Below are 115343 nucleotides of genomic sequence, written 5' to 3'. Positions count from 1 at the left end.
CGCTTGTTGTACCAGTTCATCAGCAGGGAAATGCTGATACTGATCGCCAGGTACACGCTCATGGTGATCGCAATCACCTCGATCGCCTGGCCGGTCTGGTTGAGTACGGTCCCGGCGAACAACGACACCATCTCCGGGTAGCCGATACCGGCTGCCAGGGAGGAGTTTTTCGCCAGGTTCAGGTATTGGCTGGTCAGCGGTGGAATGATCACGCGCAAGGCTTGCGGGATGATCACCTTGCGCAGGGTCGGACCGTTGCGCAGGCCGAGCGAGTGGGCCGCCTCGGTCTGGCCGTGACTCACCGACTTGATGCCCGAACGCACGATCTCGGCGATGAACGCCGCGGTGTACACGGTCAGCGCCAGGGTCAGCGCCAGCAGTTCCGGGATCAGCACCCAGCCACCGACGAAGTTGAAGCCTTGCAGCTTCGGCATTTCCCAGTGCACAGGCGCGCCGAAGACCAGGGCGCACAGCGCCGGGATCACCAGGAACAACGCCAGGCCGACCCAGAACTTGTGGAAGGGCTCGCCGGTGGCTTCGAAGCGCTTGTTGGCCCAGCGGTTCATCAGCACGATGGCGACGATGGCCACGACCACGCTGGCCACGAACGCCCAGAAACCGTCCGCCACCAGCGCGGCCGGCATGTTCAGGCCACGGCTGCTGACAAAGAAGGTGTCGCCGAAGTTGTGGCTGTTGCGCGGCCCCGGCATGGTCAGGAACACCGCGAAATACCAGAACAGGATCTGCAGCAGCGGCGGGATGTTACGGAAGACCTCTACATACACCGTCGCCAGTTTGGCGATGATCCAGTTCTTCGACAGTCGGGCCACGCCGACGATGAAGCCCAGGATGGTGGCCAGGATCACGCCGATGAAGGTCACCAGCAGGGTGTTGAGCAGGCCGATGACGAACACCCGGGCATAGCTGTCCGATTCGGTGTAGTCGATCAGGTGTTGAGCGATGCCGAAACCGGCACTGCGCTCCAGAAAGTCGAAACCGGAGGTAATGCCCCGGTGTTGAAGGTTGGTCTGCGTGTTATCGAACAGATACCAGCCCATCGAGACCACCGCGACAATGGTGATGATCTGGAAGAGCCACGCACGCACTTTTGGATCGCTGAGGCTGAGCCTCTGCTTTGGTGCGCCGATTGAATTTTGCATGAAGTGCCCCGGAAATAATGGAACAGAACGTCACCCGGCGGTTGGCCCACCGGGTGACAGGACCATCAGCGCACTGGTGGTGCGTATTGAATGCCGCCAGCGTTCCACAAGGCGTTCAGCCCGCGGTCGATTTCCAGCGGAGTGCTCTTGCCGAGGTTTTTCTCGAACACTTCACCGTAGTTGCCGACCTGTTTGACGATCTGCACGACCCAGTCTTTCTTCACTTTCAGGTCTTTGCCGTATTCACCGTCGGTGCCCAGCAGACGCGCGACGTCCGGGTTCTTGGTGGCCTTGGCTTCGGCTTCGACGTTCTTCGAAGTGATGCCTGCCTCTTCAGCGTTGAGCATGGCGTAGCCCACCCAGCGCACGATGGCCAGCCACTCGTCGTCGCCATTACGCACGACCGGGCCCAGTGGCTCCTTGGAAATGGTTTCCGGCAGAACCACGTAGTCCTTCGGCGAAGCCAGCTTGCTGCGCTGGGCGAACAGCTGGGACTTGTCGGAGGTCAGCACGTCGCAACGACCGGATTCCAGCGACTTGGCGCTTTCATCGGAGGTGTCGAAAGTGATCGGGGTGTATTTCAGACCGTTGCCGCGGAAGTAGTCGGAAACGTTCAGTTCGGTGGTGGTACCGGCCTGGATGCAGATGGTTGCACCGTCCAGTTCCTTGGCGCTTTTCACGCCCAGCTTGTTGTTTACCAGGAAGCCGATGCCATCGTAGTAAGTAATGAAGCCCGGGAACTTGAGGCCCATGCCCGCGTCACGAGAGCTGGTCATGGTGGTGTTGCGCGACAGGATGTCGATCTCGCCCGATTGCAGCGCGGTGAAGCGCTCCTTGGCGTTCAACTGACTGAACTTGACCTTGGTCGCATCGCCAAACACGGCGGCGGCCACAGCGCGGCAGTAGTCCGCATCGATACCCACGATCTTGCCGGTCGAATCCGGAACCGAGAAGCCTGGCAGGCCATCGCTTACGCCACACTGCACGAAACCTTTTTTCTGCACGCCATCCAGGGTTGCACCCGCCTGAGCGAACCCGCTGACACCGAGTACTGCGGCTGCAGTCACGATAGCCAGGGTGGATTTCAACATCTTCATTCAAACCTCCAGTTTTGCTCTTGTTGTGTCGGAGCGTGAGTCCTGTCGCACCCTTTTGAGGCGTTGTCGACCCGTGTTGGCTTGTTTTAGGGTCAACCGACGTAGAGACCGTAGCTATGAGTCTAGTAGGAGAAAATCCACATAATGGACACCTCACTTCTCACCAATCGGCCGAACGGGCTGTAGCCCTTTCACGTTCGCGAAGCCCGTAGCGGCCACTGGCGAACATCCATCACCGGATTTTTTGCTATCCCACTGCCAAAAATGGCCTGATAGTGTTACCGACAGATGTGGGATTTTCGTACCAGCTTCCCTATAGCAAAGCCCGTACCACACAGCCTGCTAAAGCGGTTAAGCGACAGGTCAATAGCAAAACTTGTAACCTTGCGACATCTTCGTAACTGATCAACCAGACGCGCCCTCACCCCCCGCACTCAATGGGAGCGCACGCACACATTTGGAGCAGCCATGACCGAGCCCCTGATTCTTGAACCCGTCAAGCCCGCCGACGCCTGCGTCATCTGGCTGCATGGCCTCGGCGCCGATCGCTACGACTTCCTGCCGGTTGCCGAAGCGCTGCAGGAAACATTGCTGACCACCCGCTTCGTCCTGCCCCAGGCGCCGACCTGTGCCGTGACCATCAATGGTGGCTACGAGATGCCAAGCTGGTACGACATTCTGGCCATGAGCCCCGCGCGAGCGATCAACCGCGATCAGCTGGAAGAGTCGGCGCGCAGGATCATGAATTTGATCGACGTGCAGCGAGCCATTGGAATAGACGCCTCGCGGATTTTCCTGGCAGGTTTTTCCCAGGGTGGCGCCGTCGTTTTACACACCGCGTTTGTGAAATGGCAGGGACCCCTGGGTGGCGTAGTTGCCCTCTCGACCTATGCCCCGACGTTCAGCGAAGAGCTTGAATTGTCCGCCAGCCAGCAACGCATTCCGGTGCTGTCATTGCATGGCCAGTACGATGACGTGGTGCAAAACTCCATGGGCCGCACCGCCTACGAGTACTTGAAGCAGCATGGTGTCACCGTGACATGGCAGGAGTACCCAATGGGCCACGAAGTGTTACCCGAGGAAATTCGCGACGTCGGCGCCTGGCTCGCTGAACGTTTGCGCTGAACATTACGGGCGCCTCTTTCTGTTTAAAGGCGCCCATTGATCCATCCCACTACGCCGCGCCCGATTCTTGCATTACACTGCCCGGCACTTAACCAATTTGATGAGATGACCGTGCTCAAAGCACTCAAGAAAATGTTCGGTAAAAGCGAGACTGAGCAACTCGCGCCAGTCCCCAGTGCTCCGTCTCACACCCCCAGCCACCGCGCCGACGGTAGTCAGCCTGGCCGGACCGCTCCTGAAGCGGCCCCGAAACACGAGCCAGCGAGCACGGCGGCCGTCCAGCCTGCGGTGGACACGGCCACCGGGCAGCCGCGCAGCGAAGCGCCCAAACCCGCCAGGCCCCGCCGCGAACCGAAGCCAAAAGCGCCGGTCATCCCGTGGAAACTCGAAGATTTCGTCGTCGAACCCCAGGAAGGCAAAACCCGTTTCCACGATTTCAAACTCGCCCCCGAACTGATGCACGCCATCCAGGACCTGGGCTTTCCGTATTGCACGCCGATCCAGGCGCAGGTGCTGGGCTTCACCCTCGCGGGTAAAGACGCCATCGGCCGCGCCCAGACCGGCACTGGCAAGACCGCGGCATTCCTGATCTCGATCATCACCCAGCTGCTGCAAACCCCGCCGCCGAAAGAGCGCTACATGGGTGAGCCACGGGCGCTGATCATCGCCCCGACCCGCGAGCTGGTGGTGCAGATCGCCAAGGATGCGGCGGACCTGACCAAATACACCGGCCTCAACGTCATGACGTTCGTGGGCGGCATGGACTTCGACAAGCAGCTCAAGCACCTCGAAGCTCGCCACTGCGACATCCTCGTGGCCACGCCTGGCCGCTTGCTGGACTTCAACCAGCGCGGCGACGTGCACCTGGATATGGTCGAAGTCATGGTGCTGGACGAAGCCGACCGGATGCTCGACATGGGATTCATCCCGCAAGTGCGCTCGATCATTCGCCAGACCCCGCCGAAGAACGAGCGCCAGACCCTGCTGTTCTCCGCGACCTTCACCGAAGACGTGATGAACCTGGCCAAGCAATGGACCACCGACCCGTCGATCGTCGAGATCGAATCGCAGAACGTGGCCAGCGAAAACGTCGAACAGCACATCTATGCCGTGGCCGGTGCCGACAAATACAAACTGCTCTACAACCTGGTCAACGACAACGGTTGGGAGCGGGTCATCGTGTTTGCCAACCGCAAGGATGAAGTGCGGCGCATCGAAGAACGCCTGGTGCGCGATGGCATCAACGCCGCGCAGCTGTCCGGCGACGTGCCGCAGCACAAGCGCATCAAGACCCTGGAAGGCTTTCGCGAAGGCAAGATCCGCGTGCTGGTGGCCACCGATGTCGCCGGTCGCGGGATCCACATCGACGGCATCAGCCACGTGATCAACTTCACCCTGCCGGAAGTCCCGGACGACTACGTGCACCGCATCGGCCGTACCGGTCGTGCGGGTGCCGATGGCGTGTCCATCAGTTTTGCCGGGGAAGACGACTCCTACCAGCTACCGTCCATCGAAGCGCTGCTGGGTCGAAAAATCAGCTGTGAAACACCGCCAACGCATCTGCTGCGGGCGATTGAGCGCAAACGTCCGTAAACGGACGCCGTACAGAAAGAGGCGCAGCCGGAAACGGACTGCGCTTTTTTTTCGCCTGGACATTGCTAGACATATCTAAAAGTCCATAATGGACAAATTAGTTTATCTGCCGTTTCCGGAGCCGACGATGTCCAGCACCCCCTACGTGATCTCCCAACCCCAGGCCCGCGAATTACTGGCCCAGGTCGACGTGCCGCAGATCCTGCGCAAACTGTTCCGCGACCTGGCCGCCGGGCAAGCCGTGCAGCCGGCGCAGCAACTGGTGGAATTTCCACAGGGGGCCGGCGACTTCATCAATTACCTGGGCGTGCTGGCCGAAGATGGCGTCTACGGGGTCAAGACCTCGCCGTACATCGTGCGTGAACAAGGGCCGCTGGTCACGGCCTGGACCTTGCTGATGTCGATGCAGACCGGCCAGCCGCTGCTGCTCTGCGATGCCGGCGAACTGACCACCGCACGCACCGCCGCGACCACCGCCGTGGCCGTCGACGCCCTCGCGCCGTTGAACGCCACTCGCCTGGCGATCATTGGCAGCGGCAAGGTGGCCCAGGCGCACCTGCATTACGTGAAAAACCTGCGCGACTGGCAGAGCATCAGCCTGTACTCGCCGAGCCTCAGTGAAGATGCGCAAACCGCGAGCCTGCTGAAAAGCCTCGACCCGCGCCTGAACATCGTCGATACCCGTGAAGCCGCCATGGCTGATGCTGACGTAATCATGCTCTGCACCTCGTCAGCCGGTCCCGTGATCGACCCCGCCCGCCTGGGCAAACCGGCACTGATCACCTCCATCAGCACCAACGCCCCGCGTGCGCACGAAGTGCCGCCGCAGAGCCTCAATGACATGCGGGTGTTCTGCGACTATCGTCTGACCACCCCGGGCTCGGCCGGTGAAATGCTGATCGCCGGCGAGCAGCATGGCTGGGACAACACTGCGATTGTCGGCGACCTGCCGGATCTGCTCAGTGGCCAGGTGCCGCGGCCGGAATACGACCGTCATGTGTTCTTCCGCTCCATCGGCCTGGGCCTGGAAGACATCGCACTGGCCAATGCCCTCTACGCGCTTCAGCCTTGACACTTGACCCTGTGGGAGCGGGCTTGCTCGCGAATACGGTCTGACACTCACCCATGATGTCGACTGACGCACCGCCTTCGCGAGCAAGCCCGCTCCCACATCGGCCCCGTACATTTTCGGTATTTTCGCTTGATCAGGAGACCTTCATGAGCCAGGCAGACTTCATCATCATCGGCGGCGGGATTGCCGGCGCTTCCACCGGTTTCTGGCTGTCGCAGCACGGACGCGTCATCGTCCTCGAACGCGAATCCCATCCGGCCTATCACTCCACCGGACGCTCGGCGGCACTGTTCACCGCCGCCTATGGCACGCCGCAAGTGCGCGCACTGACCCAGGCCAGCCGCGACTTTTTCGACGCCCCGCCCAGCGGTTTCTGCGAACACCCGCTGCTGACCCCGCGCGGCGAGATGACCGTGGACTTCACCGGCGATCCGGCCGAACTGAACAACCAATACCTGAGCGCCAAAGCCACGGTGCCAGAGATGCAATTGCTCAGCGCCGAAGAGGCCTGTACGCGCCTGCCGATCCTGCGTCGGGACAAAGTCCACGGCGCGATCTACGACCCGACCGCCAGCGACATCGACACCGACGCCCTCCACCAGGGCTACCTGCGTGGCATCCGTCGCAACAAAAGCGAAGTGCACACCGATTGCGAAGTGCAGGGCCTGAGCCGTGACGCCGACGGTGTGTGGCAGGTCCGGACCAGCACCGGGACCTTCAGCGCACCGGTCATTATCAACGCCGCCGGCGCCTGGGCCGACAAGATCGGTGAACTGGCGGGCGCCAAACCATTGGGCCTGCAACCCAAGCGTCGCGCGGCGTTCATCTTTGCCGGCCCCGAGGGCGTGGACATCCACCATTGGCCGATGCTGGTCAGCCTCGACGAATCCTTCTACATGAAGCCCGACGCCGGCATGTTCCTCGGCTCGCCGGCCAACGCCGACCCGGTCGAACCTCACGATGTACAGCCCGAAGAGCTGGACATCGCCATGGGCATCTACCAGATCGAAGAAGCCACGACCCTGACCATCCGCCGTCCGACCCGCACCTGGGCCGGCCTGCGCAGTTTCGTCAGCGACGGTGACTTGCTGTCCGGCTTCGATCCACAGGTGCCCGGCCTGTTCTGGGTCGCGGCACAGGGTGGCTACGGCATCCAGACCTCGCCGGCCATGGGCCAGGCCAGCGCCGCCCTGGTCCGCGGTGAAGCCCTGCCCGAGCACCTCGTGCGCTTCGGCTTGAGCGCCGGAATGCTCTCCCCCGCCCGCCTGGGCTGATCAACGCCCCAAGGTGACGTGCCGGCACGATTGCGGCACACTTTCAGCGCCCCGTACGACGGGGCGCTGATGTTTCCCGGAGCCCTACTGTATGAACGCCCCCGAAAAAGACCCGGCCCTGAACGACGCGTCCCTGGATAACTTCCGGGCGATCGCCGATGCCATTGCCACGCTGTTCTTCCCCCACGCCGAAGTGGTGCTGCACGACCTGCGCACGCAAAAGGTCGACTACATCGCCAACAACCTTTCGAAACGGGAAATCGGCGATGATTCAGCGCTCGAAGACATGCTCAGCGACGACGTCAGCGAACGGAATATCGGGCCGTACGAAAAGCTCAACTGGGACGGTCAGAAGATTCGCAGCCTCAGCACCGTGCTGCGCGACAGCGAAGGCCATCCGCTGGGCGTGCTGTGCATCAATCTGAATATTTCGCTGTTCGAGAATGCCAAGGCCGCGCTGGACCTGTTCCTGTCGCCGACCAAACTGATCCCGCAACCGGACTCACTGTTTCGCGATGACTGGCAGGAGCGGATCAACACCTTCCTCCACGCCTGGCTGCGCGAGCGTCAACTGAGCCTGAACCTGCTGACCCGCGATCACAAACGGGAGCTGGTGCTGGCGCTGCATGCCGAAGGGGCGTTCAAGGGTAAAAGCGCGTCGAACTATGTGGCCAACGTGCTGAACATGGGACGGGCGACGGTTTACAAGCATTTGAAGGAATTGAAGGGCTGAAAAGCGAAAGATCGCAGCCTGCGGCAGCTCCTACAGTGGAATGCGTTCCCCTGTAGGAGCTGCCGCAGGCTGCGATCTTTTCTATCAATCGCCGTAGATATCAGACTTGAAGTACTTCTCGGAAATCTTCTGATACTCGCCATTGGCCCGAATGCCATCGATGGCCGTGTTCAACTGGCTGACCAACTCGGTATTGCCCTTGCGCACGGCAATCCCCGCGCCTTCGCCCACGTATTTCGGATCCTTCAACTCAGGCCCGACAAACGCATAGCCTTTGCCGCGAGGCATCGACAGGAAGTCATTGAGCGGGATGGTGTCGGCGAAAATCGCGTCCAGGCGACCGGCCGCCAGGTCCATGTAGATTTCTTCGTTGTTGCCATAACGCTTGACGGTGATGCCCTTGGGCTCGAACACCTCGGTGGCGTAGCGGTCGGTGGTCGTCGCGCGCTGCACGCCGACCGTCTTGCCCTTGAGGCTGGCGTACTGGTCATCCACCACCGCACCTTCCTTCATGACCAGGCGCGAAGAGGTGAAATAATACTTGTGGGTGAAATCCACCGATTTCTTGCGGTCGTCGTTGATGGTCATGGACGACAGCGCCATGTCGATTTTCTTCACCTTCAGGGAAGGAATCAGGCCGTCGAACTCGCCTTCGACCCACACGCACTTGACCTTCATCTCAGCGCACAGCGCATTGCCGATGTCGTAGTCGAAACCGACGATCTCGCCTTTGTCGGTCTTGGAAGCAAAGGGCGGGTAAGCCGCCTCGATCCCGATGCGCAGGGTTTTCTCGGCGGCAAACAGGCTACTGCACGCCAACAGGCTCAGGGCCAGACCGGTGATGAGGGGGAACTTCTTCATATTCGTTCTCTCGCGGGTTGTTGTTGGTTTGGCAAGACAGAAGAAAAAGCAGAAACGGGAAAGGCCTTTTTTGTACTTATAATTCCATATTGGACTTTTACGTATGAACCGTCAATCGGGTGCGCGCATCCGACGGTCGGGAGGCGAATCAGGAAGGTATCGGGTGCTTTTGATGACCCCTTCGCGAGCAAGCCCGCTCCCACCTTTGATCTCTAAACAACGCAGATCAAAGGTGGGAGCGGGCTTGCTCGCGAAGGGGTCTGTCGGGTCGACCAACAAACAACAGGTTATCTACTGCTTCCAGCGATCCGCCGCCGCATGATCGCTGTCCCGCCCTTCGACCCAGCGCGGGCCGTCGGCGGTGTTTTCCTTTTTCCAGAACGGTGCGCGGGTCTTCAGGTAATCCATGACAAAGGCGCAGGCATCGAACGCGGCCTGGCGATGGGCGCTGGCGGTGGCGACGAAGACGATCGGCTCGCCGGGCTCCAGGGCACCGATGCGATGCAGCACTTCCAGCTTGAGCAACGGCCAGCGCTGCTCGGCCTCGGCGGCAATCTTGCCGAGGGCTTTTTCGGTCATGCCCGGATAGTGTTCGAGGAACATCCCGGCCACGTCGAGCCCGTCATTGAAATCGCGCACGTAGCCGACAAAACTCACCACCGCACCGACGCCGACATTGGCCGCGTGCATGGCGTTGACTTCGGCCCCCGGATCGAATGCGCTGGACTGCACACGAATCGCCATGATCAGCCCCCGGTCACGGTTGGAAAAAACGCGACTTCATCGCCATCGCTGACGGGCTCGTCGAGCTGGCAAAGGTCTTCGTTGCGCGCGCACATCAGGTTCTGCTCGCTCAGCACTTCGGCGCCGTCACGCTGAGCGAGCAGCGCCCGCACATCGTCTACGGTGGCGAAGTGGCCTTCGACCTTGACTGAATCCACGCCCAACGCTTCACGATAACGGGCAAAAAACTTCACGGTGACGTTCATGGCTGGTCCGCCTGGAAATGACCGCTCTTGCCACCGACCTTTTCCAGCAGGCGAACGCTTTCAATGGTCATGCCGCGATCCACGGCCTTGCACATGTCATAAATGGTCAGCGCCGCAACGCTGGCGGCGGTCAGGGCTTCCATCTCCACACCGGTTTGCCCGGACAGCTTGCAGCGCGCCACGATGCGCACGCTGTCATCGCCCTCGGCACTGAGCTCGACCTTGACACCCGTGAGCATCAGCGGATGGCACAGCGGAATCAGATCACTGGTTTTCTTCGCCGCCTGGATACCGGCAATGCGCGCCACGGCAAACACGTCACCCTTGGGGTGACCGCCGCTGACGATCATTTGCAGGGTGTCGGGCAACATGCGCACCAGCGCTTGGGCCGTCGCCTCACGGAACGTCACGTCTTTGTCGGTGACGTCGACCATGTTGGCGCGACCTTGGGAATCGAGATGAGTCAGCACGGGATTACTCCTGATCAGGAGCGTCGATTGTAAACCCGAGGGTCAGATTTCCGCACGCGCGATTATCGGGTGGCATCGAACCCTGTGGGAGCGGGCTTGCTCGCGAAGGCGGTGTGTCAGTCAACTCATGTATTGGTTGACAGTCCGCCTTCGCGAGCAAGCCCGCTCCCACATTAGGGTTTGTGTGGGGCATGAAAAACCGGGCGGTTTTGCGGCCGCCCGGTTTGGGTGAAGCGGTTACAGATGCGATTCGGCGTATTCGGCCAGAATCGAGCGCGGCACCCCTTGCAGGGTGATGTGGACGCCGTTGGGGAAGTCCTTGAAGCGTTCGGTCAGGTACGTCAGCCCGGAACTGGTCGCGGACAGGTAAGGGGTGTCGATCTGTGCCAGGTTGCCCAGGCACACCACTTTGGAACCGGCGCCGGCACGGGTGATGATGGTTTTCATCTGGTGCGGCGTCAGGTTCTGGCATTCATCGATCAGGATCAGGCTTTGCTGGAAGCTGCGGCCCCGAATGTAGTTGAGGGATTTGAACTGCAACGGCACCTTGCTGAGGATGTAGTCGACGCTGCCATGGGTGCTTTCGTCATCCATGTGCAAGGCTTCGAGGTTGTCGGTGATGGCGCCCAGCCAGGGCTCCATTTTTTCCGCTTCGGTGCCGGGCAGGAAGCCGATTTCCTGGTCCAGGCCCTGCACGCTGCGGGTGGCGATGATCCGGCGATAGCGCTTGCTGACCATGGTCTGCTCGATGGCCGCCGCCAGGGCCAGGATGGTTTTACCCGAGCCGGCAGCGCCGGACAGGTTGACCAGGTGGATGTCCGGATCGAGCAAGGCGTACAGCGCCAGGCTTTGATAGATATCACGCGGCTTCAGGCCCCAGGCTTCCTGGTGCAGCAGCGGCTCCTGGTGCAGGTCGAGGATCAGCAGCTTGTCTTCCTCGATCTCCTTGATCCAGCCGACAAAGCCCTGTTCATCGATGATGAACTCGTTGATGTGCACCGCCGGCAGGTTGTCGATCAACTGCACCTGATGCCAGGTTCGGCCGTGATCCTGGCGGGTTTCGACCTTGCTCACACGGTCCCAGAAGGAGCCGGTCATGTTGTGGTAGCCATTGGGCAGCAGCGACACGTCGTCGACCAGTTGGTCGGTGCTGTAGTCCTCGGCCGCAATCCCGCACGCCCGGGCCTTGAGGCGCATGTTGATGTCTTTGGTGACTAGCACCACGGCTTTCTTGGGCTCGCGCGCGTGCAGGTCGATCAACTGGTTGATGATGATGTTGTCGTTCAGGTGCTCGGGCAGAATGATGTTCGGCTCGGCGCGCTTGCTCATCAGAATTGACAGCAAACCTTTGGGCCCACTCTTGCCCCGCTGGATCGGCACGCCCTGTTCAACGTCCTCGGGCGAGGCGTCGCCCAGGGTCTTGTCGATCAGGCGAATGGCCTGGCGGCATTCGGCGGCGACGCTGTGATGCCCGCTCTTGAGCTTGTCGAGCTCCTCCAGCACGGTCATCGGGATGGCGACGTGGTGTTCTTCGAAATTGAGCAGTGCGTTTGGATCGTGAATCAGTACGTTGGTATCGAGTACATAAAGGATTGGCTGGTTGGAAGAAGAGCTACGTCCGTGATCATCCATACTCGGTCACCTTTGTCAGAGCCAGTGGACGCAATACCTGGGCGGTGCTGCGCCTCGAAGTGGCCGCCGAATCTCACCTACGGAGATTTAAGTGACTGCAAACAAACGGGTCTTGGGAGACGCCACCTGTGTTGCAGGTTTCGGCGGTCTGTCTTCGTAATACTCCAAAACACATGACAGAAAAAAGCACTTTGACGCTTTTTTGAAGTTTATTTTGCAGAGTGACGAAAAGCCCTTGGCGGACTGCCATCACCCGTTTACAGTCGGAGATCAACCTGCAGCAAAATCCCCCCCGGAATCGCCCTTCGCCCAATGTTTACGGGCTTGCTGGCTTTTTATCGAAACCCGTCCTGACAGTCTTCCCAACCGATCCCGCTCTGCGCCGTCTGCGTCATCAGCCAGGGCAGCGCCGTTTTCACCCCCTCCTGTTTCACATTGAAATTGATCACGCCGTGACGCCACAACAGCATCAGGGTCAGCACCCGTTGCGCGCTCTGGCTGGCCTTGAGTTTGCCGGCACCGTCCTGGGCATCAATGTCCCACAGCGCCACTTGCAGGCCCTGGGACTTGAAGAACGCCTCGGCATCCGACCGGCGCTGGCCATCGGGCGGACGGAACAGCGGGACGAAGTTTTCCGGCAGCTTGCTTTTCACCAGCTCGACGCTTCGCCGCACCGAGTCCTGCCAGTCCTGCCAGTGGCTGTGGGAACGGAATTCCCAGCCTTGCACACCGATGCACTGGCCTGAATACATCGATTGCAGGCCGGCCACCGAGCCCTGCGCCAGACGCGCCTGAATGTCTTTGCCGAGGACAAAGAACGTACCGCTCATGTTCGACTTGCGCAGGTACTCGGCCACCCAGTCGGTGTTGTCCGGCGCGGCATTCGCGGCGCTGTCGAAGGTCAGCAGGAACAACCGGTCATGCATGGCCGCGCCGTTGCGCTCATAGTCGCCAAAATGATCGACTTCGCTGCTGGTTTGCGGAAACAGCGCCGCCTTGCGCAACTGCTCGTCCAGGTACTGGGCATGAAACAACCGGCTCGGTTCGGCCCACTTGATGTAATAGCTGTCATCGCCGATCAGGAATTTGCCGGCCTGTTCACGCAGGGTCGGCATGTCCTCGACCAGAAAACAGAAGGAAGCGTCCTGGTCGCAACTCTGCTGGGCGAAGTTGAAGTTGGCCAGCAAGCGTTGCCACAGGCGCTGGCGAACCCGGTTGACCGATTCCATATTGACCGTGCGCAGGCCCAGGCGCTGGGCCAGTGCGGGTTCATCCAGGGATTCGCTGGCCAGCAGCACCCGGGCGAACATGAGGATTTCGGCCCGTGACGCCACGTCGAACAGCGTCGGGTTGTTGAGCTTTTCCGGCCAGGTGCCGCGATCAAGGGTCGCCACGTCGCCCGGCGCCGCCAGGGCACCCAGGCTCAGCAGCCACGCCGAGAGTAGAAGAACGATACGCAATGGGATGTCTCCATAACAAAACCCGCGCGGCACTATAGCTGATACGCCACATATTCCCGCAGCCACACACATCCCCTGTGGGTAGCCACCGATCACCTATCGCACCGATAGCTGGAGTCAACATCCCCAACCCCCTAGAATCGCCCCCACGATTAAAGGAGACGACTTCATGCTGATGGTGATTTCACCCGCCAAGACCCTCGATTACGAAACACCGCCGGCGACCCAGCGCTTTACCCAGCCGCAGTACCTCGACCATTCCCAGGAACTGATCCTGCAATTGCGCGACCTGACGCCCGCGCAGATCAGCGAGTTGATGCACGTCTCCGACAAGATCGGCGGGCTCAACGCCGCGCGTTTCGGCAGCTGGACCCCAGCCTTCACCCCGGAAAACGCCAAGCAGGCGTTGCTGGCCTTTAAGGGCGATGTGTACACCGGGCTGAATGCGCAAACCTTCAGCGAAGCCGACTTTGATTACGCCCAGCAACATTTGCGCATGCTCTCGGGCCTGTACGGCCTGCTGCGCCCACTGGACCTGATGCAGCCATACCGCCTGGAAATGGGCACCAAACTGGCCAACGCCCGGGGCAAGGACTTGTATGCGTTCTGGGGTTCGCGCATCAGCGAGTGGCTGAACGAAGCCCTGGCCGACCAGGGCGACGACGTGCTGCTGAACCTGGCCTCCAACGAGTACTTCTCGGCGGTCAAGCGCAAGGACCTGAACGCGCGCATCATCAATACCGAGTTCAAGGACCTGAAAAACGGCCAGTACAAAATCATCAGCTTCTACGCGAAAAAGGCCCGGGGCCTGATGAGTCGCTTCGTCATTGAAGAGCGCATCAACGACCCGGATACCCTCAAGCAGTTCGATGCACAGGGCTATCGCTACAGCAGCGAGCAGTCGAAACCGGACAACCTGGTCTTCCTTCGCGATCACGCACCCGAGTGATCCACCCGGTCGGCGCGCGACCGTCCATTCGGTCGGCGTCGACTCATTGATCCACCCCACATTCCTCGCCAAATCCGCCATTTTTATGGCGCCAAAATTACATTAGTCAATTTTCTAACGATACTTTCACTCGACTTCGATCATTTTTTTCAGTAGTGGCACTGAAAAATTTTATCGGTAGTGGCAAATAACTATCCCTTCGGATAATCCGCCTATATATAAAGGGCGAAACGGCAAGTGCTATCAATTTGAGAGCAGTGCCATCTTTGTCAATATTTCAAGAAATTTCAGAAATCGCGATCTCCGGATCGGAACTATGTCCGAATGCACCGCTCATACCACCGGTAACGATTCTCACAGAGGTTGTAGGAGATAACTTACGCAGAGCAGAGATTCATGTAGCGAAGTTGCACCATCAACTTTCGCGGACTAATCCCTGATTTGGGCAACACACAAAGGACAGGAGATAACCGATGAAGACTATCCCCTACAGGGCCAAGGCAGCGCCCCTATAACGTGCTCCGCTGAGCACCCAACCGCTTGATTTTACAGGCCTGCGGCCTGGCATCGAGCGCGCAGGACACTTGCACGAATATCTTCTGAGAAGAGGATCGGCTGCATAACAAGGCAAGTCATAACAATAAGCCCTGGTTAAGCACACTTTGAGTGCACTTATTTAGACACTCGTAACTTATATGCCACTACACGGCATTGTTGCGCCTGCAAGACGCACTTGCGAGTGCACTATCACCGCTGAACACCATTAACTCCGGCCATCTAATGGCTTGATAAACACAGAGGTAATTTGCGATGCGCATCAGCATATTTGGTTTGGGTTACGTGGGCGCTGTCTGTGCCGGTTGCCTGTCTGCACGGGGCCATGACGTGGTTGGCGTCGATGTTGCCAAAGACAAGATCGATATGATCAACGCAGGCAAATCGCCGATCGTTGAACCGGGTCTGGGCGAACTGTTGGCGCAAGGTATTCAGACGGGCCGACTGCGCGGTACTACCAACTTCGCCGAGGCGATTCGCGACACTGACCTGTCGATGATCTGCGTCGGTACGCCGAGCAAGAAGAACGGCGACCTGGAACTGAACTACATCGAGGCCGTGTGCCGCGAGATCGGTTTTGTCCTGCGTGACAAATCCACCCGCCACACCATCGTGGTGCGCAGCACCGTGTTGCCGGGCACCGTGGCCAACGTGGTCATCCCGATCCTCGAAGATTGCTCCGGCAAGAAAGCCGGCGTCGACTTCGGTGTTGCCGTGAACCCTGAGTTCCTGCGCGAAAGCACCGCCATCGCCGACTACGACCAGCCGCCAATGACGGTCATCGGCGAGTTCGACAAGGCCTCGGGCGACGTCCTGCAATCGCTGTACGAAGAACTCGACGCACCGATCATCCGCAAGGACATCGCCGTTGCCGAGATGATCAAGTACACCTGCAACGTGTGGCACGCCACCAAGGTGACCTTCGCCAATGAGATCGGCAACATCGCCAAGGCGGTTGGCGTCGACGGTCGCGAAGTGATGGACGTGGTCTGCCAGGACAAGACCCTGAACCTGTCCCAGTACTACATGCGCCCGGGCTTCGCCTTCGGCGGTTCCTGCCTGCCAAAGGACGTGCGCGCCCTGACCTACCGCGCCGGCTCCCTGGATGTCGAAGCCCCGCTGCTCAACTCGCTGATGCGCAGCAACGAGTCCCAGGTGCAGAACGCCTTCGACATCGTCAACAGCCACGACAAGCGCAAAGTCGCCCTGCTGGGCCTGAGCTTCAAGGCCGGCACCGACGACCTGCGTGAAAGCCCGCTGGTTGACCTGGCGGAAATGCTGATCGGCAAGGGTTTCGACCTGAAAATCTACGACAGCAACGTCGAGTACGCCCGTGTCCACGGCGCGAACAAAGACTACATCGAGTCGAAGATCCCCCACGTTTCGTCCTTGCTCGATTCCGACTTCGACGCGGTGATCAACAACTCCGACGTGATCATCCTCGGCAACCGTGACGAGAAATTCCGCGCCCTGGTCAAGGACGTCCCGCACGGCAAGCAAGTGATCGACCTGGTCGGCTTCATGTCCAAGGCCACCAGCACCGTCAGCCGTGCTGAAGGTATCTGCTGGTAACGCAGACAGCTGCGTGAACCCTTTGTAGGAGCTGTCGAGTGAAACGAGGCGGCGATCTTTCCAGGTCCACTTGAATCCCGGGCGAAAGATCAAAAGATCGCAGCCTCGTTTCACTCGGCAGCTCCTACAGGGATTCTGGCGTTATCCAAACCGGGTGGCGCCAGTTTTTACAAGCCTGCCTTAACCCATTCGGGCTTCGCCCGAGATCGAGACGGATGCAGATTATGCACAGGCTAAAGCACGGCCTCCTCCAGGCCGCCGGTTGGCTGTTTTATCTCAGTTTACTGATGGGCATCGCGATGGCGTTGCCTGTGTCCACGTTCGACTCCGAGTCGAAGGACTTCATTTTCCTGATCGGTATCGTCGGAATCTGGCGCTACTCGATGGGTGCCACGCACTTTCTGCGCGGCATGCTGTTTCTGTACGTGGTCTATCCGCACCTGCGGCGCAAAGTGCGCAAGCTGGGCAAGGCGGCGGACCCGTCCCACGTGTTCCTGATGGTCACCAGTTTCCGTATCGACGCGCTGACCACCGCGCAGGTCTACAGCTCGGTGATCCGCGAAGCGATCGACTGCGAGCTGCCGACCACCATCGTCTGCTCCATCGTCGAAATGTCCGATGAACTGCTGGTCAAGAGCCTGTGGAGCCGGATGAATCCGCCTGCCCGGGTGAAGCTCGACTTCGTGCGCATTCCCGGCACCGGCAAACGCGATGGCCTGGCCTTCGGTTTTCGCGCCATCTCCCGTCACCTGCCGGATGACCGCGCCGTGGTGGCCGTGATCGATGGCGACACCGTGCTCGGCGAAGGCGTGGTGCGCAAGACCGTGCCGTGGTTCCAGCTGTTCGGCAACGTCGGCGGCCTGACCACCAACGAGTTCTGCGAAGTGCGCGGTGGCTACATCATGAGCGAATGGCACAAGCTGCGTTTCGCCCAGCGTCACATCAACATGTGCTCGATGGCACTGTCCAAGCGCGTGCTGACCATGACCGGGCGGATGTCGGTGTTCCGTGCCACCGTGGTCACCAACCCGGAATTCATCGCCGACGTGGAAAGCGACTCGCTGCAACACTGGCGCCTGGGTCGTTTCAAGTTCCTGACCGGTGACGACAAGTCCAGCTGGTTCAGCCTGATGCGCCTGGGCTACGACACCTTCTACGTGCCCGACGCCGCGATCAACACGGTCGAGCACCCGCCGGAAAAGAGCTTCATCAAGGCCAGTCGCAAACTGATGTTCCGCTGGTATGGCAACAACCTGCGGCAGAACTCCCGCGCCCTGGGCCTGGGGATCAAACGCCTCGGTGCGTTCACCTCGGTGGTGTTGTTCGATCAGCGCGTGTCGATGTGGACCTCCCTGCTGGGCCTGACCGTGGCACTGATCGCCAGCTTCAAGTACGGCACCGCGTTCATCCTGGCGTACCTGCTGTGGATCGGCATCACCCGCCTGATCCTGACCCTGCTGCTGTCCTGCTCCGGCCACCGGATCGGTCCGGCTTACCCGCTGATTCTCTATTACAACCAGATCGTCGGCGCGCTGGTGAAGATCTACGTGTTCTTCCGCCTCGACCAACAGTCCTGGACTCGCCAGCCCACTTCCCTGACCCGTGATCTCGCCAGCTTTCAACGTTGGTTCAACACCTGGTCGTCTCGGACCATGACCTTCTCCGCCGGCAGCATTTTCGTCGCCGTGCTGCTGATGATGGTCTGACCGCCCCCTTATTGAATTAACAAGGAAACCGCCCTTATGAATACCGCCGTCAACGCCAACGTAGTGCATGAATCCGAAGCCCAGCGCCAGCACGCCCGGGTGAAAATCCCGGCCAAGCTGCGTTTCTTCGGTCCCGACCGCACGCCGGTCGAGGCGCGAGTGATCGACCTCTCCGCCGGCGGCCTGGCCTTCAATGCCGGTCAGCTGCCGCTCAAGACCGGCGACGTGTACAAGGCTCGCCTGCAATTCGTGATCGACAACCTCGGCCTGGCCATGGACGTCGAACTGCAAGTGCGCTCCTACGATCGCCAGACCGGTCGTGCCGGTTGCCAGTTCCAGAACCTGGAACAGCAAGACATCTCCACCCTGCGCCACCTGATCACCTCGCACCTGGCCGGCGACATCGTCAGCATCGGCGAAGTGCTGGCGACCCTGCAGCGCGACAACTTCACCAAGGCGCGCAAGGTCAAGGACGGCGGCCATGGCATGAGTGCGATGGGGCGGATGAAGGCCGTGACCTTCAGCCTGGGGATTTTCGTGGTGGGCCTGGCCGCGTTCGGTTTCATCTTCAAATCGGTGTACGGCATGTACTTCGTCAGCCACGCCCAGGCCGGCCTGGTCAGCGTACCGGGCGTGAACATCACCATGCCCCGCGACGGCACCGTGCAGAGCCTGGTCAAAGCCGACGGCGTAGCCGCCAAAGGCGCACCGCTGGCGACCTTCAGCACCAGCATGCTCGACGTCCTCAAGGGTCACCTGGAAGACGATCAACTGGCCCCGGCCAAGGTTGAAGAGCTGTTCGGCAAGCAAATGACCGGCACCCTGACGTCGCCGTGCGATTGCACCGTGGCCCAGCAAATGGTCGCCGACGGCCAGTACGCCAGCAAGGGCGACGTGATCTTCCAGCTGGTGCCGCGCAACACCGAAGCCAATGTCGAGGCACGCTTCTCCTACCGTCAGTTCGGCGACGTGTTGCCCGGCACCGCCGTGCGCTTCCAGATCGCCGGCGAAGACAAGACCCGCACCGGCAAGATCGTCAGCAGCACCAGCCTGAAAAGCGCCGACCTGTCGTCCGACATCCGCGTCCTGATCCAGCCGGACGAAGCCCTGGACAGCAACCTCGCCGGTCGCCCGGTGGAAGTGAACAGCGACCGTGGCCCGAACCTGAACTGGCTGATCGACAAAGCCATGGCGGCTGGTCTGTAACCGGAGGACATGCCTGTGACGACTCCACCTATCCTGAACACACCGCAGCCCCTGTGGGAGCGGGCTTGCTCGCGAATGCAATTCAACATTCAGAACACATGCAGTCTGACACACCGCTTTCGCGAGCAAGCCCGCTCCCACATGGGGTCTGTGTGTGCCTTGGCATTGGCGGTGAGCCTCGCCGGTTGCGCCGGCCTGCCCGACCAGCGCCTGGCCAACGAAGCCCTCAAGCGGGGCGACACCGCCACCGCCGCGGCGAACTATCAGCAACTGGCGGACCTGGGCTACAGCGAGGCCCAGGTCGGCCTGGCCGATCTTCAGGTCGACAGCCGCGATCCGGCGCAGATGAAACAGGCCGAGGCGACTTATCGCGCCGCCGCCAGCGTTTCGCCCCGTGCCCAGGCGCGTCTCGGCCGTTTGCTGGTGGCCAAGCCCGGCGCCACCGAAGCCGAGCACCACGAAGCCGAAGGCCTGTTGAAAAAGGCTTCCGCCGCTGGCGAAGGCAATACCTTGATCCCGTTGGCCATGCTGTACCTGCAATACCCGCACAGTTTCCCCGAGGTCGACGCGCAGAAGCAGATCAGCCAATGGCGTGCCGAAGGCAAGCCGGAAGCGGGCCTGGCGCAAGTGCTGCTGTACCGCACCCAGGGCACCTACGACCAGCACCTGGATGACGTGGAAACCATCTGCAAGGCCGCGCTCAACAGCACCGACATCTGCTATGTCGAACTGGCCACGGTCTATCAGAAAAAAGCCCAGCCGGAACAACAGGCCGAGCTGATCAAGCAGATGCAGGCCGCCCACAGTCGCGGCACCGTTTCCGCACAGCGTGTCGACAGTGTCGCTCGCGTGCTCGCCGATTCGTCCCTGGGCAAGACCGACGAAAAAACCGCGCAGTCGCTGCTCGAACCCATCGCGCCCGGCTACCCGGCGTCGTGGGTCACCCTCGCACAACTGATCTACGACTTCCCGGAACTGGGCGACATCGACCAGATGATGAAGTACCTGGACAACGGCCGCGCCGCCGACCAGCCGCGCGCGGAACTGTTGCTGGGCAAGCTCTACTACGAAGGCAAGATGGTCCCGGCCGATGCCAAGGTCGCCGAAGAACATTTCCAGAAAGCCGTCGGCCGCGAAGTCGCCGCCGATTACTACCTCGGCCAGATCTACCGCCGTGGCTACCTGGGCCAGGTCTATCCGCAGAAGGCTCTGGATCACCTGCTGACCGCTGCGCGCAACGGCCAGAACAGCGCCGATTTCGCCATCGCCCAGCTGTTTTCCCAAGGCAAAGGCACCAAGCCCGACCCGCTCAATGCCTACGTGTTCAGCCAGCTCGCCAAGGCCCAGAACACCCCGCAAGCCACCGAGCTTGCGCAAACACTCGAAGCCCAACTGCCCCCTGCGCAGCTTGCCCAGGCCCAGCGACTGTTGAAACAGGAACAGTCGACGCGCGGTGCCTTGAGCCAGAACACGCCGCAACTGCAGGCCCTGCAAGAAGACGGCGAGGAAGCCCTATGAAGTTGAATCCATTCATGAAGGCCGGTATCGGCCTGACATTCGCCCTGATCTGGTCGTGCCCGACCCTGGCTGCGATGACGGAAGAAGCCAGGAATTACGGCCTGGACGTGAAAATCACCGGCCAGTCCGAAGACGACCGCGACCTCGGCACCCAGAGCGGTGGCGACGTCAATGGCCTCGGCCTCGACCTGCGTCCGTGGGTCTACGGCGAGAGCGGCGCGTGGAGCGCCTACGCCATGGGCCAGGCCGTGACGTCCACCGACATCATCGAGACCGACACCCTGCAAGAGTCCGACAGCGACGGCACCCAGACCACCGACAACGGTGATCGCAAGACCAAGAAAAACTACCTGGCGATGCGCGAGTTCTGGGTCGGCTACAGCGGCTTCACGCCCTACCCCGGCGAGATTCTCAAGCTCGGTCGCCAACGCCTGCGCAACGACGACGGCCAATGGCGCGACACCAACATCGAAGCCCTGAACTGGACCTTCGACACCACCCTGCTGCGCGCCAACGCCGGTATCGCCGAACGCTTCAGCGAGTACCGCACCGACCTGAAGGAACTGGCGCCGAAGGACAAGGACCGCCTGCACGCCTACGCCGATGCCGCCTACCAGTGGACACCGGGTAACTGGGTCGGCATTCGCGGTCATCACACCCACGATGACGGCAAGCTCGACTATGCGGAGCCGGGTGTGGCCAGCGATTCGCTGGACAAGAAACAGAACGGCGACATCAGCTGGCTCGGCCTCACCGCCGACAGCGACGCCTATAACTGGCGCAACACCAATACCGTCAACTACTGGGGCAGCATCACCGGCATGAGCGGCGACCGCGACACGGTCAACCCGTTGAACGCCGATGGCACCGCGCCCGCACAAGCCAAGCACAGCGGCGATGTCGACGGCTGGGCCACCGACCTGGGCGTGCGCCTGCGCCTCGATCCGCAATGGCAAGTCGGTGCGGCCTACGCCCGTGCCAGCGCCGATTACGAACAGAACGGCCTGGAAAGCAACCGCTCGAACTTCACCGGCACGCGCTCGCGGGTGCACCGTTTCGGCGAGGCCTTCCGTGGCGAAATGAACAACCTGCAAACCGCGACGCTGTTCGGTTCGTGGATGCTCAACGACGAATACGACGCCAGCCTGATCTACCACAAATTCTGGCGCGTCGACGGCAACAAGCCGGTCGGCAGCAACGGCATCGACGCCGTGCAGAACGACACCGACGACGTCACCGGCGCCGTGCTGTCGAGCACCTCGCTGCCGCTGGCCGATGGTGAAAAAGACATGGGGCAGGAAATGGACCTGGTGGTCACCAAGTACTTCAAGCAAGGCCTGTTGCCAGCGGCGTTGAGCCAGTCGATCGACGAGCCTTCGGCCCTGGTGCGGTTGCGTGGCGGCGTGTTCAAGCCGGGCGACGCCTACGGCAAGGAAGTCGATTCGTACATGCACCGCGCGTTCATCGACGTGATCTGGCGCTTCTGATGCACATTGCGAAGGGAGTCTCCCAGATGAATCATCAAGCCATAAAAGGCTCGATCAGCCTGTTGGCCGGCGCGATGCTGCTGGCCAGTGCCGCTGCCTTCGCCAACGTGGAGCCGGCCGCCAAGCCGGCGACCATGGCCAAGGAACTGCAACAAGCCAAGACCTACACCGTCAGCAGCGCACCGACCGCGCCGCTGGAACTGGCACAGCCGACACTGCCGGACGTCTCGGGCTACACCAGCGATGCCATCGCCGCCAAGATCGTGCGCAGCAAGGCCGGCAAAATCAGCGTGCGCCGGATGATGCAAGAGAACGCCCTGAAGGACTTCATCGGCGGCGACAACAAGATGGCCGAATGGGTGGTGCGTCAGCACGGCATCCCGCAGGCGATTTTCGTCGACGACGGCTACATGAACCTCAAGGACCTGGCGAAAAAACTGCCCAAGCAGTACTTCAGCGAAACCTCGCCGGGCGTGTTCCTGGCGAAGTTGCCGATTGTGGTCGGTGAGAAAGGCATCCTGGAAATCGACAAGCAGACCCAGGAACTGCGCCTGTCCCAGGAGGCCGGTTCGTTCCTGGTCAACGACGGCCAGCTGTTTGTCCGCGACACCAAAATCACCGGCTGGCGCGAGAAGGACAACGGTCCTGCAACCTTCCGCTCGCCGAAGGAATTCCGCCCGTTCCTGCTGGCCTGGGGCGGCACCGAGACTTACATCGCCAACAGCAAAATGGCCAGCTTCGGCTACGCCAACAGTAAGTCCTACGGCGTGAGTATTTCCCAGTACACGCCGAACATGGCCAAGGTGCTCAAGCGTCCCGAGCCGACCGGCTGGATCGTCGGCTCCGAGTTCTCGGACATGTGGTACGGCTTCTACTGCTACGAAACCCGCGACTTCGTGGTCAAGGGCAACACCTACAAAGACAACATCGTCTACGGCATCGACCCGCACGACCGTTCCCACGGCCTGATCATTGCCGACAACACGGTGTTCGGGACCAAGAAGAAGCACGGGATCATTATTTCCCGTGAGGTCAACGACAGTTTCATCTTCAACAACCGCAGCTACGACAACAAGTTGTCGGGTCTGGTGATCGACCGTAACAGCGTCAACAACCTGATCGCCCACAACGAGATCTACCAGAACCACACCGACGGCATCACCCTCTACGAGAGTGCCGACAACCTGCTGTGGGGCAACAAGGTGATCAGCAACCGTCGCCACGGCATTCGCATTCGTAACAGCGTGAACATTCGCCTCTACGAAAACGTCGCCATGGCCAACGGCCTGACCGGCGTTTACGGCCACATCAAGGACCTGACCGATACCGACCGCGACATCAAGCTCGACCCGTTCGACGCCCAGGTGTCGCTGATCGTGGTCGGCGGTGAACTGGCGGCCAACGGCAGCGGCCCGCTGTCCATCGACTCGCCGCTGAGCGTCGAGCTGTATCGCGTGTCCATGCTCGCGCCCACCAAATCCAGCGGCATCAGCTTCTCGGGGATTCTCGGCGAGCGCCAGGATGAAATTCTCGACCTGCTGGTGCGCCAGCAGAAAGCCGTGCTGATCGACCCTGTCGAACGCCAGACCGAAATGCGGGACTGAGGATAATTTTATGCACCCACACTTGATCAAATTACTCAGCCTGTCGGCCCTGACCGCCGGCATTCTCGCCGCCAGCACTGGTGCGCGCGCCGACGAAGCCCAAGCACCAACCTTCAGTGCCGAACCCTGCTGCAGCCTGTGCCCGGCCGCCCACGATGCGAAGAATTACACCACCCGCTACCAGCAGAATTTCACCACGCTGGTGCAGGCCCAGGGCGACTGGCTGTTCCGTACCCAGGAAGACTTGCGCACCGAGTTCGATACCACGCCCGCCGGCTACAAACGCATGAAACAGCTGCACGATGCGTTCAAGAGCAAAGGCGTGGAGCTGGTCGTGGTTTACCAGCCGACCCGTGGCCTGGTGAACCGCAACAAGCTCAACCCGGCCGAGAAAGCCAGCTTCGATTTCGACAAGGCGCTGCGTAACTACAAGACCATGCTCGGACGTTTCGCGCAGATGGGCTACGTAGTGCCGGACCTGTCGCCACTGACCAACGAACAACTGCCCGACACCCTGCCGGCCCACGATTTCTACTTCCGTGGCGACCAGCACTGGACGCCCTACGGCGCGCAGCGCACGGCGAAAATCGTCGCCGAAAAGGTCAAGCAGATCCCGGCTTTCGCCGACATTCCCAAGCGTGAATTCGAGACCCATAAGTCGGGTCGCATGGGCAAGACCGGAACATTACACAACATGGCCGGTCAACTCTGTGGCACCAGCTACGCGATCCAGTACATGGATCAATTCACCACCGAGCCGAAAGGCGAAGCGGGCGATGGCGATCTGTTCGGCGATTCCGGCAACCCGGAAATCACCCTGGTCGGCACCAGCCACAGCGGCAAGAACTACAACTTCGCCGGTTTCCTCGAAGAGGCCATCGGCGCCGACATTCTCAACGTGGCGTTCCCCGGCGGCGGCCTGGAAGGTTCGATGCTGCAGTACCTGGGCAGCGACGAGTTCCAGAAGAACCCGCCGAAAATTCTCATCTGGGAATTCTCGCCGCTCTATCGCCTGGACCAGGAAACCATCTACCGCCAGATGATGGCGTTGCTGGACAACGGTTGCGAAGGCAAGGAACCCCAGATGTCCGGCAGCACCACGTTAAAACCGGGCAAGAACGAACTGATGGTCAACAGCAAAAACCTGAACCTGCAAAACAGCAGTCACCAGGTCGACATCCGCTTCGCCGACACCTCGGTGAAAACCCTGCAAGCCACCCTCTGGTACATGAACGGTCGCCACGAGGACATCAAGATCGACAAACCGGAAACCTCCGACACCGACGGGCGTTTCGCCTTCGAGTTGCGCACGGACGAAGACTGGGCCTCGCAGAACCTGCTGGCCGTCGAAATCCAGGGCCCTGAAAAAGCAGGTGCCGCGCCACAGAAAGTCGAAGCGAAAATCTGCAAACGCAACGTATTCCCCGGCGCGGAGCAACGTACCGCTTCGGTCGGGCAATGAGGTCTGCCATGCGAAATCCGAGACTTGCCACACTGACGCTGTTGAGCCTGGCGATGTTCGCCGGCGCGACTCAAGCCGCGGCGCCATTGCGCCCGCCCCAGGGCTACTTCGCGCCCATCGAGAAAGTCAAAACCGGCGACAAGGGCGAAGGCTGCGATGCGATGCCGACGCCCTACACCGGCTCGCTGCAATTTCGCAGCAAGTACGAAGGCTCGGACAAGGCTCGTTCAACGCTGAACGTGCAATCGGAAAAAGCCTTCCGCGACAGCACCGCCGACATCACCAAAATCGAGCGCGGCACCAGCAAGCGGGTGATGCAGTTCATGCGTGACGGTCGCCCGGAACAACTGGAATGCACGCTCAATTGGCTGACCGCCTGGGCCAAGGCCGATGCGCTGATGTCCAAGGACTTCAACCATACTGGCAAGTCCATGCGCAAATGGGCGCTGGGCAGCATGGCGTCGTCGTACATTCGCCTGAAATTCTCCGACTCCCATCCGCTGGCCAACCATCAGCAGGAGTCGCAGCTGATCGAAGCCTGGTTCAGCAAAATGGCTGATCAGGTGGTCAGCGACTGGGACAACCTGCCGCTGGAAAAAACCAACAACCACTCGTACTGGGCGGCCTGGTCGGTGATGGCAACGTCGGTCGCCACCAACCGCCGCGACCTGTTCGACTGGGCAGTGAAGGAATACAAGGTCGGCGCCAATCAAGTTGACGCCCAGGGCTTTTTGCCCAACGAACTCAAGCGCCAGCAACGCGCCCTCGCCTACCACAACTACGCCCTGCCGCCGCTGGCGATGATCGCCAGTTTCGCCCAGGTCAACGGTGTGGATCTGCGCCAGGAAAACAACGGTGCGCTCAAACGCCTGGGTGATCGCGTGCTGGCCGGGGTGAAGGACCCGGATGAGTTCGAGAAGAAGAACGGTAAAGAGCAGGACATGACCGACCTGAAGGTCGACTCGAAATTCGCCTGGCTCGAACCGTTCTGCACCCTCTACACCTGCTCGCCGGATGTGCTGGAAAAGAAACACGAGATGCAACCGTTCAAGACCTTCCGCCTCGGGGGTGACCTGACCAAGGTCTACGACCCGGCGAATGAGAAGGGCAAAGGTTCTTGAGGCCCGACATCAATCCCTTGTAGGAGCGAGCCTGCTCGCGATTGCGGTCTGACATCCAACATCGATGTCGACTGACAGGGTCTCATCGCGAGCAGGCTCGCTCCTACAGGGGGCATGTATCGAGTTTTAGTTTTGTGAGTTATCCCCCCGGTTTTCGGTGGGGGGTTTGGGGGGGCCGTTGGCCCTTGACTGTTGGTTAAACAAGGAGAGATCGGGATGGTTTTTTCGTCCAACGTGTTCCTGTTTTTGTTCTTGCCGATCTTTCTCGGCTTGTACTACCTGAGCGGGCAACGCTATCGCAATTTACTGCTGCTGATTGCCAGCTATGTGTTCTACGCCTGGTGGCGTGTGGACTTTCTCGCACTGTTCGCGGCCGTCACGCTGTGGAACTACTGGATCGGCCTGAAAGTCGGCGCCGCCGGCGTCAGGACCCAACCGGCGCAGCGCTGGCTGCTGCTCGGCGTGGCCGTCGACCTGTGCATCCTCGGCTACTTCAAGTACGCCAACTTCGGCGTCGACAGCATCAACGCGATGATGACCTCGGTGGGCCTGGAGCCGTTCATCCTGACCCACGTGCTGTTGCCGATCGGGATCTCGTTCTACATCTTCGAGTCCATCAGCTACATCATCGACGTCTACCGTGGTGACACCCCGGCGACCCGCAACCTGATCGACTTCGCGGCGTTCGTGGCGATTTTCCCGCACCTGATCGCCGGCCCCGTGTTGCGTTTCCGCGACCTGGCCGATCAGTTCAACAACCGCACCCACACCCTCGACAAATTCTCCGAGGGCTGCACGCGGTTCATGCAGGGTTTCATCAAGAAGGTCTTCATCGCCGACACCCTCGCGGTGGTGGCCGACCATTGCTTCGCCCTGCAAAACCCGACCACGGGCGATGCCTGGCTCGGCGCGCTGGCGTACACCGCGCAGCTGTACTTCGACTTCTCCGGCTACAGCGACATGGCCATCGGCCTGGGTTTGATGATGGGTTTCCGCTTCATGGAAAACTTCAAGCAGCCGTACATCAGCCAGTCGATCACCGAGTTCTGGCGCCGCTGGCACATCAGCCTTTCCACCTGGTTGCGTGACTACCTGTACATCACCCTGGGCGGCAACCGCAAAGGCACGCTGACCACCTATCGCAACCTGTTCCTGACCATGTTGCTCGGTGGCCTGTGGCACGGCGCGAACATCACCTACATCGTCTGGGGTGCGTGGCACGGCATGTGGCTGGCGATTGAAAAAGCCCTCGGCCTGAACACCTCGCCGCGCAGCTTCAACCCGATCCGCTGGGCACTGACTTTCCTGCTGGTGGTGATGGGCTGGGTGATTTTCCGCGCGGAAAACCTGCACGTCGCCGGTCGCATGTACGGCGCGATGTTCAGCTTCGGCGACTGGTCGCTGTCGGAACTCAACCAGGCCAGCCTCACCGGCCTGCAAATCGCGACGCTGATCGTGGCCTACGTGACGCTGGCGTTCTTCGGCCTGCGTGACTTCTACAGCAACCAGCCACCGGTCAAGACCAAGCCTGCCGTGAACGTTGATAGCGACGGCCCGGCCGCCGCGACCGCCGGAACGATCAAGGCCGTGCCTGGGGATAACCCGTCGAGCATCCACCAGCCTGGCTACACCGTCGGCGTCGACGCCCAGGTGCAACCGGCCTACTGGAGCGCCGACTGGTCGCGCTACGCAATGCGCGCTTTGGTACTGCTGCTGTTCATCGCCTCGATTCTCAAACTCTCGGCGCAAAGCTTCTCGCCGTTCCTTTACTTCCAGTTCTGAGGGATCCGGCCATGACCCGCTCATTACGCATCTTTTACATCGCCCTGTTCCTGGTGACCCTGCTGGCCCTGGGCCTGTGGTCGGTTCGCAGCTTCCTGGGCTTCAGCACCAACGCCGACGCGACGGTGCTCAACGGCCGCTGGACCAAGGCGGTGGAGACGCACTACGACGACGAGTTCCCGATCAAACGCCTGGGCACCAACCTCTGGGCCGCGCTGGATTTCAAGCTGTTCAACGAAGGCCGTCCGGGCGTGGTGCTCGGTCGCGACCAGTGGTTGTACAGCGATGAAGAATTCCACCCGGTGGTCAACGAAGAGCTGAACCTGCAAGGCAACTACGCGCTGGTCGAAGGCGTGCGCCAGACCCTGAAGGAAAAAGGCGTGCAACTGGTGATGGCGGTAGTGCCGGCCAAGGTGCGCCTGTACCCGGAACACCTCGGCGAGGTCAAACCGGCGAGCATCCACGCCAACCTCTACAAGGACTTCCACCAGCGCCTGGCCGCTGACCGGATTCCGGCGCCGGACCTGTTGGGCCCATTGCTGGCTGCCAAGCGTGACGGCAAGCAAGTGTTCCTGCGTACCGACACCCACTGGACCCCGGAAGGCGCCGAGATCGCCGCCAACCGCCTGGCCCGGACCATTGCCGACCGGTTCCCGCTGAATGGCGAACCGCAAACCTTCGTCACCGAGCCTGCGGAAAAAATCACCCACAAGGGCGACCTGCGCCTGTTCCTGCCGCTGGACCCGCTGTTCGAAAACCTGATGCCGGCGCAAGAACCCTTGCAGAAGCGCAACACCGTGGCCGCTGCCGGGCAGCCGGTTGCCGAGGATGCGCTGTTCGCCAACACCGAAGTGCCCGTGGCCCTGATCGGCACCAGCTACAGCGCCAACCCCAACTGGAATTTTGTGGGCGCGCTGAAACAAGCGCTGCGCAGCGACGTGGTCAATTACGCCGAAGACGGCCACGGCCCGATCCTGCCGATGCTCAGCTACCTGAAAAGCGACGCCTTCAAGAACAGCCCGCCACAAGTGCTGATCTGGGAGTTTCCTGAACGTTATCTGCCTGTGAACAACGAAATCGGCGACGCCGACCCGCAGTGGGTCGCAGAGCTTAAACAAGCCGGCGCCCGCCAACAAAACGTAGCCATTAACGCTAAATCCGAGACGCCCGACCGGGCGCAAAACTGAAAGAGAGAGGTAATTCCATGACTTTCACTACAACTCCTCGTCGTCTCGCCAAGACTTTTGCTCTCGTTGCCGGCATGAGCGTGCTGTCCATGCAGGCCTTTGCCGCAGGTGATTCGGCACTGTACGGTCCGACCGCACCGAAAGGCTCGACCTTCGTGCGCATCTACAACGCCGGTAACGCCGAAGTCAGCGCCACCGTCGGCAGCACCAACCTGGCCGACGTCGCGCCGCTGTCCAGCAGTGACTTCAGCTTTATGCCGGGCGGCGACTACAGCGCCAAGGTCGGCAGCCAGACCCTGCCGGTGAAACTGGCTGGCGATCACTATTACACCCTGGTCAACAACGCCAGCGGCGCACCGCAGCTGATCGAAGAACCGCCGTTCAAGAACAAGCAGAAATCCCTGGTCCGCGTGCAGAACCTCAGCGACAAGGCCCTGACCCTGAAAACCGCCGACGGCAAGACCGACGTGGTGCCGAACGTGGCCGCCAAGGGCCGTGGCGAGCGTGAAATCAACCCGGTGAAAGTCAGCCTGGCGCTGTACGACGGCGCCACCAAGGTCGGCGACGTGAAACCGGTCGCCCTGGAACGCGGTGAAGCCGCCGTGCTGTACGTCACCGGCAGCGGCAGCAGCCTGTCGCCAGTCTGGGTAAAACGCCCGGTGTCGACGCGCTAACCCATTTTTCCGGCTTGACCCGATCCCCTTGTGGGAGCGGGCTTGCTCGCGAATACGGTCTCACATTCAACGATGTGTTGGCTGACCCACCGCTTTCGCGAGCAAGCCCGCTCCCACAGTAGACCGCGTTGTCAGACCGGACACGAAACAAAAACAAGAGTGAAACGACACCACGTTCGTAGCTCTAACCAAACGATTTTCAAGGAGTAACACCATGATTCCAGTCATTCTCTCCGGTGGTAGCGGCTCACGTCTTTGGCCGCTTTCGCGCAAGCAATTCCCGAAACAGTTCCTGGCCCTGACCGGTGAGCACACGCTGTTCCAACAGACCCTGGAACGCCTGGTGTTCGAAGGCATGGACACCCCGATCGTGGTCTGCAACAAGGACCACCGCTTCATCGTCAACGAACAGCTGAGCGCCCGTAAGCTCGACACCCAGCGCATCCTGATGGAACCGTTCGGCCGCAACACCGCGCCGGCGGTGGCCCTGACCGCGATGATGCTGGTCAATGAAGGTCGCGACGAGCTGATGCTGGTGCTGCCGGCCGACCACGTGCTGGACGATCAGAAAGCCCTGCAACGCGCCCTGGCCCTGGCCACCGTCGCCGCCGAAAACGGTGAAATGGTGCTGTTCGGCGTACCGGCCACCAAACCGGAAACCGGCTACGGCTACATCAAGTCGACCAACGATTCGCTGCTGCCCGAAGGCGTCAGCCGGGTCTCGCACTTCGTCGAAAAACCGGATGTGAAACGCGCCACCGAGTTCGTCCAGTCCGGTGGTTATTTCTGGAACAGCGGCATGTTCCTGTTCCGCGCCAGCCGCTTCCTCGAAGAACTGAAAAAGCACGACCCGGACATCTACGACACCTGCCTGCTGACCCTGGAACGCAGCCAGCAAGACGCCGACAGCATCACCTTCGACGAAGCCACGTTCGCCTGCTGCCCGGACAACTCCATCGACTACTCGGTGATGGAAAAGACCCAGCGCGCCTGCGTGGTGCCGCTGACCGCCGGCTGGAGCGATGTCGGCTGCTGGTCGTCGCTGTGGGAAGTGAATGAAAAAGACGCCCACGGCAACGTCACCAAAGGCGACGTGGTGATCCAGGACAGCCGCAACTGCATGATCCACGGCAACGGCAAGCTGGTGTCGGTGATCGGCCTGGAAAACATCGTCGTCGTCGAGACCAAGGACGCCATGATGATCGCGCACAAGGACAAGGTCCAAGGCGTGAAACAGATGGTCAACACCCTCAACGAACAGGGCCGCAGCGAAACCCAGAACCACTGCGAAGTCTATCGCCCGTGGGGTTCCTACGACTCGGTGGACATGGGCGGCCGCTTCCAGGTCAAGCACATCTCGGTCAAGCCGGGCGCGTGCCTGTCGCTGCAGATGCACCACCACCGCGCCGAGCACTGGATCGTCGTCAGCGGCACCGCCGAAGTGACCTGCGATGAGAATGTGTTCCTGCTGACCGAAAACCAGTCGACCTACATTCCGATTGCTTCGGTTCACCGCTTGCGCAACCCGGGCAAGATTCCACTCGAGATCATCGAAGTGCAATCGGGCAGCTACCTGGGTGAGGACGATATCGAGCGCTTTGAAGATATCTACGGGCGCACTACGCCGATCGAGCGTGGCGTGTCGGTGAAAACCATCGCGCAGTAAGCGATCGCTGAAACTTTAAGCCCCCGTCCAGCCTGCTGCGTTCCCTATCCGCGGCGGGTTGGGCGGGGGCTTTTTTTGATCCGGACTTTGTGGTGCCTTGGCTGGCCTCTTCGCGAGCAAGCCCGCTCCCACATCTTTTGCATTGATCACAGATTTTGTGTTCCACCCCGATCCACTGTGGGAGCGGGCTTGCTCGCGAAGAGGCCCTCACCTGCACCACAAAAATCTCGCCCATCGCCAATCCCACTCACCCTTAGGTACGATGGTCCTATCTACCTCGGAGGTGTGCGCGTCATGTTCATCGGTGTCCTGCTGGTCATCACCTGGCTGATCCTGTTGCTGCGCTACCCAGCCAAGGCCCTGCCCGTTTCCCTGGCAGCCGCCGTCGGCCTGGGCATCGTCGCCACCTGGGTCATCTGGATGGACCACCGCGAACTCAAGCAATTGCAGCGCCTTGAATTGCGCATCAGCTACGCGCCACAACACTGCCCCGCCGACCGTCCGCTGCAATTGACCCTGAACAACGGCAACGACGTACCGTTGACCGAATTGCGCTGGCGGGTAGCCGCTTATGCGCCGGGCGATACGGTCAACCTGGCCGACAATCAATACACCGCTCCCCGCTACCGGGGCCCCGGCGAATTGCAGGCCGGGGGCAACTGGCAAGACTGTTTGCCGCTGCCGCCCCTGCGTCCCGGCTACCGCCCGGAAACCCTGGAGTTTCGCGCCGAGCGTTTGCAGGGTAGCTTCTCCGACTAAACAGCTGCGACTGATTCCCTCCCCACTCTTTTGCACAAGGAATGCGCCATGCCCGTTGCGTTGATTACCGGTTGCTCCAGCGGCATTGGCCGCGCCCTCGCCGATGCGTTCAAAAGCGCCGGTTACCAAGTCTGGGCCAGTGCGCGCAAGGCTGAAGACGTGGCGGTGCTCAGCGCTGCCGGCTTCACCGCCGTGCAGCTGGACGTCAACGACGGCCAGGCGCTTGAACAGTTGAGCGAGCGGATCAACCAGCAGCATGGCGGCCTCGATGTGCTGATCAACAACGCCGGTTACGGCGCGATGGGGCCGTTGCTCGATGGCGGCGTGCAGGCGATGCAGCGCCAGTTCGAAACCAACGTCTTCAGCATCGTCGGCGTCACCCGCGCGCTGTTTCCGGTCCTGCGCCGGACCAAAGGGCTGGTGGTCAATATCGGCAGCGTGTCGGGGGTGCTGGTCACGCCCTTCGCCGGCGCCTACTGCGCATCCAAGGCTGCCGTGCATGCCTTGAGCGATGCCTTGCGCATGGAACTGGCACCGTTTGGCGTGCGGGTCATGGAAGTTCAGCCCGGCGCGATTGCCTCCAGCTTCGCCAGGAATGCAGGCGTTGAAGTCGAGCAACTGATCAGCGAACAATCGCCGTGGTTCCCGCTGCGCGAAGGCATTCGCGCACGGGCCAGGGCGTCCCAGGACAACCCGACCCCGGCCAGTGAGTTCGCTGCCGGGTTGCTCAAGGCGGTGCAGCAGGACAAACCGCCTCGGCTGATTCGCCTCGGCAATGGCAGCCGGGCGTTGCCGCTCTTGGCGACCTTGTTGCCCAAGGGATTGCTGGAATCGACCTTGATGAAGCGGTTCGGGTTGCGCGGTCAGCTTTGAAACCGAGCCGCCCCCTTCGCGAGCAAGCCCGCTCCCACACTGGGTCTGTGGCGTTCTCAAAACCAATGTGGGAGCGGGCTTGCTCGCGAAGGCAGACGCCTCGGTCTACAGCCTATGCACCGCCGTCCTGCTTAACGACCACGGTGCAGGTAATCCCCGCCGCCAACAGCACCCCCTCCGGCACTTCATCAATGTGAATGCGCACCGGCACCCGCTGCGCCAGCCGCACCCAGTTGAAGGTCGGGTTGACGTCGGCGATCAGTTCACGGCTTTCCGGGTTGTCGCGGTCGTAGATGCCGCGCGAGATGCTTTCCACGTGCCCCTTGAGCACTTCGCCACTCATCAGTTGCATGTCGGCCTTGTCGCCCACACGCACGTGGGGCAGTTTGGTTTCTTCGAAGAAGCCGTAGACCCAGAACGAGTTCATGTCGACCACGGCCATTTTCGCTTCGCCGATGCGCGCGTAGTCGCCGCGATGGACGTTGAGGTTGGTCACGTAGCCGTCCACCGCCGAACGGACCTCGGTGCGCTTGAGGTTGAGTTCGGCGGCTTCCAGTTGTGCCTGGGCCTGCTGGTAATCGGCCAGGGCCGAATCGGCGATGTTGCTGGCGTCGTCGCGGTTTTCCTTGGAGATCACCAGGTTGTCCAGGTCGGCACGGCGATGGGCGTTGACCTTGCGCATCTCCCACGTCGCCTTGCGTGAAGCCACCATCGACTGCGCCTGCTTGACCGCCAGGCGGTAGTGCTCGGGGTCGATCTGCATCAGCAGGTCGCCCTTCTTCACCAGTTGGTTGTCGCGCACCGGCACGTTCACCACTTCGCCGGTGACGTCGGCGGCGACGTTGATGATGTCGGCACGCACCCGGCCGTCGCGGGTCCACGGGGTTTCCATGTAGTGCACCCAGAGGGTCCGGCCGATCCATATGGCCAAGGCCAGCACCAGCAGGGTGGCCAGCAGGCTGAAAAGCTTTTTCATCAGGGCGTTCTCAGTAATAGATCGTCAGCGCCATGGCGCCGAACAGACAGGTAAACAGACTCAGGCGCAGCAGCGCCGGGTGCCAGAAGAAGCGGTACAGATCGAACCCGGAGAAGAACCGGTCCAGCCCCCAGGCCAGCGTCGCGGCGATCAGGAACATCAGGGTCATGGTCGGCATGTACACGCCGTGGAAGGCGATTTCACGGGGCATGTTCAAGTCCTTGCGGCTTGGCCGGGCTGTAGTGGGACAGCGGCGATTGCGGGTCCAGCAACGACGTGCGGATGAAGTGCAGGTAGCTCTTGACCCGACGCAACGCCGAGGTGTCGAAGTGCGGGGCGAAGGGTTCGTCCGTGGCTTGCACACGGCTGATGGCATGGTCGACCGCGATCAAGGCGCGCTCCAGGTTGCTGTGGCCCGGTTGCAGGAACAGCCGCACCAGCGCACGCCCCATCACACGGATCGCCTGGCGCCACGGCTGGGATTCGGCATAGGCCGGGTGCACCGGCAGGATCGCCTGTTCCTTGCGCAACTCGATGATCGCGTGGCCAACTTCCAGCACCACGAACATCCAGCGCAGCAGATTGCGCTGCACCTGCGGTTGCCCCGCCGCGAAACCGTAGGCCTGATGCACCAGGTCACGGGTGCGGCTTTCGAAACTCGACGCCAGGCCCTTGAGCTTGCCGCTGATGGCGTACACCACCTGGCCGCGCAAGTCCTGTTCCAGGCGCCGCCACAACCAGCGGCTGTTGGGCGGCAGAATGATTGCCCCCGCCGCGGCGCACACCAGCATGCCGATGACCATGGCGATGTAGTCGTTGATGAAGGTGTAGGGGTTGTAGACCGTGAGGTTGTCCGGCACCGACCCCATGCTGAAGAAAATCAGCAAGCCCACCCCGACCCCGGCGAATTGAGGCCGCGATGCGAGGAACGCACCCAACACGAACACCGGGGCGAGCATCACGCACAGCAAGGGGAAGCCGTCGATCCACGGGTAAATGAAAAACATCTCGCCGAAGCCGATCAGCGCCCCGAGGAGCGTGCCGCACGCCATCTGGAAAGCCATGCGCTTGGGGTTCGGCGTGGCGGCGGACAAGCCCACGGTGGCAGCGGCGACCAGGGTCATGGTCGCCCCGCTCGGCCAGGCCGTGGCCACCCAATAGCTGCCCAGCACCAACAGAATGAACGAGGCACGAATCCCCGAAGCCGCCGCCGCCAGCCAGTTGGTTTGCGGGGTGAAGGCTTCGGCCCAATTCTCGCGCTCATGGCTGTGATCGGCCAGGGAGGCGTGGGTCTGTGCATAACTGTGCAAATCATCGACGAAGCGGTACAGCAGTTCGTAGGCGGTGTGAAAATCCAGCTGTTCAGCTTCCGTCGGATTGCTCTGCTGATAGATCGCCCGCAGGCTGCGCACCCGCGCTGGCAGGCCTTCCTTGTACGCCGTCAGTGCCGTGACCAGCCGTGCCGCATCGGCGCTGGTCAGGGCGCGGCCGCTGAAGCCGTCGAGTAATTCGGCGAGGTCCTGCAACCCCGGCTTGATCGCCGCCTCCGCATGATCGCAGCCGCTGCTGCGCAGGCGTTCCAGCAACTGGTGCAAGGCGTTGAAGCGGGTGGTGACGCCCATGAACTCGCTGTTCAGGCGACTGAGCCGACCGTTACGCCGGCGCATGTGCGGGTCTTCGAACACGGTCACGCTGCGCAGCCCTTCCAGGCCCACTGCCTCGGCGATGAAGCGCACATTGCTGGCTTCGAAGGCGTCGCGTTGGCTGCGGCCACGCAAGCCATCGGTGACGAACAGGGCGAACACGCCAAAGCGCTGATACAGGGCGTTGCGCATGGCGGCACTGGCGGTTTGCGGCAGGATCGCGGCGCTGACCAGGGTCGAGCAGAGAATCCCCAGGGAGATTTCCAGTACCCGCCAGACCGCCGCCATAAAGGCACCTTCCGGATGCGCCAGCGCCGGCAAACCGACCATCGCCGCGGTGTAGCCGGCCAGCACGAAACCATACGCGCGGAAGTTGCGACTGCGCGCCGCGCCAGCCGTGCAAATGCCGACCCAAATCGCCAGCGCACCGAGGAACAGCTCGGTGTTCTGCGCGAACAGGGCAATCAACGCGACCATCACCGCCGAGCCGGCCAGGGTGCCGAGGACACGATAGAAACTCTTGGCGAACACCTGGCCGCTTTGCGGCTGCATGACGATGAACACGGTGATCATCGCCGTGCGCGGCTGCGGCAACTCCAGGCGCATGGCCAGCCACAGGGTCAGGAATGCGGCGATCAGCACCTTGAAGATGTACACCCAGGTCACGCCGTCGCTGCGCGCCCAGTCGAAGAAGCCCCGGCGCCATTCGAGGGAATACAGCCAGCGCAAGGGTGCGGGCAAGGGCGTCATGAAAGGCTGCTCATTGAGTAAAAGGCCAGACTCAATACCTGTAGGAGCGAGCCTGCTCGCGAAATCGGTGTGTCAGGCGACAACTTCATTGACTGACAGGGCCTCTTCGCGAGCAGGCTCGCTCCTACAAGGATTGTGTTCAACGTAGAAGGACCGGGGTTTTCGGCGCGGCGGTCTGGCTGTCTTTGGGTACGTCGTTGCCTGCACCGAGTCCGCCGCCGAGTGCCGTCACCAGTTCCGCATGGGCACCCAGTCGCGCAGCCTGAACCTGCTGTTGCACCTGCTGCTGCTTGAACAACAGCGTCTGCGCATTGAGTACGTTGAGGTAATCGGTGAGCCCGCGCTGGTAGGCAATCATTGCGATGTCATAGGTTTTTTGCGCCGTGGCCACCGATTCGGCGGCGAAGGTTTGCTGCTTGTCCATGGACTCGCGGCGGATCAACTGGTCGGAGATGTTTTTCAGGGCATTGACCAGCGTCTGGTTGTACTTGGCCACGGCCATGTCATAACCGGCCGAGGCTTCCCCCAGCTCCGCGCGCAAACGGCCGCCGTCGAAAATCGGCAGGGAAATCGCCGGCCCCACGTTGTAGTTGAGTTTCCTGCCGGTCAAAAACTCCAGCGCCCCGCCACCCGTGGCCATATAGCCCAGGCTGCCGACCAGATCGACGTTGGGGTAGAAACCGGCGTGTGCGACGTCGATGCCACGGGCCTGGGCCGCGACTTGCCAGCGGCTGGCCACCACGTCCGGGCGTTGACCGAGCAATTGCGCCGGCAACGACGACGGCAGTTTCAGTGCAGCCCCCAGAGACAGCGTCGGCCGCTGTAATTGCGCGCCCTCCCCCGGGCCTTTGCCGGCCAGAGCGGCCAGTTGATTGCGGCTCAGGGCGATTTCTTCGTCCAGTGCATCGATCTGCCGATGGGTTTCCGGCAGCGGCGTCTCGGCCTGGCTGACTTCGAAATGGGTGCCGATGCCACCGTTCAGGCGTTTTTGTGCCAGTTCGAGAATCTGCTGTTGCTGCTTCAGCGTCGCTTCGACGATGTCGCGCTGTGCGTAATGCAGCGAGAGCTCGATGTAGACCCGTACGATGTTGTTCTGCAATTCCAGCTGGGCCTGGCGCGCTTCGGCGACAGTCATGTGGGCCATGTCGACGGCACGCTCGGTGGCATTGCTTTCGCGGCCCCAGAGGTCGAGCGCATAGCTGAAGCCCAGCGCGGCGTTGTTGTCCCAGGTGGTGCTGTTGGCCAGATCGCCCGGGCCATAGAACTGATCGGTGGGCCAGTTGTGGCGCTTGAGGGTGGATTCGCCGTTGATCTGCACCGACTCGGCCGCTTCCGCGACACCGGCCATGGATTTGGCCTGACGGACCCGCGCTGCGGCCATGGCCATGGTCGGGCTGCCTTGCACGGCGAGGTCGACCCAGCGGTTCAATTGCGGGTCGCCATAGGCCTGCCACCATTGGGCCGTGGGCCAATGCGCATCCTGGGCGGCACTGCGGATGGCTTCGTCGGTGACCAGCGAATCGGCCTCCAGCGCCTTGCCCTGCGGGGCAATACCTCCGGTTCCGATGCAGCCGCTGATTGCCAGGGTTAAAGCCAGAAGACTGAGGGTTTGAAGCGCTCTGCTCATGCGACGCGGCACTGCTGCGATTTCCTGAAATGGGAGATGACCTGTGTAGGAGCTGCCGAAGGCTGCGATCCTTTGATCTTGCTCTTAAAAACAAAAATCAAAAGATCGCAGCCTTCGGCAGCTCCTACAGAGGTGGGCATAATTCTAGGGGTGGGTTTAATTGGCGATAAGCTGGGATTCCTGTGAATCTTTGTTACCGTTAACGAGATAATCCTTAAGTCTGGGGTCTCACCCCCTGAAACTTCGTGTCACAATTTGCCATCGAACCCGAGAGCACCCCATGGACACTTTGCAAAACATGCGCGCCTTCAGTTATGTGGCCGAAGCCGGCAGCTTCACCGCCGCCGCCGTACAACTGGACACCACCACGGCCAACGTCTCGCGCGCGGTCTCCAACCTGGAAGCCCACCTGCAAACCCGCCTGCTCAATCGAACGACCCGACGCATCGCCCTGACCGAGGCCGGCAAGCGCTACCTGTTGCGCTGCGAGCAGATCCTGGCCTATGTCGAGGAAGCCGAGGCCGAAGCCAGCGACGCCCACGCGCGCCCGGCCGGGCAACTGAAAGTGCACACCATGACCGGCATCGGCCAGCACTTTGTGATCGACGCCATTGCCCGCTACCGCAAGACCCACCCGGACGTGACGTTCGACCTGACCATGGCCAATCGCGTGCCGGACCTGCTGGACGAGGGTTACGACGTGTCCATCGTGCTCGCCAGCGAACTGCCGGACTCGGGCTTCGTCTCCCAGCGCCTGGGCATCACCTACAGCATCGTTTGCGCCTCGCCGGCCTACGTCAAAGCCAACGGCTGCGCGCAAAAACCCAGCGACCTGCTCAACCACGCCTGCCTGCGCCTGGTCAGCCCGGTCATCCCCCTGGAAAAATGGGCCTTCGACGGCCCCGACGGCCAGGAAATGGTCACCATCAACAGCTCACCCTTCCTGGTGAACTCCGCCGACGCGATGAAAAGCGCCATCACCAGCGGCATGGGCGTTGGCGTACTGCCGCTGTATGCGGCGATTGACGGCCTGCGCAACGGCACGCTGGTGCGGGTGATGCCCAAATACCGCTCGCAGGAGCTGAACCTGTACGCCATCTACCCCTCGCGCCAGTACCTGGATGCGAAGATCAAGACCTGGGTGGAATACCTGCGCGGGTCGTTGCCGGAGCTGTTGGCGGCGCATCAGGCGGAACTGGCGGCTTATGAATTGAGCGGGAGCCTGGCGGGGGCTCGTGTCGCAAACTGATCTCTGCGCCTTTGTGGGAGCGGGCTTGCTCGCGAAGGCGGTATCACATTCAACATCTGTGCAAGCAGGCAGACAGCTTTCGCGAGCAAGCCCGCTCCCACAGGTTTTGCTGCAATAGCTCAAACTGACAGCGCCGTCAGTTAGCAGTCACCTTCCCGACCGCCAAACAGGTTTATAAAGGAACATACACACCTGTCGATCCCCCAGCCCTGGCGCCTCCTTCGCATGCGAATCCAGCAAAAACCCGCCCTGCTCGTCGCCCTTCTGATCGTCCTGGCAGTGCTGGGCCTGTGGTATGCCAACAAACCCGCCAAGGCAAAGCTCGCGGCCCCCAACGCGATCCCCGTGCGGGTGGTCAGCGTTGCCGAAAAAGACGTCCCGCGCTACGTCAGCGGCATTGGCTCGGTGCTGTCGCTGCACAGCGTGGTGGTCCGCCCGCAAATCGACGGCATTCTCACCAAAATCCTGGTCAAGGAAGGCCAATTGGTGAGCAAAGGCGACCTGCTGGCCACCATCGACGACCGCACGATCCGCGCCAACCTCGACCAGGCCCGGGCGCAACTGGGCGAAAGCCAGGCGCAGTTGCAGGTGGCGCTGGTCAACCTCAAGCGCTACAAACTGCTGAGCGTCGACGATGGCGTCTCGAAACAGACCTACGACCAGCAGCAGGCGCTGGTCAACCAGCTCAAGGCCACCGCCCAGGGCAACCAGGCCTCGATTGACGCTGCCCAGGTCCAGTTGTCCTACACACAGATTCGCTCTCCGGTTACCGGCCGCGTCGGCATTCGCACGGTCGACGAAGGCAACTTCCTGCGCATGACCGACACCCAGGGCCTGTTCACCGTCACCCAGATCGACCCGATCGCCGTGGAGTTCTCCCTGCCGCAACAAATGCTGCCGACCCTGCAAGGCCTGATCAGCGACCCGCAACATGCCCAGGTCAAGGCCTACATCGGCGCCGACACCGACGGCGAAACCGGTAACCTGCTGGGTGAAGGCCACCTGACCCTGATCGACAACCAGATCAACGCCAACACCGGGACCATCCGCGCCAAGGCCGAATTCAACAACGCCGGGCAGAAACTCTGGCCAGGCCTGCTGGTGACGGTAAAAATTCAGACAGCGCTGGATAAGGACGCGCTGGTGGTACCGCCCACCGTCGTACAGCGCGGCCTCGATCAGCCGTTCGTCTACCGGCTCAAGGGTGACAAGGTCGAAACCGTTCCGGTGCAGATGGTCTACCAGGGCAGCGGCCAGAACATCATCAAGGGCGTGGAACCGGGTGACGTGCTGGTTAGCGACGGTCAGTCGCGGCTCAAGCCCGGCTCCACGGTGCAAGTGTTGACCGATCCGCCGCAGGTGGTGCAATCGGAGGCCGAACAATGAAGGGCCACGGTTCGATATCCGCCTGGTGCATCGACCACCCGGTGGCGACGGTCCTGCTGACGTTCGCCCTGGTGCTGCTGGGCGCCATCGCCTTCCCGCGCCTGCCGGTGGCGCCCTTGCCCGAGGCGGAATTCCCGACCATCCAGGTGGCGGCGCAGCTGCCCGGCGCCAGCCCGGAAACCATGGCCTCTTCGGTGGCCACGCCCCTTGAAGTGCAGTTCAGCGCCATCCCCGGCGTGACCCAGATGACGTCGAGCAGCGCCTTGGGCTCGACCAACCTGACGCTGCAATTCACTCTCGACAAGAGCATCGACACCGCCGCCCAGGAAGTGCAGGCCGCGATCAACACCGCCGCCGGCAAGCTGCCCAAGGACATGCCGAACCTGCCGACCTGGCGCAAGGTCAACCCGGCCGACAGCCCGGTGCTGATCCTCAGCGTCAACTCGTCCCTGATGCCCGGCCCCGAACTCAGCGACCTGACCGAAACCCTGCTGTCCCGTCAGATCAGCCAGATCGACGGTGTAGGCCAGGTCGCCATCACCGGTCAGCAACGTCCGGCGATCCGCGTCCAGGTCTCGGCGGACAAACTCGCGGCCATTGGCCTGACGCTGGCGGACATCCGCCTGGCGATCCAGCAAACCAGCCTCAACCTGGCCAAGGGTGCCTTGTACGGGGAATCGAGCATCTCGACGCTATCGACCAACGATCAACTGTTCCACCCCGAGGACTACAGCCAGCTGATCGTGTCCTACAAGGATGGGGCGCCGGTCCACCTCAAAGACGTGGCGAAAGTCGTCAACGGCTCGGAAGATGCCTACGTGCAGGCCTGGGCCGGCTCGCAACCGGGGGTCAACCTGGTTATTTTCCGCCAGCCCGGCGCCAACATCGTCGAGACCGTGGACCGCATTCAGGCAGCCCTGCCGGGCCTGGAGGCCATGCTGCCGGCCTCGGTGCAGGTCAAGACGCTGATCGACCGCACCCAGACCATCCGTGCCTCGCTGCACGAAGTGGAAATCACCCTGCTGATCGCGATCATGCTGGTGGTGGCGGTGATGGCGTTGTTCCTGCGCCAGCTGTCGGCGACCCTGATTGTGTCGGCGGTGCTCGGCGTGTCGCTGATCGCCAGTTTCGCCCTGATGTACGTCATGGGCTTCAGCCTGAACAACCTGACGCTGGTGGCGATCGTCGTCGCCGTGGGGTTCGTGGTCGACGATGCGATCGTGGTGGTGGAGAACATCCACCGTCATCTGGAGGCCGGCGACGGCATGCGCGAGGCCGCGATCAAGGGCGCCGGGGAAATCGGCTTCACCGTGGTGTCGATCAGTTTCTCGCTGGTGGCGGCGTTCATTCCGCTGCTGTTCATGGGCGGGGTGGTCGGGCGGCTGTTCAAGGAGTTCGCCCTGACCGCGACCTCGACCATCCTGATTTCCGTTGTGGTGTCCCTGACCCTGGCGCCCACCCTGGCGGCGCTGTTCATGCGCGCCCCGGTGCACGATGCCCATGGCAAGAAAGGTTTCGGCGAGCGCCTGCTGGACCTGTATGAGAAAGGCCTGCGCCGCGCCCTTGCCCACCAGAAACTGATGATCGGCATCTTCGGCCTGTCCGTGGCGCTGGCGGTCGGTGGCTACATCTTCATTCCCAAAGGCTTCTTCCCGGTGCAGGACACCGGTTTCGTCCTCGGCACCACGGAAGCGGCTGCGGATATTTCCTACGGCGACATGGTGAAAAAACACCTGGCGATGGCCGAGATCGTCGCCGCCGATCCTGCGGTCGAGACGTTCTCGCACTCGGTCGGGGTCTCGGGCAGTAACCAGACCATTGCCAACGGCCGCTTCTGGATCGCCCTGAAAAAACGCGCTGACCGCGATGTCTCGGCCAGTGAGTTCATCGACCGGATTCGCCCGCAACTGATGAAAGTCCCGGGCATTGTCCTGTACTTGCGCGCCGGCCAGGACATCAACCTCAGTTCCGGCCCGAGCCGTGCCCAGTACCAATACGTGCTCAAGAGCAACGACGGCGCGGTGCTGAGCACCTGGACCCAGCGCCTGACGGAAAAACTGCGCGGCAACCCGGCCTTCCGCGACGTCTCCAATGACCTGCAACTGGGCGGCAGCATCACCCACATCAGCATCGACCGCAGCGCGGCGGCGCGCTTCGGCCTGACCGCCAGTGATGTCGACGAAGCGCTGTACGATGCCTTCGGCCAACGCCAGATCAATGAATTCCAGACCCAGATCAACCAGTACAACGTGATCCTGGAACTGGACACCAAGCAACGCGGCAAGGCGGAGAGCCTCAACTACTTCTACCTGCGCTCGCCCCTGAGCGGCGAGATGGTGCCGCTGTCGGCGCTGGCCCGGTTCGATGCCCCCACCATCGGCCCCTTGTCCATCGCCCATGACGGCATGTTCCCGGCCGCCAACCTGTCCTTCAACCTCGCACCCGGCGTGGCGTTGGGCGATGCGGTGATCATGCTCAACCAGGCCAAGGCCGACATCGGCATGCCCGTGGCAATCAGCGGCAACTTCCAGGGCGCGGCCCAGGCGTTCCAGAGTTCGCTGGCCAGCCAGCCGTGGCTGATCCTGGCGGCGCTGGTGGCGGTGTACATCATTCTCGGTGTGCTCTATGAGAGCTTCGTGCACCCGCTGACCATCATCTCGACACTGCCGGCGGCGGGGCTCGGTGCGGTGATCATGCTGTGGATCTGCGGCCAGGACTTTTCGATCATGGCCCTGATCGGCCTGGTGCTGCTGATCGGTATCGTCAAGAAAAACGGCATCCTGATGATCGACTTCGCCCTCGAAGCGCAGCGCAAGGGCGGCTTGCCAGCCGAAGAAGCGATCTTCCAGGCCTGTCTCACGCGGTTCCGGCCGATCATCATGACCACCCTCGCCGCCCTGCTCGGCGCCCTGCCGCTGATGCTCGGCTACGGCACCGGCGCCGAGTTGCGCCAACCCCTGGGGATTGCCGTGGTTGGCGGCCTGCTGGTGAGCCAGATGCTGACGCTGTTCACCACGCCGGTCATATACTTGTGGCTGGAGCGGCTTTTCCATCGACACTCTCTTCCACCAGCCGCAACGCCCGTACCGGCGCTGGCGACCACAGACTGAGGCGGGGTCATGCGCGTTCTGATTATCGAAGACGAGGAAAAAACCGCGGACTACCTGCACCGCGGCCTCACGGAACAGGGCTACACCGTAGACCTGGCCCGCGATGGCGTGGAAGGCCTGCACCTGGCCCTGGAAAGCGACTACGCGGTGATCGTCCTCGACGTCATGCTGCCGGGCCTCGATGGCTTCGGCGTGCTGCGCGCGCTGCGTGCGCGCAAACAAACCCCGGTGATCATGCTCACCGCCCGGGAGCGGGTCGAAGACCGCATCAAGGGCCTGCGCGACGGTGCCGACGATTACCTGGGCAAACCCTTTTCCTTCCTCGAACTGGTGGCGCGCCTGCAAGCCTTGACCCGGCGCAGCGGCGGCCACGAACCGGTGCAGGTGAGCATCGCCGACCTGTGGATAGATTTGATCAGCCGCAAGGCCACCCGCGCCGGCACACGCCTAGACTTGACCGCCAAGGAATTCTCGTTGCTCAGCGTGCTGGCGCGCCGCCAGGGCGAAATCCTCTCGAAAACAGCGATTGCCGAAATGGTCTGGGACATCAATTTCGACAGTGACGCCAACGTCGTCGAAGTCGCGATCAAACGCCTGCGGGCCAAGCTCGACGGGCCGTTCGATGAAAAACTGCTGCACACGATCCGTGGCATGGGTTATGTGCTGGAGAGCCGTGGTGTCCAGTAATTCGATCGCGCTACGCCTGAGCGGGATGTTCACGCTGGTGGCGCTTGTGGTGTTCCTGCTGATCGGCTGGGCGCTGTACCAGCAGGTCGACAAAGGCCTGGGATTGTTGCCCGAAGCCGAACTGGACGCGCGTTACAGCGTGCTCGAATCCACGGTCGGCCGTTACGGCACGCCCGAGCATTGGGTGAAGATCAACAACAAGCTGAAGCTGTTGGGCGAAGAAGACAAGCGCATCAGCTTCTGGATCATCAGCGGCGATCCGCACTACGAATACGGCAACCTGACACCGCAGATCCGCGCCTTCGCGGAGGGCCCGCTGGGCATGCGCGACATGACGCTGCCGGATCAGCCCTACCCGCTGAAAGTGCTGGTCAGCCAGTTCCCGGCCAAGGACCAGCGGCCGCCGTTGCGTTTCATGATCGGCATCGATACCGAGACGTTTTTCCAGACCCAGCATCAGTTGTTGATCGCCCTGATCAGCCTGGCGATTGTCGGCGTGCTGATGGCCTCGGCGCTGGGTTACTGGGTGGCGCGAATCGGCCTCAAGCCCTTGATCAAGTTGTCCCAGGAAGCCCAGCGCCTGGCCCCGCCCTTGCGCTCCGGGCGCTTGCGCATGTCGTCGCTGCCACCGGAACTGAATCAGTTCGTCCATTCGTTCAACTCGACGCTGGAGCGGGTCGAACAGGCTTACTCGCGACTGGAATCGTTCAACGCCGATGTCGCCCACGAATTGCGCTCGCCGCTGACCAACCTGATTGGCCAGACCCAGGTGGCGCTGACCCGGGGGCGCTCGGCGGAGCATTATTTCGAGGTGCTGCAATCAAACCTTGAAGAGCTGGAGCGACTGCGCTCGATCATCAACGACATGCTGTTCCTCGCCAGCGCGGACCAGGGCAGCAAGGCCACCAAACTGACCTCGACGTCCCTGGCCGATGAGGTGGCGACCACCCTGGAATACCTGGACTTCATCCTCGAAGATGCCCAGGTTCAGGTCCAGGTCAGTGGCGATGCCCAGGTGCGAATCGAGATCGCGCACCTGCGTCGGGCGCTGATCAACCTGCTGAGCAACGCGGTGCAGCACACCGAGCCCGGGCAGGTGATCGAGGTGCGGATCGAGGCCGGGGAGCACCAGGTCAGCATCGGCGTCGCCAACCCCGGCTCGCCGATTGCCAACGAGCATTTGTCGCGCCTGTTCGAACGCTTCTATCGCGTCGATGCGTCACGCAGCAACAGCGGCAACAACCACGGATTGGGCCTGGCGATCGTCAAGGCCATCGCACTGATGCATGGCGGGGACGTGTTCGTGCGCAGTGACCACGGCATGAACACCTTCGGCATACACCTGCCTGTCTGACGGGCTAAAAAAACAAAAGATCGCAGCCTTCGGCAGCGCCTACAGTTGGAATGTGTTCCCTGTAGGCGCTGCCGGAGGCTGCGATCTTTGCTTTTTGCGTAACAGTCCTTTCATGAATCCGCTCTTTTTCCCATCGCCCAACATCCTTATCTTTGCCCGCACCAAACAGCACTTGCCAAGCAAGAAGGTTTTAAAGATGTCCAACAGTATGGGTATTGCCAGCGCTTTCGTTTTGTCCTCTTTGTTCGTGTCTTCGTTCGCCATGGCTGAAGAGTCGCAGGCTTTCGTTGCACAAAACGCCGCACGCGCCGCCGCTTACGAAGAACACCAGACCGAGTTGACCGCCAAAGCTCAGCAAGCCACGCAGGCCCCGCAAGCATCGAGCATCCAGGCTCAGCCACAGGCCGAGAAAGACAGCTGATCGACGCGCATCGCTCCAGTTTCCCTCGACACTTTTCAACGGCTCTTCCCTTGAAAAGTTGTCTTCCAAGCCGCTGCTATCAGCGGCTTTTTTTCGTTGTGGCTTTCGACCCGGAAGTTCGCCAGCCCCCCTGCAAAAACATCCCCGAACGACAACAACAGTGACGTTCGCCGTTAACCCAAGGAGCTTGCCCGCACGTGCGTTTTCCCTCGCGCTTCACCCCGTTGTTCATTGCATCCGCCGCAACGATCATCGCCAACGCCCAGGCCGCCGATGATTCGCCCGCTGCAGGATTCGTCGAAGGTTCAAGCCTCAACCTCAACGCCCGCAACTACTACATGAACCGCAACCGGCTGCAGCAGGCTGACGACAACATCGAGTGGGGCCAGGGTTTCCTCGGTGTCTTCGAGTCGGGCTACACCGAGGGCACGGTCGGCTTTGGTATCGATGCCCATGCCGTGCTCGGGCTCAAGCTCGACGGCGGTGGCGGCACCGATAACTCCAGCATTCTCCCGGTCAGCGATGGCAACGGCAAAGCGCCGGGCTCGTTCTCGACGGCAGGCGGCACCCTGAAAATGCGTGCGTTCGATACCGAGCTGAAAGCCGGCGACCTGTTTCTCGCCAACCCGGTGATTGCCGGCGGCGAAACCCGCCTGCTGCCCCAGACCTTTCGCGGGGTCAGCCTGACCAACCACAGCTTCGACGGCGTGATGATCGAAGGCGGCCAGGCCAGCTTCACCAAGCCGTACAACCAGAGCGGCCATACCCGCATCGGCACGTCCTACGGCAGCCTGCCCGAAGGCGAGGACAGCCAGCACCTGAACTGGGCGGGCCTGGCCTGGAACGGCGTGCCGGGACTGACCAGCAGCCTGTATGCCGCCGAATTGAAGGACATCTGGAACCAGTACTACTACGACCTGGATTACGCCTACGCGCTCAACGACCTGATCAGCCTCAACCCCGGCCTGCACGTCTATCACACCCAAGATACCGGCGATGCGCTGCTGGGCAACATCGACAACAACACCTACAGCCTGCATTTCACCGTCGGCGTGGGCCATCACAGCGTTACAGCCGCCTACCAACGGGTTAACGGCAACACCCCGTTCGATTACATCAGCCAGGGCGACAGCATTTTCCTCGACAACTCCCAGCAGTATTCAGACTTCAACGGCCCGAATGAACGTTCGTGGAAACTCAAATACGCCTATGACTTTGCCGGAATGGGCCTGCCCGGCCTGACGTCGGCGATGTCTTACTCGCGGGGCAAACTCGACCTGACCCAGGTCGACCCCGACAGCCCCGGGTACGCAGCGTGGTACAGCGCCGAGGGCAAAGACGCCACGCACTGGGAGCGTGACATTGACCTCAAATACGTGGTCCAGGGCGGTCAAGACAAAGACCTGGCCTTGCGCCTGCAATGGGCGACCAACCGGGGCGGCAACGGCTATGGCGCACTGGACCAGGACACCGATGAATACCGGGTGATCATCGACTACCCGATCAATGTCTTCTGATCGGCCCACCTGAATGCCCAGCTGCTACGGTTATGGAACTACGCTTACCCAGTCATTCCAGCAGACTTCAGCCCCATGACCGTACGCAGTACTCCTTCTGATACAAGCCGTGCCAAAAGGCCCGAGGTTCTGGTAATCCTCGGCAGCAGCCTGACCGTCATTGCGATTCTCTGCATCGTCACCTTTCTGCTGATCCGTGAGCACGCCAACGCCCAACAGGCCGCCACGCGTAGCGCGACCACCGTCGCACAATTGATCGACGCCGATGTGCTGCGCACGGTGGAGCTTTACGACCTGACCCTGCAAGGCCTGATCGGCGCCGCGCAACGGGACGACCTCCAGCAGGTTTCGAAGCAGATCCGCCACCTGGTGCTGTTCGACCGCGCCACCGCCGCGCGCTTCAAGAGTGACGTGCTGTTGCTGGACAAGCACGGCGATGTGCTCGCCGACTCATCGTTGATCGAACCCAAGCCGGGCAACTTCGCTGACCGCGATTATTTCCTCGTGCATGCCTTCAACCGCGACACTGAGATGTTCATCAGCCGGCCGTACAAGGCCCGCTGCGACTGCGCTTACAGCGGTGAATGGCAAATGAGCTTCAGTCGGCGGATTTCCTCAACGACCGGTGAGTTTCTCGGTGTCGCCGTGGCATCGATGCGCCTTGCGTATTTCGATCAATTGTTCAACAGCCTGGACATCGGCACCGGCAACACGCTGGCGATCATCAACGACGACGGCGTTCTGTTGGCACAAAAGCCGTTTCTGAAAGACAGCTCGATCGGCAAAAACTTCGCCGGCCGGCCGAACGTCGAGCGCATGCTGCGTGAGGGCAGCGGCACCTTTGATGGTGTGTCGAGCGTTGACCGCCAGCCTCGCCTGTACACCTTCAGCCGGGTCGGCAACTTGCCGCTGACGGTGATCGTCGCCCTGTCCAGTGACGAAGTATTCGCGACCTGGAAACGCACGGCCATGGTGATCAGCGGTGCAACCGGGGTCTTGTGCCTCGCGTTGCTGTGGCTGACCTGGTTGCTCTGCCGCGAACTGCGTTTGCGCTACAGCGCCGAGCAGGAACTGGCGCAACTGGCCGCCACCGATGCCTTGACCGGGGTAGCCAACCGTCGAACCCTTGACCAGACCCTGCGCCATGAGTGGTTCCGGGCACAACGCTCCGGCAAGCCGATGTCGGTGCTGATGATCGATGCTGATCACTTCAAGGCCTTCAACGACCGCCATGGCCACTTGGCCGGCGATGCAGCCTTGCGCGCCTTGGCCGGGGTCATTCGCGCCAATGTGCATCGCCCCACAGACCTGGTGGCGCGTTATGGCGGCGAGGAGTTTTCGGTGATTCTGGCGGAAACCGACAACGAAGGCGCCCGTCAGATCGCCGAGCGCATCCGTGCGCAGGTGGAGCAATTGCCAGTGATGGCGGGCGATGAACAGCCCATGACGGTCAGCATCGGCATCAGCACCTGGACGACAGCGAGCGATATCAGCCTGGAACAGCTGCTGTTTTCGGCGGACAAGGCGCTGTATCAGGCCAAGGAAGGGGGGCGTAATCGGGTGATTTGTGCCTGATCGGGCATAAAAAAAGGCCACCCGAAGGCAGCCTTTAAAAACTAGAGAGGTTTTTTACTTACACGGCCGCAACAGGACGCATGTAAGAGATCGGTGCAGTGCTGGCGTCTTCGAAAGTCACGACTTCCCAGGCATCTGTCTGCTCAATCAACTTGCGCAGCAGCTGGTTGTTCAATGCATGTCCGGACTTGAAGCCCTTGAACTCACCAATCAGGCTATTGCCCAGCAGGTAGAGGTCACCAATTGCATCGAGGATCTTGTGCTTCACGAATTCGTCTTCATAGCGAAGGCCGTCTTCGTTCAGTACACCATCCGCGTCGACCACAATAGCGTTTTCAACGCTGCCGCCGAGTGCGAGGTTGTGCTTGCGCAGGTACTCGATGTCACTCATGAAACCAAAGGTACGGGCGCGGCTGACTTCTTTTACGAACGAAGTGCTGGAAAAATCCACGCTTGCACTTTGTGTGCGGTCACGGAAAACCGGGTGATCGAAATCGATCTCGAAGCTCACCTTGAAACCTTCGAAAGGCACGAAAGTGGCGCGCTTGTCGCCGTCTTCCACTGTCACTTCCCGCAGGATACGGATGAACTTCTTGGCGGCGTCCTGTTCTTCCAGGCCAGCCGACTGAATCAGAAATACGAAGGGTCCAGCGCTACCATCCATGATCGGGACTTCGGACGCGGAGAGCTCGACGTAGGCGTTATCGATGCCCAGGCCAGCCATGGCCGAGAGCAAGTGCTCAACCGTATCCACCTTGACGTCACCATTGACCAACGTGGTCGACATCGTGGTTTCACCAACGTTTTCCGCGCGGGCAGGGATCTGCACGACCGGATCGAGGTCGGCACGACAAAACACAATGCCGGTGTCGATCGGTGCAGGCTTGAGGGTCAGGTAAACCTTCTCCCCGGAGTGCAGGCCTACACCTGTGGCACGGATAATATTTTTCAGTGTGCGTTGTTTAATCATGGCTTGGGCCGCTTCAGCGCAAATTGCGAACTGGTATCAACAAAGGCTGGCGATGATAGCAGACCACGCCTTTGCTGAACACCAATCACCTTCATAGCCCTGATACATTTCATCAATCGGCCTGACGACGCAGGAATGCCGGGATGTCCAGGTAATCCAGATCATCTTGCGGATTCATCTTCGCGGCAGTCGCAGCACCGGCCTGGGCCTGGTTGCGCATGACGGTCGGACGGTCCAGGTCACGGTAGTTCACCGCTGGAGCTTCCTGACGAACAGGGGCCTGTTGTTGTGGCTGGGAAGCCATCGAGGTGTGAACGGTATTGTCGATGACCTTCACAGGCTTCTCGATTTTAGCGCCCAAACCGGTTGCAACGACAGTCACGTGCAGCTCATCGCGCATGTCCGGATCGATAACGGTACCGACCTTGACCATGGCGTGCTCGGAAGCGAAGGCTTCGATGATGCTACCCACGTCGGAGTACTCACCCAGGGACAGGTCAGGACCGGCGGTGATGTTCACCAGGATGCCGCGTGCGCCTTGCAGGTTCACGTCTTCGAGCAACGGGTTGCGGATGGCCGCTTCAGTGGCCTCGCGTGCACGGTTCGGACCGCTGGCGCAGCCAGTGCCCATCATCGCCATGCCCATTTCGCTCATCACGGTGCGTACGTCGGCAAAGTCGACGTTGATCATGCCCGGACGCTTGATGATGTCGGAGATACCGCGAACGGCACCGGCCAGTACATCGTCCGCCTTGGCGAAAGCCGACAGCAGGCTGGCGTCTTTACCGAGGATGGTCAGCAGCTTCTCGTTGGGAATGGTGATTAGCGAGTCGACGCTTTCCGACAGCAGGCGGATGCCTTCGTCGGCGAGTTGCATGCGCTTGCGACCTTCGAACGGGAACGGACGGGTCACCACCGCAACGGTGAGGATCCCCATTTCCTTGGCCACTTCAGCAATGATAGGGGCCGCACCGGTACCGGTACCGCCGCCCATGCCGGTGGTGATGAACACCATGTTGGTGCCCTGCAGGACTTCGGCAATGCGCTCACGGTCTTCGAGAGCGGCCTGACGACCTACTTCAGGGTTCGCACCGGCACCCAGACCCTTGGTCACGCCGGTGCCGAGTTGCAGGATGGTCCGCGCGCTGATGCTCTTCAGCGCCTGGGCATCAGTGTTGGCGCAGATGAACTCGACGCCTTCAATGTTGCTCTTGACCATGTGATTCACGGCGTTACCGCCGCCACCGCCAACACCGATCACTTTAATAACCGGGCTTGCGGGGATGTTGTCTACGAGTTCGAACATTTTCCCTCTCCTTTACGTTCTCTAGTTTTTTCGCCTACTGCCTGTATCTACAACGGTGTAACGGTGTTGCGGTAAATCTTAGAAATTGCCCTGGACCCAGCTCTTGATGCGATCGAGCAAGGCGCCTTTCGGTTCTTCGTTGCTATAGCTGTCGCGGCTGCCGATGCCCGAGAACGAAATACCGTCCGATTGCTTCTGCAGGCCGTACATCAACAGGCCGACACCGGTGGAATAAATCGGGTTGCGGACCACGTCATCCAGGCCCTTCACGCCATGGGGCACGCCCAGGCGCACCGGCATGTGGAAGATTTCCTCGGCCAGTTCGGTGGCGCCTTCCATCTTCGACGTACCACCGGTCAGCACGATGCCGGCCGGGATCAGGTCTTCGTAGCCGCTGCGGCGCAGCTCGGCCTGGATCAGCGTGAACAGCTCGTCGTAGCGCGGCTCGACCACTTCGGCCAGGGCCTGGCGGGACAGCTCGCGTGGCGGACGATCGCCAACGCTTGGCACCTTGATGGTTTCACCGGCACCGGCCAGCTTGGCCAGGGCGCAGGCGTAGCGAATCTTGATTTCTTCGGCGTACTGGGTCGGGGTGCGCAGCGCCATCGCGATGTCGTTGGTCACCTGGTCGCCCGCAATCGGGATCACCGCGGTGTGACGGATCGCGCCTTCGGTGAAGATCGCGATGTCGGTGGTGCCACCGCCGATGTCCACCAGGCACACGCCCAGTTCTTTTTCGTCGTCGGTCAGCACCGAGTACGCGGACGCCAGTTGTTCGAGAATGATGTCGTCGATTTCCAGGCCGCAGCGACGCACGCATTTTTCAATGTTCTGTGCGGCGTTGACGGCGCAGGTCACCACATGGACCTTGGCTTCCAGGCGCACGCCCGACATGCCCAGAGGCTCGCGAACACCTTCCTGGTTATCGATCACGTAATCCTGCGGCAGGGTGTGCAGCACGCGCTGGTCGGCCGGGATCGCCACGGCCTGGGCAGCGTCGAGCACACGCTCAAGGTCGGCGGAGCTGACTTCGCGATCACGAATCGCCACGATGCCGTGGGAGTTCAGGCTGCGGATGTGATTACCGGCCACGCCGACAAACGCCGAGTGGATGCGGCAGCCCGCCATCAGCTGCGCTTCTTCGATCGCGCGCTGGATCGACTGCACGGTGGACTCGATGTTCACCACCACGCCTTTCTTCAGGCCACGGGACGGATGGGTACCGATCCCGACGATTTCCAGCGTGCCGTCGTCCGCCACTTCGCCTACCAGCGCCACCACCTTGGAGGTGCCGATATCGAGACCGACGATCATTTTGCCGCTTTGCACGTTTGCCATGGGGTCCTGCCTCTCTTAATTCTTCGCGACAGCGGGTTGGGCTGTCGTAGGCGCTACAGGTTCCCGCCAGCCAACAGCGAGGCCGTTGGCGTAGCGCAGATCGATGCGCGCAATGTTCGTAATCTGTTCTTTGAGCGTCTTGTCATAGATGGCAATGAAGCGGCGCATCTTTTCCACCAGGTTGCCGCGTCCCAGCAACAGTTCGATTCCAGGGCCCGCACTGCCGGGGCCAGTGGTCAGGAACCAGCTGCCTCGTTCACGCAATTCCAGGCGTGCGATCGAGAAGCCCAGCGGCCTGAGCATCTGGCTCAGTACCTGGTATTGCTGCATCACTTGCTGCTGAGCCCGCTGTGGACCGAACAACTGCGGCAGGTGTTCGTAATTGGCCAGCTCACGCGGCGTGAACGCCTGGCCCTGGTTGTTCAACAGCGACTCATCGCCCCAGCGAGCCACCGGCAGTTGTTCTTCCAGGCGGATCACCACTTGATCCGGCCACACCCGCCGCACTTCGGCGTGGGCGATCCATGGCATCTGTTCCAGCTCGGTGCGCATGCTTGCCAGGTCGATGGTGAAGAAGCTCGACGCCACGTACGGGGCGATCCGCTGCTGCACCGCTTGCTGGCTGATGTAGCTCAGGTCGCCCTGCACGTTGATCCGGGTGATCGGCCGATCGGCGTACGGCATCAATCGCTGCGCGCCTTCATAAGTACCGAACCCCAGTGCCACCAACAGCACTGGCCAGAACAGGCTTTTCAGAAAGCCGAAATTGGCTTTCGGCAGGCGCGCGGACATCGGCTCTTTGGCCACCATTCGGCTGGCACCCCGCGGCACCGGCTTGCGGCCGGTGGGTGCGGGGGGCTGATGTCTCAGCTGTGCGCCTTGCATGGTCTTAACCTCTTGGCTCTTCGTTGCCAGCTACGCTCGCCGCCAGAATGGCCAGAACCAGCTGCTGGAAATCCAGGCCGGCGGCACGGGCCGCCATGGGAACCAGACTGTGATCGGTCATGCCCGGTGCGGTGTTGACCTCCAGGAACCAGAACTGCCCGTCGGCGTCCTGCATCACGTCCGCCCTGCCCCAGCCCGCAATACCCAGCGCCTCACAGGCCTTGGCCGTGAGGTCCATCAGTTCCTTTTCCTTGTCGCTGTCCAGTCCGCACGGAATGCGGTACTGGGTATCGTTGGCGATGTACTTGGCGTCGTAGTCGTAGAAGCTGTGCGTCGTGCCCAGGGCAATCGGTGGCAACACCTGGTCACGCAGGGTGGCGATGGTGAACTCCGGACCTTGAATCCATTGCTCGACCAACACTTGCGAATCGTAGGTACTGGCCGCTTTCCAGGCGTCGATCAACTCCGACGCGGACGTCACTTTGGCCATACCGATACTTGAACCTTCATGGGCCGGTTTGACGATCAAAGGGAAGCCCAGTTCCGCAGCAGCGCAAATACAGTCGGCCTCGCTGCTCAGCACGGCGTGGCGTGGTGTCGGAATGCCCAGGCTGTGCCAGACCTGCTTGGTGCGCAGCTTGTCCATGGCCAGTGCCGAGGCGAGGATGCCGCTGCCGGTGTAGGGAATGCCCAGGCATTCGAGCAAGCCCTGCATGCTGCCGTCTTCCCCGCCACGACCGTGGAGGATGATGAAGGCCCGGTCGATTTTTTCGTTCAGCAGACGCTGCAGGAGGTCATCGCCGACGTCGAGACCGAACGCGTCCACACCCGCGCTTTGCAGTGCATCGAGAACGGCGTTGCCCGACTTCAGTGACACTTCGCGCTCGGCACTCTTGCCACCGAACAGCACGGCGACACGACCGAAATCTTTCGGCGCGAGGGTGGAGACGAGGTTGGCGTAGGCAGCAGTCATTTCAACTTCCCCTCGACCGGCGCAGCCACGGCGCCGGCGAACAACTCACTTTTCAACAATTTTGGCGCGAGGCCGCCGATGTCGCCGGCGCCCTGGCACAGCAGGATGTCGCCGGCGCGCAGCAATGGCTTGACCAGCGGCGCGAGGTCGACACCGCGCTCGATGTAGATCGGGTCGAGCTGACCGCGCTGGCGGATGCTGTTGCACAGCTTGCGGCTGTCGGCCCCCGGGATCGGTTCTTCGCCCGCCGGATAGACTTCCATCAGCAGCAGCACGTTGGCGTCGGCCAGCACATTGACGAAGTCGTCGTACAGGTCGCGGGTGCGGCTGTAGCGATGCGGCTGGTAGACCATCACCAGCCGGCGCTCCGGCCAGCCACCGCGCACGGCCTTGATCACCGCCGCGACTTCGGTCGGGTGGTGGCCGTAGTCATCCACCAGCATCACGTTGCCGCCGTCCACCGGCAGTTCGCCGTAGACCTGGAAACGTCGGCCGACGCCCTGGAACCCGGACAGGCCCTGGACAATGGCTTCATCGCTGACGCCTTCGTCGCTGGCGATGCAAATGGTCGCCAGGGAGTTGAGAACGTTGTGGTTGCCCGGCATGTTCACCGAGACATCCAGAGGTTCGCGATCCGGGCGCAGCACGGTGAAGAAGGTCTGCATGCCCTGCTGGCGCACATTGATAGCGCGCACGTCGCAGTCTTCGCCGAAGCCGTAGGTGACCGTCGGGCGCTTGACCTGCGGGAGGATTTCACGCACTACCGGATCATCGAGGCAAACCACGGCCAGGCCATAAAACGGCAGGTTGTGGAGGAACTCGACGAAGGTTTTCTTCAGTTTGTTGAAGTCGCCGTCGTAGGTCGCCATGTGATCGGCGTCGATGTTGGTGACCACGGCCACCAGCGGCTGCAGGTGCAGGAAACTCGCGTCGCTTTCATCGGCTTCAGCGATCAGGTAGCGGCTGGTGCCGAGCTGGGCGTTGGTGCCCGCGGCGTTCAGACGACCACCGATGACAAAGGTCGGATCCAGGCCACCCGCGGCGAACACCGAAGCGATCAGGCTGGTGGTGGTGGTTTTGCCATGGGTACCGGCGACGGCAATGCCGTGGCGATAGCGCATCAGCTCAGCCAGCATTTCTGCACGCGGCACCACGGGAATACGGCGTTCCAGCGCGTTGGCCACTTCCGGGTTTGACGTATTGACGGCGCTCGACACCACCAGCACGTCGGCGGCAGCGGCGTTTTCGGCGCGGTGGCCGATGAAAATCTGCGCACCGAAGGACTCCAGGCGCTCGGTCACCGGCGATGCCTTCAGGTCGGAACCGGACACGTCATAGCCCAGGTTCAACAACACTTCGGCAATCCCGCACATGCCCACACCGCCGATACCGACGAAGTGGATGCGACGGATGCGACGCATTTCCGGTTGTGGCATGGCTTTTTGATTCTCAACCATGGGCCACCTCCAGGCAGGTATCGACCACGTTACGGGTGGCATCGGGTTTGGCCAGGCGGCGGGCCGCAGTGGCCATATCGTTTAGTCGTTGCGGTTGCATCAGGACCTCTGTCAGGCGAGCGGCAAGGTCCGCTGCGCCAGTCGTTCTTTGCGGCATCAGGAAGGCAGCGCCTTCACGGGCCAAATAATCGGCGTTGCGGGTCTGGTGATCGTCGATCGCGTGGGGCAAAGGCACCAGCATCGAGGGCAGACCGGCGGCAGCCAGTTCACTGATGGTCAGCGCGCCTGCGCGGCACACCACCAGGTCGGCCCAGCCATAGGCTTGGGCCATGTCTTTGATGAAAGGCTGCACTTGCGCCTCGACGCCAGCCGCGCGATAGCGCTCTGCAGTCACTTCATCGTGGTTTTTGCCAGCCTGGTGGAACACGTCCGGACGTAAGTCGGTGGCGACTTGCGACAGAGCTTCAGGCAGCAACTTGTTCAACGGCTCTGCGCCCAGGCTTCCGCCCAGGATCAGCAAACGCGCCTTGCGACCGCCCAGGGCGGGTCGCGGTGTTTCGAGGAACAGCTCGGTGCGCACCGGGTTACCGGTGGTCCGCCGGCTGCTCGACAGGGTAAAGGTGTCGGGGAACGCTTCACAGACTCGGGCGGCCAACGGCACGAGCAACCGATTGGCGGTACCGGCCACGGCGTTCTGCTCATGAACGATCACCGGCACGCCGGCCAGTTTGGCGGCAACACCGCCAGGACCGGTCACATAACCACCAAAGCCGACCACGCAGACCGGCTGCAACCGGCGAATGATCGCCCGCGCCTGCCAGACCGACTTGAGCAACATGAACGGCGCCTTGAGCAGGGATAATTTGCCCTTGCCGCGCAGGCCGCTGGCGTTGATCCGGTGCAGTTCGATACCGGCCGCCGGGACCAGTTCATTTTCGATGCCCCGTGGCGTGCCGAGCCAGTGCACGGTGTAGCCGCGGGCCTGGAACTCACGGGCGCAGGCCAGTGCCGGGAAGACGTGGCCACCGGTGCCGCCGGCCATGATCAAAACGTTAGCGCCCATGATTTGGCTCCTCGGCGAAGTCACTCTCATGGAACTCCATCTCTTCACTGCCCAGGTGGGTTCGACTCTCCCATTCGATGCGCAGCAACAAGCCGAGACAGGCGCAACAGATCACCAGCGAGCTACCGCCATAGCTGAGGAACGGCAGCGTCAGACCCTTGGTCGGCAGCAGGCCGACGTTCACCCCGATGTTAATCAGGAACTGACCGATCCACAGGAACGACAAGCCGTACGCCACGTACGCGGCAAAAAACTGCTTGGCCTTCTCGGCCCACAGACCGATATACATGCCACGAATACAGACAAAGACGAACAGCGCGACCGTGCACAGCGAACCCACGGCGCCCAGCTCTTCAGCCAGTACCGAGAACACGAAGTCGGTGTGGGCTTCCGGCAGGTAGAACTGTTTCTGCACGCTGTTGCCCAGGCCCACGCCCAGCCATTCGCCACGACCAAAGGCGATCAAGGCCTGGGACAACTGATAACCGGCACCGAACTGGTCTGCCCACGGGTCGGCGAAGTTGGTCAGTCGCGCCATCCGATAGGGCTGCATCTGGATCAGCAACACCACGGCACCCACCGCCAGCACGACCATCAGGGAGAATCGGAACAAACCCACTCCCCCGAGGAACAGCATGGCGGCAGCCGCCCCCATCATCACGACGGTGGCGCCGAAGTCCGGCTCCATCAGCAACAGACCCGCCATTGGCAGCAGTACAATGAACGGCTTGAAAAAGCCCATCCAGCTTTCACGCACTTCTTTCTGGCGACGCACCAGGTAACCGGCGAGGTAGATCACCACGAACACCTTGGCGATCTCGGAAGGCTGGACGTTGAAGAAACTGAAGCCGATCCAGCGCATCGAGCCGTTCACCTCGCGGCCGATCCCCGGGATGATCACCATCACCAACAGGCCGAACGCACCGATCAGCATCAGCCAGCCCAGGCGTTGCCAGGTGGCGATCGGAATCATCATGGTGACGATGCAGGCACCCAGGCCCAGCACCACGTAGATCAGGTGGCGAATCATGTAGTACAGGGGACTGCCCGATTGCACTGCCGCTACTTCGGTCGATGCCGAAGCGATCATGATCAGCCCCAGGCCGAGCAGCGACAGGCAACCGACGAGCATCGGGAAGTCGAGGTCGATCCCGCGCCCGGTAATGAGCGGCGATGGATAGGGCTTGATGATATTTTTCAGACTCATGCCAGATCCTCCACGGCGCGGACGAACTGGTGACCACGGTCTTCGTAGTTCTTGAACATGTCGAAGCTGGCGCAAGCGGGCGACAACAGCACTACATCACCCGCCTGGGCAGTGGCGCGGCACTGTTCCACGGCTTCGACCAGCGAACCGACGCGAATCAGTGGCACGGCATCGCCGATGGCCTCGCCGATCTTGTCGGAATCCCGGCCCATCAGAATGACGGCACGGCAGTTGGCCGCGACGGGATCGCGCAGGTCCTTGAACTCGGCCCCCTTGCCGTCGCCACCGGCGATCAGCACGACCTTGCCGTCGATGTCCGCACCCAGGCCTTCGATAGCGGCCAGGGCAGCACCGACGTTGGTGGCCTTGGAATCGTTGTAATAGCCCACGCCATCCAGGTCACGGACCCACTGGCAGCGGTGCTCGAGCCCGGCGAACGTGCGCAGGGCCGACAGCATGGCGTCGAACGGCAGGCCGACGGCGTGGCCCAGCGCCAAGGCCGCCAGGGCGTTGGACTGGTTGTGGGCGCCGCGAACCTTCAGCTCGCGCACCGGCATCAGGTTCTGGAATTCGAAGGCCAGGTACTTCTCGCCGCCTTCTTCGCGCAGACCGAAAGCCTTGAAATCCGGTTTGTTCAGGCCGAAGGTCCAGCATGGCTGGCCCTCGCCCATCAGCGGACGGCTCAGGGCATCCTGGCGGTTGACCACGAATTGCTTCGCGCCCCGGAAGATCCGGTGCTTGGCCAGATGGTAGGCCGGCAGGCCGCTGTAGCGGTCCATGTGGTCTTCGCTGATGTTGAGCACGGTCGCCACTTCAGCGTTGAGCTGGTCGGTGGTTTCGAGCTGGAAGCTCGACAGTTCCATCACGTACAGCTCGACGTTGTCGCTGAGCAGGTCCAGCGCGGGCGTGCCGAGATTGCCGCCCACCGCGACACGCTTGCCGGCCGCCGCCGCCATTTCGCCGACCAGGGTGGTCACGGTGCTTTTCGCGTTGGAACCGCTGATGGCCACGATCGGCGCCTTCGCGTTACGCGCGAACAGCTCGATGTCGCCGGACAGCTTCACGCCACGGGCAGCGGCAGCCTGCAGGGCCGGGGTCGCCAACGCCAGGCCGGGGCTCACGTAGAGCTCGTCGGCGCGGCACAGGAATTCGACGTCCAGCTCGCCACAACGCACTTCCACGTGCGGATAGTCACGCTTGAGCGTGGCCAGTTCCGGTGGATTTTCCCGCGTGTCGGCGACGGCAAACGACGTGCCCCGGTTCGCCAGGAAGCGAACCAGGGACATGCCGCTCTTGCCGAGGCCGACAACGATGCGGAAGTGGTCAGAAGCGATCAGAGACACTCGTTCTACCTCAGCTTCAGGGTGGCAAGGCCGATCAGCACGAGGATCACGGTGATGATCCAGAAGCGGACGATCACGCGCGGCTCGGGCCAGCCCTTGAGTTCAAAGTGGTGGTGAATCGGCGCCATGCGGAATACGCGGCGACCGGTCAGCTTAAAGGACGCAACCTGAATGACGACTGACAGGGTTTCCATCACGAACACGCCGCCCATGATGAACAGGACGATTTCCTGGCGGACGATCACCGCGATGGTGCCCAGGGCCGCGCCCAGCGCCAGCGCGCCGACGTCACCCATGAAGACTTGCGCCGGGTAGGTGTTGAACCACAGGAAGCCCAGGCCCGCACCGATCAGTGCGCCGCAGAACACGATCAGCTCGCCCGCGCCCGGTACGTAAGGGATCAGCAGGTATTCGGCGAACTTCACGTTACCCGACAGGTAGCAGAAGATCCCCAGGCCGCCGCCGACCATCACGGTCGGCATGATCGCCAGGCCGTCGAGACCATCGGTCAGGTTGACCGCGTTGCTCGAACCGACGATCACGAAGTAGGTCAGGACGATGAAACCTGCGCCCAGCGGAATGCTGTAGTCCTTGAGCATCGGCAGGATCAGGGTGGTTTCCACCGGCGTCGCGGCGGTCATATAAAGGAAAATCGCCGCGCCGAGGCCGAACACCGACTGCCAGAAATACTTCCAGCGGCTCGGCAAGCCACGGGAGTTTTTCTCGATCACCTTGCGGTAGTCGTCGACCCAGCCAATGGCGCCGAACAACAGCGTGACCAGCAGAACGACCCAGACATAACGGTTGCTCAGGTCAGCCCACAGCAGGGTGCTGACGCCAATCGAAGACAGAATCAGCGCGCCGCCCATGGTCGGGGTGCCCGACTTGGACAGATGCGATTGCGGACCATCGTTGCGAACGGACTGGCCGATCTGACGGTTCTGCAGGGTACGGATCATCCACGGGCCATAGCACAGCGACAAAACCAGCGCGGTCAGCACACCCAGAATCCCGCGCAGGGTCAGGTACTGGAAGACCGCGAAGCCTTTGTAGAACTGTTGCAGATACTCCGCTAGCAGCAGCAGCATTAATGTTTCTCCAGACTGGTCCCGCACAAGGCGACGACGATGTTTTCCATCGCAGCGCTGCGCGAACCCTTGATCAAAATGGTGGTGTTTGTGTCTTGCTCGGCGCCGAGGGCCTTGATCAGTTCAGCCTGAGTGCCGAAGTGATAGGCGTGCTCGCCGAAAGCGTTCACGGCGTGGGTCATCATGGGGCCCACGGCATACAGCGCGGACACCTTGCCACGGGCATACGCGCCCACGTCGTGATGCCCCTGCTGCGCCCACTCGCCCAACTCGCCGATATCTCCGAGCACCAGAACGGTGCGCCCGGAAAAGCCGGCCAGTATATCAACGGCGGCGCACATGGAGGTGGGGTTCGCGTTGTAGGTGTCGTCGATCACGCGCATGCCATTGCTGGCCAGTTGCGCGACGGTGCGACCCTTGACCGGTTGTACCGCGCCCAGACCGGTGGCGATGCCGAACAGCGACACGCCCAGGGCGTGGGCGGCAGCGGCGGCAGCCAAGGCATTGGCGACGTTATGGGTGCCGAGCAGGTTCAGTTGAACGCGTTCCGCACCTTGCGGAGTGTGCAGGTTGAACGCCGGGCAACCGCGATCATCCGTCGCCAGGTCACTGGCATGGAAGTCGGCGTGGCTGTTGGTCAAGGCGAATGTCAGGACCTTGCGACCGGCTGCGCGCTGCTTCCAGATCTCGAAAGCCTTGTCGTCCAGATTGAGAACGGCGACGCCATCGGCATCCAGACCTTCAATGATCTCGCCCTTGGCTTCGACGATTTTTTCCGGTCCGCCGAACTCGCCGACATGGGCGGTTCCAGCATTGTTGAGAATGGCCACGTGCGGCTTGGTCATGCCAACGGTGTAGGCAATTTCACCCAGGCGCGAAGCACCCAGCTCGATGACGGCGGCGCTATGCTCCGGCGCCAGTTCGAGCAGGGTCAATGGAACGCCGAGGTCGTTGTTCAGGTTGCCGCGGGTCGCCAGCACCGGGCCACGGGTGCGCAGGATACTCGCGAGCATTTCCTTGACCGTGGTCTTGCCACTGGAGCCCGTGACGGCAGCCACCGGGTGACGGTAGGCAGCGCGATTCAAAGCGCCCAGTTGCCCCAACGCCTGGCGGGTATCGCTGACCAGCAATTGCGGCAGGGTGCTGTCGGCGACTTCACGCTCGACCAATGCCGCGACGGCACCTTTGGCCGCCACGTCATTGAGATAGTCATGGCCATCGAAGCGCGGACCGGCCAGAGCAATGAACAGCTGGCCCGGCTTGATCGCGCGACTGTCGATGCGGACACCGTCGAAACTGGCGTCGGCGCCGATCAACCGGCCGTTCAATGCACCGGTCAGTTCGCTGAGTTTCAAGGCCTTAAGCATGGGCCACCTCCCAGGCGGTCAAGGCATGATCTGCCTCGACCAGATCAGAAAAGGCATGACGTTCGCCGTTGATTTCCTGATAGTCCTCGTGACCTTTGCCAGCCAGAACGATCACGTCGTCTGCCGAGGCGCCGGCAATCAGTTGCGCGATCGCCTGGCCACGGCCGGCCACGAAGGTGACTTTATCCACAGCGCTGAAACCGGCGCGGATGTCTTCGAAAATCACTGCCGGATCTTCGGTACGCGGATTGTCGTCGGTGACCAGCACCTGATCGGCCAGTCGCTCGACCACTTCCGCCATCAACGGACGCTTGCCGCGATCGCGGTCGCCGCCACAGCCAAACAGGCACAGCAAACGGCCCTTGACGTGGGGGCGCAGGGCGGTGAGGACTTTTTCCAGGGCATCCGGGGTATGGGCGTAATCGACCACCACCAGCGGTTGAGTGCCGCCGCCCAGGCGTTGCATGCGTCCGGCCGGGCCTTCGAGTTTCGGCAACACTTTGAGAATTTCGTCGAGCGCGTAATCCAGACCGAGCAAAGCACCGACCGCTGCCAGCACGTTGCTGAGGTTAAAACGGCCGAGCAGCGTGCTGCGCAGGTGATGCTCGCCTTGCGGCGTGACCAATGTGGCGCGCACGCCGTGGTCGTCGAACTGCGCTTCACGGCAATACAGATAAGCACTGCTGTCAAGCAGGCTGTAGGTGATCAAGCGCGACTCACGCTTTTCTGCGGCCAGTTGCCGGCCGAAATCGTCGTCAAGGTTGACCACACGGCACTTCAAGTCATTCCAGGCAAACAGCTTGGCCTTGGCCTCGGCGTACGCCTCCATGGTGCCGTGATAATCCAGATGATCGCGGGACAGGTTGGTCATCACCGCCACATCGAATGCCAGCGCGGTGACCCGGCCCTGATCCAGGCCATGGGACGACACTTCCATGGCCACGGCTTTTGCCCCGGCCTTTTTCAAGTCGCCAAGGGTCGCTTGCATGGCAATCGGGTTCGGCGTGGTATGCAGGCCGCTTTGCAATGCACCGTAGAAACCGGAGCCCAGCGTGCCGACGATGCCGCAATGCTGGCCGAGCAGGTCCAGCGCCTGGGCCACCAGTTGGGTCACGCTGGTCTTGCCGTTGGTGCCGGTCACGCCGATCAGGTTCACGTGATGGCTGGGTTCGCCATAAAAACGCCCGGCGATGTCCGACAGCTGCGCCGCCAGGCCCTTGACCGGAATCAAGGGCACATCGGTGATCGGCAGCACGGTGGCGCCTTCCACTTCATAAGCCACGGCGGCGGCACCGCGCTGCAAGGCATCGGCAATGTGCGCACGGCCGTCGAATTTGCCGCCGGGAACGGCAAGAAACAAGTCGCCGGCGCGAACATTGCGACTGTCCAGCGCTAGCTCGCGGATCAACAGATCGTGGCCGGCGTGGGGGAATATTTTGTTAAGACTTAATGACATCAGCCGCGCCCTCCATTGGCTTTCAGCGGTACGACCGGGGTGGCGTTGGCTTGTTGAACAGGTGGCAGGTTGTCAGGGGTGACGTTCATCAGGCGCAGGGTGCCGGACATCACGCGGCTGAACACCGGCGCCGATACCAGACCGCCGAAATAACCGGCCTTGGTCGGTTCATCGATCACGACGACGATGGCGTAACGCGGATCGTTCATTGGGCCGAAACCGGCGAACAACGAGCGATAGGAGTTTTCGGCATAGCCTTTGGTGCCGACCGACGTTTTACGCGCCGTACCGGACTTGCCGCCGACGTGATACGCCGGGACCTGCGCGCGGAACACACCGCGCGGCGCTTCAATGACTTGCTGCAGCATGGCATGCATGGTTTTGGCGACCGCTTCCGGCAGAACCTGAGTGGTTTGCGGCGCCTTGTCGGTTTTGATCAGTGTCAGCGGTGCCAGGCGACCGTTGTTGGCCAGCGCCGAGAAGGCATGGACCAACTGGATCGCCGTCACGGAAACACCGTAGCCGTAGGACAGCGTGGCCGTCTCGGCCTTGCGCCATTCGCGATAATTCGGCAGGTTGCCGACACGTTCGCCCGGGAAACCGAGACCCGTGTCCTGGCCAAGGCCGAGTTTCTGTGCCAGGCGGAAAATGGTTTCGCCACCGATATCGAAGGCGACCTTACTCATGCCGACGTTACTGGAATTGATCAGAATGCCGGTCATGTCCAGCACCGGACCTTCGGTCTTGGACACGTCCTTGATGGTGTATTTACCAATCTGCAAGGTGCCCGGATATACCTCGACGGTATCGGTCGGCTTCCAGCGACCGGTCTCGATGGCGGCGCTCATGGAGATCGCCTTCATGGTCGAGCCCGGCTCGAACACGTCGATCATCGCGCGGTTACGCATCATTGCCGGCTGCAGGTTGCGACGGTTGTTCGGGTTGTAGGTCGGCTGGTTGACCATGGCGAGAATTTCGCCGGTCTTCACATCCATGATCACCAGGCTGCCGGCCTTGGCGCCGTTTTCGATGATCGCGTTGCGCAATTCGCGGTTGGCCAGGTATTGCAGGCGCAGGTCAATGGACAACGCCAAGGGCTTTCCGGCCTTGGCGTTTTTGGTGACCTGGACATCCTTGATCAACCGGCCACGCCGGTCCTTGATGACCTGTCGTTTGCCGGGGACCCCGGCCAGCCATTCGTCATAGGCCAGTTCGACACCTTCCCGGCCATGGTCATCAATGTCGGTAAAACCGACCATGTGCGCGGTGACTTCACCGGCCGGATAGAAACGACGAAATTCTTCGATGCCGTAAACGCCCGGCACTTTCAGGTCGAGCACTGCCTGGCCCTGCTCAGGCGTCAGCCCGCGCACCAGGTAAATGAATTCTTTATTGGCTTGCGCTTCGAGGCGCTCCGCCAGGGCTTTCGGGTCTTGACCCAACGCCGCGGCCAGGGCCGGCCATTTTTCCTTGGCCAGCTGCATTTCCTTGGCGTTGGCCCACAGGGTAGTGACCGGCGTACTGACGGCCAAAGGCTCGCCGTTACGGTCGGTGATCAGACCACGGTGAGCCGGAATCGGAATATGACGAACGCTGCGCGCGTCCCCCTGCCCCTTGAGGAAGTCACGGTCGACAACTTGCAGGTCGATGATCCGCCAGGTGATCGCCGCCACCATGACGCCGAGCAACCCCAGCACCAGGCGGAACCGCCATGGAAAGAGTGCACCTTCGAGTTTCATCATGGCGCCACCATCTGCACTTCGGCAGCACCGGGAATACGCATTTTCAGCTGCTCGGTCGCCAATACTTCGATGCGACTGTGGGCCGTCCAGGTGCTTTGCTCAAGAATCAACCGGCCCCACTCGGCCTGCGCCTTGTCGCGCACGCTCAACTCGTTGTACAGCGAGTTGAGCAGCTGACGATTCCAGTGCGCGCTATAGGACACGCCGATCGCAGACACGAGCACGCCAATGAACAGCAGCAGCATGAAAAAGCTTCCGCCGGGCAGTGGCTTGGCGAAAAGCTTGCTCACCGCAGCTTCTCCGCCACACGCATGACAGCGCTACGGGAACGTGGGTTGGCCTTGAGCTCGGCATCGGAGGCCGTCTGTGCTTTGCCATGGACTTTGATTTTCGGTTCGAAGGCGACATGCCGAACCGGCAGGTTGCGCGGCAGGTTGTCGGCTTCGCCTTTCACCAGCTTGCGCATGAACAGCTTGACGATGCGATCTTCCAGCGAGTGGAAACTGATGACCACCAGCCGCCCACCTACTTCCAGGCAATCCAGCGCGGCTTCGAGGCCAGCCTCGAGATCGCCCAGTTCGTTGTTCACGTGAATTCGCAACCCCTGGAACGCACGGGTCGCAGGGTTCTTGCCCTTTTCCCAGGCCGGGTTGGCGACTTTCAGCACTTCAGCCAGATCGGCGGTGCGCTCGAACGGCTTGATGTCGCGACGCTCGGCCACGGCACGTGCCATGCGGCCGGAAAATCGCTCTTCGCCGTATTCCTTGAACACGCGGGCAATTTCTTCGGCGGGTGCAGTGTTGACGAATTCGGCAGCGCTGATCCCGCGGGACGGGTCCATGCGCATGTCCAGCGGGCCATCGTTGAGAAAACTGAAGCCACGCTCTGGATCGTCGAGTTGCGGCGAGGATACGCCCAGGTCGAGCAAGATACCGCTGACCTTGCCGTGCAGGCCGCGTTCGGCGACTTCGGATCCAAGCTCGGCAAAGCTGCGCTGCACAACGACAAAGCGGCCGTCTTCGGCCGCTAGCGTTTGCCCGGTGGCAATCGCTTGGGGATCTTTATCGAATCCGAGCAACCTACCATCGGGTCCCAGCTGGCTGAGGATCAACCGGCTGTGTCCGCCGCGCCCGAACGTGCCGTCCAGATAGCAGCCATCAGGACGTACGGCGAGAGCCTCGACGGCTTCGTCAAGCAGTACGGTGATGTGGTTAAAGCCGCTATCAATAGTCACAGGATCAAATCACGCAGTTCATCAGGCATGGCGCCCGGTTGTTGAATAGCAGCCAGGTCAGCGGCATTAACCGCATCCCAGGCATCCTCGTCCCACAATTGGAACTTGTTCAGTTGGCCTACCAACATCGCGCGCTTATCCAACTTGGCATATTCACGAAGACGCGGCGGAACCAGAAAACGACCACTGCCATCGAGTTCGAGGTCGACGGCATTACCAATCAGTAAACGTTGCAGGCGGCGGTTCTCTTCGCGAAGCGAAGGCAGTGCGCGCAGTTTGGTTTCGATAATTTCCCACTCATCGAGGGGGTAAACACACAAACACGGATCAACGGCATCAATGGTGACGATTAACTGCCCGGAACTACGCGAAACGAGCTCGTCACGGTACCGGCTCGGCATGGCGAGACGGCCCTTTGCATCGAGACTGATAGCGTTGGCTCCGCGAAACACGTCAGCGTTTCTCCAAATTTTAGCGATTTGCGCTCAAAAAACCCACTTCATGCCACTTTCCGCCACTTGCGCACACTATAGGAATGCGCCCACCACACCGTCAAGGCGCGCATTAAAGGAAAACCCTTACAGAACTGAGATTTAGGAGCATATGAGGAGGGGTAACGAGAATCCGGCAGATGAAACTGCCCAATAACTTGAATCAGCACAGGAGGCTGCGTTCGAAAGTTAATGTGATTTATTAAGAGTAAGATTTTTTCGGTATTACGAAAGTGGTTCTGCCGACGATTCTGAAAGGAGGGAAATCGGTACCGCGGTGAGTCTGTGCAATCGTTACCAGCGCGGGCAATTCGATATCACAAAACCCTGTCTGTCGATGATTTACATGAAAGGAAACTGCCATCACCGACTCCCTGCTCAATGATTTAAGCAGAGGGTAGAAAAAAGGTGGAGAGTCGATCTGTAAGCCGGGTTCTGTCTTGAACAGTCATTCGTCTACGATGGCCATCACTGGACATCTTTAGCAACCTACCCGGTCCCAGCGCGGGCCACGCCTTGGGACCCTATTTGGTCTTGCTCCAAGTGGGGTTTACCTAGCCACGAACTGTTGCCAGACGTGCGGTGCGCTCTTACCGCACCTTTTCACCCTTACCGGCGCCGAAGCGCTTAGGCGGTTATTTTCTGTGGCACTTTCCGTAGGCTCACGCCTCCCAGGCATTACCTGGCACTTCGCCCTATGGAGCCCGGACTTTCCTCCCCCCCCTAATTTTCATAGAGGGCAGCGACTGTCCAATCGACTCTCCGCCGCGAAGGTTAACGGCAGAGCGCCCGAAGAACAAGCGCTAAACGCCGCCTGCCCTGCCTGCACGTCGGTTTTTACTCGCCCTTCTGTTTATCCAGCGCGACCTGGTAGAGCACATTCTTGCGCTCACCAGTAATTTGCGCCGCCAATGCCGCAGCGCGCTTGAGTGGCATTTCTTCAAGCAACAGATTGAGGATGCGCATCGCCTCGCTGCTGACGGCGTCTTCGCTCTCGGGCGCCGACCAACCCTCGACCAGCACCACGCACTCGCCGCGCTGCTGATTACTGTCCGACTCGACGAACTGGCGCAACTCGGCCAGGGGCAAGCCCTTAAGGGTTTCGAACGTCTTGGTCAGTTCGCGAGCCAGCAAGGCCGGACGCTCGGCGCCGAACACCAGCTCCATGTCTTGCAGGCATTCAAGGATGCGATGCGGGGCTTCGTAAAAGATCAGCGTGCGCGGCTCTTCCTTGACGGCCTCCAGGCGGGCGCGTCTTCCCACCGTTTTTGCCGGCAGGAAACCTTCAAAGATGAAACGATCCGACGGCAACCCGGCGGCCGACAATGCCGCAATCAAGGCACAGGCGCCTGGAACCGGCACCACATTGATCCCGGCGGCCCGGGCCTGGCGCACCAGGTGATAACCCGGATCGGAAATCAGCGGCGTTCCGGCGTCGGAGATCAACGCGACATCGTCACCCGCGAGCAGGCGTGTAATGAAGCGACTGCCTTCATCACGCTCATTGTGTTCATGGCAAGCGGCCAGCGGCGTGGGGATGCCGAAGTGCTGCATCAGGCGCTGGGAATGACGGGTGTCCTCCGCTGCGATCAATGCCACTTCACGCAGGATCTTCAGCGCACGCGCACTGATGTCATCCAGGTTGCCGATGGGCGTCGCCACCACATAAAGCGAGCCAGCAGCGGAATTCAAAGCACCTGGAGCAGTCAAAGCGCACACCTCATGATCGATAAAGCCGCCATTGTAGCGCGTAGCGACGCTTACGATACGCGCATGCAACACTCGGTTTTGCAGCGTTTTGTGCCTCATCGCAACATTTGCATGAGCTAAATTGATCGATTCACGCCAGTAACATCGCGCCCCGGCCAGTGCTTGGGTACAATTCCACGCTAATTTGATCGAGTATCAGGAACACTTACATGATCGCTTGCCTGCGGCTGCTCACTGCCCTCTGCCTCGCTGCCTTGCTGGCGGCTTGCGCCAGCTCGCCCTCCTCCAGCCTTGGCGAACTTCCACGGACCCCGGACGCCAGTATCGAGCAACTGCTTGAGAAGGCCGCCCAAAGCAAATCGCCGGAAGACGCCGCCCTGTTGCGCCTGAGCGCAGCCGACCTGGCCTACCGTCAGGGCAATGCCGCCCAATCCGCGCAAATCCTGCAGCAAGTGCCGGTGGAGCAGCTCAAGCCGGGGCAGCAGGTATTCGCCAATACACTGGCCGCCGAGCTGGCGATGACCCGCAACCAGCCGAAAGCCGCGTTGACTGCCCTGAGCCACCCGAGCTTCCAGCGCCTGGCAGAATTGCCGGAAGAGCAGCAGGTCCGCACCGGTACTGTCCGCGCCCGCGCCCTCGAAGCCGATGGCCAGACCCTGGCGGCCGCACGGGAACGCATCTTCATTGCACCGATGCTCAGCGGTGAAGCCGCCAGCAAAAACCACGAAGCGATCTGGGCACTGATCGCCTCGCTGCCGACCGAACAGTTGCAGCCGTCCAACACCGACGACCTTGGCGGCTGGATGGCCTTGGCCCTGGCGGTGAAATCCGCCGGCACCCTGGAACAGCAACAGGCCGCCATCGACAACTGGCGTGCGCAGAATCCGAAACACCCGGCCGCCATTCAATTGCCGGTAGCGCTGACCAAGCTCAAGGAACTGGCCAGCCAGCCCCTGGGCAAGATCGCCCTGCTGCTGCCGCAGGATGGCCCGCTGGCCTCGGTCGGCAAAGCATTGCGCGAAGGTTTCATGGCTGCCCACTACCAGGCGCAACAGGCCGGACAGAAGCCGCCGGCCATCGAGTTCTATGACAGCTCGCGCCTGACATCGCTCGACGAGTTCTATCGCAAGGCCCAGGCCGATGGCGTGCAACTGGTCGTCGGCCCGCTGGAGAAGCCACTGGTCAAGCAGCTGAGCACTCGCCCGCAATTGCCGATCACCACCTTGGCGCTGAACTACAGCGAGGGCCAGCAAGGTCCGGCCCAGTTGTTCCAGTTCGGCCTTGCCGCTGAAGACGAAGCCCGCGAAGTATCCCGCCGCGCTCGCGCCGATGGCCTGCATCGTGCCGCTATCATGGTGCCGAAAGGCGAATGGGGCGATCGCGTCCTCCGGGCATTCAGCCAGGACTGGCAAGCCAACGGCGGCAGCATCGTCGCCACCGAGCGTGTCGACCAGCCCGTTCAGCTGGCCCAGCAGATTGCCGACATGTTCCAGCTGCGCCAAAGCGAGGGTCGCGCCAAGAGCCTGCAAAGCACGGTCGGTTCGCAAGTCGCCGCCCAGCCTTCGCGTCGCCAGGACATCGAGTTCATCTTCCTCGCCGCCACGCCACAACAGGCTCAACAGATCAAACCGACCCTGAACTTCCAGTACGCAGGCGACGTTCCGGTCTACGCCACTTCCCATGTGTTTAGCGCCAGTGGTGACGTCAACCAGTACAACGACATGAACGGCATTCGCTTCTGCGAAACCCCATGGCTGCTGGACGCCAATGATCCACTGCGCAAGCAGGTCACGGCTCAATGGCCCCAAGCGGCCAGCAGCCTGGGCCGCCTGTATGCGATGGGCGTCGACGCCTATCGCCTGGCGCCACGCCTGGGGCAACTCAAGGCGCTGCCGGATAGCCGCATCGAAGGCCAATCGGGCAGCCTGAGCATGACGCAGAACCAGCGCGTCGTGAGGCAATTGCCATGGGCGGAGTTCGTCAACGGCCAGGTTCAACGCCTGCCGGACACTTCGCGCTGATGCCCGACAGGTCACGCCAGCAAAGCGGTCAAGAGGCCGAGCGCCAAGCGCTCGGCCATCTTCAACAACAGGGTTTGCGCCTGCTGGCGCAAAACTGGTTGTGTAAACGCGGCGAGCTTGATCTGGTCATGCTAGATGGCGATACAGTAGTATTCGTTGAAGTTCGCTACAGAAAAAACACTCAATGGGGTGGCGCGCTCGATAGCATCGATGAGCGCAAACGGCAGAAGCTGATTTTTGCCGCGCAGCATTTTCTTCAGCGCGAGACGCGCTGGGCCAATTCCCCCTGCCGCTTCGACGTGGTTGCCATTGATAGCAACCTCGATCAGTTGAACTGGTTGCAGAATGCCTTTGACTGCTGATTGCTTGCACCCCGAACCGGACGACACCCAACACTTTTGCTCTTTGTATTGCGGGCTGCACATTCACGTGCCGGACAGCCGCGCTCATTAAGGTCACACAGATGGACATGCAATCCCGAATTCGCCAGCTTTTTCAGGCCAGTATCGATACCAAGCAACAGGCGATGGAAGTACTTGCACCGCACATCGAGCAAGCCAGCCAGGTCATGGTCAACGCCCTGCTCAACGAAGGCAAAATGCTTTCCTGCGGCAACGGCGGTTCTGCCGGTGACGCCCAGCATTTCTCGTCCGAACTGCTCAACCGCTTCGAGCGCGAGCGTCCGAGCCTGCCCGCGATCGCGCTGACCACCGACAGCTCGACGATCACCTCGATCGCCAACGACTACAGCTACAACGAAATCTTTTCCAAGCAGATCCGTGCACTGGGCCAGCCGGGCGACGTACTGCTGGCCATTTCCACCAGCGGCAACTCTGCGAACATTATTCAAGCGATCCAGGCCGCACATGACCGCGAAATGATTGTCGTAGCATTGACCGGTCGCGATGGCGGCGGCATGGCATCGCTGCTATTGCCCGAGGACGTGGAAATTCGCGTACCCGCCAACGTCACGGCACGTATTCAGGAAGTCCACCTGCTGGCGATCCATTGCCTTTGCGATCTGATCGACAGCCAACTGTTCGGGAGTGAAGAATGACCCCTAATCGCCTCGGCCTACTGGCCCTGACCCTATGCCTCGGCATCAGCGGCTGCACCTCGGTGGTTAATGCCAGCCGTGAAGCGCCGATTGAAGATGACCGTGGCACCCGCACCTTCGGCAGCAAGATCGACGACTCCCTGATCGACACCAAGGTCGGCGTGAACGTCGCCAAGGCCGACCCAGCCCTGGATAACGATTCCCACATCGTCGTCACCAGCTTCAACGGCGTCGTACTGCTCGCCGGACAAACGCCGCGCGCCGACCTCAAGGCCAAGGCTGAACAGGCCGCTGCGGCGGTCCAGCGCGTGAAGAAGGTGCATAACGAAATCCAGGTTCTGCCCCCCTCCGGCTTCCTGGCCCGTCAGAACGACACCTGGCTGACCTCCAAGATCAAGACCCAGATGCTCACCGACCCAAGCATCCCGGGCTCGCGCATCAAGGTTGTGACTGAAAACGGAATTGTCTACTTGCTGGGTCTGCTGACCAAACAGGAAGCGGCGCAGGCGACCAACCTGGTGCAGGGTGTTTCCGGCGTGCAGAAGATCGTGAAGCTGTTCGAGTACATCGACTGATGCCTGTAGGAGCTGCCGCAGGCTGCGATCTTTTGATCTGAAAAAGCAAAGTCAAAAAAGATCGCAGCCTATGGCAGCTCCTACTGTTTGAAAGCGGTGAAATAAAAAAGGGCGACCCTTGCGGATCGCCCTTTTTTTATTTCACCACTTTCAAACTCGGCCTTCCGCTGGGGCGCGGTGGCTCGCTGTCCGGTGGCGGAATATCGTCATCCGGCTCGATCTCGTCATCGTCACCCATGGGTGATTCCAGATCGAACACCATGCCTTGACCGTTCTCCCGAGCGTAGATACCCAGAATCGATGCGATAGGCACGTACAGCGTATGCGGCACGCCACCGAAGCGACCTTCGAAGCTCACCGCCTCGTTGTCCATGTGCAGATGTCGTACGGCTTGTGGCGAAACGTTGAGGACAATCTGTCCGTCGCTGGCAAAGCCCTGAGGCACCTGCACCGACGGATACTCGGAATTGACCAGCATGTGCGGGGTGCAGTCGTTGTCCACAATCCACTCGTAGAGCGCGCGGACCAGATAAGGTCGACTGGAGTTCATAGCGGCTCCTTAAGCCTTAGCGCATGTCGCGTTCGACACCAGACAGACTCGCCTGGAAAGCCTCACGCGCAAACGAGCGCTCCATGTAATCAAGCAGCGGCTTGGCAGGCCGCGGCAGTTCAATACCCATAATGGGCAAGCGCCAGAGTATTGGTAATAGGCAGCAATCCACCAGACTTTGTTCCTCACTGAGGAAAAACGGCTTGTCGGCAAACAACGGCGACACGCCCGTCAGGCTTTCGCGCAGCTCTTTACGCGCCACGACCCGAGCAGCTTCCTTGGTCCGCGAATCCAGAATCAGATCCACCAGACCACACCAGTCCCGCTGAATACGATGCATCAGCAGGCGACTGTTGGCACGCGCCACCGGATAAACCGGCAGGAGCGGCGGATGTGGGTAACGCTCATCCAGATATTCCATCACCACCGTAGATTCCCACAACGCCAGGTCACGATCGACCAGGGTGGGCAAACTGCCGTAAGGGTTCACTTCGATCAGTTTAGGCGGCTGGCGACCAGCTTCCACATAGATGATCTCGGCGCTGACACCCTTCTCTGCCAGTACGATTCGCACTCGGTGGGAATAGTGGTCGGCGGGGTCGGAGTAACAGGCCAACCGATTGGTCACGCCCATGGCGGTCCTCCTCGCTTGTAGAAATTATCGGAAGCGGAAAAACGAGCGCGCCCAGAGGACGCCTCCCGTAACGCCTGGCTCGCCAGACTCGTTACACATTCAGAGACGCCCTTGGGCGCGCGCGATTAACAGCAATTGCTTGAAGCTTTATCAGTGCACGTCTTTCCAGTATTCACGCTTGAGCAAATAAGCGAAAACGAAGAAGAACGCCAGGTACAGCAATACATACGTACCGATGCGCTGATGCTGCAGCTTAACCGGGTTAGCCGAGTAAGCCAGGAAGGTTACCAGATTCTTGACCTTCTCATCGAACTGCTCTTCGGTCAAAGTACCGCTCTTCGGCACGATGGTCAGCTGATCGCACGCTTCATGAGTCAGCGCCGTACCGGTCAACGGATCATATTGCTTCTTGCCGTCTTCGACGATCTGAACCTGTTTGCAACCGACGACCTGACGACCTTGCAGGCCCACCAGGACGTTAGGCATGCCGACGTTCGGGAAGACCTTGTTGTTCACACCCCAAGGGCGCGACGGATCTTCGTAGAACGACTTCAGGTAACCATAGAGCCAGTCCGTACCGCGAACGCGAGCCACCAGGGTCAGGTCGGGCGGTGCTGCACCGAACCAGGCCTTGGCGTCCGCCGGCTGCATGCCGATGCTCATGTGGTCGCCAATCTTGGCGCCGGTGAACACCAGCTTCTCGAGCATCAGTTCATGAGGGATACCCAGGTCGTCGGCGACACGCTCGTAGCGCTGGAACTTGGCGCTGTGGCAGCCCATGCAATAGTTCGCAAATGTGCGCGCGCCATCCTGCATGGCCGCTTTGTCGGATACGTCGATGTCGACTTTTTCCAGCTCCGGACCACCATGTTCAGCAGCAAAAGCGAACACTGGAAGCGCAGCAAGCATCAATACCGCAAATAGCTTTTTCATCAGCCAGTCACCCTTTCCGGAACCGGTTTGGTCTTCTCGAGCCTGGTATAGAACGGCATCAGAATGAAGTAGGCGAAGTACAGGAAGGTACATACCTGCGACAGCAACGTACGACCTGGCGTCGGAGCCAGAACACCCAACACGCCCAGGATCACGAACGAGATGCAGAATACCCAGAGCCAGATCTTGCTCATCCAGCCCTTGTAGCGCATCGACTTGACCGGACTACGGTCGAGCCACGGCAGGACGAACAGCACGGCGATGGCCGCGCCCATGGCGATAACACCCAGCAGCTTGTCCGGAACCGCCCGCAAAATGGCGTAGAACGGAGTGAAGTACCAGACCGGAGCGATGTGCTCTGGGGTCTTGAAGGCGTTCGCCACTTCAAAGTTCGGCTTCTCGAGGAAATAACCACCCATTTCCGGGAAGAAGAACACGATCGAACAGAAGATAAACAGGAATACCACCACGCCGACGATATCTTTCACGGTGTAGTACGGGTGGAAAGCAATGCCGTCCAGCGGTATGCCGTTTTCGTCCTTGTGCTTCTTGATATCCACGCCGTCCGGGTTGTTCGAACCGACTTCGTGCAGTGCCAGGATGTGCAGCACCACTAGACCGAGAATCACGATCGGCAAGGCCACCACATGCAGGGCAAAGAAGCGGTTCAGGGTGATACCGGAAATCAGGTAGTCACCGCGGATCCACTGGGTCAAGTCGTTACCGATGACCGGGATCGCACCGAACAGCGAGATGATCACCTGGGCACCCCAGTAGGACATCTGGCCCCACGGCAGCAGGTAGCCCATGAACGCCTCGGCCATCAGCGCCAGGTAGATCAACATGCCGAAGACCCACACCAGCTCGCGCGGCTTCTGGTACGAACCGTACAGCAGGCCACGGAACATGTGCAGATAGACCACGATAAAGAACGCCGAAGCGCCGGTGGAGTGCAGCAGACGCAGGATCGAGCCGTACTCGACGTCGCGCATGATGTATTCGACGGAAGCAAAGGCCTCTTCCGCCGACGGGGTGTAGCTCATGGTCAGCCAGACACCGGTAACGATCTGGTTGACCAGAACGAGCAGCGCCAGGGAACCAAAGAAATAGAAGAAGTTGAAGTTCTTCGGGGCGTAGTACTTGCTGAGATGGTCTTCCCACATTTTGGTCGCGGGAAAGCGCGCATCAACCCAATCCATGAACTTGCTCATCACGCTTTCTCCGTATCGACGCCAACGACAATGATGTCATCGGTTTCATAGGAATGCGGGGGAACTGGCAGGTTCAAAGGCGCAGGTTGCGACTTGTAGACGCGGCCAGCCAGGTCGTAGTGGGAGCCGTGGCAAGGGCAGAAATAACCCCCTACCCAGTCCTTGCCCAGATCTGCGGGGGCGACTTCGGGACGGAATGTCGGCGAGCAACCCAGGTGCGTGCAGATACCAATCAGCAGCAGAATCTCAGGTTTGATCGAACGCACTTCCGGATCGACATAGGTCGGTTGAGTCGAGTTCTTGGAGTCCGGGTCAGACAGCTGGCCCTCGATCTTTTTCAGATTCGCCAGGATTTCCTCGGTACGGCGGACGATGAATACCGGCTGGCCGCGCCATTCAGCAATCATCTGCTGACCTGGCTCGATCTTGCTGACATTCACTTTCACCGGTGCACCTGCGGCTTTCGCCTTGGCACTGGGAAACCATGACCCCACGAACGGGACCGCAGCCCCCACCGCTCCTGCAGCACCCACCACGGATGTGGCTGCTACCAAGAAGCGACGCCGGCCTGCATTCACGCCGTCATTGCTCATTCAGTCCTCTCCCATCAGCTTTGTGGCCTGTTAAATCAGGCATCTACTAAGTAAATCTATGTACTTATAAAAATTTTGCCGAATGGTAATGAAAAGCCCCAATTCTGACAAGGTAATTACCCTGGGGCACTCCTCCCAAGCCTTGTAGTATAGGGCCTCTGTGGATGTGGCAAGTTGTCACAGCGCAATTCTTTGATAATTCGCGCGCACAAAAAAACGCCCAGCTCCGTGAGGAAACTGGGCGTTCTTTTTTGAACGTGGAAGCGAATTAACGCTTCGAGTACTGCGGACGCTTACGCGCTTTACGCAGACCAACTTTCTTACGTTCAACTTCACGTGCATCGCGGGTTACGAAGCCAGCCTTACGCAGAGCGCTGCGCAGAGTTTCGTCGTAGTCCATCAGAGCGCGAGTGATGCCGTGGCGGATTGCGCCAGCTTGACCACTTACACCACCGCCGATCACGGTGACGTAGATGTCGAACTTCTCGACAGTCTCAGTCAATTCCAGCGGCTGACGAACTACCATGCGGGCAGTCTCGCGGCCGAAGAAATTATCCAGCGAACGGTTGTTGATGGAGATGTTACCAGTACCCGGACGCAGGAAAACGCGTGCGGTTGCGGTCTTGCGACGGCCAGTGCCGTAATTTTGAGTCGCCGACATAATGAACTATTCCGTTAAAACTTCAGTTCTTGGGGCTGCTGAGCAGTATGAGGGTGTACAGCGCCCGCATAAACCTTCAGCTTACGATACATGTCGCGACCCAGCGGGTTCTTAGGCAGCATGCCTTTGACCGCGGTCTCGATCACGCGCTCAGGGGCTTTAGCGATCAGCTTTTCGAAGTTGATCGACTTGATGCCGCCCGGGAAACCGGAGTGGGAGTAGTAGATTTTGTCGGTGGTTTTAGCACCGGTTACACGAATCTGCTCGGCATTGATAACGACGATGTAGTCGCCGGTGTCAACGTGAGGAGTGTACTCAGCTTTATGCTTGCCACGCAGACGGCTCGCGATTTCAGTGGCCAGACGACCCAGGGTCTGACCTGCAGCGTCGACGACAAACCAGTCGCGCTGTACTGTTTCCGGTTTAGCAGTAAAAGTTTTCATTCTTTATAGCCTCAGGGGCCGCCCTGTAAATTAGACGGCGGATCTTACTGAATAGTGCGTACTTTGACAAGTCAAAGGCAGCCGGATACAGACGCTTTCGGGGGCTCGGGTCGGCGCGTCCGTTCAACGGCAAGATTCTTCGGCGGCGGCGCATCACTTCCACTGCAGAAAGAGGTGCGCAATTATGCAGATTGCGAAAAATATTTCAACCTGCTTTTATGATTGTTTTGCCCAAGGAGCTCCTGATGGACTATCGCCAGCTAGGCCGGACCAATCTGAACGTGAGTGCAATCTGCCTCGGCACCATGACCTGGGGTGAGCAAAACAGCGAAGCTGAAGCCTTCGCCCAGATTGAGCGGGCCAAAAGCGCCGGTATCAACTTCATCGACACCGCCGAAATGTACCCGGTGCCGCCCAAGGCCGAGACCTACGCCACCACCGAACGCTACATCGGCAATTACTTCAAGAGCCGCGGCGATCGTGCCGACTGGATCCTGGCCAGCAAGATTGCAGGCCCCGGCAACACCATCGACTACATCCGCGATAAAAACCTGCGGCACAACCGGCAGCACATCACCGAAGCCGTGGACGCGAGCCTCCGGCGCCTGCAGACCGACTACATCGACCTGTACCAATTGCACTGGCCGGAGCGCAGCACCAACTTCTTCGGCCAGCTGGGCTACAAGCACCAGATCGAAGCCAACCTGACGCCACTGGAAGACACCCTCGAAGCACTCGACGAACAGGTCAGGGCCGGCAAGATCCGCCACATCGGCCTGTCCAATGAAACCCCGTGGGGCACCATGCGCTTCCTCGCCCTGGCGGAAGCCCGTGGCTGGCCGCGCGCGGTATCGATCCAGAACCCCTACAACCTGCTCAATCGCAGCTTCGAAGTCGGCCTGGCGGAAATCGCCATTCGCGAGCAGTGCGGCTTGCTGGCGTACTCGCCGCTGGCGTTCGGCTTCCTGTCAGGCAAGTACGAAGGTGGCGCGCGCCCACCGAAGGGCCGCCTGAGCCTTTACAGCCGCTTCAGCCGCTATTTCAACCCGCAGTCGGAGGCGGCGTGCAGCCGTTATGTGGCACTGGCGCGTGAGCACGGCCTTGACCCGGCGCAAATGGCGCTGGCATTCGTGACCCAGCAACCGTTCGTGACCAGCAACATCATCGGGGCGACGACGCTCGAGCAACTGGACAGCAACATTGCCAGCTTTGATCTGAAACTGTCGGATGAAGTGCTGGAAGGGATCGAGGCGATTCACAAGGATCATCCGAATCCGGCGCCCTGATTGATTCATAGACCCGTTCGCGAGCAAGCCCGCTCCCACATTCGGCCGAGCTCCCCCAAAGGAACGCGGTCGAATGTGGGAGCGGGCTTGCTCGCGAAGGCGTCCGCAATGTCACCGAAAATCAAAGCGACCGCGCAATAATCTCCTTCATGATTTCATTGGTCCCGGCATAAATCCGCTGCACCCGCGCATCCGCCCACGCCCGCGCGATCGGGTATTCCCACATGAAGCCGTAGCCGCCATGCAACTGCACGCATTCGTCGAGCACCTTGCATTGCAGGTCAGTGCCCCAGTACTTGGCCATCGCCGCCGTCGGCACGTCGAGCTTGCCTTGCAGATGCAGTTCCAGGCAGCGGTCGACGAACACCCGGCCGATCTGAATCTCAGTCGCCATCTCCGCCAGTTTGAAACGAGTGTTCTGGAAATCGGCAATTGCCTTGCCGAAGGCCTTGCGTTCGCGGGTGTAATCCAGCGTCCATTGCAAAGCCGCCTCAGCTGACGCCAGGCCACCGATCGCCACGGTGAGGCGCTCCTGCGGCAGTTCCTGCATCAGGTAGGCGAACCCCATCCCGGCCTGGCCTAGCAGGTTCTCCTTGGGCACCCGAACGTCCTGGAAGAACAGTTCCGAGGTGTCCTGGGCCTTCATTCCGACTTTCTCCAGGCGCTTGCCCTTGTCGAAACCCGGCGTATCGGCTTCCACCAGAAACAGGCTGGTGCCCTTCGCTCCTGCCTTCGGATCGGTCTTGGCGACAACGATCACCAGGTCAGCGAGAAAGCCATTGGTAATGAAGGTTTTCGAGCCATTGATCACGTACTCGTCGCCATCCAGCACGGCTGTTGTCTTTACGCCTTGCAGGTCGGAACCGGCACCCGGCTCTGTCATGGCGATGGCGGTGACCATCTCACCGGAGACCAACTTGGGCAGGTATTTGTGTTTCAGTGCTTCACTGCCGTAATGCAGGATATACGGCGCAACAATGTCCGAATGCAGGGAAAAACCGATGCCGGTCAGCCCCAGGCGCCCCACCTCTTCAATCACTACTGCACTGTAGAGAAAGTCTGCCCCCAGCCCGCCGTACTCTTCCGGCAGATGCGAGCACAACATCCCCGCCTCCCCCGCCTTGTTCCAGAGTTGACGGTCGATGTAGCCTTGTTTTTCCCACTGTCCATGGAACGGCACGGCCTCTTTTTCGAGGAACGTTCGCACGCTGTCACGAAAAAGTTCGTGCTCGGAACTGAACAAGGTTCTGGGAATCATGCGGCACCTGTCGTTATTTTTAGAAGAAGTTGACCTTCAGAGACTAAGCCCCGCGTCCGATACAGGACACTGGACACATCCGACAAAAAATAAGACGATCCAGCCGTCTGGTGACCACTTTCCCCTATAAGAATAAAGTTGAATTATGTCTAACCAAGCCTCCACGCCCCTGCGGCGCGTCAGCATCCTGGCCATCGACCGGGTTTTCGCTTCCACCCTCATGCAAGCCAAGGATTTCTTCCACCTCGCCAGCCTGCGCTACGGCAAACAGCTGGGCCACGGCCTGGTTCCGGCCTTCGAAACCCGACTGGTCAGCCCCGATGGCAAACCGGTCAACAGTTTCAGCGATGTGATCATGCCGGTGGACGGCGGACTGGAAAACGCCGACATCATCGTCCTCCCCGCGTTCTGGGACGACTTCGATACCCTGTGCCAACGCTATCCGCAAGTCCTGCCCTGGTTGCACCAGCAACACGCACGCGGCGCGGTGCTGTGCGGCGAGGCCACCGGGGTTTTCTGGCTGGCCGAAGCCGGGCTGCTCGATGGCAAGGAAGCAACCACCTACTGGCGCTTCTTCAATGCTTTCGCCGAACGCTTCCCGAAGGTTTACCTCAATCAGGACAAACACCTGACCGACGCCGACAATCTGTATTGCGCCGGCGGCACAACCTCGGCATGCGACCTGTACATCTACCTGATCGAGCGCTTCTGCGGCGCCAACGTGTCACAAGCCGTGGCCCGGGACATCCTCTATGAAGTACAACGCAGCTACTCGCCTGGACGCATCGGCTTCGGCGGGCAGAAGCTGCACCAGGACGTGATCATCCTGCAGATCCAGCACTGGCTCGAAGAGCACTTCGCCGACAAATTCCGCTTCGAAGACGTCGCCCGCGAACACGGCATGAGCATCCGCAACTTCATGCGCCGCTTTCAGACCGCCACCGGCGACAAGCCGCTGCATTACCTGCAGCGCCTGCGCATCGAAACCGCCAAGGGCTTGCTGTCCGGCAGCCGCAAGAGCATCAAGACCATCAGCTATGAGGTCGGCTATGACGATGCGAGCTTCTTCGCCCGGCTGTTCCGCCAGCACACCGAACTGTCGCCGAACCAGTATCGGCAGCAGTTCCAGCAGGCGGCTTAAGACCTCCCACGCCCCGTAGGAGACAGCTTGCTGGCGATGAGCGATGACGCGGTTTGCTTGATACACCGCGTCACCGCCATCGCTCATCCAACTTGGGATAAGGACTACAGACTTACCGGAAGCCGCTGACTTACGCCCAGCGGCCGCTTCGCCTCTTATGGACACGCCATGAAACAGCGTGAAAAACAAAAATAAGAGGTCACCGGAATGAACGAGCCCACAAGCCCAGTTCGTGTAGCTGTCGTGCAATTCGATCCACAGGTCGGCATCGAGAAAAGTGAAGGTAATCTGCGGCGCAGCCTGGAGTTGGCGCTTGAAGCGGTAAACGGCGGGGCGAATCTCATCGTCCTGCCCGAGCTGTCCAATACCGGCTATTTCTTCAGCAATCGGCAGGACGCCTTCGCCCACGCAGAAGCGGTTCCCGACGGGCCCAGCGTGCAGTGCTGGATCGACTTCGCCCGCGATCACAAGGTTTACCTCGTCGCCGGCCTGGCCGAACGCGACGGCATGCGACTCTTCAACACCGCCGTCCTGACGGGGCCTGACGGTTTTATCGGCAAGTACCGCAAAGCCCATTTGTGGAATCTGGAAAAGCTCTGGTTCACCCCCGGCGATCTGGGTTTTCCGGTTTTCGACACGCCTGTCGGCCGCATCGGGCTGTTGATCTGCTGGGACATCTGGTTCCCGGAAGTCCCACGAATCCTCGCGCAGCAAGGCGCGGACATCATTTGCAGCCTGAACAACTGGGTCTGGACACCGCCACCGCTGTTCGACGACGCCGGCAAATGCATGGCGTCGTACCTGACGATGACCGCCGCGCATGTCAACAACGTGTTCATTGCCGCCGCCAGCCGGATCGGTGAGGAGCGTGGCGCGCGCTACCTGGGTTGCTCGTTGATTGCCGGGACCCATGGTTGGCCGATTGGCGCCGTGGCATCCGCCGACCAGCAGGAAATCCTGTTTGCCGACATTGACCTGACCAGCTCCCGCAGCGCGCCCATCTGGAACAATCTGAACGACCTGCACCGCGATCGCCGAGCCGATCTTTACGATCAGATGCTCGGCTACACCCAACATCCCTGCCTCCCACGCTGATCAGGAGGCGCGCCACATGGACATTTCAACCGACAAAAACCAGCTATCCCGCCGATCGCCTTTTGATACTGCCGTCGTCCTGTTGATGATCAGCGGGACACTGCTGATCGCTTGGCTTTCGTTCACCCACCGCATTGCCTGGGGAGCGCATTGGCCCAGTTACGGCGACATGGTTTCGCTGCTTCCCGAACCCATTGCCTGGCTGCGCTGGGTGCTCGGTGACATCAGCGAGGTGGCCTTCTACAAGCACGAGTTCGCCTCGATCGGCCTGCTGGCGGGCGCTTACCTGGCTTACTGGGCGAATCGAACCGGGAAATCCTGGCAGGGGTTTGCCATCTCCTATGGAACGGGACTTTGGCCCTGGCTGGTGATCAGTTCGTTGCTCGGGTTGCTGCTAAGTAATCTGTTGTGGGGGTGGTCGGTGACAGCTACCACCTGGCAACCCACATTCGTCGCCTTCGTCTCACTGCCAGCGGCGATGGTGCTGATGTTCGGCGGTGGCTGGAAAGTCGCGATCAACGGCGCAATCCTGGGCGCCCTACTCGTCACGCCAATATGCCTGCTGATCGTCAATTACCTCTGCAACCCCCTGGGCTTGCCGGCGGTGATCGGCAATGTGCTGGGCATGGCGGTTGCCAGTGTCCTGGCGTTTCTGATGTGCCGTTATTGGCCTGGGCTGGTAAAGCCGGAACAACCCCAGACACCTCCCCTTCCGGCCTCCGCACGCGTCACCGCCAGGACGCCCGATTACGGAGTGGCCTGGGGTTTGCGCCGGATTCTGGCGGACTTTTCCGAAGCACCGTTTTTCGGTAACGAGTTGGCCAGCCTTGGCCTGATAGTGGGGGCGTTACTGGCGTACAGCTTGAATCCTTCAAGCCCCGCGTACGGCTCGGGCCTGTTGCTGCACATTATCGGCGGGCAGGCATTGGCCTCGGCCATCGGCGTGCTGATCTGGCGTCGACAATGGATGATGCGCGGCTGGTACCCGACTTACATCCCACTGGTATCGGTGGTGCCCGCGGCGATCCTGGACTATGGCGGCAGCTGGCAAATCATCGTCTCGAGTGCGCTGCTCGGAGCACTGGTCGCGCCACCGCTGGCATGTGCGATTGCCAGGCGATTACCGGCCGACATGCACCCCTACATCGCCAATGTCCTGTCGATGGCCATCAGCACCCTGCTGATCGTGCCGCTGATCGGCATCCTGATCGCGGACTGATGCACCCCCACCCTGAGCTGTATCGCGGCCTCGAAAGCGGATACAGCCACTTTTCGTCACAATCAAGCGAGGTATCCCATGGACCTGCCAAAACTGTCCATCGCGGCACTTGGCGGCACGGTAAGCATGCAAGCGAGCCATACCGGTGAGGGCGTCATCCCGACGGTCAGCGGCGAAGCCCTGCTGTCTTCCATACCGGAACTGACGACGCTGGCCGACGTCAGCGTTGAGACCCTCGGCCTGCTACCCAGTGCATCCCTGGATTTCGGGTTTCTGCTGAGCGTGCTGTCCTGGGCTGATTTTCAGGTCAAGCTGGGCGCCGTTGGTGTCGTAATAATCCAGGGAACCGACACCCTCGAAGAAGCAGCGGCGTTTTTTGATTATCTATGGCCCTACGATATCCCCTTCGTGCTGACCGGTGCCATGCGTTCGGCTTCAAAGCCAGGAGCCGATGGACCGGCCAACCTGCTGGATGCATGTCGCGTTGCACTGGCGCAGAACAGCCGTCAACGCGGCGCCCAGGTCGTGATGAACGGGCAGATCCATCAAGCGCGCAATGTACGCAAAACCGATTCGCTGGCATTGCAGGCGTTTTCCTCACCGGTCGTAGGGCCCGCAGGCCTGCTGCTGGAAGACTGTGTCCGCTACCTGCGCCCGCCGGATCCGCGCACGGTGTTGCCTTTACCGGAACAGACCACACACCGGGTTGCCCTGCTTGAGGCCTCACTGTCCGCTGACACCCTGCTACTGGAGAACATTCTGGCACTCGGTTACGACGGACTGGTGATCGGCGGTTTCGGTGCCGGCCACGTCTCACAACGCTGGGCGACCATGATTGAGCACATCGCCGAAAGAGTCCCGGTCATCGTCGCCACCCGTACCGGCTCCGGCTCCACCGCACGCGCCTCCTACGGTTTTAGCGGCGGTGAGATGGATTTGATCCGCAAGGGCGTATCGATGGCGGGTTTTTTATGCCCGCGAAAAGCCCGGATTCTGCTTTGGCTGGTGCTCGGTTGTCGGCGTCAGCATGAGTTGGGGCGGTATTTAGATCATGACACCCGATATCAAAACTAACGCATGACCCTGTGGAAGCGGGCTTGCTCGCGAAAGCGGTGTGTCAGCAAAGTTAAAGTCGACTGACACACGGCCTTCGCGAGCAAGCCTGCTCCCACAATGTTTGCGGTGAGCCAGACCGCTATTCCATGAGCAAAAAAAGGCCTGCATCAGCAGGCCTCTTTCATTTCCCGAACTGTCCTACGGCTTGTGCGCCCGGGACAGGAATTCGTGGGATTGCATTTCCAGCAGGCGGCTCAGGGTGCGCTGGAACTCGAAGTTCAAGCGGCCACCGGTGTACAGGTCCTTGAGCTCGACTTCGGCAGAAATGATCAGCTTCACGTTACGGTCGTAGAATTCGTCGACCATGTTGATGAAGCGTCGGGCGATGTCGTCGGTGGTGACGCTCATCTGCTCGACACCGCTGAGCAGCACGGCGTGGAAGATCTTGCCCAGTTCGATGTAGTCGTTCTGGCTGCGCGGGCCGTCGCACAGTTCGCGGAATTCGAACCAGGCCACGTCATCGCAGGTACGCAGCGCACGGATGGCGCGGTTTTCGATCATCAGCACATCGTTCTCGACCGCCGCCGTGCATTCCGGCGTCAGCGCGCGGAAGCTCTTGCGCAGGCTTTCGTGGGACGCTTCGTCGAGCGGGAAGTGGAACAGCTCGGCTTGTTCGAGGTGACGCAGGCGATAATCGACGCCGCTGTCGACGTTGACGATCTCGGTGTTCTGCTTGATCAGCGCAATGGCCGGCAGGAAACGCGCGCGTTGCAGGCCGTCCTTGTACAGGCCGTCCGGCACGATGTTCGACGTCGCGACCAGGGTCACGCCGTTCTTGAACAGCTCTTCCATCAAGGTGCCGAGGATCATCGCGTCGGTGATATCCGAGACGAAGAACTCATCGAAACAGATCACTCGCGACTCGTCGGAGAAACGCTTGGCAATGATGGTCAGCGGGTTTTTCTCGCCGCCCAGGGTCTTCATCTCTTCGTGCACGCGCTTCATGAAGCGGTGGAAGTGAGTGCGGGTCTTTTCCTTGAACGGCAGCGCTTCGAAGAAGGTGTCGACCAGGTAAGTCTTGCCGCGACCTACGCCGCCCCAGAAATACAGGCCTTTGACCGGTGCCTGGTCTTTCTTGCCAAACAGCTTGCCGAGCAGACCCGGCTTGTTCTGCGAGGCCGCGACCAGATCGTCGTACAGGCGCTGCAAATGGCGCACAGCCGTTTCTTGCGCGGCGTCATGGAAGAATTCCGGGCGTTTCAGATCAGCTTGATATCGTTCTAGGGGCGTCATAATTCGTTAGCAAGGCAACAAAAACGGGCCGTCACTGTAGCGATGGCCCGTGGGAATGGCAATCAGCCCTTGGTCGGGCCGAGCCGTTGATTATTCCTGAACCGGTGTCAGGGCGACGCGCAAAGTCTCGATTGCAGCATCACGCGCGGCGCTGTCAGCGAAGGCCGGACTGTCGGCAACGCACTCGCCTTCCAGCCAGACGCTGAAGCCCAGGTCTTCACTGCGCACGTCCAGTGGCTGACCGGCTTGCAGTTGCTTGGTCACCTGCCCGGCCGTTTTGCCATCGGAGAAGTTGCGCGACAGCAGCAGTTGCTCGCCGTCAGCCGCCAGCAGGCGGAAGCGGAAACTGCCGTCGTCCTCGCGGAAACTCACGAAACGCGCAGCCTTCGCGGCTTTTTTCTTGGTGGATGCGGCCACCTGGGTCTGGGCAACGAAAGAACGCAGGCCCACCGCTTCACGCAGTTCGTTGAGGAACGGTGTCGCCACCGCACGGGCCTTTTTGGCGCCGTGTTGCAGGATGTCTTCCAGATCCGCCGGCCGCTCGATCAGTTGGTGATAGCGCTCGCGGGACTCGCCCAGTTCGTTGTCCAGCAACTGGAACAGGCGATTTTTCGCTTCGCCCCAACCCAGGCCCTGCAACAATTCGCTGCGGAATTCGTCGGCTTGCGCCGGGGTGGCGAAGGCCTGGAACAGGGTGAACAGGTGCGATTTGTCCGGATCTTTCGCTTCGCCCGGTGCACGGGAGTCGGTGACGATCCGCGAAATCGCGTCCTTCATTTCTTTGGCGCTGCTGAACAACGGAATGGTGTTGTCGTAGCTCTTCGACATCTTGCGACCGTCAAGGCCCGGCAATGTAGCCACGCTTTCTTCGATCAGCGCCTCGGGCATGGTGAAGAATTCCTTGCCCTGGCCAAACAGGTGGTTGAAGCGCTGGCCGATATCCCGCGCCATTTCCACGTGCTGGATCTGGTCACGGCCGACCGGCACCTTGTGCGCGTTGAACATCAGGATGTCCGCGGCCATCAGCACCGGGTAGCTGTACAGGCCCATGGTGATGCCGGCATCCGGGTCTTCGCCGGTCTCGACATTCTTGTCCACCGACGCCTTGTAGGCATGGGCGCGATTGAGCAGGCCCTTGGCGGCGACGCAGGTCAGCAGCCAGGTCAGCTCGGGGATTTCCGGGATGTCGGACTGGCGGTAGAACGTCACGCGGTCCACATCCAGGCCACCGGCCAGCCAGGTCGCGGCGATTTCCAGACGCGAGCGCTGGATGCGCAGCGGGTCGTCACACTTGATCAGGGCGTGGTAGTCCGCCAGGAAGTAGAACGAATCGGCGTTGCTGTCACGACTGGCGACGATCGCCGGGCGGATGGCGCCGGCGTAATTGCCCAGGTGCGGCGTGCCGGTGGTGGTAATGCCGGTGAGGATGCGGGTACGAGTCGTCATGGGTAATCGCTTGTCAGACTGCAATCAGTTCGAGAGACGCGGCAGGATCAGATCCTTGAGATCGGTCAGCTTGCCATGAAAAAAGTGTCCGCATTCTGCCACTTTCAGCAGCTCATGGGGACGTTCGAGTTTTTCGGACCAGTCGTAAACGGCTTGCGGATCGATGACTTCATCGGTTTCCGGCTGGATCAGGGTCAGTTCACCGTGCTGCGGCAGTTGATCCTGATCCCCAAGGCGCATGACGGCCGGGGCGACCATGAACAGGTGCTTGAGCGGCTCCCCTTTCGCTTCCAGGCGCCCGCCAAGACTGGCGGCCACAAAACCGCCGAAGGAGAAGCCGAACAGGGTCAGCGGCCATTCAGGGTGTTTGGCGCGCAGCCATTCGGCCACAGCCTGGGCGTCATCGACTTCGCCTGTGCCCATGTCATGCGTCCCCTGGCTGGCACCGACACCCCGGTAGTTGAAGCGCAGGGTGATCAAACCGGCATCGCGGGCGGTGCGTTGCAGGGTCGAGACCACTTTGTTGAGCATGGTGCCGCCCTGCACCGGGTTTGGATGGCAGATCAGCGCCAGGCCGCGGGGCTGCTCGCTATCGAGGTAAAGGGCTTCCAATTGCCCAACCGGGCCATCAATCACTACAGGGGTTTCACGCATAAGCAAGGAAGGAACTCCGTGACCTCGAATCGGGTCGACTCGTCTAGCAAATTGTCTGTGCCTGTCTATTGCGAGTGAATCGCGGTATACAGCACAGGTTCGAGCCGTTAACGTAAAGCAAAGCCGTTTATAGAGGAAGGACTCGTGGAACACTCGCTCTTAGTTTGGTTGTTGCCGACTCTTGCCCTGGTTGTGGGTGTCGCCATTGGTTTCCTGATCGCTCGCCTTGCGCCGAATGCCGCGCCTAGCAGCACTCAACGTCAGCTGGACGATATTCAGGAACGTTTCGACAGTTATCAGAATGAGGTGGTGACCCACTTCAACAGCACAGCAACACTGGTCAAGAAACTGACTCAGAGCTATCAGGAAGTGCAGGATCATCTCGCCGAGGGCGCCAACCGCCTGGCCCTGGACGAGCAGACCCGCCAACGCTTGCTGGCTTCCCTGCACGCCGACGCGGTGCAGACTCCACGGGAACGCCTGACGCCACCGCGCAATCAGGAACCGCCGCGCGACTACGCGCCCAAAGCCCCGAACGCCCCGGGCATGCTCGATGAGCATTATGGCCTGAAGAAGTAAGCAGGTTTCAGGCGAAAAAAAGCCCCCGGACATGTGTTTGTCCGGGGGCTTTTTTGTCTCTGATGACTATTGTTGGCGCCTGTTCCGGCCCCTTCGCGAGCAAGCCCGCTCCCACATTTGACCTCGTTTCCTGAGAGGATTCGGCCAAATGTGGGAGCGGGCTTGCTCGCGAAGGGGCCAGATCGCTCAAAAAAAACTGCCGATCTATCACTGATCGGCGGTCTCTCAAGTGTTTATGGGTACTGCTGCACGGTGCCCGGCTGCTGCTGTCCACCATACTGCTGGCCCGGAATCGCCTTGAGATTGACCTCGACGCGGCGGTTCTGCGCACGACCATTGACGTCGGCGTTGCTGGCCACCGGGCTGTCCGGCCCGGCACCACGGGCGCTGAGGTTGGCACCGCTGACACCTTGCGAAGTCAGGTAGGTCGCGACGCTCTGGGCCCGACGCTGGGACAGGTCCATGTTGTGCTGACGGCTGCCGGTGCTGTCGGTGTAGCCGACGATTTCGATCTGGTTCTGGTTGAATTCTTTCAGCGAGCCGGCCAGGTTATTCAACGGCTGGTAGAAGCTGGACGCGATGTTCGCCGAATCGGTTGCAAACGTGATGTTGCCCGGCATGATCAGCTTGATCTGATCGCCTTGGCGCTGAACTTCAACACCGGTGTTGGCCATGCTGGCGCGCAGTTTTTTCTCCTGCTGGTCAGCGTAGTAACCGTAACCGGCTGCGGAAGCACCCACCACCGCCGCGCCAATCAGCGCGCCCTTGCCACGGTTATTGTGGTCGATGGCCGCACCCGCCAGGGCACCGGCCAGCGCTCCAAGGCCACCATACTTGGCGGTTTTGCTCATGCCTGTGGAGCCGCTGTCGGCCTGGCCCTGGTTGTCGTAGGGGTTGGGCGATGCACAACCGGACAACAGTGCCACGGCAGTAGCAACAATAATCAGACGATGTTTGGTGAACATGAAGTGCTCCTACTTTTTGCATTCTGTGGTGCAACGGACGTAAGCATCGAACCTTTGCGGGGGTTGGATCGTTTCGGCGGATGAAAATTCCACGTGTTACAAATCAGGCCCTGACAAACGGATTTTCGCGCATCTCCTCTCCCAGGCGGGTGTCGGGACCATGCCCTGCCACCACCGTCGCCTCTTCGTCGAGCGTATACAGCCGTTGCTTGATCGAACGCACGATGGTCGCCTGATCGCCGCCCCACAAATCCGTGCGCCCTACCCCGCGACGAAACAGCGTGTCACCGGCAATCAGCAGCTTGGCCTCGGAAAACCAGAAGCTCATGGAACCCGGCGTATGGCCTGGCGTGTGCAACGCTACGCCGCAGCCACAGGCCAGTTCTTCATCATCGGCCAGCCAGCGATCCGGCGACGGCACCGGCGTATAGGGGACGCCGAACATCTGGCATTGCATTTCCAGGTTGTCCCAGAGGAACTGATCTTCCTTGTGCAGGTGCAGGGTCGCGCCGGTTTTTTCCTTCAACTGACCGGACGCCAGGAAGTGGTCAAGGTGGGCATGGGTGTGAATGATGCTGACCACTTTCAGGCCCAGCGCGTCGAGGCGGGCGAGGATCAGCTCATGATTGCCACCCGGATCAACGACGATGGCCTTTTTCGTCAGCGGGTCGCCGATGATGGTGCAGTTGCACTGCAACGGGCCGACGGGGAAGGTTTCGCGGATAAGGGAGGGTTTCTGGGACATCGGGTTCTGCTCGATAAACGGGGACGAGCGATTTTCGCACAATTGAGTATCCCGTCCTTTGCCCGGTTGTGTAACGTGAAGAATTCCTTAACCCAGAACCCCCAATTCCTTGGCCCGCGCCACGGCCTGCGTTCGCCGCTCTACCCCCAGCTTGCTGTTGATATGGCTGGCATGAGTCTTGACCGTGTGCAGGGAGATAAACAGTTGATCGCTGATTTCCTGATTCGAGCAGCCCTGGGCAATCAGGCGCAGGACAGCCATTTCCCGTGTGCTGAGTTGCTCGGCGGGGGGCGCTGACTCCAGTGCCGGACGCGAGGCCTGTGCCGGAAGCTTTTCGGCGAGGTCCTGTGAAACGGTGGTTTGCTCACCACTGTGCAGTTGTCCGCGAAGCCAGTCCGGATGCTCCGCCAATAACCGCTCAAAGGGTTGCAACACGCCTCCGGTCGCAGCGTCGAGGGCCTGGGCCAGCGCCTTGCGTGCCTCGGGTTCGCGCCCGTTGCCCAGCAGCAGCGAGACTTTTTGCGTCAGAGCCATCGCACTGAGCATCTGCCGACCGCTTTGCTGGCCATTTTCGAGCAGCGCATTCAAACGCCCCTCGGCCAGCATCGGTTGCCCTTGAATGGCCTCCAGCAAGGCTTGCTGCAGTTCGATGTGCAGGGGCAGTTGCGGGTGGAATTCCGGCGGTGCCGCCGGGTGTTCACCGTTATAGGTCTGCCCCAGGCGCGCCAGCCAGGCTTCCGCCAGGTCGATGCGCCCCTGGGCCAACCACAGTTCGCATTTGACCAGGGTAATCATGGCCAGGTAATAAATCGGCGGCACGTCCCAGATGTGCATCAACCGTTCGGCTTCGGCCAGCTCAGAAAAGGCCTTGGCGAATTCGCCGCTGCTGCCCTCAAGCCGGGCGATGACACAATGGCCGATCAATACGCTGATATCGCGGCAGGCCCGTGCTTCGTTGAGACCGGCCTGCAAGCGTCCCCGCGCCGCTTGCGGTTGCAGGCGCAGGCCCAGCAGAAAACCTTCGTACAAGGTCAGGCGCGCGCGAACCGCATAGAGTCGCTGCGGCGACAGCCCTTGCAGGCGTTGCAACCCCTGCCGGACCTCATCCAGTGAACGCAGGATCTCCCCTCGCGCTTGCAGCACGCGCGCGCGGTCGTAGTGGGCCAGCGCTTCGAACAGCGGGTTGCCGACCCGTTGCGCCAACTCCAGGGAGTCACGGTTCAACTTGCGCGCGCGCCACAGGTCACCGTCGGCAATGGCCAGGTTGGACAGGGTCGAAAGGCACATCAAGCGCTGGCCGTAACGCTTGCTCGGAAGGCTCTCCAGGGCTTCGCTGCAATAGCGCAGCGTGTGTTCACGATTGCCGCGCCCACGCGCGATGATCCCGCTCAAGGCCAGCCATTGCGCCAGCATCGACTTTTGCGCGGTGGCCGACGGTGCCGGCAGAAAGCGGCTCAACTGGCTGGCCAGCTCCTCGGCGGCGTCCAGTTGACAGGCCAGCCCCAGCGCCCAGCTGTAGAGCACGATCAGCCGCGGCGTACTGACCAGCAGGCTGTCGGGCAAGTCCATTTTCCAGCGCAGCAACATTCCGACGTTCTGTTCGGCCAGCAGTTGTTCTTCGGACAGGTTTTGCACCAGGTTCGCCGCGACGTCCAGGTGCCCGGCGCGCAACGCCTGCTCCACCGCTTCATCGAGCAAGCCCTGGGCATTGAACCAGCGACAGGCGCGCAGGTGCAGGCTGGCGGCCGGCACCATCGATTGGGCGGCAGGCCGCGTGCGCAGCAGGTCGGAAAACAGGTGGTGATAGCGATACCAGTGGCCATGCTCGTCCAGCGGCACCAGGAATACCTGGTGCGCCGCCAGAAAACGCAGGATCTCGGCACTGTCATGGGCATCGCGAACGGCGTCGCACAATTCGCTGCAGAAACGTTCCTGGGGCGCCGTGTCGTAGAGGAACGCCTGCACTTCAGCGGGCAGGCAATCGATCACTTCCTCAAGCAGATAATCGCGAATCAGGCCTTCGCCGCCGTGGAGTGCCAGGGGCAATGTTCCCTGGTTGCCCGCTTCCGACGCGGCCAACAGCCAGAAACGCAAACCGGCCACCCAGCCTTCACTGCGCTGGATCAGGTTTTCCAGCGCCTCGCCGCGCAACGAACTGCTGTGCCGATCGAGCAGGCTCAAGGCTTCATCGTGGGTCAGGCGCAGGTCCTGCTCGTGCAACTCCAGCAGTTGCCGCGACAGGCGCAGCCGTGCCAGATGCCAGTCAGGACGCTGGCGGCTGGTGACCATCACCAGCAGGCCATCGGGAAGGTGGTTGAGGAAAAATTGCAGGCAGCGATCGAGCACCGGCCCCTGGGCCAGGTGATAGTCATCGAGTACAAGCAGCAGGGGCGTCGCCGTCGACAGGTGAACGGCCAGTTCGTCGAGCAGGCCGTCCAGCCATTCTTCGAAGGCAAACGGCTGGTGTCGCTGACGCATTTTCAGCAGCCCCAGGGACTGCCTCCCCAATTGCGGATAATAGTCCTGCAGACCTTCGAGCAACCGCTCAAGGAATCGGCCCGGATCGCTGTCCCGCGGGCTCAAGCCCAGCCAGAGGCTCTGCCAGTGGGCCGGCAGCGCCTGACAGAACTCCACCGCCAACGAACTCTTGCCGAAGCCCGCCGGCGCGCTGACCAGCAGCAACCGGCCCCCGAGCCCCGCGCTCAGGCGCTCGCACAGTCGCGGGCGCAGCACATGGCCGTCGGGCAAAGGCGGTCGGAAAAAGCGTCCATCCAGCGCGGCGACAGCGACGCTGGCAGGACCTGGTGGTGGGGACAGATCAGTCATGGCCGGCTCTTGTTTGAATTGCGGGTGGCGGCGTTGCAGATGTCCGCAGACTAGCGGTAAACGATGAGGGAATGAAGGTAATTGCTACAAATGGCTACAAAAAGTCTACTTACAAAAAAACGCCCCGAACCAGTCGGGGCGTTTCTAGAGGATGCGGCCTCAGCTCAATGCACGTTAGCGAACACCATCCTGGCGCAAGGCCGCCGGGGTGAAGTCGCTGGTGGTCGCGGTGAAGCCGAAGTCATAGGCAGACTTTTCTTCGTTCTTCATACCCAGCGCCAGGTAACGGCCCGATTGCAGGTCGTACAAGGCTTCGAGGGCATACCACGGCACTTGTTTGTCGTAGTAGTTCTCGGCATGCGCCTCGGCCACGCGCCACAGTTGGTTGCGACCGTCGTAATGGTCGATCACCGCGGCCTGCCAGGTGTCTTCGTCAATGTAGAAGTCACGCTTGGCGTAGATGTGACGCTGACCTTCCTTCAGGGTTGCAACCACATGCCACACACGGCGCAACTCGTAACGAGCCAGGTCCTGGTTGATGTGGCCGGCCTTGATGATGTCGGCGTACTTCAGTTTCGGATCGTCGAGTTTGTAGGCGTCGGAGGCGATGTACATCTCTTTCTTGCCTTCGAGCTTCCAGTCATAACGATCCGGGGCACCGTTGTACATGTCCAGGTTGTCGGAGGTACGCAGGCCGTCGGCAGCGGTACCCGGGCCGTCATAGGACACTTGTGGCGCACGGCGCACACGACGCTGGCCGGCGTTGTAGACCCACGCCGAACGCGGCTCCGCCACTTGGTCGAGGGTTTCGTGGACCAGCAGCACACCACCGGCCAGACGTGCCGGCGCGGTCACTTTCTGCTTGAAGTAGAACAGGATGTTGCCCGGGTTCTTCGGATCGTAATCCTTCATCTTGTCGCGGAACACGAACTGGTCCTGGAAGTACACCAGGCTGAACGAACCGTTCGGCTGTGGCGTGGCCTGGGTGACCAGGCGGGTTACGCTGCCGCCGCGATAACGGGTGATGTGGTTCCAGATGACTTCCACGCCGGTTTTCGGAATCGGGAAAGGAACCGCGGTTTCAAAGTTTTTCAGCCCGTTGCCACCGGAGACCAGCTCGGTGTTGGTGGCGTTGCGCTTGATGGCGGCGAACACCTCATCCGGCACGGTGGCACCGCGATGGGACGGGTAGACCGGCATCTTGAAGGTTTCCGGGTAGCGCTTGAACATCGCGTACTGGCCCGGGGCAAGCTTGTCCTTGTACTGGTCGACGTTCTGCGCCGTGATGGTGAACAGCGGTTTTTCACCCGGGTATGGATCGGACAGGAAACCCTTGCTGTCGACGGTACCGGCATTTTTCGGCAGCGGCTTCCAGGCCGGGATCGAACCGTCGGCGTTACCCGCCATCTCGGCACCCATCGGGGTCAGGCTCTTGCCCAGCTTGTCCGCTTCGGCTGCCGGGACGGCAGCCATGACGCTGGTCGCCAACAACGACAGTCCCAGGACACCGGCGTGGAACAGACTCTTGGTTATTTTCATGTGTGTACTCGTCCTGAAAATAAAGTGCTTAGAAGTTCACGCCGAAGCTGAGCGCAACGAAGTCGCGGTCATCCACGGTGGTGTACTTGCCGTCGAAGAAGTTGGTGTACGCCAGGCTTGCGGTGTAGGTGTTCTGGTACTCGGCGTCGACACCCAGGCTGACCGCTTTGCGACCTTCCTCGAAGTTGCCGCCAGGGCCAGGCGAGTAACCTTCCACGTCGTGGGACCAGGCCACGTTCGGCTTGAGGTTCACACCGGCGAATACGTCGTTGTATTCCCAGATGGCACGACCGCGATAACCCCACGAAGTGGCCGTGGTGAAGCCTTCATTGTTGCAATTGCGGTTGAGGTTGTTGGTCGGCGTACCCGGGCCGGCACCGGCGATGGTGCTGGCGTTGAGGGCCTGGCAAGTATTCTGGCCGCCGGTAGCCGGCAGGTCGCCAGGACCGTAGACCGGGTCACGGCCGTAACGGACGTCGGAAGTGCTTTCCAGGCCGCCGACGTGGGTCACGCCCACTTCGCCCACCAGGGTCAGACGGCTGGCGCCCATGACCTGATCGAAGAAGTGCGTCAGGGTGGTCTGGAACTGGGTGATTTCCTTGCGGCGATAGCCGTGCAGGTCCTGGCCCGGAACGCCGTTGAGCAGCGAGGCGTTGGTCAGTGCGCCGCCCAGCGGACGCACACCGGCGAACAGGATGTCGGTGGAGTTGAGCTGCACCGGTGCGTTCGGACGGTAGCTGATCTCACCGCTCCACGCCGTGCCTGTAGGCAGGGTGGTGGAGAAGCTCAAGCCGTAGAGGCGGATGTCTTCCGGATACTCGACGAAGTAGTTGGAGTTACCCGCAACGATCAGCGGCGCCAAGGCGCGCAATTGCGCCGGCAGGGCTGCGGCACCGGCATAGACCGACGCTGGCGCACCCGTGGCACTGAAGATCGGCGCACGGCTGTGATAGTTCATGAAATAGGCACCGAACTCGGTGTCCAGCGGATCGAACATGTACTTGAGGGACGCGCCCCACTGGCCGCTGTCCCGCGCATCACGGTCCGGGCCACGGCGTACCAGCACACCCTCGTTGTCGACGTCGACGCCCAGGCGGGTCAGCGTAGGCAAGGCGGCGGCCGGAATGGTCGAACGCTTGTTCAGCACGCGCAGGTTGTTGGTGCAACCGTCGGCGATGATGTCGGGTTGCGAGAAGAAGGTGCCGCAGTTGTCGACGACGGTCTGGTCCCATTCCAACTGGTAGAAGGCTTCGGCCGACAGGTTTTCGGTCAGGCTCTGGGACACGTAGAACATGTTGACCGGGATCAGGCCTTCCTTGATCTCGGCACCGGGACGGCGGAACGCGGACACGTCGATCGGGTTGATCGAGTTGATGCCGCCGCCGATGAAGGTACTTTCACCCCAGCTCACCACCTGTTTGCCAAGGCGCACGGAGCCCGGTTGTTCGGCAATGGAGTAGTTGTGGTAGACGAAGGCGTCGAGGATCTGGCCGCCTGCGGACTTGGCGCCTTCCTTGCGGTTGCTGTCGCTGATGTCCTTGAACGGACGGCTTTCGTCCTTGAGTTCGAAGTCGTACCAGTATTTGCCACGGACGAAGACACCGGTGTCGCCGTATTTCAGTTCAAGGTCATGGATACCCTTGAAGATCTTCGAGAAGGTTTTGCCGCTCTCGAAGTTCAAGTGGCCATCGTCGGATGTCTGCGACAGGCCGCGGCCGCCGTTGTTGACGCCGATGAGGTTCTTGTTGGCGCTTTCAGTAGACCAACTGGCACCGATCGACAGGGACGAGTCGAACTGGCCTTCGATTTCTCCGATGTTGAAACTGACGCCGAATGCAGGTCCGGCGAGCGTAGAGGCAAGGCTGACGGCCAGAGGCAGTTTAGCCCGGCGCCAGAACTGGTTTACTGATGTCATCGACGCTACTCCATGTGCATTTTATTTTTATGGCAGTGAGCACTCTTAAAAACGCTTGGATAACAGGGAGCCAAGGCATCCCAAAGTCATTCCAAAGTTGCATCGCCCCGGTTTGTGCGTTTGCTCCGTTCTTAAAAATCCTTGAGCGGACTATAGCCAGCAGGTAGTAGTGCTTGATCCCTCTAAAGTGTGATTTGCAGCTGCCGGCCACTCTGGAACAGTCCTTTGCCATGCCGACACCCGTCGGCCCGGCAAGCATGGCTGAAAATTCGGTTTTGACAAGCCAAGCGCTTGCTTGGTGGGGCTGGCGTGCCTTTTCAGGCACGCCAAAGGGGGATTAAAGCGTCGAAAGGAAGGTGCTGTTGGTGGCTTGCCATTCGGTGATGTCGACGCGAATTTTCTTCTTGTCGAGTTTGCCGACGCTGGTCTTGGGAATTTCAGTAACAAGGGCGATCTGGCTCGGGATGGCCCACTTGCTCAGGTGGCCCAGTTCCACGAACGGCTTGAGGTGTTCCTTGAGTTCCCTGGCCCCGATTTCATGGCCATCACGCAGCACCAGCAAGGCAAACGGGCGCTCGCCCCACTGTGGATCGGCAATCCCCACCACTGCTACTTCGCGTACCGCCAGGTGACGACTGATCAGGTCTTCGAGGTCCAGGGAGGAGATCCACTCGCCCCCTGTCTTGATCACATCCTTGATCCGGTCGCGAATATCGATCACGCCCATGCTGTCCAGGGTCGCCACGTCACCGGTGTGCAGCCAGCCCCCGGCCCAGAGCTCGGCGCCTTTTTGCGGTTCGTTGAAATAACCTTCGGTGAGCCATGGCGCACGCAGCACCAGCTCGCCCTGGGTTTCACCGTCGGCGGGCAGGAAGTTGCCCTCGCTGTCGACGATCGCCGCCTCCACCAGCGGCCCTGGCACACCGGCCTTGATCCGGTAGGTGGTGCGCTCGTCTTCGGTGCCGGCCATCAGCTCGTCGTTGAGGTGCGCGCACGAGACCAGCGGCCCGGTCTCCGACATGCCGTAGGCGGCCGTCAATTGAATGCCCTTGGCCTTGGCCGCTTCGTACAGCGCACGATTGAGCGCACTGCCGCCGATGACGATTTTCCAGCCACCGAAGTCGGTATTCTGCGCGGCCTTTGAATTGAGGACCATTTGCAGGATGGTGGGCACGCAGTGCGAAAAAGAGACCTTTTCCTTGCGCCACAGCTCCACCAGGAATTCAGGGTCATAGCGGCCGGGATAGACCTGCTTGAGCCCGAGCATGGTCGCCACGTAGGGAAGGCCCCAGGCATGGACGTGGAACATCGGCGTGATCGGCATGTACACGTCGTTGGTGCCCAGCAGGCGCACGCTGTCGATCGCGCCCATGATGGTCGACACCCCCATGGTGTGCAGGACCAGCTGCCGATGGGTGAAGTAGACACCCTTGGGATTGCCGGTGGTGCCGGTGGTGTAGAACGTGGTCGCGACCGAGTTTTCGTCGAAGTCCTGGAAGTCGTACTGCGGGCTCGCGGCCGCCAGCAACTGCTCGTATTCGCCAACCAGATGCGGCAAGTCAGCGGTTTTTTCCGGCAGGTCGGTCAGCAGCAGGGTTTTCTCGACCGTGGTCAGGTGCCCGGCGATCGCGTTGTAGAGGCCCACGAACTCGCTGTTGACCAGCACATAGCGGTCCTCGGCGTGATTCATGGTGTAGAGGATCTGTTCCGGCGACAGGCGCACGTTGATGGTGTGGATCACGGCGCCGATCATCGGGATGGCGAACATGCATTCCAGGTAACGATGGCTGTCCCAATCCATCACCGCCACGGTGTCCCCGGCCTTGACTCCGGCCGCCGTCAACACGTTGGCCAGGCGAGCAACCCGCTCGATCAGGGTCGGATAGCTGTAGCGCAGTTGGTCGCGGTAAACGATCTCGCGGGTTTTCTCATAACGCGTACCGGACATCAGTAGCCGTTTGATCAGCAGCGGATACTGGTAAGCGCCTTCGGCTGGGGGAATAACGCGTGTCTGCAACATAAAAACCCCTTTTCTGACTGCACGGTCGTGGCTGAAAGTAAGCACTCTAGTGCGCCTGATCGCCAGCCAAATCAGCCAAAGGAATGATTTGCAGAGCCGCGCAGATGCTAGCGTTGCGCCAGCATCCGCAGGTCATCGGTTACCTCGTCGATCAATGCATCTCGGTAAACGCGAGTTTCACGCCGATCGCGATCAGTACCGCGCCCATGGTCCGGTCGAACCAGTGGCCCATGCGGGCGAAACCGGCGCGCACGCGCTGCTGGCTGAACAGCATGGCCACCAGGCAAAACCACACCGCAGTGGCCACCGCGAGGTAAACCCCGTAACCAGCCTGCACCGCCAGCGGCGTATGCGGGTTGATCACCACGGTGAACAGTGACAGGAAGAACAGCGTGGCCTTGGGATTCAGGCCGTTGGTCACAAAACCCGAAACGAAGGCGCCACGTGCGGTGCGCTCGCCGGCCTCCTTGTGCAGATCGTCCGCCACGGGCTTGGCCGGTTGCGCCCGCAACGCCTTGTAGCCGATGTACAGCAGGTACGCGGCCGCGGCCCACTTCAACGCGTTAAACAGCACGATCGATTGCGACACGATCAGGCCGATACCCAGCAGCGAGTAACCCACGTGCAGGAAAATCGCCGTGCCGACGCCCAGCGCGGTCCAGGTACCGGCGCGACGACCATGGGTCACGCTCTCACGCACCACCACGGCAAAGTCCGGGCCGGGGCTGGCCACGGCCAGCAGGTGAATCAGCGCAACGGTCAAGAACTCGGTCCAGTACATGGGGGCTCCTTTAAGCCAAGCGTAACTATTTATTTCATCTGGTAGGCTCGGCAGATTACGCCTTCAGTTCATTGCACAAAAGGTACAGTTGATGACGAACACTCGCCGCGCCGTTTTCCTCGACCACCCGTCCCTGGACCTGGGCGATCTCGACCTCAGCCCGCTGCGCGGGTGCTTCAGCGAATTGCAGCTGTTCGCCCAAACGTTGCCCGATCAGGTGATCGCACATCTCAAGGGCGCCACCGTCGCCATTACCAACAAGATCATGATCGACGCTGCCGCCATCGCTGCCAGCCCTGATTTGAAGCTGATCCTGATCACCGCCACCGGCACCAACAACGTCGACCTCGCCGCCGCCCGCGCCCACGGGATTACCGTGTGCAACTGCCAGGGCTACGGCACGCCATCGGTGGCGCAGCACACGATCATGTTGCTGCTTAACCTGGCGACGCGCCTGGCTGACTATCAGAAAGCCGTCGGCGAAGGTCGCTGGCAACAGGCCAAACAGTTTTGCCTGCTGGATTACCCGATCGTCGAACTGCAAGGTAAAACCCTCGGCCTGCTCGGTCACGGCGAACTGGGCGGCGCCGTCGCACGCCTGGCCGAAGCCTTCGGCATGCGCGTACTGCTGGGCCAGATTCCGGGGCGCCCTGCCCGGCCCGACCGTTTGCCGCTGGATGAACTGCTGCCGCAAATCGATGCGCTGACCCTGCACTGCCCGCTCAACGAACACACCCGGCATTTCATCGGTGCCCGCGAACTGGCTTCGATGAAGCCCGGCGCGTTCGTGGTCAACACCGCCCGCGGCGGCCTGATCGATGAGCAAGCGCTGGCCGATGCCCTGCGCAACGGTCATCTGGGCGGCGCCGCCACCGACGTGCTGAGCGTGGAGCCACCGGTCAACGGCAACCCGTTGCTGGCCCACGACATCCCACGGCTGATCGTGACCCCGCATAACGCCTGGGGCAGTCGAGAAGCGCGGCAGCGTATCGTTGGCCAAGTGACCGAAAACGCCCTGGGATACTTCAGCGGTAAGGCGCTGCGGGTCGTCAGTTGATAAACTGCGGCACTTTTTTCCACAGGAGCAGTTATGGATCCGCGCAGTGAAGTACTGCTTCGTCAGGCTGAATTATTCCAGGGTGCGGTTCTGCTGGCCGGTTTGCCCGCCGACGATTTGCTCGGCCGCCTGCCGGCTGCTCGCGGCTGGTGCTGGCACGCCGGCGATCAAGCGGCACTGGATGCACGCTTTGAGGGACGCAGCGATTTTGGCGTGAACGTCCCGGCATTCGAATTCGAAGCCGCCGTGGTGTTTCTGCCCAAGTCCAAGGACCTGACCGATTACATCCTCAACGCCGTGGCTTCGCGCCTAGAAGGTCGCGAGGTGTTCCTGGTCGGCGAGAAAAAAAGCGGCATCGAAGGCGCGGCCAAGCAGCTGAACCCGTTCGGCAAGCCACGCAAGCTCGACAGCGCGCGGCATTGCCAACTCTGGCAGGTCACCGTGGCCAACGCCCCTCAGGCCAAATCGCTGGAAAGCCTGGCCCAGGAATACGAACTGCCGCTGGCCGAAGGCCCGCTCAAGGTGATCAGCCTGCCGGGCGTGTTCAGCCATGGCCGACTGGATCGCGGCAGCGCATTGCTGCTTGAGCATCTGGACAAACTGCCGAGCGGTCATTTGCTCGACTTCGGCTGTGGTGCCGGGGTGCTGGGGGCTGCGGTAAAACGTCGCTACCCGCACAACCAGGTGACGATGCTGGACGTCGACGCGTTTGCCGCCGCCAGCAGCCGTTTGACCCTGGCCGCCAACGGTCTGGAAGCCGAGGTCATTACCGGCGACGGCATCGACGCCGCTCCCATGGGTTTGAACGCAATCCTGAGCAATCCGCCGTTCCATGTCGGCGTGCATACCGACTATTACGCTACCGAGAACTTGCTGCGAAAAGCAGCCAAACATCTGAAAAACGGTGGCGAACTGCGCTTGGTAGCCAACAGCTTCCTGAAGTACCAGCCATTGATCGAAGAGCACTTGGGTGTCTGTGCGATCAAGGCCGAAGGACAGGGATTTCGGATCTACCGGGCCAAGCGCGGCTGAAACTTTGTACTTGCCGAAAGGATTTTGCGTAGGCAGAATCCGCTCCGTCCTAGGGGAGTAGTCTCCCACGAGCGCCATGCTCGTCCGGCATGCGTCAACATACTTGGTCCTCAGACCATGGCGCATGCGACCCAAGCGTCCGCATCAGACGGATCGCAGGGTTTGACAAGACCTATGACACGAACACCTTACCCGGGGCGGGAAGGCTGTACGTGTCATAGCCGTGTCGACCCGCCCCTTAGGAAAACCCCTGATGCTGGATTCACTGCTCGTTCCTACCGCAATCGTTGCCTTGGCCGAAATCGGCGACAAGACGCAACTGCTCGCGCTCATTCTCGCTGCCCGCTTCCGCAAACCGTGGCCGATCATCGCCGGTATCGTGGCCGCGACCCTGGCCAACCATGCGGCCGCCGGTGCGGTGGGCGCCTGGGTCGGCAGCTTCTTTTCGGACACGTTGCTGCACTGGATCCTTGCGGCAAGCTTCGCCGCGACCGCCCTGTGGACCCTGGTGCCGGACAAGATGGATGACGACGAAGCCAGCACCGCCCGCAAGTTCGGGCCGTTCCTGACCACGCTGATTGCATTCTTCCTGGCGGAAATCGGTGACAAGACCCAGATCGCAACCGTGATGCTCGCGGCGCAATACCCGGAGTTGTGGCTGGTGATCATCGGCACCACCCTGGGCATGCTGATTGCCAACGTGCCGGTGGTTCTGGCGGGTAACTTTGCGGCGGACAAATTGCCATTGACGCTGATCCGTCGCCTGGCGGCGTCGGCGTTCTTCATCCTGGCGATTGTCGCGGTGTACAAGGCGATGCAGAGCAGCGGATGGGTTTGACGCGGTAGTACGGTCATATCGCGTCATCGTTCTTCGCGAGCAAGCCCGCTCCCACATTAAAACGCGTTCAAATGTGGGAGCGGGCTTGCCCGCGAAGGCGTCAGCAGTGGCACCACATACCTACTTTTTAGCCTGCTCGTAAAGCGGCATCACCTTCGGAATCGCCGCCTGCAGCGCAGCCGTCCGGCTACTGGAGGACGGGTGAGTGCTGAGGAATTCCGGTGGAGCCCCTTCGCTGACCTTGCTCATCTTGTTCCACAAGGTGATCGCGGCGTTCGGGTTGTAGCCCGCGCGAGCGGCCAACTCAAGGCCGATCAGGTCCGCCTCGTTTTCATTGGCCCGGCTGTTGGGCAAGGTCATGCCGTAGTTGGCCACGGTGTCCGCCAGGGCCAGGCTGTCCTGACCCAGGCCCAACAGAGCGCCGGCGCCCTGCTTGGCCATTTCGATGCCATAGGCCTTGGACATCGCTTCACGACCGTGCTCGCGCAAGGCGTGGGCGATTTCATGGCCCATGACCGCCGCAATCTCATCGTCGGTGAGTTGCAGCTTGTCGATCAGCCCGGTGTAGAAAAAGATCTTGCCGCCGGGCCCGCAGTTCGCGTTGAGCTCATCGCTCTTGATCAGATTGACCTCCCATTTCCACTGGGCCGCATCCGGACGGAAATTCGGCGCCTGGGCAATGAGCCGGTCAGCAATGACCTGAACGCGCTTGGCATCGCTGCTGGTCTTGTCCAGCACGCCTTGGCTGCTCGCCTCACCCACGGTCTTCGTATAGGACTGGGCGTACATCTGGTTGACCTCTTCCGAGGACAACATGCTGAACATGTACTGTTTGCGCTCAACACCCACGGCACCGCCGCTGGTGGTATTGACCGACTGGCAACCGGCGAGCAACAGCGCCGCGCCCAGCGCACACACCAATGTCTTGTTCATCGAAAAACTCCCTGAAAACATGTCCGTATCCTAGGCGTGGAAATGTATCGACGCCAGATACAACGAACGTATGACGCACAATTCGGACAAAGCTCTCATCGCCGTAGAAAAAAATTCACAAACCCGGGCAAACCACGGTCGATAACGCCCCGGGATGATTCAATTGCGACATCAGGCACGCAAAAACAGTCATTTCTCCAGCGCCCGCTCATGCCCGTCGCCTGTCCTGCCGATACACCACCGCAAACGTCTTCTCGCGTGCGGAGCACCCATGAAATTCAAGTCAATCCAGTTTTCCGTGGCCGCCCTGGCGGGCGCCATCGTTCTCAGTGTCGTGGCGGCGCTGGTGGTGTATGCGCTGTTTTCCGGTGCACGGACGCAAGACATGGTCCAGGAGCGGACCCAGGCGCAATTCGAGCAAGTCATCGAACAACGCCTGACGTCCCTGGCGCAAACCCAGGTCAGCCAGATTCAGCGTGAACTCGAAGCACCGCTGCTGATTGCCGGCGGCCTGGTGCGGGTCAACGCGCTGATCGGCACCCCGGGGCCCGACGGCCAGCCCGCGCTGAGCCTCAGCCGCGAGCAGTTGATCGGCCTGATCAAGGAAAACGTGGCGAAAAACCCGAAAATCCTCGGCACCTACATTGGCTGGGAAAAGGATGCACTGGATCACAATGATGCCGCCTACATCGGCAGCCAGGTGACCGGCATCGACTCCAGCAACGGGCGCTTCCTGCCCTGGTGGTTCCGCAATGCGGACGGCAGCCTCGGCCTGGACCGGCTGGTGGACGTGGATGACCAGAAAACCCTGTCCACCGGGGTGCGCGCCAGCGAGTACTACCTGTGCTCGAAAGAAACCAAAAAATCCTGCGTAATTGATCCGGCGCCCTACAAGGTCGGCGACAAAATCGTCATGCTCGCCTCCTTTATTGAACCGATCATGCTCAACGGTGCCTTCCAGGGCATCGTCGGCGCCGACCTGTCGGTGAACTTCATCCAGGAAATGCTTCTGGGCGCCAACCAGAAACTCTACAGCGGCGCCGGGGAAATGGCCCTGATCGGCGGTAATGGCCGGATCGTTGCCTACACCAAGGACCCGAGCAAATTCGGCGAAAAGGTCAGCGACATCCTCGACAGCCAGCAGATTGCCAACATGGCCAATCTCAAGCGCGGCGAAGTCACCTACACCGTCGACAAGGCCCAGGGCCGGATTGAACTGTACCTGCCGTTCGGCATCGGCCAGACCGACGCCCGCTGGACCCTGATGCTGCAACTGCCACTGAATGCAGTGATGGCTGACCTGCAAAAGCTCCAGGCCGACCTGAACACCCAGCGTAAATCCGACACCTTCGGCATGGCCATGGTCGGCCTGCTGATTGCCGGTATCGGCTTGCTGGTGATTTGGCTGGTGGGCCACGGCATTGCGCGCCCACTCAAGCAAATGGTCGCCATGCTCGACGACATCGCCCAGGGCGAAGGCGACCTGACCCGCCGCCTGACCAGCGACCGTGCCGACGAACTGGGCTCGATCGCCAAGGGTTTCAACACCTTCCTGGCCAAGTTGCAGGCGATGATCACCCAGGTGGTGACGTCGGTGCAGAGCGTCAGCGATTCATCGGAACACACCGCCGACATCGCCATTCGCACCAACACCGGCGTGCACAAGCAAATGGCCGAGATCGACCAGGTGGCCACTGCCGTGCAGGAAATGACCGCCACCGCCCAGGACGTGGCGCGTAACGCGACCCAGGCCGCGCAAGCCGCCAGCCATGCCGACCAGGCGGCCAGCCAGGGCATGGAGATCGTGCGCGAGACCTCAAACTCCATCGGCGCCCTCGCCGTGGAAATCGGCCGGGCGGTGGGCGTGGTGCAAACCCTGGCCAAGGACAGCGAAAACATCAACGCGATCCTCACCGCCATTCGCGGGATTGCCGAACAGACCAACCTGCTGGCCCTGAACGCGGCCATTGAAGCGGCGCGGGCCGGTGAACAGGGTCGTGGTTTTGCGGTGGTGGCCGACGAAGTGCGCAACCTGGCACAGAAGACCCAGAAGGCCACGGAAGAAATCCAGACCATGATCCAGCAGCTGCAACAAGGCACGCGGGATGTGGTGCGGGTGATGGAAGACAGCCAGAACCGCACGGACGAAAGTGTCCAGCACGCGGCCAAAGCGGCCGAAGCGCTGGAAACCATCACCCAGGCGGTGTCGGTGATCAACGACATGAACACCCAGATCGCCAGCGCCGCCGAGGAGCAAAGTGCGGTGGCGGATGACATCAACCGCAACGTGATCAACATCGGGCAAGTGGCCAATGAAGTGGCGAGCGGCGCGGACGAATCAAGCGCGGCCAGTGCGGACTTGACCAAACTGGCCGAGCAGCAGCGGCGGTTGATCAATCAGTTCAAGGTATAAGGGCAAGATCAAAAGATCGCAGCCTGCGGCAGCTCCTACATGGGATCGCGTACATCCTGTAGGAGCTGCCGCAGGCTGCGATCTCTTTTGAATCAGTCACTCAACCCGGGGTAAGACACTCCGGCCCATTGAGCTTCGGATCATTCACCATGTTGGCCAGCACCCGTTCGCGCAATGCCGCGGGTTCACTGGCCAGCAGGGCTTGCAGGGCATGCAATGGCGTTTCGGGATCCAGCCAGGCCTCCTGCCCCGCCGCATCGAGAATCAACGGACGGCGCTGACTGGCCGCCGGCTGAGTGATGACCGCCGTGCTCAGCCACACCTGTTCCTGCACCGGATACGCCTCCCAGATCGCCGCGAAAAACAGCGACGAGCCCTCCCCCGGCGTCAGCCAGTACGGACGCTTGCGCGTGGTACCGCGCCATTCGTAGAAACCGTTGGCCGGCAGCAGGCAACGGCGCAGGCGCAGGGCTTCGCGAAACATCGGTTGCTCGGCCACGGTTTCGGCCCGGGCATGGGCCGGGGTGCGGGACAGGTCGGTCAGCCACGGCGGTGTCAGGCCCCAGCGCGCGCGGGCCAGTTCACGCTGACCGTCACTGCCCGCACGCAGCATCAACACCGAATCGTTGGGGGAAATGTTCCACTGGGCCTGCTGATCGGCGGGAAAACCGGGCAGGGCCGCAAAGGCGGGGTTCCAGCGAAACAGGGCATAACGTCCACACATGGGGCTGCACGACTCTTGATCAAACGAACAGCCAGCCTAACAGACCAGCGTGCCGGGAAAGCTCTCCGGTTCATCGCCGGGGAGCGGCAGCGCGGCATTGTACGCACTGATCAGCTCGCGGGCGTACTGCGCCTGGTCGTTATCCACCGCCAGGCCGAGCAGGCCGAAGATCGGTAATTCTCCCGTGCCGCCCACCAGATCGCGCCCGACCAGATGCGCCTCGATGCCCTCGCTGGCGAGCATGCCTTGCAGCAATTCGCCTTCCATCAGGTTTTCCGGTTCGTAGATTCGCTGCATAGACGCCTTCAATCATTCTCGCTGAAAACGTCGAGATGCCATTCGTCGCCATGAACCTGCAAAACAAAGGTTATCGGCCGGCAGCACACCTGACAGTCTTCAATATAGGTCTGATCCCCACCGGACAGGTCCAGGGTGGTCTCGACTTGCTCGCCACAATACGGACATTCATACACTGCGCTTTCCAGCATCGCGGTCTCCCAGGTGACTTGTGCGTATAATCGCCGGTCTATTTGCAGGGCTATTTTTGTCTGACTACTTTTTCAGACCGTACCCCGCCGGTTTTCGATCAGAACCTTTACTTACCCTAGCCGTTTCTAACAAGAGAGCATGATGGGCGAATTCGATGCCATCCGACCTTACGACGACAGCGAAGTCCCAGCGGTGCTGGCACGGCTGCTCGGCGACAAGGCGTTTCTAGATATCCTCACCCACTTCCGCTTCCCGCGTTTTGCCGGCGCTTTAGGCTGGGCACTCAAACCTCTTATAGCTCATCGTCTGCGCCGCGAGTTCGCCGGCATCACGTCGGTGGCCACCTTGCAGGACAAAGTCGAGCATTACGTCGACCATACCATTGAGCGCGCCACGGACGGCGTGACCTATACCGGTGTCGAGCAGTTCAAGTCCGGCAGCGCCTACCTGTTCATCGCCAACCACCGCGACATCGTCATGGACCCGGCCTTCGTCAACTACGCCGTGTATCACGCCGGCCTGCCGACCCCGCGCATCGCCATCGGCGACAACCTGCTGCAAAAGCCCTTCGTCAGCGACCTGATGCGCCTGAACAAGAGCTTTATCGTGCACCGTTCGATCACCGGACGCCGCGAGAAGATGGCGGCCTATCAGTTGCTCTCGGCCTACATCAACCATTCGATCCGCAACGATTGCGCCTCGATCTGGATCGCCCAGGCCGAGGGCCGCGCCAAGGACGGCGACGACCGTACCGAGTCGGCGATTCTCAAGATGTTCCACATGAGCCGCAAGGACGAGCCGTTCGGCGAAGTGATCCGGTCGCTGAACCTGACCCCGGTGTCGATCAGCTATGAATACGACCCGTGCGACCAGGCCAAGGCCCGCGAACTCTACATCCGCGCCACCACCGGCACCTACACCAAGGCCCCAGGCGAGGACGATGTGAGCATCGCCAAGGGCATCACCGGCTACAAGGGCCGGGTACACGTGAACTTTGCCGCGCCGATCACCGAGCTGTTCGAAGACACCAAGCAATTGGCGGTCGAGATGGACAAGCAGATCCTGGGCGGTTACCGCTTGTTCCCGGTGCATTACCTGGCTTACGCCCAGTGGCAGGACGCCGACCCGCAATTGCAGGTGCCAGGCGCCGCCGAGGTGTTTGCCGCCGATGAACTGGCCAAGGCCCAGGAGCAATGGCAGCAACGCCTGGACGCCTGCCCCGAGGAGCATCGCCCGTTCCTGGTGCTGCAATATGCGACGCCGGTGCGCAATCAGTATCGGGTGAAAGCGGGATTGCCGCTTTAAAGCATTTTTAAAGCAAGATCAAAAGATCGCAGCCTTCGGCAGCTCCTACAGAGAAATGCAATCTCATGCAGGAACTGCCGAAGGCTGCGATCTTTTGCATTTAGGGGTCAGACGCGGGTGCTGATCCAGGATACAAGCAGCGCCAGCCCCATGCAGGCAAAGCCGAAGACGTAGAAAAACCGGTTCATGCGCAGGGTCGCCCAGTCCAGCGCGGCGTCTTCATCGGAACGCTTCTGGCGCTGAGCCTGGAGGTTGGCCATGGCGCGCTGTTCGCGGCGACGGGTGGCGTGCAGCAACCAGCCGCCCGGAAAGGCAAGGAGCAAGGCCAGCAGGTTGATCAATTTGGCGGGATGGGCGGTCAACAGCGTCATCAAATGCAGCGACATCACGAGCCTCAAGCAAACAGGTGTGACAGGCGCCGAACCGGCGACTGCGGCGCGGATTCTACCGAAAGCCTCGGTGCCTGCCCTCTCTTTCCGACAAATAACGAAGCAATTGACCAATGGCTGCCCTGCGTCACGGCTTCGTCATCTGAATACGCCAGTCTGTCGCCCCTCGAAACCGACACGGACTGCGTCATGCTCCACGCCGAAAACCAGGATCGCCTCTACCTCATCACTCACAGCGACGAACAACAAACCCTCGTCGGCAGCCTCGCCTTCAACGTTCAGGACCGCCATTGGCTGGTGTATTGCGCATTGGCCGGGCATCAACACGCGGATTTGCCGGAAGCGGATTTGCTGACCGGCGTGAGCGTGCTGGATTTCTACTCGCAAGCCGCCTGAGAACACCGATAACCCCCTGTGGGAGCGGGCTTGCTCGCGAAGAGGGCGTGTCAGTCGACATCATCGTTGGCTGAAACACCGCTTTCGCGAGCAAGCCCGCTCCCACACTTATTCGGCAAGCATGAAAAAGCCCGGGACCATTGCTGGCGCCGGGCTTTTTCGTCTCTGACAAAAATTTATTCGCCGAGGATCTGACCCACAGTCGGGTCCTTGAACAGACGCGTCAACGCATCGCTCAAAACGTCGCTGACCAGCTTGGTGTTGGTTTCCTGGTTTGGCGCCATGCCGAAACGCTGGTCCAGGGACGCACCGTAACGACCGCTGTAACGACGGTTGGCGTTTTGCACATCGGAGCGGAAGGTCGCGCCGATGGTCGCCTCGGTCACGTACATGCCCTCTTTAGGCGACTGATATTTCAGCTCGGCCAGGGTCACGGTCAGTTGCGGGGCGTTCATCGCATTGGCCGTCGGGGTGAAGCCCAACAGGCGCACGGCGGCTTCGGCCTGAGCCTGCAACTTCGGCAGGATCTGCTGGCCCTGCACGGTGATGGCGCTCGTTTCCGGATACAGGCCACCACGGGTGCCCAGGGTTGGCGACGGACGTCCGTCCACCACCCGCACCACCACCGGCTGGCCGTGGCCGACCGGTGCCAGTTGCGCCGTCAGCTTGGGTTCCGGGTTCAGTTGTTGCGGGCTGTGGGCGCAGCCGACCAGCGTCAAGCTGGTCACAGTGATCAAACCGAACAACAGGCGTTGCAACATGCTCTTCTCTCCAGAATCAGGCACAAACAGGCCGGCAGTATAGCGGTGCGCCACTGCCGCTAACTAGCGTCACGCAACGATTACTGAATTCTCTGACAAACCCTGTATAGCGCGGTTCCTGTCACAGATCGTTCACCCTCCTTTCACCTGCACGTCACGACTTGCTGACAACGTATGCGCTAATCCCCAGGAGGTCATGCACCATGCGTTTTCTCATCTCGTTGTTCGCCCCACGCCCGCTGCATCGCTGCTTCGCCCTGCTCGACCGCAACGGCCATTGCCAGGCGTTCAAACAGTGCGACCTCCAGCCCATGGGCGATGGCTGGGTCGAAATCGAAGAAATTCGCTTGAACTGGCTGAACCAGCCCCTGCCCGCCAGCGCCCGTGTCACCCAGCGCCAACCTCGCGCGCGGGCGCAGCAACTGTTGGCCACCTGACCAGACGCCTAATAAAAGTCATTAAACACGACCAATTCCCCGCGTTTCTTCGATACAATCTCCCCCCGATTATAAGGACGTCTCCTGATCGGGCCTCGCAGCATCGTCAATGACCTGGTATTGCCCTGTTATTGACACCCCGCACCGCCCACAGAGAGCCGCCCACACAGATCGAGTGAAGCTGGCGCGCTTGCTGTTCCTCTGGCAAAACCTCCACTTTTCGCGAATCTGCAGAGCTGTCATTACGCTCGGTCACTGAGCTGTTTGCCCGATTTGCCCGCCATGAATTGCCTGGCGGCCAACCACCCGGGCACGGTGCCAGGCTGGGACAGCCCTTTTTTGAGGTTCACGTCTTCAAAAGAGCGTGAAAAAAACGGGTTTTCACAACTTCACAAGAGTGTGGCGAGCAAATGAATAGTTTTGCGTCTGAACATGCACCATTAGCGTCTACAACAGCCCGACGACACAGGACCGCGTACACCTCGAATACCGGAGCCTGAAGCCTGTCCGCTACGGATTTGGTTGCACAAACGGATGTATCGACCATAAGTCGAATTGCCAGCCGCACGCTGAAATGAGTTCATGGGACTCTGATTAGGCCCGGCAGGCAGCGTCCGTCGAAGTTGCGAAAAATTGCGAAGATTCGGACATGGCGATCCTGCCATGAGTTCGAGGGGCATCACTGACTCGCCCCGGAACGCCTGGCAGCCATGCCGTCAATTTGGTGCTGCAGATTTTGGAGACGCGTTAAATGGCGCATAACGAAGCAGTCGACGTAGTACTGGTTGGGGCCGGCATCATGAGTGCCACCCTCGCCGTACTGCTCAAAGAGCTCGACCCCGCGATCAAGCTGGAAGTCGTCGAGCTGATGGATTCCGGTGCCGCGGAGAGTTCCAACCCGTGGAACAACGCCGGTACCGGTCACGCCGGCCTGTGCGAGCTGAACTACACGCCGCAGTCCGCCGATGGCACCGTCGACATCAAGAAAGCCGTGCACATCAACACCCAGTTCGAGGTGTCGAAGCAATTCTGGTCGTACCTGACCAAGAAAGGCACCTTCGGCTCGTGCAAATCCTTCATCAGCCCGGTGCCGCACCTGAGTTTCGTGCAGGGCGACAGCGGTGTTTCCTTCCTCAAGGAACGCTTCAAGGTGCTGAGCAAGCACCACGCCTTCGCGGACATGGAATACACCGAAGACAAGGCAAAAATGGCGGAGTGGATGCCGTTGATGATGCCGGGGCGTGACGCTGGCGAAACCCTCGCCGCCACCCGCGTGATCAATGGCACCGACGTCAATTTCGGCGCCCTGACCAACCAGCTGCTCAAGCACCTGACCAGCGCACCCGATGCCCAGGTCAAGTACTGCAAGCGCGTGACCGGCCTCAAGCGCAACAACGGCGGCTGGACCGTCAGCATCAAGGACGTCAACAGCGGCAACAGCCGTGAAGTCGACGCCAAATTCGTCTTCCTCGGCGCGGGTGGCGCGGCATTGCCGCTGCTGCAGGCTTCGGGCATCGAAGAGAGCAAAGGCTTCGGCGGCTTCCCGATCAGCGGCCAGTGGCTGCGTTGCGACAACCCGGAAGTGGTCAAGCATCACCAGGCCAAGGTCTACAGCCAGGCGGCCGTGGGTTCGCCACCGATGTCCGTGCCACACCTGGACACCCGCGTCGTCGACGGCAAGAAGTCCCTGCTTTTCGGACCGTACGCCGGCTTTACCACCAAGTTCCTCAAGCACGGCTCCTTCATGGACCTGCCGATGTCGGTTCGCGCCGGCAACATCGGGCCGATGCTGGCCGTGGCGAAAAACAACATGGACCTGACCAAGTACCTGGTCAGCGAAGTGATGCAGTCCATGGAACAGCGCCTTGATTCGCTGCGTCGTTTCTACCCTGAAGCGAAAGCCGAAGACTGGCGCCTGGAAGTGGCCGGCCAACGGGTGCAGATCATCAAGAAAGACCCGAAAAAAGGTGGCGTCCTGCAATTCGGCACCGAACTGGTCGCGGCCAAGGACGGTTCCCTTGCCGCCCTGCTCGGCGCTTCGCCAGGTGCATCGGTGACCGTTTCGATCATGCTGGAACTGATCGAGAAATGCTTCCCGGGCAAGGCCAAGGGCGAATGGGCCACAAAGCTGGCGGAAATCTTCCCGGCCCGCGAGAAAGTCCTGGAAACCGACGCTGCGCTGTATCGCAAGATCAATGCGCAGAACAACGTCGCGCTGGAACTGGTTGAAGCAAGCAGCGAAACCGAAAGCTACGCTTGATTCAGCCCCATGAAAAACGCCCCGTCCTCATTGAGGGCGGGGCGTTTTTTTATGCCATTTGAAAGATCGCAGCCTCGCTTCGCTCGGCAGCTCCTACAAATGGATCGCTAATACCTGTAGGAGCTGTCGAGCGAAGCGAGGCTGCGATCTTTTGACTTTAGCCGCGAGCCTTTTCGATCAGCTCGATGTACTCAGGCGCATTGCGTTGATCCTTGATCAGCGCCACAAAGTCATTGCCGTGCTCATCCTGGCCGTTGACGTCATAACCCGCCTCGACAAAGAACGTCAGGAAACGCTCGAAATCGTCGACACGCAGGCCGCGGTAGGCCTTGATCAGCTTGTGCAGGGACGGCGAAGTGGCGTCGACCGGTTCGAAATCGAGAAACAACTTGATCTGCTCATCGCCGATCTCGTCACCAATCACTTGTTTCTTATCTTTACGCATTGCCGACTCCAGCTCGCAGACATTTCACGGGGCGGGCAGTTTACCCCTGCGCGGGCCCGGCACTCAACGCGGACGAACGCTACCGGTGTGCAGATCGGCCCAGACATGGCCGTTGGCATAGCTGAGGAATTGGCAATACACCGTGTCATTGCGCAACAAGTCGATAACCACCCGGTACTGAGCCAGCGGATAAGAAAGCGTCAGGGTTTTGCTCGGCTCGTCGTAGACCGGTTTTTTCAGGCTTTTGCTTTCGCCATCGAAATTGACCAGCACCTGGCTGATCGTCGCCCCCTTGTTCAGGGATTTGCCCTTGAGGCGGATCGACAGGGGCGAAGTGACCGGGATCGGTTGCTGATTGGACTGACGCTGGCTGCCGACCACCACCGAGTACTCGGTGACCTGCAACAGCTGTTGCTGTTCGGGCTGCGCGTCACGCAGTGTCAGGTCATCCGGGGGCAGGAACTGTGCGTGCATCGGCGCCGGGGCGGCGGCCAGGGGCAGGCTCAGGGTCAGCAACAGGGCGGCGCAGCTGCGGATCAACAGGCTCATGACAGGCTCCGGAAACGGGGCCGAGCACTCTATCACGGCTGACCGCTCCCCTTGCGGGAGCGGGCTTGCTCGCGAAGACGGTTTCATTGACGCATCAATGTTGAATGTGCCGACGCTTTCGCGAGCAAGCCCGCTCCCACAATGTGAGAATCAATCGAACTGCGCGCGCATCCACGCCTGATACCCGGCGACACCCGGCTCGCCTTCACGGGGAGCCCAATGGGCCAGCTCGCCCTCGCCCACCGGGCGATACGGGCCGGCCTTGCATTCGAACATCAGGCTGTCGGCTTCCAGCACCACCAGACCGTGGAACACCCCGGTGGGCAAATCCACGCCGACGCAATCGCCACCCGCCTGCAGGACTTGCTTTTTCACCACCGTCCCGGCGTCGTCGAAGATCAGCAACCCCAGCCGCCCCTTGAGCACCAGCAAGGTCTCGGCCTTGTTGTCGCCCAGGTGACGGTGAGGTGGAATGTAGGTACCCGGTTGCAGGCCCACCGCCATCCGATGGCACGCTTCTTCCATCTGATGGAAGTTGTGATGCTGGCGCCCACGGGGATTGGCTTCGGCTTTCTCGGCCAACTCAGTGAACAGCGTTTGATCAAGAAAGCTCGGCGTGGCCATGGTTTACATTCCTTTAACGGCAAAAATCCCGTTGGCATTACGCCAGTAGCCTTTGTAGTCCATGCCGTAACCGAAGATGTAACGGTCGATGCACGGCAAACCGACGAAATCGGCTTTCAGGTCCGGGCGAGCCTTGCGGTCGTGGTCTTTGTCGATCAGCACGGCGGTGTGCACTTTGCGCGCGCCGGCGTGCTTGCAGAAGTCGATGATCGCGCCCAGGGTGTGCCCTTCGTCGAGAATGTCGTCGATGATCAGCACGTCACGGTCGATGAACGAGACTTCCGGCTTGGCTTTCCAGAACAGCTCGCCGCCGCTGGTTTCGTTGCGATAACGGGTGGCGTGCAGGTAGGACGCTTCCAGCGGGAACTGCAGGTGCGTGAGCAGCTTGCCGGCGAAAATCAGCCCGCCGTTCATCACACAGAACACCACCGGGTTGCTGTCCGCCAGTTGATCATTGATGTGTGCACCGACGCGGGCAATGGCTGCCTCGACTTCAGCTTCGGTGTACAGGCAGTCAGCCTCTCGCATGATTTGACGGATATGCTCGAGATCAGCGGACATGGCGCTCTCCAGGGGGGGTTGCGGATTCGGAAAAGCGGGCAAAGGTACGCATCCCGAACGGCCAGATCAAGCGTTTGTGGACTAACGTACTCTATGTCTATAGGACATCAACCCCGGATAGA

General features: G+C 60.9%; 103 protein-coding genes, 1 other RNA gene, 1 pseudogene and 1 riboswitch (1 of these 106 running past the window's edge). Of the genes and pseudogenes, 47 read left to right on the top strand and 58 right to left on the bottom strand.

The window, feature by feature from the left end; all coding sequences use genetic code 11:
* Nucleotides 1-1160: the 5' portion of an amino acid ABC transporter permease gene (locus tag F8N66_RS22210; protein ID WP_150772222.1), read on the bottom strand. It extends 22 nt beyond the left edge of the window; 1160 of the gene's 1182 nt are visible here — the first part of the coding sequence; its start codon is at nt 1158-1160; its stop codon lies beyond the left edge, outside the window.
* A 65-nt stretch (nt 1161-1225) separates the two neighbouring features.
* Nucleotides 1226-2257 (bottom strand): amino acid ABC transporter substrate-binding protein, encoded by a 1032-nt coding sequence (locus tag F8N66_RS22205; protein ID WP_150772221.1) that lies wholly within the window; start codon nt 2255-2257, stop codon nt 1226-1228.
* A 468-nt stretch (nt 2258-2725) separates the two neighbouring features.
* Between F8N66_RS22205 and F8N66_RS22200 the strand changes: the two genes are divergently transcribed.
* The 5 genes from F8N66_RS22200 (at nt 2726) to F8N66_RS22180 (ending at nt 8054) form a co-directional block, all read left to right on the top strand.
* A complete protein-coding gene (locus F8N66_RS22200) occupies nt 2726-3382 on the top strand; it encodes an alpha/beta hydrolase (RefSeq protein WP_150772220.1) in 657 nt (218 codons plus the stop codon).
* Nucleotides 3383-3487: 105 nt separating this feature from the next.
* Nucleotides 3488-4975, top strand: a complete 1488-nt coding sequence (gene rhlB / locus F8N66_RS22195; RefSeq protein ID WP_150772219.1) for an ATP-dependent RNA helicase RhlB — start codon at nt 3488-3490, stop codon at nt 4973-4975.
* A gap of 127 nt (nt 4976-5102) precedes the next feature.
* Nucleotides 5103-6047, top strand: coding sequence for an ornithine cyclodeaminase family protein (locus tag F8N66_RS22190; protein ID WP_150772218.1), 945 nt, complete (start codon nt 5103-5105; stop codon nt 6045-6047).
* A gap of 146 nt (nt 6048-6193) precedes the next feature.
* On the top strand, nt 6194-7321 hold the full coding sequence (locus F8N66_RS22185; RefSeq protein WP_150772217.1) for an NAD(P)/FAD-dependent oxidoreductase: 1128 nt from the start codon (nt 6194-6196) through the stop codon (nt 7319-7321).
* A 91-nt stretch (nt 7322-7412) separates the two neighbouring features.
* Nucleotides 7413-8054: a transcriptional regulator gene (locus F8N66_RS22180; protein ID WP_150772216.1), complete on the top strand. Its 642-nt coding sequence runs from the start codon at nt 7413-7415 to the stop codon at nt 8052-8054.
* Between the two features lie 84 nt (nt 8055-8138).
* On the opposite strand, the gene F8N66_RS22175 is transcribed toward F8N66_RS22180, so the two are convergent.
* The 6 genes from F8N66_RS22175 to F8N66_RS22145 all read right to left on the bottom strand — a co-directional run bounded on the left by F8N66_RS22175 (nt 8139) and on the right by F8N66_RS22145 (nt 13466).
* Entirely contained in the window at nt 8139-8915 is a 777-nt protein-coding gene (locus F8N66_RS22175; protein WP_150772215.1) for an ABC transporter substrate-binding protein, read from the bottom strand.
* A gap of 291 nt (nt 8916-9206) precedes the next feature.
* A complete protein-coding gene (gene moaE / locus F8N66_RS22170) occupies nt 9207-9659 on the bottom strand; it encodes a molybdopterin synthase catalytic subunit MoaE (RefSeq protein WP_150772214.1) in 453 nt (150 codons plus the stop codon).
* Between the two features lie 2 nt (nt 9660-9661).
* Nucleotides 9662-9904 carry a molybdopterin converting factor subunit 1 gene (moaD, locus tag F8N66_RS22165; RefSeq protein ID WP_150772213.1) on the bottom strand — a complete coding sequence of 81 codons (243 nt, stop codon included), beginning with the start codon at nt 9902-9904 and terminating at the stop codon, nt 9662-9664.
* Nucleotides 9901-10374 carry a cyclic pyranopterin monophosphate synthase MoaC gene (gene moaC / locus F8N66_RS22160; RefSeq protein ID WP_150772212.1) on the bottom strand — a complete coding sequence of 158 codons (474 nt, stop codon included), beginning with the start codon at nt 10372-10374 and terminating at the stop codon, nt 9901-9903. Before moaC ends, moaD begins: the two co-directional genes overlap by 4 nt.
* Nucleotides 10375-10611: 237 nt before the next feature.
* Nucleotides 10612-12006 (bottom strand): PhoH family protein, encoded by a 1395-nt coding sequence (locus F8N66_RS22150; protein WP_150772211.1) that lies wholly within the window; start codon nt 12004-12006, stop codon nt 10612-10614.
* A gap of 335 nt (nt 12007-12341) precedes the next feature.
* Entirely contained in the window at nt 12342-13466 is a 1125-nt protein-coding gene (locus F8N66_RS22145; protein WP_150772210.1) for a polysaccharide deacetylase family protein, read from the bottom strand.
* A gap of 169 nt (nt 13467-13635) precedes the next feature.
* On the opposite strand from F8N66_RS22145, the gene yaaA reads away from it, so the two are divergent.
* The 15 genes from yaaA to F8N66_RS22060 all read left to right on the top strand — a co-directional run bounded on the left by yaaA (nt 13636) and on the right by F8N66_RS22060 (nt 33587).
* The gene (gene yaaA / locus F8N66_RS22140) at nt 13636-14415 is read left to right on the top strand and encodes a peroxide stress protein YaaA (protein ID WP_150772209.1); all 780 of its coding nucleotides are present in this window, start codon (nt 13636-13638) and stop codon (nt 14413-14415) included.
* A gap of 810 nt (nt 14416-15225) precedes the next feature.
* Nucleotides 15226-16542, top strand: a complete 1317-nt coding sequence (locus F8N66_RS22135; RefSeq protein WP_150772208.1) for a nucleotide sugar dehydrogenase — start codon at nt 15226-15228, stop codon at nt 16540-16542.
* Nucleotides 16543-16766: 224 nt separating this feature from the next.
* Complete coding sequence (gene alg8, locus F8N66_RS22130) at nt 16767-18248, top strand: mannuronan synthase (RefSeq protein ID WP_412070752.1); 1482 nt, start codon at nt 16767-16769, stop codon at nt 18246-18248.
* Nucleotides 18249-18284: 36 nt separating this feature from the next.
* Nucleotides 18285-19454 (top strand): alginate biosynthesis protein Alg44, encoded by a 1170-nt coding sequence (locus tag F8N66_RS22125; RefSeq protein ID WP_150772206.1) that lies wholly within the window; start codon nt 18285-18287, stop codon nt 19452-19454.
* A gap of 141 nt (nt 19455-19595) precedes the next feature.
* A complete protein-coding gene (gene algK, locus F8N66_RS22115) occupies nt 19596-20972 on the top strand; it encodes an alginate biosynthesis TPR repeat lipoprotein AlgK (RefSeq protein WP_150772205.1) in 1377 nt (458 codons plus the stop codon).
* Nucleotides 20969-22459, top strand: coding sequence for an alginate export family protein (locus F8N66_RS22110; protein WP_150772204.1), 1491 nt, complete (start codon nt 20969-20971; stop codon nt 22457-22459). The genes algK and F8N66_RS22110 overlap by 4 nt, the downstream gene beginning before the upstream one ends.
* A gap of 26 nt (nt 22460-22485) precedes the next feature.
* Nucleotides 22486-24063, top strand: a complete 1578-nt coding sequence (gene algG, locus F8N66_RS22105; RefSeq protein ID WP_150772203.1) for a mannuronan 5-epimerase AlgG — start codon at nt 22486-22488, stop codon at nt 24061-24063.
* 10 nt (nt 24064-24073) lie between these two features.
* On the top strand, nt 24074-25525 hold the full coding sequence (locus F8N66_RS22100) for an alginate O-acetyltransferase (RefSeq protein ID WP_150772202.1): 1452 nt from the start codon (nt 24074-24076) through the stop codon (nt 25523-25525).
* A gap of 8 nt (nt 25526-25533) precedes the next feature.
* The gene (locus F8N66_RS22095) at nt 25534-26646 is read left to right on the top strand and encodes a mannuronate-specific alginate lyase (protein ID WP_150772201.1); all 1113 of its coding nucleotides are present in this window, start codon (nt 25534-25536) and stop codon (nt 26644-26646) included.
* Nucleotides 26647-26862: 216 nt separating this feature from the next.
* Nucleotides 26863-28428, top strand: coding sequence for an MBOAT family O-acyltransferase (locus F8N66_RS22090; protein WP_150772200.1), 1566 nt, complete (start codon nt 26863-26865; stop codon nt 28426-28428).
* A gap of 11 nt (nt 28429-28439) precedes the next feature.
* Nucleotides 28440-29615, top strand: coding sequence for an alginate O-acetyltransferase (locus tag F8N66_RS22085; protein WP_150772199.1), 1176 nt, complete (start codon nt 28440-28442; stop codon nt 29613-29615).
* Between the two features lie 17 nt (nt 29616-29632).
* The gene (locus F8N66_RS22080; protein WP_150772198.1) at nt 29633-30289 is read left to right on the top strand and encodes an alginate O-acetyltransferase AlgF; all 657 of its coding nucleotides are present in this window, start codon (nt 29633-29635) and stop codon (nt 30287-30289) included.
* Nucleotides 30290-30503: 214 nt separating this feature from the next.
* Complete coding sequence (locus F8N66_RS22070; RefSeq protein ID WP_150772196.1) at nt 30504-31955, top strand: mannose-1-phosphate guanylyltransferase/mannose-6-phosphate isomerase; 1452 nt, start codon at nt 30504-30506, stop codon at nt 31953-31955.
* Nucleotides 31956-32249: 294 nt separating this feature from the next.
* A complete protein-coding gene (locus tag F8N66_RS22065) occupies nt 32250-32714 on the top strand; it encodes a multidrug transporter (protein ID WP_150772195.1) in 465 nt (154 codons plus the stop codon).
* Nucleotides 32715-32762: 48 nt separating this feature from the next.
* Complete coding sequence (locus F8N66_RS22060; RefSeq protein ID WP_150772194.1) at nt 32763-33587, top strand: SDR family oxidoreductase; 825 nt, start codon at nt 32763-32765, stop codon at nt 33585-33587.
* Between the two features lie 112 nt (nt 33588-33699).
* Here the strand turns inward: F8N66_RS22060 and F8N66_RS22055 are convergent, their stop codons facing one another.
* The 4 genes from F8N66_RS22055 to F8N66_RS22035 form a co-directional block, all read right to left on the bottom strand.
* Nucleotides 33700-34563 (bottom strand): HlyD family secretion protein, encoded by an 864-nt coding sequence (locus tag F8N66_RS22055; RefSeq protein ID WP_150772193.1) that lies wholly within the window; start codon nt 34561-34563, stop codon nt 33700-33702.
* A 10-nt stretch (nt 34564-34573) separates the two neighbouring features.
* Entirely contained in the window at nt 34574-34774 is a 201-nt protein-coding gene (locus F8N66_RS22050) for a DUF1656 domain-containing protein (RefSeq protein ID WP_150772192.1), read from the bottom strand.
* A complete protein-coding gene (locus F8N66_RS22045; protein WP_150772191.1) occupies nt 34764-36956 on the bottom strand; it encodes an FUSC family protein in 2193 nt (730 codons plus the stop codon). Before F8N66_RS22045 ends, F8N66_RS22050 begins: the two co-directional genes overlap by 11 nt.
* Nucleotides 36957-37095: 139 nt before the next feature.
* A complete protein-coding gene (locus tag F8N66_RS22035; RefSeq protein ID WP_150772190.1) occupies nt 37096-38595 on the bottom strand; it encodes an efflux transporter outer membrane subunit in 1500 nt (499 codons plus the stop codon).
* 268 nt (nt 38596-38863) lie between these two features.
* Between F8N66_RS22035 and F8N66_RS22030 the strand changes: the two genes are divergently transcribed.
* The 8 genes from F8N66_RS22030 to F8N66_RS21995 all read left to right on the top strand — a co-directional run bounded on the left by F8N66_RS22030 (nt 38864) and on the right by F8N66_RS21995 (nt 49882).
* Nucleotides 38864-39832, top strand: coding sequence for a LysR family transcriptional regulator (locus tag F8N66_RS22030; RefSeq protein WP_150772189.1), 969 nt, complete (start codon nt 38864-38866; stop codon nt 39830-39832).
* Nucleotides 39833-40057: 225 nt separating this feature from the next.
* Nucleotides 40058-41218: an efflux RND transporter periplasmic adaptor subunit gene (locus tag F8N66_RS22025; RefSeq protein WP_150772188.1), complete on the top strand. Its 1161-nt coding sequence runs from the start codon at nt 40058-40060 to the stop codon at nt 41216-41218.
* Nucleotides 41215-44328 (top strand): multidrug efflux RND transporter permease subunit, encoded by a 3114-nt coding sequence (locus tag F8N66_RS22020; RefSeq protein WP_150772187.1) that lies wholly within the window; start codon nt 41215-41217, stop codon nt 44326-44328. The genes F8N66_RS22025 and F8N66_RS22020 overlap by 4 nt, the downstream gene beginning before the upstream one ends.
* Before the next feature lie 9 nt (nt 44329-44337).
* The gene (locus F8N66_RS22015; protein ID WP_007916978.1) at nt 44338-45015 is read left to right on the top strand and encodes a heavy metal response regulator transcription factor; all 678 of its coding nucleotides are present in this window, start codon (nt 44338-44340) and stop codon (nt 45013-45015) included.
* A complete protein-coding gene (locus F8N66_RS22010; RefSeq protein ID WP_150772186.1) occupies nt 45005-46369 on the top strand; it encodes a heavy metal sensor histidine kinase in 1365 nt (454 codons plus the stop codon). The genes F8N66_RS22015 and F8N66_RS22010 overlap by 11 nt, the downstream gene beginning before the upstream one ends.
* 196 nt (nt 46370-46565) lie before the next feature.
* The gene (locus F8N66_RS22005; RefSeq protein WP_150772471.1) at nt 46566-46790 is read left to right on the top strand and encodes a hypothetical protein; all 225 of its coding nucleotides are present in this window, start codon (nt 46566-46568) and stop codon (nt 46788-46790) included.
* 197 nt (nt 46791-46987) lie between these two features.
* Nucleotides 46988-48307: an OprD family porin gene (locus F8N66_RS22000; RefSeq protein ID WP_150772185.1), complete on the top strand. Its 1320-nt coding sequence runs from the start codon at nt 46988-46990 to the stop codon at nt 48305-48307.
* Nucleotides 48308-48382: 75 nt separating this feature from the next.
* Nucleotides 48383-49882, top strand: a complete 1500-nt coding sequence (locus F8N66_RS21995) for a sensor domain-containing diguanylate cyclase (protein ID WP_150772184.1) — start codon at nt 48383-48385, stop codon at nt 49880-49882.
* 58 nt (nt 49883-49940) lie between these two features.
* On the opposite strand, the gene lpxC is transcribed toward F8N66_RS21995, so the two are convergent.
* The 18 genes from lpxC to rsmI form a co-directional block, all read right to left on the bottom strand.
* The gene (gene lpxC, locus F8N66_RS21990; RefSeq protein WP_008060300.1) at nt 49941-50852 is read right to left on the bottom strand and encodes a UDP-3-O-acyl-N-acetylglucosamine deacetylase; all 912 of its coding nucleotides are present in this window, start codon (nt 50850-50852) and stop codon (nt 49941-49943) included.
* A 112-nt stretch (nt 50853-50964) separates the two neighbouring features.
* Nucleotides 50965-52158 (bottom strand): cell division protein FtsZ, encoded by a 1194-nt coding sequence (gene ftsZ / locus F8N66_RS21985; protein WP_150772183.1) that lies wholly within the window; start codon nt 52156-52158, stop codon nt 50965-50967.
* A 78-nt stretch (nt 52159-52236) separates the two neighbouring features.
* Nucleotides 52237-53496: a cell division protein FtsA gene (gene ftsA, locus F8N66_RS21980; protein WP_047532946.1), complete on the bottom strand. Its 1260-nt coding sequence runs from the start codon at nt 53494-53496 to the stop codon at nt 52237-52239.
* 15 nt (nt 53497-53511) lie between these two features.
* Nucleotides 53512-54381, bottom strand: coding sequence for a cell division protein FtsQ/DivIB (locus tag F8N66_RS21975; protein WP_150772182.1), 870 nt, complete (start codon nt 54379-54381; stop codon nt 53512-53514).
* Between the two features lie 4 nt (nt 54382-54385).
* Complete coding sequence (locus tag F8N66_RS21970) at nt 54386-55354, bottom strand: D-alanine--D-alanine ligase (protein ID WP_150772181.1); 969 nt, start codon at nt 55352-55354, stop codon at nt 54386-54388.
* A complete protein-coding gene (gene murC / locus F8N66_RS21965) occupies nt 55351-56811 on the bottom strand; it encodes a UDP-N-acetylmuramate--L-alanine ligase (RefSeq protein ID WP_150772180.1) in 1461 nt (486 codons plus the stop codon). The genes F8N66_RS21970 and murC overlap by 4 nt, the downstream gene beginning before the upstream one ends.
* On the bottom strand, nt 56804-57874 hold the full coding sequence (murG, locus tag F8N66_RS21960) for an undecaprenyldiphospho-muramoylpentapeptide beta-N-acetylglucosaminyltransferase (protein ID WP_150772179.1): 1071 nt from the start codon (nt 57872-57874) through the stop codon (nt 56804-56806). Before murG ends, murC begins: the two co-directional genes overlap by 8 nt.
* Nucleotides 57864-59081, bottom strand: coding sequence for a putative lipid II flippase FtsW (gene ftsW, locus F8N66_RS21955; RefSeq protein WP_150772178.1), 1218 nt, complete (start codon nt 59079-59081; stop codon nt 57864-57866). The genes murG and ftsW overlap by 11 nt, the downstream gene beginning before the upstream one ends.
* A complete protein-coding gene (gene murD, locus F8N66_RS21950) occupies nt 59078-60424 on the bottom strand; it encodes a UDP-N-acetylmuramoyl-L-alanine--D-glutamate ligase (RefSeq protein ID WP_150772177.1) in 1347 nt (448 codons plus the stop codon). The genes ftsW and murD overlap by 4 nt, the downstream gene beginning before the upstream one ends.
* A 5-nt stretch (nt 60425-60429) precedes the next feature.
* Complete coding sequence (gene mraY / locus F8N66_RS21945) at nt 60430-61512, bottom strand: phospho-N-acetylmuramoyl-pentapeptide-transferase (RefSeq protein WP_015096766.1); 1083 nt, start codon at nt 61510-61512, stop codon at nt 60430-60432.
* Nucleotides 61512-62879 (bottom strand): UDP-N-acetylmuramoyl-tripeptide--D-alanyl-D-alanine ligase, encoded by a 1368-nt coding sequence (locus tag F8N66_RS21940; protein ID WP_150772176.1) that lies wholly within the window; start codon nt 62877-62879, stop codon nt 61512-61514. Before F8N66_RS21940 ends, mraY begins: the two co-directional genes overlap by 1 nt.
* Entirely contained in the window at nt 62872-64335 is a 1464-nt protein-coding gene (locus F8N66_RS21935; protein ID WP_150772175.1) for a UDP-N-acetylmuramoyl-L-alanyl-D-glutamate--2,6-diaminopimelate ligase, read from the bottom strand. The genes F8N66_RS21940 and F8N66_RS21935 overlap by 8 nt, the downstream gene beginning before the upstream one ends.
* A complete protein-coding gene (locus F8N66_RS21930; RefSeq protein WP_191623041.1) occupies nt 64335-66074 on the bottom strand; it encodes a peptidoglycan D,D-transpeptidase FtsI family protein in 1740 nt (579 codons plus the stop codon). The genes F8N66_RS21935 and F8N66_RS21930 overlap by 1 nt, the downstream gene beginning before the upstream one ends.
* Nucleotides 66074-66367: a cell division protein FtsL gene (gene ftsL, locus F8N66_RS21925; RefSeq protein WP_003205353.1), complete on the bottom strand. Its 294-nt coding sequence runs from the start codon at nt 66365-66367 to the stop codon at nt 66074-66076. Before ftsL ends, F8N66_RS21930 begins: the two co-directional genes overlap by 1 nt.
* Nucleotides 66364-67311, bottom strand: coding sequence for a 16S rRNA (cytosine(1402)-N(4))-methyltransferase RsmH (rsmH, locus tag F8N66_RS21920; protein ID WP_412070751.1), 948 nt, complete (start codon nt 67309-67311; stop codon nt 66364-66366). The genes ftsL and rsmH overlap by 4 nt, the downstream gene beginning before the upstream one ends.
* A complete protein-coding gene (gene mraZ / locus F8N66_RS21915; protein WP_150772173.1) occupies nt 67308-67763 on the bottom strand; it encodes a division/cell wall cluster transcriptional repressor MraZ in 456 nt (151 codons plus the stop codon). Before mraZ ends, rsmH begins: the two co-directional genes overlap by 4 nt.
* 447 nt (nt 67764-68210) lie before the next feature.
* An RNA gene (gene rnpB / locus F8N66_RS21910) (RNase P RNA component class A) lies at nt 68211-68564 on the bottom strand.
* Between the two features lie 75 nt (nt 68565-68639).
* The gene (gene rsmI / locus F8N66_RS21905; protein WP_150772172.1) at nt 68640-69512 is read right to left on the bottom strand and encodes a 16S rRNA (cytidine(1402)-2'-O)-methyltransferase; all 873 of its coding nucleotides are present in this window, start codon (nt 69510-69512) and stop codon (nt 68640-68642) included.
* Nucleotides 69513-69721: 209 nt separating this feature from the next.
* Between rsmI and F8N66_RS21900 the strand changes: the two genes are divergently transcribed.
* The 4 genes from F8N66_RS21900 (at nt 69722) to F8N66_RS21885 (ending at nt 73165) form a co-directional block, all read left to right on the top strand.
* A complete protein-coding gene (locus F8N66_RS21900) occupies nt 69722-71533 on the top strand; it encodes a penicillin-binding protein activator (protein WP_150772171.1) in 1812 nt (603 codons plus the stop codon).
* Entirely contained in the window at nt 71533-71895 is a 363-nt protein-coding gene (locus tag F8N66_RS21895) for a YraN family protein (RefSeq protein WP_150772469.1), read from the top strand. The genes F8N66_RS21900 and F8N66_RS21895 overlap by 1 nt, the downstream gene beginning before the upstream one ends.
* Nucleotides 71896-71996: 101 nt before the next feature.
* Complete coding sequence (locus F8N66_RS21890) at nt 71997-72590, top strand: phosphoheptose isomerase (protein ID WP_007972584.1); 594 nt, start codon at nt 71997-71999, stop codon at nt 72588-72590.
* Nucleotides 72587-73165 (top strand): BON domain-containing protein, encoded by a 579-nt coding sequence (locus F8N66_RS21885; protein WP_150772170.1) that lies wholly within the window; start codon nt 72587-72589, stop codon nt 73163-73165. Before F8N66_RS21890 ends, F8N66_RS21885 begins: the two co-directional genes overlap by 4 nt.
* A 136-nt stretch (nt 73166-73301) precedes the next feature.
* On the opposite strand, the gene F8N66_RS21880 is transcribed toward F8N66_RS21885, so the two are convergent.
* The 7 genes from F8N66_RS21880 to rplM form a co-directional block, all read right to left on the bottom strand.
* Nucleotides 73302-73715 (bottom strand): ClpXP protease specificity-enhancing factor, encoded by a 414-nt coding sequence (locus F8N66_RS21880; RefSeq protein WP_150772169.1) that lies wholly within the window; start codon nt 73713-73715, stop codon nt 73302-73304.
* Nucleotides 73716-73731: 16 nt separating this feature from the next.
* A complete protein-coding gene (locus F8N66_RS21875) occupies nt 73732-74349 on the bottom strand; it encodes a glutathione S-transferase N-terminal domain-containing protein (RefSeq protein WP_150772168.1) in 618 nt (205 codons plus the stop codon).
* 150 nt (nt 74350-74499) lie between these two features.
* Nucleotides 74500-75282 carry a cytochrome c1 gene (locus tag F8N66_RS21870; RefSeq protein WP_150772167.1) on the bottom strand — a complete coding sequence of 261 codons (783 nt, stop codon included), beginning with the start codon at nt 75280-75282 and terminating at the stop codon, nt 74500-74502.
* On the bottom strand, nt 75282-76493 hold the full coding sequence (locus F8N66_RS21865; protein ID WP_053154935.1) for a cytochrome b: 1212 nt from the start codon (nt 76491-76493) through the stop codon (nt 75282-75284). Before F8N66_RS21865 ends, F8N66_RS21870 begins: the two co-directional genes overlap by 1 nt.
* A complete protein-coding gene (gene petA, locus F8N66_RS21860; RefSeq protein WP_150772166.1) occupies nt 76493-77086 on the bottom strand; it encodes a ubiquinol-cytochrome c reductase iron-sulfur subunit in 594 nt (197 codons plus the stop codon). The genes F8N66_RS21865 and petA overlap by 1 nt, the downstream gene beginning before the upstream one ends.
* Before the next feature lie 268 nt (nt 77087-77354).
* Nucleotides 77355-77747 carry a 30S ribosomal protein S9 gene (gene rpsI, locus F8N66_RS21855; RefSeq protein WP_003228056.1) on the bottom strand — a complete coding sequence of 131 codons (393 nt, stop codon included), beginning with the start codon at nt 77745-77747 and terminating at the stop codon, nt 77355-77357.
* 14 nt (nt 77748-77761) lie between these two features.
* Nucleotides 77762-78190, bottom strand: a complete 429-nt coding sequence (gene rplM / locus F8N66_RS21850) for a 50S ribosomal protein L13 (protein WP_007905295.1) — start codon at nt 78188-78190, stop codon at nt 77762-77764.
* A gap of 245 nt (nt 78191-78435) precedes the next feature.
* Between rplM and F8N66_RS21845 the strand changes: the two genes are divergently transcribed.
* Nucleotides 78436-79476 (top strand): NADP(H)-dependent aldo-keto reductase, encoded by a 1041-nt coding sequence (locus F8N66_RS21845; RefSeq protein WP_150772165.1) that lies wholly within the window; start codon nt 78436-78438, stop codon nt 79474-79476.
* A gap of 121 nt (nt 79477-79597) precedes the next feature.
* On the opposite strand, the gene F8N66_RS21840 is transcribed toward F8N66_RS21845, so the two are convergent.
* On the bottom strand, nt 79598-80734 hold the full coding sequence (locus F8N66_RS21840; protein WP_150772164.1) for an acyl-CoA dehydrogenase family protein: 1137 nt from the start codon (nt 80732-80734) through the stop codon (nt 79598-79600).
* A gap of 220 nt (nt 80735-80954) precedes the next feature.
* Here F8N66_RS21840 and F8N66_RS21835 point away from each other — a divergent pair, with 220 nt between their 5' ends.
* The 4 genes from F8N66_RS21835 (at nt 80955) to F8N66_RS21820 (ending at nt 85263) form a co-directional block, all read left to right on the top strand.
* Nucleotides 80955-81875, top strand: a complete 921-nt coding sequence (locus F8N66_RS21835; protein WP_191623040.1) for a GlxA family transcriptional regulator — start codon at nt 80955-80957, stop codon at nt 81873-81875.
* 207 nt (nt 81876-82082) lie between these two features.
* On the top strand, nt 82083-82970 hold the full coding sequence (locus tag F8N66_RS21830) for a nitrilase family protein (RefSeq protein ID WP_150772162.1): 888 nt from the start codon (nt 82083-82085) through the stop codon (nt 82968-82970).
* 16 nt (nt 82971-82986) lie between these two features.
* Complete coding sequence (locus F8N66_RS21825; RefSeq protein ID WP_150772161.1) at nt 82987-84189, top strand: hypothetical protein; 1203 nt, start codon at nt 82987-82989, stop codon at nt 84187-84189.
* A gap of 78 nt (nt 84190-84267) precedes the next feature.
* Nucleotides 84268-85263 carry an asparaginase gene (locus tag F8N66_RS21820; RefSeq protein WP_150772160.1) on the top strand — a complete coding sequence of 332 codons (996 nt, stop codon included), beginning with the start codon at nt 84268-84270 and terminating at the stop codon, nt 85261-85263.
* Between the two features lie 180 nt (nt 85264-85443).
* Here F8N66_RS21820 and zapE read toward each other — a convergent pair whose 3' ends face one another.
* From zapE to F8N66_RS21800, 3 genes are all read right to left on the bottom strand, one after another.
* Nucleotides 85444-86538, bottom strand: coding sequence for a cell division protein ZapE (gene zapE / locus F8N66_RS21810; protein ID WP_150772158.1), 1095 nt, complete (start codon nt 86536-86538; stop codon nt 85444-85446).
* Between the two features lie 90 nt (nt 86539-86628).
* Nucleotides 86629-87984 carry a tryptophan--tRNA ligase gene (locus tag F8N66_RS21805; protein ID WP_150772157.1) on the bottom strand — a complete coding sequence of 452 codons (1356 nt, stop codon included), beginning with the start codon at nt 87982-87984 and terminating at the stop codon, nt 86629-86631.
* Between the two features lie 24 nt (nt 87985-88008).
* Complete coding sequence (locus F8N66_RS21800) at nt 88009-88638, bottom strand: alpha/beta hydrolase (RefSeq protein ID WP_150772156.1); 630 nt, start codon at nt 88636-88638, stop codon at nt 88009-88011.
* Nucleotides 88639-88782: 144 nt separating this feature from the next.
* On the opposite strand from F8N66_RS21800, the gene F8N66_RS21795 reads away from it, so the two are divergent.
* Nucleotides 88783-89217 carry a YhcB family protein gene (locus F8N66_RS21795; protein WP_150772155.1) on the top strand — a complete coding sequence of 145 codons (435 nt, stop codon included), beginning with the start codon at nt 88783-88785 and terminating at the stop codon, nt 89215-89217.
* Between the two features lie 233 nt (nt 89218-89450).
* Here F8N66_RS21795 and F8N66_RS21790 read toward each other — a convergent pair whose 3' ends face one another.
* From F8N66_RS21790 to F8N66_RS21760, 7 genes are all read right to left on the bottom strand, one after another.
* Entirely contained in the window at nt 89451-90182 is a 732-nt protein-coding gene (locus F8N66_RS21790; RefSeq protein WP_150772154.1) for an OmpA family protein, read from the bottom strand.
* Nucleotides 90183-90285: 103 nt separating this feature from the next.
* Nucleotides 90286-90927: an MBL fold metallo-hydrolase gene (locus F8N66_RS21785; RefSeq protein ID WP_150772153.1), complete on the bottom strand. Its 642-nt coding sequence runs from the start codon at nt 90925-90927 to the stop codon at nt 90286-90288.
* 87 nt (nt 90928-91014) lie between these two features.
* Nucleotides 91015-93753, bottom strand: a complete 2739-nt coding sequence (locus F8N66_RS21780; protein ID WP_150772152.1) for a LuxR C-terminal-related transcriptional regulator — start codon at nt 93751-93753, stop codon at nt 91015-91017.
* A 174-nt stretch (nt 93754-93927) separates the two neighbouring features.
* Entirely contained in the window at nt 93928-95292 is a 1365-nt protein-coding gene (locus F8N66_RS21775; protein ID WP_150772151.1) for a DUF1329 domain-containing protein, read from the bottom strand.
* Nucleotides 95293-95320: 28 nt separating this feature from the next.
* Entirely contained in the window at nt 95321-97207 is a 1887-nt protein-coding gene (locus F8N66_RS21770; protein ID WP_150772150.1) for a DUF1302 domain-containing protein, read from the bottom strand.
* 337 nt (nt 97208-97544) lie between these two features.
* Nucleotides 97545-99227 (bottom strand): fatty acid--CoA ligase, encoded by a 1683-nt coding sequence (locus F8N66_RS21765; RefSeq protein WP_150772149.1) that lies wholly within the window; start codon nt 99225-99227, stop codon nt 97545-97547.
* Between the two features lie 151 nt (nt 99228-99378).
* Nucleotides 99379-100008 carry a LysE family translocator gene (locus tag F8N66_RS21760; RefSeq protein WP_150772148.1) on the bottom strand — a complete coding sequence of 210 codons (630 nt, stop codon included), beginning with the start codon at nt 100006-100008 and terminating at the stop codon, nt 99379-99381.
* A gap of 91 nt (nt 100009-100099) precedes the next feature.
* On the opposite strand from F8N66_RS21760, the gene F8N66_RS21755 reads away from it, so the two are divergent.
* The 3 genes from F8N66_RS21755 (at nt 100100) to F8N66_RS21745 (ending at nt 102935) form a co-directional block, all read left to right on the top strand.
* Nucleotides 100100-101065 carry a 2-hydroxyacid dehydrogenase gene (locus F8N66_RS21755; protein ID WP_150772147.1) on the top strand — a complete coding sequence of 322 codons (966 nt, stop codon included), beginning with the start codon at nt 100100-100102 and terminating at the stop codon, nt 101063-101065.
* A 33-nt stretch (nt 101066-101098) separates the two neighbouring features.
* A complete protein-coding gene (locus tag F8N66_RS21750) occupies nt 101099-102097 on the top strand; it encodes a class I SAM-dependent methyltransferase (protein ID WP_150772146.1) in 999 nt (332 codons plus the stop codon).
* Between the two features lie 40 nt (nt 102098-102137).
* A riboswitch (yybP-ykoY riboswitch) is annotated at nt 102138-102260 on the top strand.
* 90 nt (nt 102261-102350) lie between these two features.
* Nucleotides 102351-102935, top strand: a complete 585-nt coding sequence (locus F8N66_RS21745; protein WP_095192951.1) for a TMEM165/GDT1 family protein — start codon at nt 102351-102353, stop codon at nt 102933-102935.
* A gap of 120 nt (nt 102936-103055) precedes the next feature.
* Here F8N66_RS21745 and F8N66_RS21740 read toward each other — a convergent pair whose 3' ends face one another.
* Complete coding sequence (locus tag F8N66_RS21740) at nt 103056-103868, bottom strand: M48 family metallopeptidase (protein WP_150772145.1); 813 nt, start codon at nt 103866-103868, stop codon at nt 103056-103058.
* A gap of 154 nt (nt 103869-104022) precedes the next feature.
* Here F8N66_RS21740 and F8N66_RS32240 point away from each other — a divergent pair.
* Together F8N66_RS32240 and F8N66_RS32235 are read left to right on the top strand one after the other, a co-directional pair.
* Nucleotides 104023-105426: pseudogene (locus tag F8N66_RS32240) on the top strand (HAMP domain-containing protein); the annotation flags it as partial.
* 12 nt (nt 105427-105438) lie between these two features.
* The gene (locus F8N66_RS32235; protein ID WP_412070753.1) at nt 105439-106281 is read left to right on the top strand and encodes a methyl-accepting chemotaxis protein; all 843 of its coding nucleotides are present in this window, start codon (nt 105439-105441) and stop codon (nt 106279-106281) included.
* Between the two features lie 100 nt (nt 106282-106381).
* Here the strand turns inward: F8N66_RS32235 and F8N66_RS21730 are convergent, their stop codons facing one another.
* From F8N66_RS21730 to F8N66_RS21720, 3 genes are read right to left on the bottom strand one after another with little or no spacing between them, the layout of a single operon-like run.
* Complete coding sequence (locus tag F8N66_RS21730; RefSeq protein WP_150772143.1) at nt 106382-107005, bottom strand: SOS response-associated peptidase; 624 nt, start codon at nt 107003-107005, stop codon at nt 106382-106384.
* Nucleotides 107006-107041: 36 nt separating this feature from the next.
* Complete coding sequence (locus F8N66_RS21725) at nt 107042-107302, bottom strand: putative signal transducing protein (protein WP_150772142.1); 261 nt, start codon at nt 107300-107302, stop codon at nt 107042-107044.
* An 8-nt stretch (nt 107303-107310) separates the two neighbouring features.
* A complete protein-coding gene (locus F8N66_RS21720; protein WP_150772141.1) occupies nt 107311-107493 on the bottom strand; it encodes a CPXCG motif-containing cysteine-rich protein in 183 nt (60 codons plus the stop codon).
* A gap of 139 nt (nt 107494-107632) precedes the next feature.
* Here F8N66_RS21720 and F8N66_RS21715 point away from each other — a divergent pair, with 139 nt between their 5' ends.
* The gene (locus F8N66_RS21715) at nt 107633-108799 is read left to right on the top strand and encodes a 1-acyl-sn-glycerol-3-phosphate acyltransferase (protein ID WP_150772140.1); all 1167 of its coding nucleotides are present in this window, start codon (nt 107633-107635) and stop codon (nt 108797-108799) included.
* Between the two features lie 107 nt (nt 108800-108906).
* Here the strand turns inward: F8N66_RS21715 and F8N66_RS21710 are convergent, their stop codons facing one another.
* Nucleotides 108907-109185 (bottom strand): hypothetical protein, encoded by a 279-nt coding sequence (locus F8N66_RS21710; protein ID WP_150772139.1) that lies wholly within the window; start codon nt 109183-109185, stop codon nt 108907-108909.
* Nucleotides 109186-109377: 192 nt separating this feature from the next.
* On the opposite strand from F8N66_RS21710, the gene F8N66_RS21705 reads away from it, so the two are divergent.
* On the top strand, nt 109378-109584 hold the full coding sequence (locus F8N66_RS21705) for a hypothetical protein (protein WP_150772468.1): 207 nt from the start codon (nt 109378-109380) through the stop codon (nt 109582-109584).
* A gap of 176 nt (nt 109585-109760) precedes the next feature.
* On the opposite strand, the gene F8N66_RS21695 is transcribed toward F8N66_RS21705, so the two are convergent.
* Entirely contained in the window at nt 109761-110345 is a 585-nt protein-coding gene (locus F8N66_RS21695) for a YajG family lipoprotein (RefSeq protein ID WP_150772138.1), read from the bottom strand.
* A gap of 203 nt (nt 110346-110548) precedes the next feature.
* On the opposite strand from F8N66_RS21695, the gene F8N66_RS21690 reads away from it, so the two are divergent.
* Both F8N66_RS21690 and mqo read left to right on the top strand, forming a co-directional pair.
* Complete coding sequence (locus F8N66_RS21690) at nt 110549-110782, top strand: hypothetical protein (RefSeq protein ID WP_150772137.1); 234 nt, start codon at nt 110549-110551, stop codon at nt 110780-110782.
* 751 nt (nt 110783-111533) lie between these two features.
* Nucleotides 111534-113042, top strand: a complete 1509-nt coding sequence (gene mqo / locus F8N66_RS21685; RefSeq protein ID WP_150772136.1) for a malate dehydrogenase (quinone) — start codon at nt 111534-111536, stop codon at nt 113040-113042.
* Nucleotides 113043-113199: 157 nt separating this feature from the next.
* On the opposite strand, the gene F8N66_RS21680 is transcribed toward mqo, so the two are convergent.
* The 4 genes from F8N66_RS21680 to F8N66_RS21665 form a co-directional block, all read right to left on the bottom strand.
* Nucleotides 113200-113487, bottom strand: a complete 288-nt coding sequence (locus F8N66_RS21680) for a PA4642 family protein (RefSeq protein ID WP_150772135.1) — start codon at nt 113485-113487, stop codon at nt 113200-113202.
* A 63-nt stretch (nt 113488-113550) separates the two neighbouring features.
* Nucleotides 113551-114036 (bottom strand): hypothetical protein, encoded by a 486-nt coding sequence (locus tag F8N66_RS21675; RefSeq protein ID WP_150772134.1) that lies wholly within the window; start codon nt 114034-114036, stop codon nt 113551-113553.
* Between the two features lie 150 nt (nt 114037-114186).
* Entirely contained in the window at nt 114187-114660 is a 474-nt protein-coding gene (locus tag F8N66_RS21670; RefSeq protein WP_150772133.1) for a WbuC family cupin fold metalloprotein, read from the bottom strand.
* Nucleotides 114661-114663: 3 nt separating this feature from the next.
* Nucleotides 114664-115221, bottom strand: coding sequence for a hypoxanthine-guanine phosphoribosyltransferase (locus F8N66_RS21665; RefSeq protein WP_046818972.1), 558 nt, complete (start codon nt 115219-115221; stop codon nt 114664-114666).
* Between the last annotated feature and the right edge of the window lie 122 nt (nt 115222-115343).

The organism is Pseudomonas fluorescens, assembly GCF_902498195.1.
Classification (GTDB): Bacteria; Pseudomonadota; Gammaproteobacteria; order Pseudomonadales; family Pseudomonadaceae; genus Aquipseudomonas; species Aquipseudomonas fluorescens_BU.
The sequence above is the reverse complement of the archived record's forward strand: the minus strand, read 5'-3'. Positions and strand labels throughout refer to the sequence as shown.

What these genes read in the sequence shown, in the direction of transcription:
- moaE (WP_150772214.1), bottom strand. Translation starts at nt 9,659, where the DNA reads ATGGCGATTCGTGTGCAGTCCAGCGCATTCGATCCGGGGGCCGAAGTC.
- F8N66_RS22190 (WP_150772218.1), top strand. Translation starts at nt 5,103, where the DNA reads ATGTCCAGCACCCCCTACGTGATCTCCCAACCCCAGGCCCGCGAATTA.
- F8N66_RS21740 (WP_150772145.1), bottom strand. Translation starts at nt 103,868, where the DNA reads ATGAACAAGACATTGGTGTGTGCGCTGGGCGCGGCGCTGTTGCTCGCC.
- F8N66_RS21865 (WP_053154935.1), bottom strand. Translation starts at nt 76,493, where the DNA reads ATGAGCAAGTTCATGGATTGGGTTGATGCGCGCTTTCCCGCGACCAAA.
- F8N66_RS22045 (WP_150772191.1), bottom strand. Translation starts at nt 36,956, where the DNA reads ATGACGCCCTTGCCCGCACCCTTGCGCTGGCTGTATTCCCTCGAATGG.
- F8N66_RS21680 (WP_150772135.1), bottom strand. Translation starts at nt 113,487, where the DNA reads ATGCGTAAAGATAAGAAACAAGTGATTGGTGACGAGATCGGCGATGAG.
- F8N66_RS21885 (WP_150772170.1), top strand. Translation starts at nt 72,587, where the DNA reads ATGACCCCTAATCGCCTCGGCCTACTGGCCCTGACCCTATGCCTCGGC.
- F8N66_RS21765 (WP_150772149.1), bottom strand. Translation starts at nt 99,227, where the DNA reads ATGTTGCAGACACGCGTTATTCCCCCAGCCGAAGGCGCTTACCAGTAT.
- F8N66_RS21875 (WP_150772168.1), bottom strand. Translation starts at nt 74,349, where the DNA reads ATGGGCGTGACCAATCGGTTGGCCTGTTACTCCGACCCCGCCGACCAC.
- F8N66_RS21760 (WP_150772148.1), bottom strand. Translation starts at nt 100,008, where the DNA reads ATGTACTGGACCGAGTTCTTGACCGTTGCGCTGATTCACCTGCTGGCC.
- F8N66_RS21750 (WP_150772146.1), top strand. Translation starts at nt 101,099, where the DNA reads ATGGATCCGCGCAGTGAAGTACTGCTTCGTCAGGCTGAATTATTCCAG.
- lpxC (WP_008060300.1), bottom strand. Translation starts at nt 50,852, where the DNA reads ATGATTAAACAACGCACACTGAAAAATATTATCCGTGCCACAGGTGTA.
- F8N66_RS22050 (WP_150772192.1), bottom strand. Translation starts at nt 34,774, where the DNA reads ATGCCCCGTGAAATCGCCTTCCACGGCGTGTACATGCCGACCATGACC.
- F8N66_RS21970 (WP_150772181.1), bottom strand. Translation starts at nt 55,354, where the DNA reads ATGACTGCTGCCTACGCCAACCTCGTCTCCACCCTCGCGCCGAAAGAT.
- F8N66_RS21665 (WP_046818972.1), bottom strand. Translation starts at nt 115,221, where the DNA reads ATGTCCGCTGATCTCGAGCATATCCGTCAAATCATGCGAGAGGCTGAC.
- F8N66_RS21880 (WP_150772169.1), bottom strand. Translation starts at nt 73,715, where the DNA reads ATGAACTCCAGTCGACCTTATCTGGTCCGCGCGCTCTACGAGTGGATT.
- murG (WP_150772179.1), bottom strand. Translation starts at nt 57,874, where the DNA reads ATGGGCGCTAACGTTTTGATCATGGCCGGCGGCACCGGTGGCCACGTC.
- F8N66_RS22100 (WP_150772202.1), top strand. Translation starts at nt 24,074, where the DNA reads ATGCACCCACACTTGATCAAATTACTCAGCCTGTCGGCCCTGACCGCC.
- F8N66_RS21725 (WP_150772142.1), bottom strand. Translation starts at nt 107,302, where the DNA reads ATGCAGCGAATCTACGAACCGGAAAACCTGATGGAAGGCGAATTGCTG.
- F8N66_RS22080 (WP_150772198.1), top strand. Translation starts at nt 29,633, where the DNA reads ATGACTTTCACTACAACTCCTCGTCGTCTCGCCAAGACTTTTGCTCTC.
- F8N66_RS21745 (WP_095192951.1), top strand. Translation starts at nt 102,351, where the DNA reads ATGCTGGATTCACTGCTCGTTCCTACCGCAATCGTTGCCTTGGCCGAA.
- murC (WP_150772180.1), bottom strand. Translation starts at nt 56,811, where the DNA reads ATGGTTGAGAATCAAAAAGCCATGCCACAACCGGAAATGCGTCGCATC.
- F8N66_RS21770 (WP_150772150.1), bottom strand. Translation starts at nt 97,207, where the DNA reads ATGACATCAGTAAACCAGTTCTGGCGCCGGGCTAAACTGCCTCTGGCC.
- rpsI (WP_003228056.1), bottom strand. Translation starts at nt 77,747, where the DNA reads ATGTCGGCGACTCAAAATTACGGCACTGGCCGTCGCAAGACCGCAACC.
- F8N66_RS21790 (WP_150772154.1), bottom strand. Translation starts at nt 90,182, where the DNA reads ATGTTCACCAAACATCGTCTGATTATTGTTGCTACTGCCGTGGCACTG.
- F8N66_RS21730 (WP_150772143.1), bottom strand. Translation starts at nt 107,005, where the DNA reads ATGTGTGGACGTTATGCCCTGTTTCGCTGGAACCCCGCCTTTGCGGCC.
- F8N66_RS21785 (WP_150772153.1), bottom strand. Translation starts at nt 90,927, where the DNA reads ATGTCCCAGAAACCCTCCCTTATCCGCGAAACCTTCCCCGTCGGCCCG.
- F8N66_RS21715 (WP_150772140.1), top strand. Translation starts at nt 107,633, where the DNA reads ATGATGGGCGAATTCGATGCCATCCGACCTTACGACGACAGCGAAGTC.
- F8N66_RS21720 (WP_150772141.1), bottom strand. Translation starts at nt 107,493, where the DNA reads ATGCTGGAAAGCGCAGTGTATGAATGTCCGTATTGTGGCGAGCAAGTC.
- F8N66_RS22125 (WP_150772206.1), top strand. Translation starts at nt 18,285, where the DNA reads ATGAATACCGCCGTCAACGCCAACGTAGTGCATGAATCCGAAGCCCAG.
- F8N66_RS22085 (WP_150772199.1), top strand. Translation starts at nt 28,440, where the DNA reads ATGACCCGCTCATTACGCATCTTTTACATCGCCCTGTTCCTGGTGACC.
- algK (WP_150772205.1), top strand. Translation starts at nt 19,596, where the DNA reads ATGGGGTCTGTGTGTGCCTTGGCATTGGCGGTGAGCCTCGCCGGTTGC.
- F8N66_RS21975 (WP_150772182.1), bottom strand. Translation starts at nt 54,381, where the DNA reads ATGCAAGGCGCACAGCTGAGACATCAGCCCCCCGCACCCACCGGCCGC.
- F8N66_RS21995 (WP_150772184.1), top strand. Translation starts at nt 48,383, where the DNA reads ATGACCGTACGCAGTACTCCTTCTGATACAAGCCGTGCCAAAAGGCCC.
- mraY (WP_015096766.1), bottom strand. Translation starts at nt 61,512, where the DNA reads ATGCTGCTGCTGCTAGCGGAGTATCTGCAACAGTTCTACAAAGGCTTC.
- F8N66_RS32235 (WP_412070753.1), top strand. Translation starts at nt 105,439, where the DNA reads ATGATCACCCAGGTGGTGACGTCGGTGCAGAGCGTCAGCGATTCATCG.
- ftsA (WP_047532946.1), bottom strand. Translation starts at nt 53,496, where the DNA reads ATGGCAAACGTGCAAAGCGGCAAAATGATCGTCGGTCTCGATATCGGC.
- F8N66_RS22070 (WP_150772196.1), top strand. Translation starts at nt 30,504, where the DNA reads ATGATTCCAGTCATTCTCTCCGGTGGTAGCGGCTCACGTCTTTGGCCG.
- F8N66_RS21935 (WP_150772175.1), bottom strand. Translation starts at nt 64,335, where the DNA reads ATGTCATTAAGTCTTAACAAAATATTCCCCCACGCCGGCCACGATCTG.
- F8N66_RS22090 (WP_150772200.1), top strand. Translation starts at nt 26,863, where the DNA reads ATGGTTTTTTCGTCCAACGTGTTCCTGTTTTTGTTCTTGCCGATCTTT.
- F8N66_RS21695 (WP_150772138.1), bottom strand. Translation starts at nt 110,345, where the DNA reads ATGTTGCAACGCCTGTTGTTCGGTTTGATCACTGTGACCAGCTTGACG.
- zapE (WP_150772158.1), bottom strand. Translation starts at nt 86,538, where the DNA reads ATGACGCCCCTAGAACGATATCAAGCTGATCTGAAACGCCCGGAATTC.
- F8N66_RS21895 (WP_150772469.1), top strand. Translation starts at nt 71,533, where the DNA reads ATGCCCGACAGGTCACGCCAGCAAAGCGGTCAAGAGGCCGAGCGCCAA.
- F8N66_RS22060 (WP_150772194.1), top strand. Translation starts at nt 32,763, where the DNA reads ATGCCCGTTGCGTTGATTACCGGTTGCTCCAGCGGCATTGGCCGCGCC.
- F8N66_RS21825 (WP_150772161.1), top strand. Translation starts at nt 82,987, where the DNA reads ATGGACATTTCAACCGACAAAAACCAGCTATCCCGCCGATCGCCTTTT.
- F8N66_RS21675 (WP_150772134.1), bottom strand. Translation starts at nt 114,036, where the DNA reads ATGAGCCTGTTGATCCGCAGCTGCGCCGCCCTGTTGCTGACCCTGAGC.
- alg8 (WP_412070752.1), top strand. Translation starts at nt 16,767, where the DNA reads ATGCACAGGCTAAAGCACGGCCTCCTCCAGGCCGCCGGTTGGCTGTTT.
- F8N66_RS21690 (WP_150772137.1), top strand. Translation starts at nt 110,549, where the DNA reads ATGCGTTTTCTCATCTCGTTGTTCGCCCCACGCCCGCTGCATCGCTGC.
- F8N66_RS21830 (WP_150772162.1), top strand. Translation starts at nt 82,083, where the DNA reads ATGAACGAGCCCACAAGCCCAGTTCGTGTAGCTGTCGTGCAATTCGAT.
- yaaA (WP_150772209.1), top strand. Translation starts at nt 13,636, where the DNA reads ATGCTGATGGTGATTTCACCCGCCAAGACCCTCGATTACGAAACACCG.
- F8N66_RS22030 (WP_150772189.1), top strand. Translation starts at nt 38,864, where the DNA reads ATGGACACTTTGCAAAACATGCGCGCCTTCAGTTATGTGGCCGAAGCC.
- F8N66_RS22020 (WP_150772187.1), top strand. Translation starts at nt 41,215, where the DNA reads ATGAAGGGCCACGGTTCGATATCCGCCTGGTGCATCGACCACCCGGTG.
- F8N66_RS21840 (WP_150772164.1), bottom strand. Translation starts at nt 80,734, where the DNA reads ATGATTCCCAGAACCTTGTTCAGTTCCGAGCACGAACTTTTTCGTGAC.
- F8N66_RS21800 (WP_150772156.1), bottom strand. Translation starts at nt 88,638, where the DNA reads ATGCGTGAAACCCCTGTAGTGATTGATGGCCCGGTTGGGCAATTGGAA.
- rplM (WP_007905295.1), bottom strand. Translation starts at nt 78,190, where the DNA reads ATGAAAACTTTTACTGCTAAACCGGAAACAGTACAGCGCGACTGGTTT.
- F8N66_RS21900 (WP_150772171.1), top strand. Translation starts at nt 69,722, where the DNA reads ATGATCGCTTGCCTGCGGCTGCTCACTGCCCTCTGCCTCGCTGCCTTG.
- F8N66_RS22200 (WP_150772220.1), top strand. Translation starts at nt 2,726, where the DNA reads ATGACCGAGCCCCTGATTCTTGAACCCGTCAAGCCCGCCGACGCCTGC.
- F8N66_RS22015 (WP_007916978.1), top strand. Translation starts at nt 44,338, where the DNA reads ATGCGCGTTCTGATTATCGAAGACGAGGAAAAAACCGCGGACTACCTG.
- rhlB (WP_150772219.1), top strand. Translation starts at nt 3,488, where the DNA reads ATGACCGTGCTCAAAGCACTCAAGAAAATGTTCGGTAAAAGCGAGACT.
- F8N66_RS22135 (WP_150772208.1), top strand. Translation starts at nt 15,226, where the DNA reads ATGCGCATCAGCATATTTGGTTTGGGTTACGTGGGCGCTGTCTGTGCC.
- F8N66_RS22150 (WP_150772211.1), bottom strand. Translation starts at nt 12,006, where the DNA reads ATGGATGATCACGGACGTAGCTCTTCTTCCAACCAGCCAATCCTTTAT.
- F8N66_RS22005 (WP_150772471.1), top strand. Translation starts at nt 46,566, where the DNA reads ATGTCCAACAGTATGGGTATTGCCAGCGCTTTCGTTTTGTCCTCTTTG.
- F8N66_RS21780 (WP_150772152.1), bottom strand. Translation starts at nt 93,753, where the DNA reads ATGACTGATCTGTCCCCACCACCAGGTCCTGCCAGCGTCGCTGTCGCC.
- F8N66_RS21870 (WP_150772167.1), bottom strand. Translation starts at nt 75,282, where the DNA reads ATGAAAAAGCTATTTGCGGTATTGATGCTTGCTGCGCTTCCAGTGTTC.
- F8N66_RS21805 (WP_150772157.1), bottom strand. Translation starts at nt 87,984, where the DNA reads ATGACGACTCGTACCCGCATCCTCACCGGCATTACCACCACCGGCACG.
- F8N66_RS22055 (WP_150772193.1), bottom strand. Translation starts at nt 34,563, where the DNA reads ATGAAAAAGCTTTTCAGCCTGCTGGCCACCCTGCTGGTGCTGGCCTTG.
- F8N66_RS21940 (WP_150772176.1), bottom strand. Translation starts at nt 62,879, where the DNA reads ATGCTTAAGGCCTTGAAACTCAGCGAACTGACCGGTGCATTGAACGGC.
- F8N66_RS21890 (WP_007972584.1), top strand. Translation starts at nt 71,997, where the DNA reads ATGGACATGCAATCCCGAATTCGCCAGCTTTTTCAGGCCAGTATCGAT.
- F8N66_RS22185 (WP_150772217.1), top strand. Translation starts at nt 6,194, where the DNA reads ATGAGCCAGGCAGACTTCATCATCATCGGCGGCGGGATTGCCGGCGCT.
- F8N66_RS21820 (WP_150772160.1), top strand. Translation starts at nt 84,268, where the DNA reads ATGGACCTGCCAAAACTGTCCATCGCGGCACTTGGCGGCACGGTAAGC.
- F8N66_RS22110 (WP_150772204.1), top strand. Translation starts at nt 20,969, where the DNA reads ATGAAGTTGAATCCATTCATGAAGGCCGGTATCGGCCTGACATTCGCC.
- ftsZ (WP_150772183.1), bottom strand. Translation starts at nt 52,158, where the DNA reads ATGTTCGAACTCGTAGACAACATCCCCGCAAGCCCGGTTATTAAAGTG.
- petA (WP_150772166.1), bottom strand. Translation starts at nt 77,086, where the DNA reads ATGAGCAATGACGGCGTGAATGCAGGCCGGCGTCGCTTCTTGGTAGCA.
- algG (WP_150772203.1), top strand. Translation starts at nt 22,486, where the DNA reads ATGAATCATCAAGCCATAAAAGGCTCGATCAGCCTGTTGGCCGGCGCG.
- F8N66_RS22025 (WP_150772188.1), top strand. Translation starts at nt 40,058, where the DNA reads ATGCGAATCCAGCAAAAACCCGCCCTGCTCGTCGCCCTTCTGATCGTC.
- F8N66_RS22065 (WP_150772195.1), top strand. Translation starts at nt 32,250, where the DNA reads ATGTTCATCGGTGTCCTGCTGGTCATCACCTGGCTGATCCTGTTGCTG.
- F8N66_RS21755 (WP_150772147.1), top strand. Translation starts at nt 100,100, where the DNA reads ATGACGAACACTCGCCGCGCCGTTTTCCTCGACCACCCGTCCCTGGAC.
- F8N66_RS21775 (WP_150772151.1), bottom strand. Translation starts at nt 95,292, where the DNA reads ATGAAAATAACCAAGAGTCTGTTCCACGCCGGTGTCCTGGGACTGTCG.
- moaD (WP_150772213.1), bottom strand. Translation starts at nt 9,904, where the DNA reads ATGAACGTCACCGTGAAGTTTTTTGCCCGTTATCGTGAAGCGTTGGGC.
- F8N66_RS21930 (WP_191623041.1), bottom strand. Translation starts at nt 66,074, where the DNA reads ATGAAACTCGAAGGTGCACTCTTTCCATGGCGGTTCCGCCTGGTGCTG.
- F8N66_RS21835 (WP_191623040.1), top strand. Translation starts at nt 80,955, where the DNA reads ATGCAAGCCAAGGATTTCTTCCACCTCGCCAGCCTGCGCTACGGCAAA.
- F8N66_RS21705 (WP_150772468.1), top strand. Translation starts at nt 109,378, where the DNA reads ATGCTCCACGCCGAAAACCAGGATCGCCTCTACCTCATCACTCACAGC.
- F8N66_RS21670 (WP_150772133.1), bottom strand. Translation starts at nt 114,660, where the DNA reads ATGGCCACGCCGAGCTTTCTTGATCAAACGCTGTTCACTGAGTTGGCC.
- mqo (WP_150772136.1), top strand. Translation starts at nt 111,534, where the DNA reads ATGGCGCATAACGAAGCAGTCGACGTAGTACTGGTTGGGGCCGGCATC.
- F8N66_RS22205 (WP_150772221.1), bottom strand. Translation starts at nt 2,257, where the DNA reads ATGAAGATGTTGAAATCCACCCTGGCTATCGTGACTGCAGCCGCAGTA.
- F8N66_RS22095 (WP_150772201.1), top strand. Translation starts at nt 25,534, where the DNA reads ATGCGAAATCCGAGACTTGCCACACTGACGCTGTTGAGCCTGGCGATG.
- F8N66_RS21710 (WP_150772139.1), bottom strand. Translation starts at nt 109,185, where the DNA reads ATGTCGCTGCATTTGATGACGCTGTTGACCGCCCATCCCGCCAAATTG.
- F8N66_RS22180 (WP_150772216.1), top strand. Translation starts at nt 7,413, where the DNA reads ATGAACGCCCCCGAAAAAGACCCGGCCCTGAACGACGCGTCCCTGGAT.
- F8N66_RS22175 (WP_150772215.1), bottom strand. Translation starts at nt 8,915, where the DNA reads ATGAAGAAGTTCCCCCTCATCACCGGTCTGGCCCTGAGCCTGTTGGCG.
- F8N66_RS21845 (WP_150772165.1), top strand. Translation starts at nt 78,436, where the DNA reads ATGGACTATCGCCAGCTAGGCCGGACCAATCTGAACGTGAGTGCAATC.
- ftsW (WP_150772178.1), bottom strand. Translation starts at nt 59,081, where the DNA reads ATGAGTCTGAAAAATATCATCAAGCCCTATCCATCGCCGCTCATTACC.